Raw genomic sequence first — 115,012 nt, 5'->3', positions numbered from 1 at the left:
CGCTGCGGCGACGGCCTCGTCCCAGCGGCCCGACGTGCGGATGAGCACGACGACGTCGGCCTCGCGGGCGTCTACCAGCGGACGGAGGCTCCCCAGCGCGTCCGCGAGACCGGTCACGGGGACACCGACGACGACGAGCCCGACGGACGGGTCGCGGGGGAGGTCGGTGCCCGGCCTGATCGCGCCCAGCGACCGTAGCTGCGCCAGCGCGAGCTGCGCGGCCGGCGAAAGGGTCGAGGGCACGGGCGGAGCATCGCTCCAGCAGGCCAGGAGCTCGTTCGCGATGCTGCCGGGGACGTCGTCGACCAGCCAGACCTCGTCCGTCCCCGCCGAGACGAGCAGCAGGCCATCCTGCTCGAACAGCCGCCAGGCCGGGTCGCCGACAGCGGTGAGGGGGTCCACGCCGTCAGCCTAGGACGTCAGCAACGCGGCGACCGGCCAATGCCGATCATCCGGGCCGAAGGCCGGACGGTCGCAACGACGGTGGTGGGCGAGCGGGAGGGCGGCGTCCAGCGCGAGGTTCGTGCCAGTTCGCGGTGGTTATGGAGGCTGTGCGGGGTCCGATCTCGAGTGCGTGTCAGTCGGTGGTCGTTCTGAGGCGTCCGGCACCCCTCCACAACCACCACGGACTGACACGTGCTCGGGGGTCTCGGTTTCAGCGGCGTCATAACCACCACAACCTGACACCGAGCCGGAGCATGACGCGGCAGGGGGACGGCTATGCGCCCTCTCCGCCCCGGCGTCAGGCGCCGGGTGCGCGGAGGAGGTCCATCAGGGCCTCGAGGTGGGCGGCCATGTCGATGCTGTCGTCGGCGAGCCAGGCGAGCTGGATGCCCTCGACCTGGGCGGTGATCAGGCGTGCGACGAGGTCGAGGTCGAGGCCATCGCGGAGCCGGCCGAGCTCCCTCTCGCGCTCGAGTTGCTCGCGGACGGACGCGACGAAGGCGCGGTCGCGCTCGCGGACGAAGTCGTGGGCGATGTGGTCGGGGTGCATGGCCTCGACCAGGAGGGTGGTGTCCAACTGAATGACGCCGCGCTCCGTGGCGTTGTGGCGCATCACCTCGGGGACCGCGTCGAGCAGGCCCCGTTCGGCGATCAGCTCGGCCCGTTCGGGTCCCTCGAGCTCCTCGCGGTGGGCGAGGACGGCCTCGAGCAGGGCGTCCTTGGAGCCGAAGTGGTGCAGCAGCGCGGTGTGGCTGGTGCCGATCGCCTCCGCGATCTGGCGGATCGAGAGCCGCTGGAAGCCCTGCTCGGCGAACACCTCGAAGGCCGCCTGGACGAGCGCTGCGCGCGTCCGCTCGCCGTTGGCGTAGCTCGCGCGACGCCGCGGCGGACGGTCGGGCGTCCCGCTCCGGGCATCGTCGACGAGGGTCATGGGCACAGCCTATCCACTCAACCTGAACCGATCTGGAAAAGATCTTCGCCAAACCTATTCCAATCTGGTAAAGGTTCGTCTAGGCTGATCCGCGACCGCTCCGGTGGGGGTGGTCCGAAACCGGAGACCACGGCGAGGTGGCGGTGGCTCCCCTCAACGCAGAGGAACCCTGATGAGTGAACAGATCACGACTCCCCAGGCGGGGGGGCCCGGCGAGACGATCGCCACGGCGATCGAGAGCCCCGAGGCGGGCACCGGTGCGCTGGCACCGGAGTTCCCGCAGAACTACCGCAAGACGATCACGCTGGTGCTGATCGCCGCCGCCGGCATGTACATCATGATGCTGACGCTGAGCACGGCACTGTCCCTGCGGATCGCGGCGATCGCCCCCGACACCAAGGAGACCTCGCTCAGCCTCGCGGTCTCGATGGCCGCGCTGTTGCAACTGGTGCTGATCCCGCTCGGCGGCGCGCTGTCGGACCGGACCACCAGCCGGTTCGGACGCCGTCGTCCCTGGATCGTCGGAATGCTCGCGCTGGCGCTGGTCTGCATGGCGCTGATCGGCGGGGTGGCGTCCATTCCGGTGATCGTCGTGAGCTACATCGTCGGCATCTCGGTGGCCCAGCTGGCGTTCAGCTCGTACGCGGTGATCCCGGTCGAGGGCGTCCCCGACAACATGCGCGGCAAGGTGATGGGCCTGATGGGCATGTTCGGCGCGCTGGCGATGTCGGCCGGCTCGTACCTGGCCGCCGCGCTGGTCGGCGTCCCCTTCTTCATGATGACCGCGCCGGTGTTGCTGGCCATCGTCTGCTCGCTGCCGCTGATCTTCCTCTACAAGGACCCGGCCAAGGCGAAGGCGGACGTGCCCGCGCTCGACGTCGCGGGCCTGTTCAAGAACCTGATCGTCAACCCCCGCAAGCACCCCGACTTCGGCTGGGTGTGGCTGGCCCGCTTCCTCGCCGGCGTCGCGATGACCGGCATGTTCACCTACTTCATCTACTTCATGATCGACGGCCTCGGCCTCGACCTGCCCCACGCCGGCGCGAACGCCGGCTTCCTCAGCCTGCTGTCGGCCCCGGTCAGCGTGTTCTTCTTCACCTTCTCCGGGTGGGTCTCCGACAAGGTCGGACGTCGCAAGCCGTTCGTCGCCGGCGCCGCCGTGCTGATGGCTGCCGCGCTGCTGATCGGCGGCACCGCCCGCACCTTCGAGCAGTTCATCGTCGCGTGGCTCGTGTTCGCCGTCGGCCAGGCGATGTACCTGACCGTCGACCTGGCGCTGTGCGCGTCCGTCCTGCCCAACTCCAAGGACGTCGGCAAGGACATGGGCGTGTTCCAGCTGGCTCTCTCCATCCCGAGCATCGTCGTCCCGTTGATCGCCCCGGCGGTGCTGGGCATCGGCGCCGGCCACAACTACCTGATGCTGTGGGGCCTGTGCGCGCTGCTCTGCGGGCTGGGCGCGCTGGCCGTCTACCGGGTGAAGGGCGTCCGCTGACCGGCGGCGCGTCCCACGACTGAACACTGAAACGAGAGGAAATCCCATGAACGCATTCCCTGACGGCTTCGGCTGGGGTGTCGCCACCGCCGGGCACCAGGTGGAGGGCAACAACACCAACTCCGACATCTGGCTGCTCGAACACGTGCCCGGCACGATCTTCGCCGAGCCGTCGGGGGACGCGGTCGACCACTACCACCGCTACCGCGACGACATCGCGCTGGTCGCATCGCTCGGCTTCGACACGTTCCGGTTCTCGCTCGAATGGGCGCGGATCGAGCCGGCCCCGGGCGAGTTCTCGGTCGCCGAGCTCGACCACTACCGGGACGTGCTGGTGGCCTGCCACGAGCACGGGCTCACCCCGGTGGTCACGTTCCACCACTTCGCCTCGCCCCGCTGGCTGCTGGCCGACGGCGGCTGGGAGGACGAGCGGACGCCGGAGCGGTTCGCCCGCTTCTGCGACGGGGCGATGCGGCACCTGGGGGACCTGATCGGGGTGGCGTGCACCCTGAACGAGCCCAACCTGCCCTACCTGCTCAAGGCGATGGGGATCACCGGCGAGCCGCCGGAGGCCCGCGTCCACATCCCCGTGTGGGTGGGTGTGGCGGCCGCGCTGGGGATCGAGCCGGCGAAGGTGGCCCCGTTCCAGTTCAACGCCACCGAGACCGGGTTCGCGATCAAGCTGGCCGCGCACCGGGCCGGCAGGGACGCGATCAAGGCGATCCGTCCCGACCTCCCGGTGGGCTGGACGCTGGCGAACACCGACGTCCAGGCCGCGCCCGGCGGGGAGGCCGTCGCCGACGCGGTTCGGCAGGAGGCCAACCTGCGGTTCCTCGAGGCGTCCCGCGGCGACGACTTCGTCGGCATCCAGAACTACGGACGCCACGTGTTCGGCGCCGAGGGGCTGCTCGAGCCCGAGCCCGGCGTGGAGGTGAACCAGCAGGGTGAGGAGGTTTACCCGGAGGGGCTGGCCCACACGGTCCGCGAGGCGTGGCGGGTGGCGGGCGTCCCCGTCCTCGTCACCGAGAACGGGCTGGCCACCGAGGACGACGCGCAGCGGATCGCCTACACGCAGGCCGCCCTCGAGGGTCTGGCCGAGTGCATCGCCGACGGCGTCGACGTCCGCGGCTACATCGCCTGGACCGCGTTCGACAACTTCGAGTGGATCTTCGGCTACCGCCCGGAGTTCGGCCTGATCGCCGTCGACCGCGCCACCCAGCAGCGGACGCCGAAGCCGTCCGCGGCCTGGCTGGGCGACGTCGCGCGCACCAACGGCGCCTCGCTGGCGGTGCCGGCCCTGAGCGTGTGACGACCGTGGCGGACGGCGTCCCGGTCATCGCGGGCTTCCACCCGGACCCGACGATCTGCCGGGTCGGGGAGGAGTACTACCTGGCCAACTCCAGCTTCGAGTACTTCCCCGGCGCACCGCTGTGGCGCTCGTCCGACCTCGCGTCGTGGAGCCCGGTCGGGAACATCCTCACCCGGCGCTCGCAGTTCCCTGTCGGCGACGGACGCGACTCCGGCGGCATCTTCGGCTCGACGCTGCGTCACCACGACGGCCGGTTCTGGTTCGTTACCACCAACATGAGCGCGTTCGGCCGCGGCCACCTGATCGTGTCCACCGACGACCCCGCGGGGGAGTGGAGCGAGCCCGTCCATACCGCCGGGGCGATCGGCATCGATCCCGACCTCGCCTGGGGGCCGGACGGGGAGTGCTACCTGACCTGGTGCAGCTTCCCGCACGGCGGCGCGATCGCGCAGGCCCGGATCGACCCGGGCACCGGCAGCCTGCTCGAGGAGCCCCGCGTCGTCTGGACGGGGACCGGCCTGGCCTATCCCGAGGGCCCGCACCTGTACCGGCGCGGCGCGTACTGGTACCTGGTCATCGCCGAGGGCGGCACCGAGCGTGGCCACGCGGTGAGCGTCGCCCGGGCGCCGCACCCGACCGGGCCGTTCACATCCGCGCCCGGCAACCCGGTGTTCAGCCACCGCTCGCTCGCGCACGCCGTCCAGAACGTCGGGCACGCCGACCTGGTCGAGCGGCCCGACGGCAGCTGGGCCGCCGTGTACCTCGGCGTCCGCCCGCAGGGCACGACCCCCGGCTACACGCCCCTGGGCAGGGAGACGTTCCTCGCCGACGTCGACTGGGTCGACGACTGGCCGCGGTTCCGCCCGTCCGAACCGGCGGGGAGCCCGGCCGCCGGGTTCACCGACGATTTCGCCGCTCCCTGCCTCGACCCGCGCTGGGTCGCGCCGGCCGGCGAGCCCGCCCGGTTCGCCACCGCCGGGCCGGTCGGTCTCGCCCTCTCCGGCGAGGCCGGTCACGACCACCGGTCCCTGCTGTGCACGCGCGTCCGGCACCAGGCCTGGCGGGCGGAGGCCCGCTTCGACCTGGCCGCGGGGGCCGGCCGGCTCGTGCTGCGGCTCGACTCCCGGCACTGGTACGCCGTCGAGGCGGACGGGGACAGCGTGCGGGTGGTCACGAGGGTCGGGCCGTTCACGTCCGTCGTCGCCGAGGCGCCGGTGGCGGCGTCCGCCCTCGCGCTGGTGCTCGCGGCGGAACCGCCGGCCGGCGCGGGGTCGCTGGGGGCGAACCTCGGCCCGGACGACATCGTGCTCGGCTACCGCGACGGGGAGGCGACCGCGGAACTCGCCCGGCTCGACGGCCGCTACCTCACCACCGAGGTCGCCGGCGGGTTCACCGGCCGGATGGTCGGCATCGGTGCCCGCGACGGCTCGGCGCTGCTGCGAAGCTTCCACTACGAACCCATCGACCCGGGACACGAATGAGCGACAACATCACCGGCCTGCTTAGCGCGGGCACCTTCCTCACCGCCGACGCCGACCGCGGCGCCGTGGTCGAGTTCGCGACGGCCCTCGACCTCGACCAGCCGGCCGAGCGGGTCTCGTCGGCGACGATCCACGCCACCGCGCACGGGCTCTACGAACTGACCGTCGGCGGCCGTCCAGTGACCGACTCGGTGTTCAACCCGGGCTGGACGGCCTACGAGTGGCGGCTGCAGTTCCAGTCCTTCGACATCACCGACCTCGTGCGGGGCAGCGCGGGACCGCTGCCGCTGGCCGTCCGCGTGGGCAACGGCTGGTGGCGCGGCGACTTCGGCTTCGAGGGGCTGGCGGCCAACTACGGCGAGGACCTCGGGCTGCTCGCGGTCGTCGTCATCGACTTCGCCGACGGCCACCGACAAGTGGTCGGCACGTCGACCGACTGGACGGCGTCCACCTGCGAGATCACGGGGAACTCGCTCTACCACGGGCAGTTGGTGGACGCCCGGCTGCGCGGCGTCCCGGGTCAGCCGCTGGAGGTCAGGGCCGGGACGTTCGACGCGGCCCGGCTGGTCGCACAGGCCGGACCGCTGGTGCGCAGGCACGAGGTGCTCGCGCCGCAGGCGATCTGGACCTCCCCGTCCGGCCGGACGCTGGTCGACTTCGGCCAGAACCTCGTCGGCTGGGTCCGGGTTCGCGTCCGCGGCCCGGTCGGCACGACCGTCACGCTGAGGCACGCCGAGGTGCTCGAACACGACGAGCTGGGGACGCGCCCGCTGCGCGAGGCCAGGGCGACCGACACCTACGTCCTCTCCGGCGGGGAGGACCACTTCGAGCCCACGTTCACCTTCCACGGGTTCCGCTACGTCGAGGTCGAAGGGTGGCCGGGCGTGCTGGACGCGTCCGCGCTCGAGGCGGTCGTGGTGCACTCCGACCTCACCCCGACGATGCGCTTCGAGTGTTCCGAGCCGCTGGTCAACCAGCTCGTGCACAACTCGGTGTGGGGCCAGAAGGGCAACTTCCTCGCCGTCCCGACCGACTGCCCCCAACGCGACGAGCGGCTCGGGTGGACCGGCGACATCGCCGTCTACGCGCCGACGGCCTGCGCCCAGTTCGACACCGCGGACTTCCTGCACTCCTGGCTGCTCGACGTCGCGGAGGAGACCGTCCACCACGACCCGCCCGCCGTGCCGGTCGTGGTCCCCGACATCCTCAAGTACGGCCACTACCCGCCGGACGCGCCGTTCAGTGACGTCCATTCCCAGGCCATCTGGAGCGACGCGGCCGCCTGGGTGCCGCAGGCGTTGTGGCAGGCCTACGGCGACCGGGACCGGCTCGCCGCGCACTACCCGGGCCTGGTCGCGCACGTGGCCTCGATCGAGCCGCTGCTGTCGCCGTCCGGGCTTTGGGACGCGGGCATGCAGCTCGCCGACTGGCTCGACCCGGACGCCCCGCCGGACCAGCCGTGGGCGGCGAAGGCGGACCCGGGGGTGGTCGCGACGGCGTCCTTCCACCGGTCGGTGGCCTTCGCCGCGGAGGCCGCCGCGATCCTCGGCAAGGACGACGACGCCGCCCGCTGGACGGCGCTGGCCGACCGGCTGCGGACGGCGTTCCGCGCGCACTACGTCACGGTCGGTCCCGCCGCGGCGCCGGGCACGTCCGGGAGGCCCGACGAGCCGGGTGAGCTCCGCATCACGTCCGACTGCGCCACCGTCTACGCGCTGGCGATCTGTTTCGGGCTGCTCGAGGACACCGAGGTCCCCGGCGCGGCGCAGCGGCTGGCCGAGGTCGTGCGCGCCCGCGACCACCTCGTCACGACCGGGTTCGCGGGCACGCCGTTCGTCACCTGGGCGCTGGCCGAGCACGGCTATGCCGCCGACGCCTACCGGCTGCTCCTGCAGACCGGGTGCCCGTCGTGGCTGTACCCGGTCACCATGGGCGCCACCACGATCTGGGAGCGCTGGGACTCGATGCTCCCCGACGGCACGATCAACCCCGGCGGGATGACCAGCTTCAACCACTACGCGCTCGGCGCTGTGTGCGACTGGCTCTACGCGGGCGTCGCGGGAATCCGTCCGGCCGAGGCGGGGTTCGCCCGCGTCCTCGTCCAGCCGACTCCCGGCCCGGGCATCGACTGGGTCCGTGCCGCCCGGACCACGCCGGTGGGCGAGGTCGAGGTCGCGTGGCAGGTCGAAGGGGAGGCGTTCCGGCTGGAGGTCGCGCTCCCGGACGGGGTGCGCGCGGACGTGGTGCTGCCCGACGGCACCCGCGTCCCCCAGACCGGCGGACGACACGACTACACCTGCGCGCTCGCGCAGCCCGACACCAGGGAGAACCACCGTGAGTGAGACCACGCCCACCGGCGAGTGGGCACAGCCGTACGCGGAGCGCCTGCACTTCGTCGAGGAGCTGACCGGGTTCGACTGGGAGCACCCCGACCCGGTCGGGGCCGCGGCGATGGAGGCGTGGAACGCGCCGTTCGGGGCGCCCGAGCCCACGTCCGCCACGACGGAGGACCGTGAGCTCCCCGGCCCGCACGGCCCGATCCCGGTGCGGATCTACCGTCCCGCCGCGGGCGAACCGTCCGGCGTGGGCCTGGTCTGGTACCACGGCGGCGCCTTCATCGGGGGAGACCTCGACATGCCCGAGGCCGACCTGGTCGCGCGCGGGCTCGTCACCCGGACCGGGGGTGTGGTCGTGTCGGTGTTCTACCGGCTATGCCGGGACGGCGTGCACCACCCGGTGCCGCACGATGACGCTTACGCCGCCTACCGCTGGACCCGCGACCACGCCGCTGAACTCGGGATCGAGGCGGCCAGGCTCGCGGTCGGCGGCGCCTCCGCCGGTGGGTGCCTCGCGTCCACCGTGGCCCTGCACGGACGCGACGACGGCGTCCCGCCCGTCCGGGCGCTGCTCGCCTACCCGGTGGCCCACGGCGTGATCCCCGAGCCGTCGCCCGCGCTCGCCGCCCTGTTGCCGGGCATCCCGGTCGTTCTCCGGTTCCCGCCCGAGGCCACGACCGGCCTGAACGGGAACTACCTGGGCTCTGATCCCGCGGCCGCCGACGGCTACGCGTTCGCCGGGCACGCCACCGACCTGCGCGACTACCCGCCGACCTACATCGAGAACTGCGAGTTCGACGACCTGCGCGCGTCGGGCGAGTCGTTCGCCCGGCAGCTGGCGGACGCGGGCGTCGAGGTCACGGTCACCACGGCCGCCGGCCTCCCGCACGGCCATCTCAACGCCATCGGCTCGCCGCTCACCAGCGCGTCCCTTGACCGGTTCGCCGCGCAGCTGCTGCTCCCGGCGGCTGATCCCGCGGTGCGCTGAGGACGGCAGGGTGGAGTCGCGGGAAGCGGAGAGGGACTTGCTGGCCTGAGCCGTGGGAGCTGAGCTGCGGCACGATCCGTGCGCGCCCGTGCGCCACTCCGCTGCTCTGGACCGTGCGTACCGCAGCATCACGTCATCCCGGGCTTGACCCGGGATCTCCGCACCAGCTCACCGACACCCAGCCGCCCGAGCGCCGAGAGCCACCCTTCGCGTCCACAGCCAGCGTCCAGACCGTGGCCCTCGACGCGAACGCTGGCCCTCGATCACGGACACGGGCCTCAACGACCGATGGGCTGCGCACGAGATCCCGGGTCAAGCCCGGGATGACAGGAACCGGAGCCGTGCGCGCCCGCGCGGCACTCGCTCCTCTGGATCGTGCGTACACGCAGCATCTGCCGTGGAAGTGAGTTGGTCCACCTTGTTTGGTGGACGAACTCACATCGTGCTCGTGCGGGGTTCGTCCACATGCCCCGCGCGCTGAGGCAGTTCGAGGTCCCCGTGGTCGAGCTGCTGGACCCGATGACGGCGGCCCCTTCGTGACGGCCGGCGGGTTCGTTCCTCACCCGTCGGCCCCCTCAGGGACCGTGGGTGAGGAACGATGGGGACGGTTCCGATCGTGCCGCCGGGTGGTGGCTCGACGCCAGCAGGTCGTCGGAGAACGACGTCAGCTGCCGGGGGCTCTCGCTTCGTTCCCTGAGCCCTCGTTCGTCGGTGAGAGGCCACGTGCCAGTTCCTGGTGGTTATGGCGCTGCCGGAGGCGGGCCCCATAACCACCATCAATTGGCACGAACCGCTCATTGGCCCTGTTGACCGTCGGCGTTGATCGGGCGGGGAGCGGCGGCCCGGTCGGTACGATCGGCCAGAGGTCGGTCGGGGACGCAGCTCGCGATCCGCAGCCGCAGCGGGAAGGGGTTGCAGTGGCACGCACCATCCAAGAGGTCGACGCCATCATCGCCCACGCCGATGACTGGCGGGGGACGACGCTGGCCCGGCTCCGGGAGATCGTGCTGGCCGCTGACCCTGGCCTTACCGAGGACGTGAAGTGGCGGAAGCCGTCCAGGCCCGAGGGCGTGCCGGTGTGGTCGTCCGGCGGCATCGTCTGCATCGGCGAGATGCTCAAGAACGCCGTGCGGCTGACCTTTCCGAAGGGTGCTCTGCTGGCTGATCCGAACTCGCTCTTCAACGCTCGGCTGAGCGGCAACACCGTCCGCGCGATCGACGTCCCCGAGGGTGGGGAGCTGCGTGAGGATGCCCTCACGGCGCTGGTTCTCGAGGCCATCAAGCGGAATGGCTGACCGGGAGCGGCTCTCGAGCACGACGCAGCGCGGCGGCTGTTGATGGACGACAGGAGATGACCGCATGAACTGGGGCGCGCACGGCGCGGCACTGTGCCGGCTCATCGAGCAGGGCGAGCCCCGCGCGCTGAGGCAGTTCGACGACCCGGTGGTCGAACGGCTGGTGGACCCGATGACGGCGACCGGCATGACGGTGGACTTCCTCCGGCAGTCCTTCCTGGACTCGTTGCCGCCGGGTACCTACGGCGGAATCGTCATGCGAGCCCGCTACATCGACGACGTCGTCACCGCCTGGGCGGACAGTGGGCAGACGCAGCTGGTGATCCTCGGTGCGGGCCTCGACACTCGCGCCCAGCGCCTGCCCGCCCTGTCCGGCACCACGGTGTTCGAGGTCGACCTGCCCCGGATCCAGCGCGACAAGCAACGTGCGCTCGCGGGCGTCCGTCCGCTGGCTGCCGACGTCCGCTACCTGCCGGTCGACCTCGGCCGCCAGACGCTGTCCGAACCCCTGCGAGCCGCCGGGTTCGACCCCGAGCGGCCGGCGTTGTTCGTCTGGGAGGGCGTCACGCAGTACCTCGACGAGCGCGCGGTCCGCTCCACGCTGGCCTTCGTCGGGGGGACGGTGGCGGGAAGCATGCTGGTGTTCACCTACATCGTCGCGTCCATGCTGAACAGTGCGAGCCCCTGGGCCATGTCCGCGGCGCGCGGCCGGGAGGACTGGATCTTCGGGCTCGACCCGGACCGCCTCACCGAGTTCCTCGGCGCGTTCCACCTCACCTTGATGGACCACGTCGGCGTGGCCGACTACGAGGAGCGCTACCTGGAGCCGGCCGGGCGGGAACTCGTGGTCAATCCGTGCGAACGGGTCGCGCTGGCCGGGGTCGGACCGCGCGCCTCCTGACCGCCACCGCATCGGGGACGCCGCGAATCGGTCGGGTTCCGGCCGCGGCGTCGACGGAGACACACGCCGCGTCCATCAGAGAGGGGCCCGCCGGGTTCAGACTGTCGCCCATGGGCTATTTCATCGGCGTTCTTCTGCAGACGGTCGTGCTGCCGATCGTGTTCGGCACCGTGGAACTGGTGATGGTGGGGGGAAACCCGATCGACGTCTACGGGCGGTGGTGGGTCTTCTGGGGAGTCGGGACCAGGCTCCTGGTCGCCGGCACCGTCCAGCTGGTCCGTCCGGAGACCACCGCCGAGATTCTCGGCTCGGGGGACTCCGCGCCCGCCGAGCATCAGGTCACCAGGGAGCTCGCCACGGCGAACATCGGGATGGGGCTGGCCGGCCTGCTCGCCCTGGCCCCCGCCTGGGCCGCGCCGGCCGGACTGGCCGGTGGGGTGTTCCTACTCGCGGCCGGGCTGATGCACATCGCCAAGAAGGGCAAGAACGCCCAGGAATCGCTGGCGACGTGGACTGACCTGCTGGTGGGCGTCGTCACCCTCGTCTTCGTCCTCCACTTTCTGGCCGGTGCCCTGCTCACTCCGCGCTGAGGGACGTCGTCCGCGCTGGCGCGGCACGTTAGGAACCGTCCCCATCGTGCCGCCGGGCGTGTCGGTGCGCTGGCGTCGCGCGTCCAGCGGTGCAAGCAAGTAACCACTTGCATTCAGTCGTGAGTCGGCCTACCGTGAGGGCATGAACTCCTCGATCGGGACGGACGCGGCGGACACCGAGTCGCTGTCGACATCGGACGCGATCCTCGACGCGACCCTCCAGGTGCTCGGCGAGCGCGGGCTCAAGGGCGCCACGACCCGGCTGATCGCCCAGCGCGCGGACGTCAACGAGGTCACCCTGTTCCGCAAGTTCGGGACGAAGAACAAGCTGATCCAGGCAGCCATCGAGCAGAAGTTCGCAACCGTGCAGCGGACGTTCGGCGGCTACACCGGTGACATCGAGGCCGACCTGACCCGGCTGACCCAGACCTACCTCGCCGCGCTGAAGGATGTCGGCCCGGTCGTGTGGGTGGTCTTCACCGAGCTCTCCTACAACCAGGAACTGGCCCGCTCGATCCATGGCCCCGAGCGGCTCTTCGCCACCGTGGCCGAGATGATGCAGCGGTACCAGAGTGAGGGCGTGCTGCGAGACGAGCCCCCGCAGACCATGGTGCCGGCGTTCATCGGACCGATCTTGATGCCGTTCGTGGTGAAGTCGGTCGCAGACTCTTTCGGCCTGACGCTGGAGATCGACGTCCAGGCACACGTGAGCGGGTTCCTGCACGGCAGGGTCGGGTCGTCGGGAGCGCCGCAGTGAACGGCAGGCGGCTCGCGGGCGCGCTGGCCGCGCTCGCCCTCCTGGCCGGGTGCACCGCGACCCCGGTCACCGGGTTCACCGTCACCGGCACCGTGGACGACGACACCGACGCCGTCACCGTCCCGATCCTCAGCGCCGCCGTGGTCGACCTGAACGTCGGCTTCGCGGACAGTGACGACACCACGACGGCCACCGATCCGGCCGCCATCCTCGGGCTCGGCTCTTCGCTGCGGCTGGCCTCGGTGACGGTCCGCGAGGGCGACACGGTCGCCGCGGGACAGGTCGTGGCGAGCCTCGACGACGGCACCCTCACGGCCCAGGTCAGCGTGGCGAAGGCCGACCAGAAGGCGGCCAAGGCGCAGGTCGACGTGCTCGAGGCCGCGATCAACACCACCTACGACAAGGCCGGCGACGTCAAGGACGCGCAGAAGAAGGTCGACGACGCGATCTCCAAGGCCAAGAAGACGCGGACGCAGCTCGCCAAGGCCCTGACCCAGCTGAAGAAGGCCCGCAAGGAACTCACGGCGAAGCTCGCCGCGGCAGAGCAGCTCCTCGCGAACTACCCGCCCACCCCGCCGCCCGGCACCCCCACCCCGGACGAGCTGAGGGCCGCCATCGCCCAGCTGAAGGCGGCGATCAGGACCGTCGACGCGAACATCGCCAAGATCAGGGAGGCGCAGCCCCAGCTCGACGCCGGGATCAAGAAGGCCAACCAGGCCTCCCGCAAGCTGGACGAGGCCGCCGAGGCGATCGTCGACGCGCGCGCCACCCTGAAGGACGCCAAGGTCCTCGCCGAGATCAGCGCGGACGCCGCCGGCATCCCGGTCGAACTGGCCCGCGTGCAGGTCGGCCTCGCCGAGCTCACCGCCCCGGTGTCGGGGGTGGTCGTCTCCGCCGCGCGAACCGGGGACGTGCTGGCGCCCGGGGCGAGCGTGGTGGAGATCCGTCCGGACGGGCCGAGCACGGTCACCGCCTGGCTGTCGCCGGCGCAGGCCGCGCAGGTGTGCCTCGGGGACGCGGCGACGATGAGGGGCGACTGGATGACGGCGGGGGCGGGCGTCGAGGCGTCCCTCACCCGGCTGGGCACCGCGTACACCTATCCGCCCACGGACGTGACCACAGACGAGATCCACCTGACCAGGGCGCTGGAGGTCCAGTTCAGCGCCACCACGGAACAACTGCCCGCCGGCGTCCCGGTGGACATCACCCTCACCGGCTGCCGGCCGGCGACCGACGAGACGAACGGATGAACGAACATGGCTGACACCCCGCGCAGGCGGCCGCCCAGGCCGGTGATCGCGATCGTGCTGCTGTTGCTGGTGGGCGGCGGGATCTGGTGGTGGTGGAGCTCGACCCACGCCGCCCAGACGGCCACGGCAGCCACCACCCTGACCGGGTCGCTGGAGGCCGACACCTACCAGGTCGCGCCGGCGATCTCGGGACGGGTGGCGAAGGTGCTGGTCGCCGAGGGGGACACGGTGGAGAAGGGCCAGACCCTCGTCACCCTCGACGATGCCGCGCTGAAGCTGCAGGTGCAGCAGGCCAAGGCCGGCGTCACCGCGGCGAAGGCCGCGCTGACCAACGTCAAGAACGACGACGACTCCACCGACGCCGACGTCACGGCGGCCAAGGCCAAGGTGACCCAGGCCGAGGCGGCCGTCGAGCTCGCCCGCACCCAGCGCGCCTACACCACGATCACGGCCCCGCACGCCGGCACGGTGACGTCGGTGACGGTCAACGTCGGCGAGAACGCGTCCGCTGCCCGAACGCTCCTGACCCTGACCGATCCGGGCAGCCTTTTCGCCCGCGTCTACGTGGTCGAGACCGAGATCGGGAACGTCAAGGTGGGCCAGGCCGCGACCGCGACCACCGACTCCAGCACCGACACCTTCTCCGGCAAGGTCACCTACATCGCGACGTCGGCCCAGTTCACGCCGAACACGATCCAGACCGAGGACCAGCGCGTGAAGCTCGTCTACGAGGTCCGGGTCACCCTCAGCGACCCCGGATCAAGCCCGGGGCAGGCTGGGACGCTCAAGCCCGGCATGCCGGTCGACGTCGTCCTGTCCTGAACCATGACCGCACAGCAACGGGCCGTCGCGGCGCCCGCCGTCCGGGCGTCCGGGCTGCGGCGCACCTTCGGGGCGGTGGTGGCCGTCGACGGCGTCGACCTGGAGGTGGAGGACGGCGGGGTCTTCGGGCTGCTCGGCCCGGACGGCGCCGGCAAGTCCACCCTGATCCGGATGCTCGCGACCACCCTCGTGCCGGACGCGGGCACGGCCGAGGTGTTCGGGCTGTCGGTGACCGACGACACCACCGCCGTGCGGCCGCGGATCGGCTACATGTCGCAGCGGTTCTCGATGTACCCCGACCTCTCGGTGGCAGAGAACATGGAGTTCTTCGCGACCGTCCGGGGGGTGCCGAAGGCCACCCGCCGCGAGCGCGCGCCCCGGCTGCTGGAGGCGATGGGGCTGGCCGAGTTCGCCGGCCGGCAGGCCCAGCACCTTTCCGGGGGGATGAAGCAGAAGCTGATGCTCGCCACCACCCTGATGCACGAGCCCGACCTGCTGCTGCTGGACGAGCCGACCACCGGCGTCGACCCGGTCTCGCGGCGCGAGTTCTGGCGCATCCTCGCCGGCCTGCACCGCGAGGGGAAGACCGTCCTGGTCGCCACGCCCTACATGGACGAGGCCGAGCGCTGCACGCACATCGCGTTCCTCGACTCCGGGCGGATCCGCCAGGCCGGCACCCCTGCCGAGATCAAGGCGCTGGTGCCCGGCACCCTGCTCGAGGTGCGCACCAGCGACTCCCGGACGGCGACGCAGGTCCTCGCCGGCGTCCCCGGCGTCCTGTCGGCCCATCCGCTGGGTGACGTCGTCCGAGTGCTCTGGGACGCCCCGGAGCAGCCGGCGCCCGCGCTCGCGTCCGCCCTGGACGCCGCCGGGATCCACGAGGCGGCGATCGAGGCGATCACCCCAGACATGGAGACCGTGTTCGCCTACCTCGCCGACACGCACCAGGGGGACGCGGCGTGAACGGGCTGACGCGGATCGGGGCCGTCACCGTCAAGGAGTTCCGCCACCTGGGCAGGGACCGGCGGATGCTGGCCGTGGTCGTGCTGCTGCCGATCATGATGCTGCTGCTGTTCTCGTACGCGCTGAGCTTCGACATCGAGAACGTCACCACCATCGTCATCGACCAGGACCGGACAGCGACCAGCCAGCAGTACGTGCAGCGCTACGAGCAGTCCGCGTTCTTCGACGTCGTCGCCCACGGCGATTCCACCAGCGACGTCGACGAGGCGTTTGCGAAGGGCACGGCCAAGGTCGCGGTGATCATCCCGGCCGGGTTCGAGCACACCATCCTCTCCGGCGGGCACGCCGAGCTCGCCGTGCTCGTGGACGGCACCGAGCCCAACTCCGCGAAGGTCGGCCGGTCGTACTCGGTCGCGATCAACCAGCTGTTCTCCACCGAGCTGACCAGGGAGTGGGCCGAGCAGCAGGGCATCGACACCTCCAGCCTGGGCAGTCTCGACCCGAGGATCCGCACCTGGTACAACCCCGACCGGCGCTCGTCCGACTTCCTGATCCCCGGCCTGATGGTGGTGATCCTCGCGATCGTCACCGTCCAGCAGACCGCCGTCACGCTCGTCCGCGAACGCACCCTGGGGACCGAGGAACAGCTCGAGGTCAGCCCGATGCGCAAGATCGAGCTGATGATCGGCAAGGTCATCCCGTGGACGATCCTCGCGTTCATCGACGTGGTCGTGATCGTGGCCATCGGGGTGCTCGGGCTGGGGGTACCGCTGCGGGGGAGCGTCGTCGCGCTCGCGGTGGGGGCGACGCTGTTCATCCTCTCCAGCCTGGGCATGGGGCTCGCCGTCTCCGCGGTCGCGCCGACCGAGGACACGGCGAACATCGCGGCCCTGATGATCGCGCTGCTGCCGTCCTTCCTGCTGTCCGGCTTCGTCTTCCCCCTGGAACAGATGCCCGAGGTCGTCCAGTGGATCTCCTACGTCTTCCCCGCCCGGTACATGGTCTCGCTGTCGCGCGGGGTGTTCCTGAAGGGCGCCGGGTTCGCCGAGCTGTGGCCCGAGCTGGCCGCCCTGACCGTGATCACCGTGATCCTGATCGCGCTGTCCACCCTGATGTACGCACGGAAGGCACGCCGATGATCCGCCGCATCCGACTGCTGATCTGGAAGGAGTTCCTCCAGCTGCGGCAGGACCCGTTCCTCGCGGGCATCCTGGTGATCGCGCCGGTCGTCCAGCTGCTCGTGTTCGGGTACGTGGTCGCTGTCGACATCTCGCACCTCAACACGGCGATCGTCGACCTCGACCACACGACCATCTCGCGCTCGATCGACTCGGCGTTCTCCAGCTCGGAGTACTTCACCGTAGTTCAGCGACCGGGCAGCGAGGCGGAGATCCGCCAGCTGATGGACCAGGGCAGGATCCAGGTCGCCCTGGTCATTCCCGAGGGCACCCAGGACGCGCTGACCACCGGCCAGACCGCCCCGATCGGCGTCGTGGTGGACGGCTCGGACTCGCAGGTGTCGACGGTCGCGGTCGCGTACGCGTCCCAGATCATCGCGGGGATCAACAGCGCGCGGATGGTCGAGGCGGGCGCGTCGGTCGGCGGGCCGGGGGTGGACGCCCAGGTGCGCGTCCTCTACAACCCGACGCTCGACTCGATCAACACGATGGTCCCCGGCCTGATCGCGGTGATCTCGATGATCTCGCTGATGATCGTGATGAGCCAGGCGGTGGTGAAGGAGCGTGAGTCCGGGACGCTGGAGCAGATGTTCGTCACCCCGATCCGGGCGGGCGAGTACATCGTCGGCAAGATCACGCCCTACGTGCTGCTCGCGATCGTCCAGATCGCCGTGGTCGCCAGCGTCGGCATCGGGTGGTTCCACGTCCCGTTCCACGGCAACGTGTGGGTGATCGCCACCGGGATGCTGCTGTTCATGATGACCAGCATCGGGCTGGGCCTGCTGATCTCGCTGATGGCCAACACCAGACAACAGGCGCAACAGGTGATCGTGTTCCTGATGCTGCCGTTCATGATCCTGTCCGGGTTCATCTTCCCGGTCGAGGCCATGCCGGGGTGGCTGCAGGCGGTCAGCTCGTTCATCCCGATGACTTACATCCTGGAGGTGCTGCGCGGGTCGTTCGTGAAGGGGAGCGGCTTCGCCGACCTCGCTCGGCCCCTGATCATCCTGGCCGTCTACGGGGTGGCCCTCTTCAGCATCGCGGTCGCGGCCACCCGCCGCCGGATCACGGCGTAGGACGGTGCCGATGAGCGACATCGAGCAGACACCGTCCGCCGAGGAGGTGGCCATCTCCGTCCGCGGTCTGGCCAAGACGTTCGGCAGCTTCACCGCCGTCGACCACATCGATCTGGTCGTGCCGCGCGGCCAGATCTTCGGCTTCCTCGGGCCGAACGGCTCCGGCAAGACGACCACGATCCGGATGCTCACCGGGACGATGCGGCCGGCGGCGGGCAGCGTCCGGACCCTCGGGGAGGACGTCGTCAGGCACCCGCACCGCGTCCAGCCCCGGATCGGGTACATGAGCCAGAAGTTCGCGCTGTTCGAGGACCTCACGGTCGAGCAGAACCTGCGCTTCTACGCGGGCATCTACGACCTGCCCGCGGAGAGGTTCGCCGAGCAGCGCGAGTACGTGCTGCGGATGGCCGACCTGGTCGGGCGCGAGGACGAACTCACCCGCAACCTGTCCGTGGGGTGGCGGCAGCGGCTGGCGCTGGGGGCGGCGACCATCCACGACCCGGAGCTGCTGTTCCTCGACGAGCCGACGTCCGGCGTGGACCCGGTCGCGCGACGCCAGTTCTGGGACCTGCTGTACGAGCTCGCCGGCCGCGGCGTCACCCTGTTCGTGACCACGCACTACATGGACGAAGCGGCGTACTGCAACCGGCTGGCGTTCATCTACCGCGGCCGGATCATCGCCGACGGCAGCCCCGCGGACCTGCGTGCCCGGCACAGCCAGCCGATCTTCGACATCACGCTGGAGCGGGCCGACGACGCCCTCGACTGGCTGGAGCACGCCGACGGCATCGACGACGCGTACCTGTCCGGCGCCAGCCTGCACGCCGTCCTGCCGCAGGGCGCTCCGACCACCGCGGACGAGTTGCGCGCCCGGCTTGCTGCGTCCGGGTTCTCCGACGCCCGGGTCGTCGAGGTCGAACCGTCCATCGAGGACGTCTTCGTCAACCTGGTCACCGAGCAGGAGCGCACCGGAGCCACCAGCCGGGGGTAGCGGGCGTCCCCGTGGTGGGGCGGGGGCGTGTCATCCCGGCGGAGGCCGGGATCTCGGTGTGGGTGGTGGCGGTGGTGTCGTGGAGATCCCGGGTCAGGCCCGGGATGACGGGGAACGGTGGGGCGTCCGCTGCTGTCCGCGTCAAGGTGGACGGTTCCAGCCCAGCCTGACTTGTCATCCCGGCGGAGGCCGGGATTCCGGTGTGGGTGGTGGCGGGGGTGTCGTGGAGATCCCGGGTCAAGCCCGGGATGACGGGGGACGGAGGGGCGTCCTCGCAGCTGCCTACATCAAGGTGGACGCTTCTGTGCTGAACTCGCGCTTTTCCGTCCACTTTGTCGTGGGCGGGGGCTGCGGCGGCGTCAAGGTGGACGGTTCTGCGGTGTAGTCGCGACGATGCGTCCATCTTGTGGTGGACGGTGCGGTCGGCCGTGTCTGTCATCCCGGCGGAGGCCGGGATCTCGGTGTGGGTGGTGGCGGGGGTGTCGTGGAGATCCCGGGTCAAGCCCGGGATGACGGGGACGGTGGGGCGTCCGCTGCTGTCCGCGTCAAGGTGGACGGTTCTGTGGTGAACTCTCGACGATGCGTCCACCTTGTGGTGGGCGGGGGTGGCTGCCGCCCCAAGGTGGACGGTTCTGTGGTGTAGTCGCGGCTTTCCGTCCACTTTGTGGTGGACGGTGCCGCCGGCACTGTCATCCCGGCGGAGGCCGGGATCTCGGTGTGGGTGGTGGCGGGGTGTCGTGGAGATCCCGGGTCAAGCCCGGGATGACAGGGACGGAGGCGCGTCCGGACGGTGCGACGGCGTGTGCGACCTCGAGGGCCGAAGATGGTGGCGTGGGGTGGACGGTGGTGGTGCCGGTGCGGGGCGGCGGACGCGGGAAGTCGCGGCTGCCTGCTTCCGTGGGCGGGGTCGGGCGGCGGCGCTGGGTGCTGGCGTTCGCTGCGGACACGATCGCGGCGGTGCGGCGCTCACCCGCCGTCGAGCGGGTGGTCGTGGCACTGTCCGAGCCGTTCCCCGAGCTCACCGGGCTGGTGGGGGCGGACGAGGACGCCGCGCCCGTCTCGTTCCACCTCGACGCCGAGCCGCGCGGCCTGAACGCCTCGATCCTCGCCGCCATCGCCGGGCTCGACCACAGCCTGTTCGCGGTGCTCCCTGCCGACCTGCCCTGCCTCGCCGCCTCCGACGTCACGGACCTGCTCCGCGCTGCCGACTCAGCGGGCCGCGTGGTCGTCGCGGACGCCGAGGGCCGAGGGAGCGTCGCTCTCGCCTCGGGGTCCGGCCCGCTCGCGCCGAGGTTCGGGGACGGGTCGTTCGCCGCACACGTGGCCGAGGGCTACCACCCCACCGAGGGGACGGAGCGACTGCGGCGCGACGTCGACACCCTGGCGGACCTGCTCGACGCGGTCGCCCTCGGCGTCGGCGACGCCACGTCCGCGCTGGCCCGCGAAGCCGGGCTGCTGCCCGAACCGTCCTGATCCCGGTTCAGCGGAGCAGATCGACGCCGACCTCGACCGCACGGCCGGCCAGTGCCTCGGTGGTGGCCGGGTCGCGCATCCACAGCGGGACGGCCTCGGCGACCAGCCCCAGGCCGCGGAGCTCGTCGAGCTGGCCGGCGTCCGACTCGTCGACCAGCCAGGCGTCCAGCACCTCGTGCGTCCGCCGGTACCAGCCGGCGACCCCGGCCGCCGACACCGGGACGCCCAGCGCGTGCAGGCACTCGCCCGCCATCCCGCGCACCGGCCCGTCCCCGATGATCGGCGACACCCCCACCACGGGTGCGGACGCCGAGCGGATCGCGTCTGCGATCCCTGGTACGCCGAGGATCGTGCCGATGGACACCACGGGGTTCGACGGCGGGAACAGGATCAGGTCGGCGGTGCCGATCGCGTCCAGCACCCCGGGGGCCGGGAACGCGTGCTCGACACCCTTCTGGACGAACCGCCGCGCGCGAAGGCCGGCCCGGTACTTGACCCACCAGCTCTCGAAGTCGATCAGCACCTCCCCGTCCGGGGTGGGCTCGGCGAGCTCGATCCAGGTCTCGACCTCCTGATCGCTCATCGCCAGCACGGCGGCCGCCACGCCCCACCTCGCGGCGAGCACGCGAGCCACCTCGCTCAGCGGCCGACCGTCCCGCAGCATCGCGGTCCGGACGATGTGCGTGGCCAGGTCACGGTCACCGAGGGTGAACCACTCCCCGCCCGCCCCGTACGCGGACAACTCCTCCGCCACCACGTAGTGCTCGTCGCGCCGGCCCCAGCCGCGCTCCTCGTCGATCCCGCCGCCGAGGGTGTAGACGAGCGTGTCGAGGTCCGGACAGATCCGCAGCCCGTGCAGCCACAGGTCGTCCCCGGTGTTCACCACCACGGTGACCGCGGCGTCCGCCCCGGTCAGGTGGGCGAGCAGGCCGCGGATGAACCGGGCTCCGCCCACGCCGCCGGACAGGACGACGATGCGCCGCGGCGGATCGCCGCTCACGCTGTCACCCGCGCGTCCTCGTCGGCCGCAGCCGCCACCCGGCCGGACGTCGACCTCACGCGGGCCCGAGCTGGGCGAGCCGGGGGGCCACCTTCTCGGCGAACTCGGCCACGAAGGACGCGGGCTCGCCGCGCGGCATCACGGTCACCAGCTCGATGCCGAGGGCCGCGTACCGCTCCATCTCGGCGACGAACGCGTCGGTGGCACCGAGCGGATCGCCCCCGGGCATCAGGGTCTTCTGGATGGTGTCGTAGTCGCGTCCCACGTCGTCGCAGTGGCGCCGGAGCACGTCCAGCTTGGCCGCGACCCCGTCCACGCCGATCGAGAACAGGTTGCAGGCGTCGCCGTACTGGGCGACCAGCCGCAGCGTCTTCCGTTCGCCCGCGCCGCCGATCAGGACCGGCGGATGGGGCCTGGAGATGACCTGCGGGAGGTTGATCGTCTCGGCGAGCTGGTAGTGCCGACCCTCGTAGGGGCCGTCGTCGTCGCTCCACATCTGGAGCACGATCTGCAGCGTCTCCTCCAGCCGCTCGAAGCGCTCCTTCAGGCTGGGGAACCGGACGCCGAGCCCGAGGTGCTCGCGCTCGTACCAGGCCGCGCCGATCCCGAAGATCGCCCTGCCCCCGGAGAGGATGTCCAGCGTGGTGACGATCTTCGCGAGCAGCCCCGGGTGGCGGTAGGTGACCCCGGTGACCAGCAGGCCCAGCGGGATCCGTTCGGTCTGCGCGGCGAGGAACCCGAGCGTCGTGTAGCCCTCGAGCATCGGTTCGGCGGCCCCGCCCATGCTGTCCAGCTGGAAGTAGTGGTCCATCAGGGTGAACTGCGCGGCCCCGCCCTGCTCGGCGTTCCTCGCCGCTGTCGCGATCGTCGCGGGCAGCGCGGCGGCGTCCGACGGCGTGGAGAAGTTGGGGTAGTGGATGCCGAACTGCATGATCGTCCTCCCTGGGCTGAGTACCCGGCCACGGTAGCCCCGGAGGGCACCTCGCGGGAGGTCCTGGCAGTGCCCGGTGGGGCAAGGGTTACCCACTGGACGGGTCCGCGACGGCTTGTAGCATCGGGGCACCCCGTCACCCTGTGGAGGATCCGTGGACGCCAGCCCGTACGCCCGCTTCAACGACGCCATCATCGAGGAGTTCCGGACGAACAACGGGACGGTGAAGCAGTTCGGCAGGGGCCTGGTGCTGATGCACCACCTCGGCGCGAAGAGCGGGACGGAACGCATCACCCCGGTGATGGGCATCCGGGAGGCGCCGGACGCGTGGCTGGTCGCGGCGTCGAAGGCCGGCGCGCCCGACAACCCGGCGTGGTACCACAACCTGCTCGCCCACCCCGACATCGAGATCGAGACCCCCGACGACGGCACCGTCGCCGTGCACGCCGAAGCGCTCGCGGGCGAGGAGCGCGACCAGGCGTGGGCGCGGTTCACCGCGATCAGCGAGGGCTTCCGGTCCTACGAGCAGAAGACGACCCGCGTCATCCCCGTGGTCAGGCTCACCCGGCGCTGAGCGCGCGCAGCCGCGGCGCCAGGTCGCGCGCGAAGAGGTCGAGGAAGCGGCGCTGGTCGGCGCCGGGCGCGTGGAAGACCAGGTGGGTGAAGCCCAGCGCCACGTAGTCGCCGATCGCGGCCGTGACCTCGTCCGGGTCGGAGCCGACGATCCACCGGGACGCGATCTGCCCGATCGGCAGGGCGTCCGCGGCGGCCTCCATCGCGACCGGGTCGGTGATGTCGTGCTTCTGCTCCGCGCTCAGCGCCAGCGGCGCCCAGAACCGGGTGTTCTCCCGCGCGGTGTCGTCGTCCTCGGCGTAGGACAGCTTGATCTCGATCATCCGGTCGAGGTCGGTGAACTGCCGGCCGGCGGCCGTGGCGCCCTCCGCGACCGCGGGGACGAGCTTGTCGGCGTACAGGTCGCGGCCCTTGCCGGACGTCACGATCACGCCGTCGCCGACGCGTCCGGCGTACTTCGCCACCACGGGCCCGCCCGCCGCGACGTAGATCGGGACGGGGGTGTCGGGCCGGTCGTAGATGGACGCGTCGTGGGTGGAGTAGTACTCGCCGGTGAAGCTGACCCGCTCCTGGGTCCACAGCGCCCGGATCAGCCGGACGGCCTCGCGGAGCCGGGCGAACCGCTCCCTGAACTCCGGCCAGGCCTGGTCACCGGCGCCCGCGAACCCGGTGGCGATCTCGTTCAGCGCCTCCCCGGTGCCGACGCCGAGCCAGATCCGTCCCGGGTACAGGCTGCCGAGGGTGGCGAACGCCTGCGCGATCACGGCCGGGTTGTAACGGAACGTGGGGGTGAGCACGCTGGTGCCGATCCGGATCGTCCGCGTCCGCTCACCGACCGCGGCGGCCCAGGCCAGCGAGAAGGGGGCGTGCCCGCCGTCGTGGCGCCACGGCTGGAAGTGGTCGCTGGTCGCGACCGACTCGAACCCGTGCTCCTCGGCGGCGACCGCCAGCTCGACCAGTTCGCGCGGCCCGAACTGCTCCGCGGACGCCTTGTACCCCAGCGTGAGTGTCATTCCCCTGCCTCCTCTGCGGTCCGCGCCCCGGCCTCCTGCGCGTCCCGGTACCCACGTTCGTAGCCGAGCCGTTCGGCTTCGGCCGAGCCGAGCCGGAACAGGTCGGCCGCGGCGGTCCGGATGATCCGGGACGCGCCCGGCAGGTCGAGGTCGCCGACCACGTCCGGCAGACCGCGGACGACCGCCACCGGCAGCCCGCGCGTCTTGCCCTTCACGAGGTCGGCGGCGGCGGCCAGCTCGTCGGCCAGGCACGGCCGGGTCACGTGCAGGGGCCGGCCCGCGGAGTCGACTTCGCCGCGAAGGTCGTCGAACACCCGGACGCCGGCCGCACCGATCGCGATGTCGGTCTGGCCGTCGCGCCAGGCGCGTCCGAGGGTGTCGCTGACGACCACCCCGACCCGGGCGCCCGTCCGCTCCCGGAGAGTGCCCGCGAGTTCGCGTGCCGAGCGGTCGGGGTCCTCCGGCAGCAGCAGCACCGTTCCCGGTGCCGTGTTGGACGCGTCCACGCCCGCCGCGGCGCCGACCACCCCGAGCCGGTTCTCGACGATGCGGGTGACCCGCCCGTCCCTGCCGGTCCGGCTGGCCACGACGCGCACGGTCTCGGCATCGATCGCCGCCTCGCGGTCGGTGGCGCGAATCGCCCTGCCCTCGGCCTTCGACACGATCTTGGACGTCACCACGAGGACGTCGCCGTCGGCCAGGGGGCGTCCGGAGGCCCCGATGGCGGTCAGGAGGAGCTCGGCCAGGTCGTCACCGGCCCTGACCTCGGGGATCCCCGGCAGCGCCCAGACGCTCAGGCCCAGGGGGTTGCCGGTCATGTCCGCCTCGCCTCCTGGCTGGTCCACGCGGGTGGGTGTGAGTTCGTGCACCGTGTTCGGTGGACGATCTCACAGTGGAGCGGTTCTGTCAGTCCGGGTCGCTGCGCGAGAATCGGAGGGTGGAGCGGTTCTCCTTCGGCGATGCGGCGGAGCTCGCCGGTGACGTCGGCCCCGACCAGCGGCTGATCGGCGTCCTCGCCGAGCTGGACGGGCCGGTCGACGCAGGGGCACTGCGGGCGGCCGTGGCCGCGTCCCTCCCGGCTCTCCCGGTGTTGCAGCGTCGGTTCGTGCGGCACGGCCGGGCCGCGTGGGCGGCCACCTGGGAGTCGGTGTCGGTCCGGCTCGCCCACCACGTCTTGACTGAGCAGGTGGACGACCCGGTGCGCGCCACCGAGAGGATCCTCGTCCGTGGGCTGCCCGAGGACGTCCCGATGTGGCGGCTGGTCCTGCTCGAGTCCCCCCACGCGCACCACCTGCTGTTCGTCGCCCACCACGCCCTGCTCGACGGGGGGTCGGCGATGGCCGTCGTCGGTGCCCTGGTCGGGATCCCGTCCGCAGCCGTGCCAGCCGCGCGGCGCCGGAACCCTCTGCTGGCGCCGCTCGGCCTGGCCGCGGGCATGGCGCCCGGCGTCTCCGCGACGTCCCTGCTGGTGCCGATCACGTCCGGTTTCCGGATCGCGTCGACGGACGTCCCGCTCACGCCCCTCCTCCAGGCGACGCGGGCTGCCGGCGCCACCGTCAACGACGCCGTGCTGCTCGCCGTCGGTGAGGCCCTGCGGGCGGTCGGCGCCGGACGGGACGAGCGACTGCGCCGCGTCCGCGTGAGCGTCCCGGTCGCAGGTCAGCCGCAGGCAGGCAACGACCTCGGGCGCAACCTGGTCGGTGCGTTCGTCGCGTCCGTCCCCCTGCGTCGGCCCGGCGAGGGCGACCGTGCCCTGCTGGCCCGGATCGCGGCCCGCACGCGGTGGCGCAAGCTGCTGGCACGCGGCTACTCGGGCACCCCTGCGCTGTCGCTCCTCCTCGCCGTCCTGGGCTGCCTGGGCTGGTACCGTCCGCTGTTCTCCCGCCAGCGGGCCATCACGAGCCTCGTCACCAACCTGCGGGGACCGGCGGAACCGGTCGACCTCGAAGGGGCCAGGGTCCGGTCGCTCACCCCGGTCAGCCCTGCGCTCGGCAACGTCACCGTGGTCTTCGCCGCACTGAGCTACGCGGGGACGCTGCGGGTCACCGCCCGCCTGGACCGTACGGCGTGGCCGGAGGAGGAGCTCATCACCGCGACAGTCGCCGCCTGCCTGCGCCGGATCTCGACCGGGAGTCTGAGCGCCGGGCCTTGAACGGGGGCCGGCCGGGGCGGTCGGGTGTGTGATGGTGGGGTCCGGATCACCCGACTGACCATACGGATGACAGCCGCGGCACGAGTTCGAGGAGCATGCCGAGACCGAACAGGACCAGGAAACCGCCCGCGACCCTGGTCAGCGCCGGCAGGACGCGGCCCAGCCGCGCAAGCGCACGACCCGACCCCAGCGCGACGGCCACGGACACGTCCCAGACGAGCACGACCGTGAACATCCACACGCCGTAGCCGGCCAGGACCAGCGGCGGCGCCGCCGACACCGCCGCAGCCAGGCTGAGGTAGAACAGGGCGTTCTTCGGGTTGAGCAGGCCGGACGTGACGCCCAGCGCGAAGTTCCTCGGCCACGAGAGGGTGGTTCCGCCCGGCGCGGCGTCGATGGTGAGCCCGCCTCTCGTCCGCAGGAACGCGGTGCCGACGAGGACGAGGAAGAAGCCCCCGACCAGCTGGACCACGGTCAGGACCACGGGGTTCGACACCAGCGAGAGGCCGGTGAACGCGGCCGTGATGAACACGCCGTTCGCCACCGCGATCCCGACGCACGCGCCGGTGGCGCTGCGCCAGCCGTGCGCCAGCGAGGTGCGGGCGATCAGGACGAAGTCCACCCCCGGCACCAGCAACGCCAGGAAGTGCGCGGCGGCGACCGCGACGAACTGTTCCATCACTCCCACCCGTCGAACGACCAGACCCGGTCAGCATCGGGCGGGGGGACCGCAGGGGTCTTGAACGTTCTTGCAGGTCAGCTCCGGTAGGCGCCGGGCGAGGCGGCGACGTGGGCGCGGAAGACCCTGTGGAAGTGGCTCTGGTCCGCGAACCCGAGTGCCTGGGCGGTCTCTGCGATCGGGTGGCCCTCGCGGAGCAGGTGCCGGGCCCGGATGATCCGGGCGTTCTGGCGCCATGCCAGTGGGGACAGACCGGTGCTCCTCCGCACGGCACGGACGAGCTGGTAGGTGGTCATGCCGACCAGCCCGGCCAGCTCGTCCAAGGCCGGGTTCGTCTCGTCGTCGCGCAGCCTGTCCAGCACCGGCCGGAGCCGCGCATCGAGTTCCGGGTCCGCGTCGGGAACAACCACTCGGGTGGGCCGGGCGTGCGCGAGTTCGGCGAGCAGTGCGGCGAAGCCCTCCTCGAGGATCTCGGGGGACGCATCGGCGAACAGCAGGTCGTTCAGGGTGCCGACCCCGTCCGGCAGCCCCGGTCGGCGCAGCACCGAGACCCGGTCGAACAGGTCCTCCGCGTCCGGTGGCGCGAGCGCGGCCGCCCAGTCCTGGTCCGAGTGGATCATCTGGTAGAGCCAACGGCCTTGCTCAGGGTTGCAGGAGTGCACGTGCCCGGCGGGGATGACGATCACATCCCCGGCGACCAGCCGGACGACGCCCTCCAGGCCGCCGGCGAACACCGAGGCGCCCTCGTTCACGACGCCGATCGAGAACGTGTCGTGGAAGTGCGGCCGGTAGCACGGCTTCTCCTGGCACGATCGTCGCGCCTCCAGGTGCGGCAGGGCGGAACTCCGGCAGAACTCCGTCATCCGATCCCTCGCTCCGTCCCGCCCGTAGGTCCGGGCCCGTCGAAGGCTATCTCCTGAGCGGTCAGCCTCCCGCGCTCTGGCGGACGACCTCGATCGCCTCGGCGACGGCGTTCAGGTTGCCCTCCTCCCAGCGGTTCGTGGTCAGGATGGACGCGATCCGCCAGCCGTCGGGCGTCCGGACCATCCCGTTGTGGTAGCGCGCCCGGAGCAGGTACCAGGTGCCGGCGGACGACGCCGCCAGTTCGTGCTGCGCGTACATGTCGGAGTCGCACGTGGCCCGGTCCGGGTCCTCAGGATCGACGGTGACCACGTGGTTGGAGCTGACGTGCTGCGTGCGCCGGAAGCCCGGCAGCGCCCCCGCCACGACCGCCACGAACTCGTCCCGGGTGAGCTCGCCGTCGTCCCTGCGCACGGTCGGAGCGAAGCAGGTCGCGAACCCGTCCCAGTCCCTCGCGTCGACGGTCACGCAGTACCGGACGACGACGTCGATGATCGCCTGACGGTCCTCCAGCCGCCGCACCCGCCGCTCCAGGTCGTCCATGGTCCTCTTCTCACCACTCGTCGCAGGTCAGAACGCTAACGCCTGCCGGTGGCTATCGTGTCGCCATGGTGGACGCTCCCGACCTCCGCAGGGCGGTCAAGCCCGGGGAGCGTGACGAGCCCGCCGTCGAGCGCGAGGGCCAGGTCTGGCGGATCCGCGCGCTGGAGCCCGCGCGGCAGGTGCTCCGAGCCCGGGACCGCACCACCCAGGCCGGCTTCACCGCGGAGTGGATCCCGAAGGGGTGGCTCGCCCACCATCCGATCCTGATCTCCGACGGCCCGCTGCACGACGAGCAGCGCAGCAAGGTCGCCCGGTTCTTCGCCCCCGCCGTCGTCGGTGAGCGGTATCAGGCCGCGATGGGGGAGTGCGCCGACCGGCTCCTGAGCGCGGCCTCTGCCGAGGGCTCGCTGCTGCTGGACGAGCTCGCCCTGCACTACTCGGTGGAGGTCACGGCCGGGGTAGTCGGGCTGACCGCGTCGCCCGTCCCCGCGATGGCGCGCCGGCTGGTCTCCTTCTTCAACCAGCCGCCCCTGGACATCACCCGTCCCGACCTCGGCCGCACCCGCCGGCAGTGGGCGCTCGCCGCGAAGAACGGGCTGGCCCCGATCGTCCGCTTCTTCCTCTCCGACGTCCGGCCGGCGATCCGCGAGCGGCGGCGGCGTCCCCGCGGCGACGTGATCAGCCACCTGATCGCGGAGGGCTACACCGACGCCGACATCCTGCTGGAGTGCATCACCTACGGGACCGCGGGCATGGTCACCACCAGGGAGTTCATCTCGATGGCCTGCTGGCACCTGCTCCAGAACACCGGGCTGCGCGAGCGGTACCTCGTGGCCGGGGCGGACGAGCGGCTGGCGATCCTGAACGAGGTGATCCGGCTGGAGCCGGTCGTCGGCCACCTCTACCGGCGCGCGCAGGGCAGCGTCGAGGTCACCCATGCCGGCCGGACCTGGACGATCGACCCCGGCGACCTGATCGACGTGGGCGTGCGGCAGGCCAACGCCGATCCCGCAGCGTTCGGCGACGACCGGCTCGGACTGTGCCCCGGTCGGGCCCTGCCGCAGGGCACGAATGCCGCGGGGCTCAGCTTCGGGGACGGGGCGCACCGCTGCCCCGGCCAGCCGCTGGCGATCCTCGAGGCCGACGTGCTGCTCACCCGGCTGCTCGCCCTGCACCCGCGGATCGCGAGCGAGCCCAGCATCGGTTGGGACGACCTGATCGAGGGGTACCGCCTGCGCGGCTTCCGGCTCGATCTCGGGAGGGACGGATGAGGACCACGCCGGGACTGGACGATGCGTTCGACCGCGCCGCCGGACGCTACGACCTGCTGACCCGGCTCAACCCCGGCTACCACCGGCACCTGCGCGCGGCCGCGCACGCGCTGGCCGAACGGATCGGCGGCGGCCCCGGCCGGCTGGTGCTCGACCTCGGCTGCGGTTCCGGCGCCTCCACCGCGGCGCTGGTCGGGGCCATCGACGACGCCCGCGTGGTCGCGGTGGACGCCTCGTCCGGCATGCTCGAGCAGGCCGCGGCCAAGTCGTGGCCCGCTGGTGTCGAGTTCGTCCACGCCACCGCGGAGGCCCTGCCGGAGCTCGGCCTTCCGCCCGCGGCGGGGGCGTTCGCCGCGTACCTGATCCGCAACATCCCCGAGGACGGGCGCGACGACGTGCTCCGGATCATTCGCGACCGGCTCGCCCCCGGTGGCTGGCTGGTCGTCCAGGAGTACTCCGTGGCCGGGAGGCCGTCCGCCGTGCGGGTCTGGACGCTCGTCTGCCGGTTCGTGGTCGTCCCGCTGGCCCGTCTCGTGCACGGCTCGCCGCGGCTCTACGACTACCTCTGGCGCAGCGTCCTCGACTTCGACAGCACCGCCGAACTCGCCGACCGGCTGGTGGGGGCCGGCTACACCGACGTCGCGCACAGGGACGCGACCGGCTGGCAGCGCGGCATCCTGCACACCTGGGTGGCGCGCCGGCCCGGGTGAGGGTCCCCTGGCTGGGGGTACCGACCGTCCCGGCGGGGTAACGCTGGGTGAACAGGCGGCGGGAGGCGGATGGACGACGCACGTGAGCCCGGCACCGCCGGGGACCGCGCGAACGCGGGGGGCGAACCCCCACGCCCCGCGGTCGACGCACCACCGGCAGCCCGGCCGAGCCCGTTCGCCGAACTCGGCCGGTTCGTCCGCGCCGCGCTCCTGGAGCCGGTCGCTCCATCCCCCGCCGACCCGCCGGACGTCGTCCGCCGTCGCCGGGTCGTCGTGGTCGCCACCCTCGTCGCCGGCGCCGCGTGCCTGGCCTGGGCCCTGCGGCTGGCGCCCGGCGACCCGACGTTTCCCGCGGCCACCCTCGTCCTCGCTGCGCTCTGGGCCGGAGGCGCGCTCGTCTCGGGTCCGTTGCACCTCGGCAGGGCCCACACGCGCAGCGGCGGAAGCGAGGGCCGCGGCATCGTGCAGTCGCTGGCCCTGGGTGCGCTGCTGCTGGGCGTCTTCCTGCTCGGTGCCGTCCTCGTGGCCCGGGTCCCGCTGCTCAGGGACCCCGTCCAGGCGCTGCTCGACCACGCCCGGTACGGCCCGCTGGCACTGATCGCTGTGGTGACCGCCGTCAACGGTCTCGCCGAGGAGCTCTTCTTCCGGGGGGCACTGTTCGCCGCCCTCGCCCCAGGCCGCGCCGTGGTCGGGGCGGCGCTGGCCTCCGCCCTCGCCACCGTGGCGAGTGGCGTTCCGCTCCTCGTCCTCGCCGCCCTCGTGCTGGGCCTGGTCACCGGAGCACAGCGTCGGGTCACCGGCGGGGTACTGGGGCCGATGGTGACCCACGTCACCTGGAGCCTCGGGATGCTGTTCCTGCTCCCGATCGCACTGACCGCAGGGAGCTGACATGACTGCACGGCCGTACGCCCTCGTCACCGGCGCGACCGGCTACATCGGGGGGCTGCTCGTCCCCGCGCTGCTGGATCGCGGCTGGCGCGTCCGCGTCCTGTGCAGGGACGCCACGCGGGTGGCCTCGCGGGACTGGGCGGACCGGGTCGACGTCGTCGAGGGCGACGCGGCGGAGCCGTCCGCCCTCGATCGGGCGCTGGCGGGGGTGGACGTGGCCTACTACCTCCTGCACTCGATGGGGGGTGGGCGCGACTTCGTCGTCCGCGACCGTGCCCTCGCCGAGGGATTCGCAGCCGCCGCGGTCCGCGCCGGCGTGGGCAGGATCGTCTACCTCTCCGGGCTGCACCCCGACGGTCCGCTGTCGCCGCACCTGGGCTCCAGGGTCGAGGTGGGACGGGTGCTGCTCGGCTCGGGGGTCCCGACCGCCGTCCTCCAGGCGGGCGTGGTCCTCGGCGCCGGCTCGGCCAGCTTCGACATGCTCCGCTACCTGACCGAGCGGCTGCCGGTGATGGTCGGCCCGAAATGGCTGCGCAACCGGATCCAGCCGATCGCGGTCGACGACGTCCTGTACTACCTCCGCGCGGCTGCACAGCTGGCGCCGGGGCTCAGCCGCAGCTTCGACATCGGCGGGCCGGACGTGCTGACCTACGCCGACATGATCCGCGGCTACGCGCGGGTCACCGGCCTGGGCCGTCGGCTGGTGGTGTCCGTTCCGGTGCTGACCCCCCGTCTTGCCAGCCTCTGGGTGGGACTCGTCACCCCGGTCCGGGCCGAGATCGCCCGGCCGCTCGTGGGCAGCCTGGTCCACGAAGCCGTGGCCGGCGAGGACGACCTGGTCACGCTCGTGGGACCGCCACCCGGCGGGCGGACCCCTTTCGAGCAGGCGATCCGCCGGGCCACCGGAGGGACGACCGGAGGCGCGAGCCGGCGGACCGCTCGCGAGCTGGCCCTCGGCGCAGCGGTGCTGGCCCTGGTGGCCGGCGTCGCCGCGGTCGCGGCGCGGTCCAGGACCGTCCGCGGCCTCAGCCGGGCTGCGGGGCGGCCGCGGGGGTGTTGCCGTCCACGAGGAGTCGCGCGGCGGCGGTGATCGAGTGGCCGAGCGGGCGGAACGGTGTCGGCGCGAGGTGCTGGTGGCGTCCGCCCACCCACAGCTCGAAGGCGGGCAGGCCGCGGAACTCGTCCGCCACGGCACGCAACCGCGCGGCGTCCCTGCGCCGGTGGACGGAGCTGACGGCCGCTCTGGCACCGACAGCCACCGCCGCCTCCCGCCACGCCTCGGCCGGCACCTGCGCGCCGAGGTACACGGTCACCGCGCCCGCACGACGGGCGGCCGTGGCGAAGGCGAGCAGGCTGAGCTGGTGGTCGACCCCGGGCGGTGCGCCGACCAGCAGCGTGGGCCCGGACGCGGGCTGGGCGGTGGCGTCGTACGCCGCAGCGAGGCGTCGCATGACGAGGTTGCTGACCAGGTGCTCGCCCGCGACCGACACCGTCCCTGACGCCCACGCGTGCCCCATCTCGACCATCGCGGGCATCAGCCAGTCGTCGACCACCGCCTCGAACGGGCCGTGCGCGAAGAGGTCGTCGATGACGCGACCCGCCGCCTCGCTGTCCATGGCCGACGCGGCGGCCACGAGGTCCTGCGCTGTGGCCGCGCCGTTCTCCCGCCGGGCCGCCTCCAGAGCAGCCTTCCGGGGCGCCCAGCCCTCCTCGACCAGGCCGTGCATCGTGCGGATCCGGTCGAGCGCCTGCTCGTCGTAGTCCCGGTAACCCGCGGCCGACCGGCCCGGGGACACCAAGCCGTAGCGGCGTTCCCAGGCCCGCAGGGTGTGCTCCGGGACGCCGGTCAGCTCCGCGGCCCTCTTGATCGTGACCATGACGGTCAGAGGGTATCGAGCAGAGGGTGGCCATCTGTACGAATCTACGCAGTTTGTCTAACCTTTTCACCGTAGCTCTGGTTGTAAGGAACGCCGAACGCCATCATTCTGTCAAAGGTTTGGGGGAGGTCCCCCGGGGGCAGGAGTAGGGCATGGGAGCATCGATGGGGACGGACGTCCGGGATCGCGTCGTCCTGCTCGACGACCACGACCGACCGGTCGGCCACGCCGACCGCAACGATGTGCACGGTCCGCACACGCCCCGGCACCTCGCGTTCTCCTGCTACCTGTTCGATGCCGGCGGCAGGGTGCTGCTGACGAGGCGCGCGCTCGGAAAGGCCACGTGGCCGGGCGTCTGGACGAACTCGTGTTGCGGGCACCCCCGTCCCGGTGAGGGCGGCGAGACGGCCGTCCGGCGGCGCGTGGCCGAGGAGTTGGGCGTGGCCGTCGAGGACCTGGAACTGGTGCTTCCCGACTTCGGCTACCGCGCGGTGGACGCGTCCGGCATCGTCGAGAACGAGGCCTGCCCGGTCTGGGTGGGCCGGCTGTCCGGCATCCTCGCGCCAGACCCGGCCGAGGTCGCAGAGACGTCCTGGGTGGCCTGGCCGGACGTGGTAGCGGTCGCGCGGAACGTCCCTGCGCTGCTCAGCCCGTGGGCGGCGCTCCAGGTGCCGCTGCTCGACGACCTCCGTGTCGCGGGGGGTGCGGCATGAGCGTCCTCCGGTCCCCGGCTGCGCTGCCCTTCGGCCATGAGCCGGACCCCGACCGCGACGGCGCGACCGTCGAGGCCGTGGAGGCGGCGATCGACCACACCCTCGGCTCTCTGCGCGAGCGCTGGGCACACCTCGCCGCCGCCGTCGTGCCGCGGGTGGGCGTGCTGCACACGGACTCGGTGCTGGAACTCCTCGAGGCGACCGTGCACTCGGGAGGAAAGCGGTTCCGTCCGCGGATGGCGCACTGGGGCTGGGTGGCCGCCGGCGGCCACCGCAGCGGCACCGGTCACAACGAACTCGTCACGGTCGGCGCAGCCCTGGAGTTGCTGCACGTCTTCGCGCTGATCCACGACGACGTGATGGACGCCTCGCCGACCCGCCGGGGGCAGCCGTCCGTGCACGCCAGCGCCCGCGCCCAGCACGAGGCGCTCGGTGGGCACGGCGACCCGCAGCGGTACGGGGAGAACATCGCGATCCTGGCCGGCGACCTCGCCCACAGCGAGGCGGACCTGCTGGTGGCCACCCTTCCGCCGCGACTGCAGGGGCTGTGGCGGACGCTGAGCATCGAGTTGATGGTGGGGCAGGGCCGTGACCTGGTCGGGGCGGCCAACGGACGCAGGGACCTCGCGCACGCCCGGGAGGTGGCGAGGGCCAAGTCCGGTGCGTACACGGTCTGGCGGCCGCTCCAGCTCGGCGCGACCGCTGGCGGGGCCGGTCCGCGGACGCTGGCCGCGCTCGAGCGCTACGGCACCGGCGTCGGCGAGGCGTTCGCGCTGCGCGACGACATCCTCGGGGTCGTCGGGGACCCGAGGGCGACCGGCAAGCCCGTCGGTGAGGACATCGTGGCCGGCAAGCCGACCGTCCTGATGGCGCTCGCCACCGAACGGTTCTCCCCGCGCTGGCGACGGGCGCTGGAGCGCGCGGGACGGTCCGCACGGCCCTCGTCAGCGCTCGTCGCAGGGCTGGCAGCCGAGTTCGTGCGGTCCGGGGTGATCGCCGACGCCGAGCAGATGATCGAGGACGCGGTCCACTCGGCGATGGCCGCCCTCGAGGACCCCGCGATCGACCCGGACGCGGCGGGCGGCCTGGCGGCCCTGGCGCGGCGCGTCGCCTGGCGGGACGCATGAAGCACCCCGCGGAGTTGTTCCCCTCCCCTCCGCACCCCCGAACAACTCCGCGGGATCCCCGGTGAGCCGCGTCGCCGTCGTCGGAGCAGGGCTGGCAGGGCTGTCTGCTGCGAGCGCGCTGGTGGCTGACGGCCACGATGTCGTCGTGCTGGAGCGGGAGGCTGTCCCGGGCGGCCGCGCCGGGGTGCTCGAGCAGGACGGGTTCACCTTCGACACCGGCCCGACCGTCCTGACCATGCCGCACCTGCTCGACCGCGCGTTCGCCCGGTTGGGTGCCGACCGGGCGCAGGAACTGCGGCTGCGCCGCCTCGATCCCGCTTATCGCGCCGTGTACAGCGACGGGTCGGAACTCCGCGTCCGCGCGGAGCTGGACGACCAGGTCGCCGAGCTGCGCCGCAGCGGTCTGGAGGCGGATGCGCGGGCGTTCCCCGGCTTCGTCGCGTGGCTGGAGGCGCTCTACGAGGCCGAGATGCCCCACTTCATCGAGCGCAACCTCGGGTCTCCGCTCGACCTCGTCACTCGCCCCATGGCCGCGGCCCGGCTGCTCCGGCTGGGCGGTTTCGGCCGGTTGGAGAACGCCGTCCGACGGCGGATCAGCGACCCGCGGCTGGTGCGGCTGCTCACCTTCCAGGCCATGTATGCCGGCCTCGCCCCCCGGCAGGCGCTGGCGATCTACGCGGTGATCACCTACATGGACTGCATCCGTGGCGTCTACTTCCCCGAGGAGGGCGGCATGCACGGCGTCCCGGTCGCCCTGGCGCGGGTGCTGGAACGGGCCGGCGCGGACCTGCGCTACGAGGCGCCGGTGACGGAACTGATCACCGACGCGTCCGGGCGCCTCGCCGGCGTGACCGCGGCGGGGGAGCGGATCGCCGCCGACGCCGTCGTGGTCACCGCGGACCTGCCGACCGCCTACCGGCAGTTCCTGCCCGGCCTCACGCCGCCCCGCGCGCTGACCGACGCGCAGTGGTCGCCGTCGGCACTGGTCTGGCACGTCGGCGTCCGCGGCACCCCCGGGCCGAGCGTCGCGCACCACAACATCCACTTCGCCGACGCCTGGGAGGCGTCCTTCGAGCAGCTGATCACCCGCAAGGAGCGGATGGCGGACGCGTCCCGGCTCGTCACGGTGCCCAGCCTGCACGCCCCCGGCGCGGCGCCACCGGGGCACAGCGCCCTGTACGTGCTGGAGCCGGTCCCGCACCTGGGCGGAAGGATCGACTGGGCGAAGGAGGCCGGCCCCGCCCGCGAGCGGCTGCACGCCTTCCTCATCGCGCACGGCTACCCCGGCGACGTCGTGACCGAGCGCCTCGTCACCCCCGCCGACTGGGCGGCGGAGGGGCTGGCGATGGGGACGCCGTTCAGCCTCGCGCACACGTTCTTCCAGACCGGGCCGTTCCGTCCGGCCAATGTCGAACCGCGCGTGCCGGGGGTGTTCTTCGCCGGCTCGGGCACGACGCCCGGCGTGGGCGTCCCGATGGTGCTGGTCAGCGGCGAGCTGGCCGCCGAACGCGTCCGCGTCTACCTCGGGGGGCGGGCATGAGCCACGACCTGGCCGAGGGCTACGCGCAGTGCGCGCGGCTGACCCGCGCGTACGGCACGACCTACTACTGGGGCGCCGCGCTGCTGCCGGTGCCGCAGCGCCGGCACGTCTACGCGATCTACGCGCTGTGCCGGCTCGCCGACGACATCGTGGACGCCGACGGCGCCACCCTGGTCGACGTGGGCCGGACGGCGCGGGAACTGGCGGCCTTCCGGGCGGCGTTCGGCGCCGCGCTCGCGGGCGACCCGGGCGACGCCGTCCTGGCCGCGATCGCCCGCACCGTCCACGAGACCGGCATCGAGCGCGAGTGCTTCGACCGCTTCTTCGGGGCGATGGAACTCGACCTGACCGTGACCGCCTACGCCAGCTGGGGCGACCTGTGCGGCTATATGGAGGGGTCGGCGGCGGTGATCGGGGAGATGATGCTGCCCGTGCTCCAGCCGCTGACCCCGGACGCGTTCGAGCCCGCGAGGGCGCTCGGGTTCGCGTTCCAGCTGACCAACTTCCTCCGCGACGTCGGCGAGGACCTCGACCGAGGCCGCGTCTACGTCCCGTCCGACGACCTGGACCGGTTCGGTGCCGACCCGTGGCGGCGGGTCGTCGACGACCCGTGGCGGGCCGTGATGGCCTTCGAGATCGCGCGGAACCGGGAGCTGTACGCGCAGGCCGCGCCGGGCGTGGCGATGCTGCCGCCCGCGTCCGCCCGGTGCGTGGCGACGGCCCTCGAGCTGTACTCGCGGATCCTGGGCAGGATCGAGGCGCGCGACTACGACGTGTTCACCGGCAGGGCGCGCGTGCCGACGTGGCGCAAGGCCGTCACCGCCGCGTCCGTCCTCGTCGCAGGGCCGGGGCGGACCGCATGAGGGCGGAGTACCTGCTGCTGATGGCCGCGTGCCTGCTGGTCACGCTGCCGCTGGAGTTCGCGCTGCGCGCGCGGGTGTACCGGCGGCCGCTGCGGCTGCTGCTGGCGCTGGCCCCCGTGGTCGTGGTGTTCATGGTCTGGGACGCGATCGCCATCGCTCGCGACCACTGGGGCTACAACCCCGCCCGCACGACCGGCATCCTGCTGCCGGCGTCCGTGCCGCTGGAGGAGCTGGTGTTCTTCGTGGTGATCCCGCTCTGCGGGCTGCTCACCTACGAGGCCGTCGGCACCGTGCTGGCGCGGCGCCGGACGCGGAGGGCGGGCCGCGATGCCTGAGTACACGCTCGCCACCCTCGTGGCTGTGGTCCTGGTGGTCGCGGTGGAACTCCTCTGGGCGCGCACGGGCATCTTCGCCACCGCGCAGTACTGGCTCACCATGCTGATCGTGTTCTTCTTCCAGGTCCTCGTGGACGGCTGGCTCACCCTGCTGCCGGACCCGATCGTCCGGTACACCGCAGAGGAGTTCTCCGGCGTGCGTTTCCCGTTCGACATCCCGATCGAGGACTTCGGGTTCGGGTTCGCCCTCGTCACGGGCGCAATCATCGCCTGGCGGGTCGCGGGCCGCAGGGAGGGGGAGGCATGAGGACGTGGCGTCCGGGGCGCGACCGGAGGGCAGTGCGGCACCGTCCGCCCGACCCGGTGGCGGCCGGCTCCCTGAGCAGCGCCGAGTCGCCGTCGGTCGTCGTCGTCGGAGGCGGGGTGGCGGGGCTGGCGGCCGCGACCGGGCTGGCGGAGCGCGGCGTCCGGGTGGTGCTGCTGGAGGCGGCGGACACGCTGGGCGGTCGGGTCCGGGCGTGGCCGGTCACGCTGCCGGACGGGCTGCCGGGCAGGATGAGCCGGGGCTTCCACGCGTTCTTCCGGCAGTACTACAACCTGCGCGCGCTGCTGCGCCGGGCGGACCCTGGGCTGGAGCGGCTGGTGCCGGTGGCCGACTACCCGCTGCAGCTGGCGCCGTCCGGCGGGGGTGCGCCGGTGGTCGACTCGTTCGCCCGCGTCCCCCGCACGCCGCCGTGGAACCTGGTCGGGTTCGTCGCGCAGAGCCCGAGCTTCCCGCTGCGCGGGCTGGCCGGGGTGGACGTGCGGGAGGCGGTGGGCCTGCTCAGGGTGCGGTTCCCGAGGACCTACTCCGAGCTCGACAGCGTCAGCGCCGTGGACTACCTCGACCGGCTGCGGTTCCCTGCGTCCGCGCGGCACCTGGCCCTGGAGGTGTTCGCGCGGAGCTTCTTCGCCGACCCGCGCGAGTTCTCCGCCGCCGAGCTGGTCGGCATGTTCCACAGCTACTTCGTGGGCTCGGCGGAGGGGCTGCTGTTCGACGTCCCCGACGACGACTACGACGCGGCGCTGTGGGGTCCGCTGGGCCGGTACCTGCACGGGCTGGGCGTCGAGGTGCGGACCGGGACGGTGGTCGAGGGGCTGCGGAGTGCGGGTGACGGCGTCGTCGTGGCGGGCTCGATGGGTGAGGTGCGGGCGGACGCGGTCGTGCTCGCGCTGGACACCCGGGGGCTGCAGCGGCTGGTCGATGCCTCCCCGGACGTGGCCGACGGCGCCTGGCGGGAGCGGATCGCGTCCCTGCGCAACGCACCGCCGTTCGGGGTGTCGCGCCGGTGGCTGGCTGCCCCCGCCGACGGCCTGCCCGCGTTCCTGGGCACGAGCGGCTACGGGCCTCTGGACAACATCAGCAGGCTGGACGCTTTCGAGGCCGGGGCGGCGGGCTGGAGCCGGCGGACCGGAGGAGCGGTGGTGGAGGTGCACGGGTACGCGCTGCGCGAGACCGGAGCGGGGGTCCGGGAGGAGTTGTGGCGGCAGGCGGCGCGGGTCGACCCGGTCCTGGCGGACGCGCCGGTGGTGGCGGAGGAGTGGCTGGTGGCCGACGACTGCCCGCTGGTCGACCCGTCCCCGTGGCACCTGCGCCCGACCGTCCGGACGCCCGATCGGCGGGTCGTCCTGGCCGGCGACCTCGTCCGGTGCGACTGGCCGGTCGCGCTGATGGAACGGGCCGCGACGACGGGCTGGCAGGCGGCCAACACGCTGCTGGCCGACTTCGGTATCCGCGGCCACGAGCTCTGGTCGCCGCCGCTGGCGGGCCTCCTGGCTCGTTAGGGCTGGTGACTAGGACTCGTCGAGGGTCATGCCGTCGCTGATCGCCGCCAGCAGGATGTCGACGTCGATGTCGGGCAGGCGCCGGAACCTGATGCAGTAGCCGGTCACGGTGGCCTTGCCGATCGAGTCGGCGTAGGTGTGGGCGAGGTAGGTCTTGTCCGGCAGGCCGAGGACGTAGACCGAGACGCCGGTGGTGGTGGCGCTCAGGCCGATCCGGTAGAACTCCCGGGACGACCCGTTCGCGTAGGTGATGGTCTGGAGGCCGTAGCCGATGTTCGGGTTGGCCACGACTTTCCCGTCCTCGTTCGTGCCGTCGCTGAACCACAATCGGCAGCCGGGGAACTCGGCCAGCACGCGCGCGTGCACCGCGCGCAGGTCGGCCTGCTTCGGCTCCGGCTGGCCGGCGAGGTGGGCCTCGACCTGCTCGGGGATCCCCATCGCTACTCGAGACCGACGAAGTCGTACTCCTGGAACGACGCGACCTCGGGCACCCAGCGGGACTCGACGAACCCGACGTGGCTGGGGTGGTTGTTGTAGGCGTCGTAGGCGGCCTGGTCGGCGAAGACCATCGAGAACTGCCAGTCGAGGTCGCTCTTCGGGCTGACCTGGCGGCTGATCGTGAAGTCCTCGACCCCCGGAATCGCGGTGAGCGTGTCGTGGGCCGTCGCCAGGAACGCGGTCTCCTCGCCCGACCCCTGCCCGTGCCTCAGCCGGAACACCACCGTGTGCTGGATCCCCATGCCCGTCGCCGCCCCTCAGTTCGTCCTGAACCGGCCGCCTGACCGGCTCTGCGCCTGCTCCATTCTCGCCTCGCCGGCCCGTGGTCGGCACTCCTCGTCCACGCCACCCTGGTGGCCGAGAGGAAATGCCCACTCTGTCCCCCGAATCCGGCCGTAGAAGCCCCGCTGGGCGATCCACAGGGCGATTTCTCCCAGCCGTGCGCGGGACAGCCAGATCCCGGGTCAAGCCCGGGATGACGTGGTGGGGCCGCGCAGGCTCGTCGCTCCGGGCGTGCCGTGGGATCCCCACCTCTTGTCATCCCGGGCTTGACCCGGGATCTCGGGACGGCTGGGACCGCACCGACGCAGCGAGCCGACGTCAGTGAGCCCGCACCCACCACCCCGCGCTGTCTCCCGCTCGGCGCCGCTCAGTCCACGGGGCGCGCACCGAGCGCGGACACCTCGGCGAGCGCCTCCTCGATCGCCGCGGCCACGGTGGCGGCGCGGATGGCCGCGCGGTCACCCTCCAGGTCCAGGTGGACCGAGCGCACACCGCGCACGGTGGCGATGCCGAGGTGGACGGTGCCGGCGGGCAGGCCGGTCTGGGCGTCGGGATCCGGCCCGGCGACACCGGTGGTGGCGAGCCCGAGGTCGGCGGGACGGCCGTCGACCGCGCAGGCCTGGCGGACCCCCTCCGCCATCTGCTCGGCCACCAGGGGGTCCACCGGGCCGGTCTCGGCCAGGCGCTCCGCGTCCACCCCGAGCAGGGTGTGCTTGAGCCGGGTGTCGTAGGAGACGATCCCGCCGAGGAACGCTGCCGACACCCCGGGGACGCTGACGAGCTCGGCCGCCAGCAGCCCGCCGGTGAGCGACTCGGCGGTCGCGACGGTTAGCCCGCCGTCGATGAGCGCGGCAACCAGCCTGCTGGCCGGGCTGTCCACCGTCACGTCCGCTCCGGCTGGTGGGATCGTGGGCACCGAGGGCCCGCGCCCTCGACCCCGTGGACGACACTGGTGCGGACCGGCATGCTCCCATCAGAGCGGCAATGGACGCACCTGTCCAGCGGGCGACGACAGCGAGGAGAGCCGGCATGACCCTTCCCACACCCCGGGCCCCTTTCGACGGGCCCGTGCCCGCCCTGCGCTGGGGCGTGATCGGGGCCGGCGGTATCGCCGGGCGGTTCGTCGACGCCGTCCGTGCCCACACCGGGCAGCAGGTCGTCGCCGTCGCAGCCCGCAGCGCCGAACGCGCCACGGCGTTCGCCACCACGCACCAGGTACCGCGCGCGTGCACGCCGGCCGAACTGCTCGGCGATCCCGCCGTCGACGTCGTCTATGTCGCGACGCCGCACAACGTCCACGCCGAGTGGGCGATCGCCGCCGCGGCGGCGGGCAAGCACGTGCTGGTCGAGAAACCGATCGCCACCTCGGCGGACGAGGCCCGGACGATCACCGCGGCCGCGCGGGCGGCGGGCGTGCTCGTCATGGAGGCGATGTGGACGCGCTACCTCCCGCAGTTCGACATCCTGCGGCACCTCCTCGCGGACGGGGCCCTCGGCGACGTCGTGGGCGTCGCCGCCGACTTCGGCTTCGCCGCCCCCTACGACCCGTCCAGCCGGATGCGGAGCCCCGACCTGGCCGGCGGCGCGCTGCTGGACGCCGGGGTGTACCCGATCTCGTTCGCCTCGGCCGTGCTCGGCCCGCCGAGCACCGTCAGTGCTGTCGGCAGGAAGCTGACCAACGGCGTCGACCTGTACGCGTCGGCCGTTCTCGGTGCGGCCACCGGTGCGGCCGCGCACATCACGACGTCGATCGTCGCGGAGCTCCCCACCCGTGCCACCGTGGTCGGGACCACGGCGCGGCTCGAGTTCCGCCGTCCCTTCTACGCGCCGACCGAGCTCGTCCTCACCCGCAGGCAGGACGGGCGCGCGGTCACGGAGACCTGGACCGACGACGCCTTCACCGACCCGTACTCCGGGCTCAGCCACGAGGCCACGGCCCTGGCCGGCTACGTCGCCGAGGGCCGCGTCGAGTCGCCCGTCCACCCCCACGAGGAGACGATCGCGGTCCTGGCCACCATCGAGCAGGTCCGCGCGCAGCTGACCGTGGTCGACGGGCCGTAGTCCCCGCGGCAGCGCGGACGCCGCTCCCGTCAGCGGCTGGGCGTCAGGACAGGGACGTGGTCGGGCGCGTGGTTGCGGCCGACGTCAGTTGTGGATGCGGGACGCGCTCAGCCGGGCCGCGGACGCGGCGTCGCGGTGGTCGAAGAACAGGCTCGCGCCCCCGTCCAGCTCGGCGATGGACGCCATCTCCTCATCGGTCAGCAGGAAGTCGAGGCTGTCGAAATTCTCCGCGATCCGCTCGGGGCGCACCGACTTCGGGATCGCGACCACGCCGCGCTGGGTGAGCCACCGCAGCACGACCTGCGCGACCGACTTGCCGTGCGCGGCGCCGATCCCGGCGAGGACGGGGTGCGTGAACAGCCCGTTGCGTCCCTCCGCGAACGGCCCCCACGACTCGATCTGGACGCCACGGTCCTGCATCAGCGCCTGGTAGTCGGCGCGCTGGAAGAACGGGTGCACCTCGACCTGGTTGACCGCGGGGACGACCTCGTTGTGGAGGATCAGGTCGACCAGCCGGTCGCCGTAGAAGTTCGACACCCCGATCGCGCGGACGCGGCCCTGCGCGAGCAGCTTCTCCATCGCCCGCCAGGCGCCGTAGTAGTCGCCGAACGGCTGGTGGATCAGGTACAGGTCGAGGTAGTCCAGCCCCAGCTTCGCCAGCGACGTGTCGAACGCCGTGGCCGCGGCCGCCTCGCTCGCGTCCTGCACCCAGAGCTTGGTGGTGACGAAGACGTCCTCGCGCGGCACCCCGGAGCCGCGCACGGCCCGTCCGACCGCTTCCTCGTTGCCGTAGGCGGACGCAGTGTCCACGAGCCGGTAGCCCGCCTCCAGCGCCGTCGCGACCGAGCGCTCGCACTCGGCCGGGTCGGGGACCTGGAAGACCCCGAACCCCAGGATCGGCATCTCCACGCCGTTGTTCAGCCGTACCGTGTCCATCGGGTTCCTCTCGCCGGGCTCCGCCTGCGATTGTCGCGCGCAACGGCGGCCGGCGACAGGTGCCGGTGGTACCCCCTTCTCCCTGACCTCCGGAAGGGCTGGGCTGGGCTGCGCGGACGGGGCATCCTTGGCTCCGTGCCCTGCCACCCGGCCGGGCCACGACCGGGAGGGGCGGACATGGGCGGGCTGACGCCGCAGGAGCGGGGGGCCCGCGCGTCCGCGATCGTCTCGCGGCTCTCCCGCGAGGAGAAGATCGGGCTGCTGTCGGGCGCCGACTTCTGGCACACCAGGGCGCTGCCGCAGCACGGGATCGGTGCCGTCCACCTGTCCGACGGGCCGCACGGGCTGCGCGTGCAGGACGGCGCGGTCGACCACGTCGGGCAGGCCGCGTCCGCGCCCGCGACCTGCTTCCCGACCGCGGTGACGCTCGCGTCCGCCTGGGACCCGGACCTGATCGCCGAGGTCGGTGCCGCGCTCGCGAGAGAGGCCAGGGCGCTGGGGGTCGGCGTCGTCCTCGGCCCCGGCATGAACATCAAGCGCCACCCCGGCGGTGGCCGCAGCTTCGAGTACTTCTCCGAGGACCCGTTCCTGACCGGCGAGTGCGCGACGGCGATGGTCCGCGGGATCCAGTCCGAGGGCGTGGGCGCGTGCGTCAAGCACTTCGCGGTGAACAACCAGGAGTCGAACCGGATGCGCCTGGACACGATCGTCGACCCCAGGACGCTCCGTGAGCTGTACCTGGCCGGTTTCGAGACCGCCGTCACGAGGGCCGAGCCGTGGGCGGTGATGAGCGCCTACAACCTCGTCAACGGCGAGCACGCGGGGGAGTCGCGAACCCTGCTGGCCGACATCCTGCGCGGGGAGTGGGGCTTCGACGGCCTGGTGGTCAGCGACTGGTTCGCCGTCGCCGACCGTCCGGCGGGGGTGCGTGCGGGCCTCGACCTCGAGATGCCGTCCAGTTCGGGTGCCTGGGACGCGAGGGTCGCCGCAGCGCTCGACGCGGGGACGGTGACCCCGGCAGAGCTGGACGCGGCCTGCGCCCGGGTGGTCGGACTGGCGCTGCGGGTGGCCGAGGGCAGGGACGCCGCCGGGAACACACCGCTCGACCGGGACGCGAACCACGCCCTCGCCCGTCGCGCGGCGGCCGCGGGCACCGTCCTGCTCACCAACGACGGGGTGCTCCCCCTCGCAGGGGAGGCGAAGGTCGCCCTGATCGGGGCGTTCGCAGAGACCCCGCGGTACCAGGGCGCCGGCAGCTCTCTCGTGAACCCGACCCGCCTCGACAGCCTCCTCGACGCGCTGCGCGAGCGGCGAGGGACGGACCTCGCCTGGGCGCCCGGCTACGACCCGGTCACCGGCGCCACCAGCGTGGACCTGCTCGCCGAGGCGCGCGCCGCGGCCGCGTCCGCCGACGTCGTCGTGCTCGTCGTGGGCCTGCCGGCCCGCGCCGAGTCGGAGGGGTACGACCGCCCGCACCTGCGGCTGCCGGTCGGCCAGGAGACGCTCGTCCAGGTCGTCACGGACGCCAACCCGCGCACGGTCGTGGTCCTGGTCAACGGAGCGCCCGTCGAACTCGGCTGGGCCGACCGCCCGGCCGCCCTCGTGGAGGCGTACCTCGGCGGACAGGCCGGCGGCTCGGCCCTGGCCGACGTCCTGTACGGGGACGCGGAGCCCGGCGGCCGGCTCGCCGAGAGCTTCCCCGTCGCCGGAGAGGAGCTGCCCGCGTCCGCGAACTTCTCCGCCCACCCCACCCAGGTGCAGTACCGGGAAGGACTGTGGGTGGGCTACCGGTTCCACGACACGTTCGGGGTGGCGCCCCGGTTCTGCTTCGGCCACGGGCTGGGCTACACGAGCTTCGCGTGGTCCGACCTCGCGGTCGAGGGGGACGGCACCGACCTCACGGTTTCCGTGACGGTGACCAACACCGGGCACAGGGCGGGCGCGGAGGTCGTCCAGCTCTACGTGCATGACGTGGCGAGCACCCTGCACCGGCCCGCGCAGGAGCTGAAGGGGTTCGCCCGGATCCGGCTCGAGCCCGGTGAGTCCGGGCGGGTCTCGATCGGGCTGGACCGGCGCAGCTTCGCCGTCTACGACGTGGCCACGTCCGCCTGGCTGGTGGAGGCGGGAGAGTACGAGCTCCGTGTCGGCGCGTCCTCGCGGGACCTGCGCGCGTCGACCATCGTCGAGATCCCGTCCGACGACGTCGTCACGCCGGTCGTCGCGCCCGAGGGCCCGATCGCCACCGACGCGGAGTTCGCGGCCCTGCTCGGTCGCCCGGTGCCGGCCGCGCCGCCCCTGTGGCCGCTCACCGAGGACTCGGCGATCGGCGACCTCCGACAGACCTGGCTGGGACGCCGCCTCTACGCGCTGGTCAACGTCGTCGCCGGACGCCGGCTCGCGCTCGACGAGGGGGACGCGAACAGCCCGATGATGGAGGCAGCGCTGGCCGAAATGCCGTTGCGCGGCACCGTGGCGTACGCCGGTGGCCGGTTCAGCTTCGCCCACCTGCGGGCGGCGTTGGCCGTCCTGAACCGGGCCACGCTCCGACGCCCGCGCTGAGCCGGGCTCCCGACCTGCGAGGATGGACGCGGGCACCCGTAGACGCAGGAGGACAGGGCGTGGCCGAGAGCGGCATGACCGACGAGTTGACGACCCGCAATCCGGCGGAGGCGAACAGCCTCGACCTCGTCCAGCGGACGGTCGTCTCGGTGCTGATCGGCGGCATCACGCTCATGGTGACCGGTGTGCTCACCATCTACCTGGCGACGACGGCGAGCCGTGACCTGCCCCGCGACTCGGTGGTCGGGCTGTGGGTGATGAGCGGGGTGATCGGGCTGGTCGGGACGTGCGCGATCCTGATGCTGAACCGGCGCCGCTGGTACCACCCGCTGCTGGTCCTCGGCCTCGTCCCGATGCTCGTCGGCTGGCACTGGGTGATGGGCTGACCACGCCGGCCCGACCCTCAGGCTCCCGTTCGTCCGTTCGTCCGTTCGTCCGGTCGCGTCGCGGATCGGGACGCGGCACGCCAAGAACCGTCCCCAACGTGCCATCGCCGCTCGTGGACGGTTGTTCGCCTCGGCGGAGGGCCTCGCTACCAGCCGAGCTCGCCGGCGTCCTCCTGGAAGGTGCCCGTCGGCCCGTCGGGGCCGGTCAGGGCCAGGCGTGCCACGACCCGCGCGCTCTCGGACGCGGGCCGTCCCGGGTGGCTGCCCGGTGAGCCCCCGCCGAGTTCGGTCGCGGTGATGCCGGGCTCCACCGCGTTGAACCGGATTCCGGGACGGGCGTTCGCGTACTGGACGGTCAGCATCGAGACGGCGGCCTTGCTGGAGCCGTAGACGATCGCAGGGAAGCGGGAAGCGGGCCGGGACGGCTCGTGGGTCGCCCAGAACGACCCGAGTGCGCTGGAGACGTTCACCACGACCGGGTTCGCCGAGCGCTCCAGCAGCGGGAGCGCGGCCTGTGTCACGCGCACGATGCCCACGACGTTGGTGTCGAAGACGGCCAGGACGTCCGGCCCTTCCATCGCCTCGGCGCGCGGGTCGGCGGGGGAGCGGCGGGCGATGCCGGCGTTGTTGACGAGGACGTCGAGCCCGGTGCCGGCCTCCTCGACGGTCGCCAGGGCCGCGGCCACCGACGCGTCGTCGGTGACGTCGAGCTGGACGAAGCGGGCGCCGAGCTCCTCGGCCGCCGCCCTGCCGCGAGCCTCGTCCCTCGCGCCGAGCCAGACGGTCAGTCCCGCCTCGACGAGCAGCCGGGCCGTCTCCTTGCCGAGGCCCTTGTTGGCCCCCGTGATCAGTGCTGTGGTCATGCCTCGATCGTGGACCCGCGCGCCCTGGCCGGGAAGTGCCCCGGGGTTCGTAGGACCGGCAGGGCCACGACACGCCGGGCGGCGCGGGGACAGACTGGAGGGGTGGAGAACCAGGAATTCGGTCGAGCGGTGCGTCGGTGGCGGGAGCGCCTGAGCCCGCAGCTCGCAGGGCTACCCGCTGGCCCGCGGCGACGGGCCACCGGCCTGCGGCGCGAGGAGTTGGCCGGCCTCGCCGGGATCTCCGTCGACTACCTCACCCGCCTCGAGCAGGGCCGCGCTACCTCTCCGTCCGGCCAGGTGGTCGAAGCGCTGGCGCGGGGCCTGCGGCTCGCCGACCCCGAGCGGGACCTGCTCTTCCGACTCGCCGGGCTCTCGGCGCCGGGCCCCGGCGTGGTGCCGGGCCGGATCACCCCGAGCGTGCAGCGCCTGCTCGACCGGCTCGGTGGCGTGCCGCTCGTCGTCTACGACGCGGCCTGGAACCTGATCACGGCCAACGCCCCCTACGACGCGCTGATGGGCGACACCTCCGCCCTGCGGGGCAACGACCGCAACGCCGTGTGGCGGAACGTGGTCGGCGTCGGGTCGCGCGCGGTACAGACCCCCGCCGAGCACGACACGCAGGTGGAGCGGCTGGCCGCCGACCTGAGGATGACCGCGTCCCGCTACCCTCGCGACCCCGGCCTGCGCCGTCTGGTGGCCGAGCTGTGCGCGGCGAGCCCCCGCTTCGCCGAGCTGTGGAACGGCCCGGCCGGGCCCGCCCCGGTCGAGGGGTCCCGGCACAAGGTGGTCGAGCACCCGTCGGTCGGCCCGATCACGGTCGACTGCGACACCCTCGTCGTCGCCGGCGACGACCTGCGGGTCATGGTGTACACCGCCGAACCGGGCTCGCCGGACGCGCAGCGCCTCGACTCGCGATCGTCCTCGGCACCCAGTCCCTGGCCTCCGAGCCATCGGCTGACCGCCCGGAGGCGGGGTCGGGGGACGGGCCGGCAGCCCCCGGGTCGCGGGCCAGGGTGGCTCCGACCGGGGTCCGCCGACGTCAGCCGAACGTGAACGAGTACGCGTCCAAGCCCTCCGAGAGCGCGATCGTGACCGTGCCGTCCACCGGAGCGCCGTTCGTCGCCACCGTGTAGATGTTCGGGGCACCCTTCACGGCGATGGTGCGCGTGGCGCCGTCCGTGGTGACCTGGAGGGTGCCGGTGCCGCCGACGTCGAGGTACACCGACGACGCGTGGTAGGCCAGCTCGATCCTCGCCCCCGCACCGGCGGTCAGTGACTCCTCGCTCGCCGTCCAGGTGCCGTCCAGGGCGTAGTGGCTCGGCTCCAGCTGGCCGGGGAAGTGGAACGTCCCGGTGCCGTCGGGGTAGGTGGCGTTGCCGGTGAAGTACTCGGTGCGCTCGGAGCCGAGGTACATCTCGGGGGACTGGGCGACGTCGTGCGGGGTCGTGTCGGCCACGTCGGTGGCCGCGGGCAGCGTGGTGCCCGGGTTCGCCGCCTGCAGCAGCTGCCGGATCAGTCGCTCCTCCCCGTCGTAGTCGCCCTCGCCGATCGACACGTGCCGGATCTCGCCGGTGGCGTCGATGAGGTAGCCGGCCGGCCACGACTGGTTGCCGTACGCGTTCCACGTCGCGTCGTCGTTGTCGAGCGCGATCGGGAACGTGAGGCCGAGCCGCGCTGCGCCGTCGGCGACGTTGGCCGCCTCGTGCTCGAACGCGTACTCGGGGGTGTGGACGCCGACCACGACGAAGCCGTCGTCGGCGTACCGGCTGTACCACGCTTGGGCGTGCGGGAGTTCGCGCTGGCAGTTGATGCAGGAGTACGCCCAGAAGTCGACCAGGACGACCCTGCCCTTCAGGTCTGCGAGCGAGGGGGACGCGCCGTCGGTGTTCAGCCACTGCTCGATGCCGGCGAACTCCGGCGCAGGGCCGCAGTCACGCAGCTGGTCGTCCCCGGTGTAGGCGGCGGCCTGGCAGGTGGACAGCCCGACGGGAGCCTTCGCGTCCGACCCGCTCGAACCCAGGCCGCTGCCCAGGCTGTTGCCGATCGAGGTGGTGTAGTCGGGGATCGCCCGCTGGATGGCGTCGGTCACGTTCAGGGCCAGCGCCACGGCGAGCGCGATCATGACGATCCCGCTCACGACCCGGACGACCCGCTGGTGCCGCTGGAACGCCCTGACCCTCGCCACCACCTCGCGTCCGGCCAGCGCGAACACCAGCAGCGGGACCGCGCAGCCGACGGCGAACGAGACGGTCAGCAGGACGGTGTCGACCCCGACCCGGCCCGTGGTGCCGGCGACGGTGATGGCCGCGAGCACGGGGCCCGCGCACGGGACGAACACCGCGCCGAGCGCGAGCCCGAGCCCGAAGCCGCTGCCACCCGGCTGGACGTCCGGCTGCGGCAGTCGGGCGAACGGTCGCTCGATGATCGCCTCCAGCCCGGGGAAGACCAGCGCGAGCCCGAGCAGGACCAGGGCGCCCAGACCGAGCCAGCGGATCAGGTCGGGGGGCAGGTGCAGGGCGGAGAGGAGCAGCGTCCCGAACAACGTGAAGGCCGCGAAGCTCGTGACCAGGCCCAGCACGACGAGGAACGGCCGCCGCCGCGCCCCGGGCGTCAGCGCTCCGTCAGCCGCGGGCGTCCCGCCGCCGAGGAACACCATGGGCAGGACGGGGAGGATGCACGGCGAGACGCCGGTGATCAGCCCGCCCAGGAACCCGATGAGCACCAGGGGCACGCCATGCACGATAGACGACGAGCCCCAGCGAGGCGTGCGCGGTTCCGGGGCGAGGAGTCCTGACGAGAGGTGGAGACGAACCGCGAGGAGCGACGCGCGTCCCTTGTGGGAGTCGAGGGCACGCTCGGGCGGGGTGGGCGTGAGGTGGAATGGGCGTTTCGCCGCCGGGCGGCACGCCGGCTGTGGTCTCAACCGGCGCACCTGGTCCGGTGCCACCCCGGGACGGCGCCGGACTTCACCCGAAGGCACTGTTCCCGTACCCGCTGTTGCGCGGACTCCACCCCGCGATCCGGACGAGCCGTCGTGGCCCTGGGCGGCGTCCGGGCACCGCGGAGCCGTGTCTGGCCGCAGACGCTCCCGAAACGCGCCGAAGCTCCCGAAATTTGGGGAGCGCGGACGAGTTTCGGGAGCGTTTGTGCGCGGGCGACGGAGCTGGCGTCCGGGCGACGGCCGAGTGGCGTGCCCGGGCGCGTGACTGGGTACCGGGGACGCATGACGCCCACGACTCCCGTCCGCACTCCGGCCCCGGTCGGCTCCCCAGGCGCGCACGCGGACGCACCGCAACAGATCCCCGCGCGCGGCTGGAAGCAGGTCCTCGTCCGCGGCTGGCGCAGCGCATCGGCGCACCGGGTGCCGCTGCTGGCGGCCGGGGTGGCCTTCTTCGGCTTCCTCGCCCTGTTCCCGGCGCTGATCGCGCTCACCTTCGTCTACGGGCTGGTCGCCGACCCGTCCACGATCACGAGCCAGCTCGACCAGGTCGCCGGCTCCCTGCCGGCCGACGCGCGGACGCTGCTCGCCGACCAGCTGCACCAGCTGACCGCGATCTCGTCCCAGGGCCTCGGCTGGGGACTCGCGATCAGCCTGGTCGTCGCGCTGTGGAGCGCATCGGGCGGGGTGGCCAACCTGGTGGCGGCGATCAACATCGCCTACGACGAGGAGCGGACGCGCAGTTTCGTGAAGCAGCGGCTGGTCGCCCTCGCGCTGACCCTCGGTGCGATCGTGGTGATGGTGGTGCTGATGGCGCTCGTGGCCGGCGTACCGGTCGTGCTGCAGGTGCTGGGGCTGACCGGCGGCTGGCGTTGGGTGGCCGAAGCGTTGCGCTGGATCCTCGTGATCGGCATCGTGCTGGTGTCGCTCGCCGTCCTCTACCAGGTCGCGCCCGACCGGCGCGCCCCGAAGCTGCGTTGGGCCTCGGTCGGCGCGGTCGTCGCGACCCTGCTCTGGGTGGTGGCGAGCGTCGGCTTCTCCCTCTACGTGAGTATGTTCGGCAGCTACGCGCGGACGTACGGCGCCCTCGCCGGGGTCGTGGTGATGCTCCTGTGGCTGTGGATCACGGCGTTCGCCGTCCTGCTGGGCGCAGAGATCAACGCCGAGGCTGAGCGCCAGACCGCGGTGGACACCACGCGAGGGCCGGACCGTCCTGCGGGTGCGCGCGGTGCGAAGGCGGCGGACGAGGTCGCGCCGCCGGAGGCCTGAGTACGCTGGCCCGGTCCGGACGAGGGGCGTCCGGGACGGCGGAACGAGGAGTGGGATGGCGACGCTGATCCACCTGAACGGGCCGCCGGGGATCGGGAAGTCGACGCTCGCCGCGCTGTGGGCGGACCGGCACCCGGGGACGCTCAACCTCGACATCGACACGCTGCACCGGCTGGTCGGCGGCTGGCGGGACGAGGACAACCGCACCCACGATGTGCTGCGTCCGGTGGCCCTGGCGATGGCGGCGACGCACCTCGCGGGGGGCAGGGACGTCGTCCTGCCGCAGTTCCTCGGCAAGCGGGACGCGATCGAGGCCTTCGAGCAGACGGCGACCATGAACGGCGCGAGGTTCGCGGAGGTCGTCCTGTACGCCGACCGCGCCGAGAGCATCGACCGGTTCCACCGGCGCCCGGATGCCAGCGAGTGGGACGTCCACAACCGCGCGCTGGTCGCGCGGCACGGGGGAGCCGAGTTCCTGGCCGCGATGCACGACGACCTGCAGGACGTGCTCGCCGCCCGTCCGGACGCGATCGTCATCCCGTCCCGCGCCGGAGCCGTGGAGGATACCTACGCCGCGATCGAGTCGGCGCTCGCGCCCTGATCCCGGTGACGGCGGCCCTTCGTGACGCCGTGGGGCTCGTTCCTCGCCGCACGGCTCCTCAGGGACCGTTTGCCCGTGTCATCCCGGCGGAGGCCGGGATCTCGCGGCCCGGGATGACGTCGGTCGTTCCTTTGTCATCCCGGCGGAGGCCGGGATCTCGGGGACGCAGCCGCCGCCACCCACACGGGATCCCGGGTCGAGCCCGGGATGATGCCTACCGCCCTGTCATCCCGGCGGAGGCCGGGATCTCGACGACGCGGCCGCCGCCACCCACACGGAGCTCCCGGGTCGAGCCCGGGATGGCGTCAGGGACATCGGACGCGTCGCGAACGGCGTCCGACCTCGGGAACAAGATCGCCCCTGAAGTGGTTGAGCCTGGTGCACTCAACTCTGTGAAGGACTCGCATGACCACGAAACGACTTCCCGTCCTCTTCCTCGACGACGTTGTCCTGCTGCCCGGCATGATCGTCCCGATCCCGCTCGACGAGGCCACGAAGGCCGTCATCGACGCCGCCCAGACATCCTCGGACGGTGAGCTGCTCGCCGCCCCCCGCCTCGACGGCCACTACGGCACGTACGGCGTGGTCGCGACGGTGGAGCAGATCGGACGCGTCCGCGGTGGGGGCCAGGCCGCCGTGCTCCGTACGGGCGAGCGCGCCCGGATCGGCAGTGGAGTGACCGGCCCCGGCGCCGCCCTGTGGGTGGAGGCCGACCCGGTCGAGGAGGCCGAGGTCACCGACACCGTCCGCGACCTCGCCGAGGAGTACCGACGCATGGTGATCGCCGTGCTGCAGCGGCGCGAGGCGTGGCAGGTCATCGACCAGGTCAGCGCCATCGAGGACCCGAGCGCGCTCGCCGACACCGCCGGCTGGGCGCCGTACCTGTCGAACGACCGCAAGCGCCAACTGCTCGAGACGCCCGCGACGGAGGACCGGCTGGCGATGCTGGTCGAGTGGACGCGCGACCACCTCGCCGAGACCGAGGTCACCGACAAGATCGGCGACGACGTCCGCGAGTCGGTGGAGAAGCGCAACCGCGAGTTCCTGCTGCGCGAGCAGCTGAAGGCCATCCGCAAGGAGCTCGGCGAGGGCGAACCCGACGGCAGCGACGACTACCGCACCCGGGTCGAGGAGGCCGACCTTCCCGACGCCGTCCGCGAGGCCGCGCTGCGCGAGGTCGACAAGCTCGAGCGCTCCAGCGACCAGAATCCCGAGGCCGGCTGGATCCGGACGTGGCTCGACACCGTCCTCGAACTGCCGTGGAACGTGAGGACCGAGGACTCCACCGACCTGGTCGCCGCCCGCGCGGTGCTGGACGCCGACCACCACGGCCTGGACGAGGTCAAGGAGCGGATCGTCGAGTACCTCGGCGTCCGCACCCGCCGGGCCCGGCGCGGCCTGGAGGTCGTCGGCGGACGCGGCTCCGGCGCGGTGATCCTGCTGGCCGGTCCGCCCGGCGTCGGCAAGACGTCGCTCGGCGAGTCCGTCGCCCGCACGCTGGGAAGGAAGTTCGTCCGGGTCGCGCTCGGCGGCGTCCGGGACGAGGCCGAGGTCCGCGGCCACCGGCGCACCTACGTCGGCGCGCTGCCCGGACGCATCGTCCGCGCCATCAAGGAGGCCGGCTCGATGAACCCGGTGGTCCTGCTCGACGAGGTCGACAAGGTCGGCGCCGACTACCGGGGCGACCCGGCGGCCGCGCTGCTGGAGGTGCTGGACCCGGCGCAGAACCACACGTTCCGCGACCACTACCTCGAGCTCGACCTCGACCTGTCCGACGTGCTGTTCATCGCGACGGCCAACGTGCTCGACACGATCCCTGCCGCGCTGTTCGACCGGATGGAGCTGATCTCGATCGACGGCTACACCGAGGACGACAAGGTCGCGATCGCCCGCGACTTCCTGGTGCCGCGCCAGCGGGAGCGGGCCGCGCTGACCGCCGACGACGTCACCGTGACCGACGACGCCCTGCGCGAGATCGCCGCCCACTACACGCGCGAGGCCGGCGTCCGCTCGATGGAACGGCTGCTGGCGAAGGCGTTCCGCAAGGTGGCGCTGAAGGAGCTGCCGGCCGTCGTGGACGCGGGCTCGCTGACCGACCTGATCGGACGCCCGCGCTTCCTGCCGGAGTCGCGAGAGCGCACCGCGGTGCCCGGCGTCGCGTCCGGCCTGGCCGTGACCGGGATGGGCGGTGACGTGCTCTACATCGAGGCGTCCCTGCTGCCCGGCGACAAGCCGGGGATGACGATCACCGGCCAGCTCGGCGATGTGATGAAGGAGTCCGCGCAGATCGCCGCGTCCTACGTGCGCGCGCACGCCGCGGAACTCGGCATCGCGCCCGAGCAGCTCGACCACCCGCTGCACCTCCACGTGCCCGCCGGGGCCGTGCCGAAGGACGGTCCGTCCGCTGGCGTCACGATGACGACGGCGCTCGTCTCGCTGCTCACGGGGCGCAACGTGCGCGCGGAGGTCGGCATGACCGGTGAGGTGTCCCTGACCGGACGCGTCCTGCCGATCGGCGGGGTGAAGCAGAAGCTGCTCGCCGCGCAGCGGGCCGGGCTGACCGAGGTCTACCTGCCGCAGCGCAACGAGCCGGACCTCGACGACGTCCCCGCCGACGTGCGGGACGCCGTCACCGTCCACCTGGTCTCCGACGTCCGCGAGATCCTGGCCACGGCCCTCGAGCCGGCCCAGGCGTCGACGGTGGCCGCCGCCTGACGGCCCGTCCGCTGCCGCCGGTGGATCCCGCCGGCCGCTGACCGGCTCCTGTTCTCGCTCCCGAAAGGCGGCCTTGCTCCCCGAATTCCGGGAGCAAGGCCGCCTTTCGGGAGCAAACGCAACGGTGGGGGCGGGTGGGACGGGCCCCTGGCGCCAGGCGGCCAGGCGTCAGGCGGGCTCGACGCCCAGCTCCGGGGGCAGCGGCTCGGCGTGACGGACGGTGAGGCTGGTGACAGCGCGGGTGAGGCAGACGTAGAGGCGGCGCAGGCCGGTGGAGCGGTCGGGTTCGTCGGCGACCAGGCGGGACGGCTCCAGCAGCAGGACGCGGTCGAACTCGAGGCCCTTGGCGAGGGTCGCGTCCACCACCTCGACGCGGACGAATGCGTCCGGGTCGGCCGCCTCGCCGAGGATCCGGTGGTCGATCCCGGCCAGCGCCAGCGCCTCATCCGCTGCCCCCACCCGGCCCGAAGGGACGATCACACCGAGCGTGCCCTCCCTCGGCAGCAGGTCGGCCACGGTCGCGGCGACGTCCGCCACCGGATCGGCGACCGCCGCGATGTCGAGCTGGCCCCTCGCGTGCCGGATCGAGCGGGGCGGGGTCAGGCCGGGCGCGATGTGCGGCAGCAGCCGGGCCGCGTAGTCGATCACGTCGCCGGGCACCCGGAACCCCTCCACCAGCTCGGTGACCGGCGCCTCGGGGTGGCCGACGTGCGCGAGCGCGTCCGCCCAGTCGTGCACCGCCCACGCCGTCGTGGCCTGCGCGAGGTCGCCCAGCAGCGTCACCGAACCCGTCGTCGCCCGGCGTCCGGCGGCCCGCAGCATCATCGGCGACAGGTCCTGCGCCTCGTCGATGATCACGTGGCCCAGGCTCGGCTGCCGCGCCAGCAGGTCCTCGACCTCGTCGACGAGGACGACGTCGGCGAGCGTCCACCGCCGCGACCGCGCCGAGCGTGCCCGCGCGTCCAGCAGGAGCGCCTGCTCGTCGGCGTCCAGGATGCCGTCGGCCGCCCGGGCGAGCACCTCCGGGACGGCCAGGAGAGTGTGGACGACACCGGCGGCCGTCACCTTCGGCCACACCTGCCGGCACAGCGCGACCACCGGACGCGAGCGCGCGACGGCGTTCTGGACGCGGTCGTCGGTGGTGTCGCCGTCGGCCTCCATCTGCAGCAGGACGCGGTGCGCGATCCGCTGCGGGAGCATCCCGCGTCCCGTCTCGTACCGGGCGCCCTGGCCCGCGATGCCCGCGACGATCTCCGCCACCGCGTCGGGACGCAGCCGGTGCAGCCGGTGCCCGTACGGCACCTGCAAGGTCTCCTCCGGGAGGCCGAGATGGCTCCACACCGCCCGCCGCAGCACCTCGGCCATCCGCGCATCGCCCTTCAACACGGCGACCGCGGCCTCCTCGGTGCCGGTGACGGCCAGTCCGGTGGCCGCGGAGGTCAGCGATTCGACGGTCGCCTGGCTGGCGTCGATCTCGCCGAGCGCGGGCAGGACGTCGCCGATGTAGCCGAGGAACGAGTCGTTCGGCCCGAGCACCAGCACGCCGGAGCGCGAGAGCTGGGCGCGGTAGGTGTACAGCAGGTACGCCGCGCGGTGCAGGCCGACCGCGGTCTTCCCCGTCCCCGGCGCCCCCTGGATGGCCAGGGACGTCGCCAGGTCGGTGCGGACGAGCACGTCCTGGTCGGGCTGGATGGTGGCGACGATGTCGCGCATCGGGCCCGACCGGGGCCGCTCGATCTCGGCCTCCAGCAGCGCGGACGTCGCCGCGCTCGCCGGCTCGGCGAGGTGTTCGTCCTCGTAGGCGGTGATCGCGCCGTGCTGGAAGCCGAACCGCCGACGCAGCGCGACGCCCATCGGCTCGCCCGGCCGCGCCCGGTAGAACGGAAGGGCCATCGGGGCGCGCCAGTCCATCACGAGCGGCTCGTCCCCGATGGACGCCTCGACGTGGCGGCGTCCGATGTGGCAGGTCTCGTCCCGCTCGGCGCCGAGCGCGGCCGCGTAGTCGATGCGTCCGAAGAACAGCGGGACGGTCGGGTCGTCGGCCAGCGACTCCGCGCGCCGGTACAGCTGCTGGCGCAGGTACTGCGTGGACACGTGGTCGCCCGCGATCGCCTTCGTCCAGTCGGCCGTCCGTGCGCGCATGGCAGCCAGTGCGGCGCGCGACCGGTCGAGGTGGGCGCGCTCGTCGGTCAGGACGGGGTCTTCGGACATGGTCAGCTCCAGACGGGACGGCACCGGCCCACCACGAAGTGGGTCGGAGGAGGACAGGGACGGGCAAATCGCCCGGGCCCGGCGGGAGCACCCGACGGACGGCCCACGACGCTGGCGGGCTCTGGAACCCGTCCATGCTAAGCCCCCCGCTCCCGAAAGGTGGCCTCGCTCCCGGAATCCCACGCAAACGCTCCCGAAACACGCAGAGGCCACCGAAATTTCGGGAGCGTCTGCGCGTTTCGGGAGCGTCTGTGGATGTGGCGGGGTCACCTTCGGGAGCGAGAACAGCGGACGGCCCTTGACGCCAAAGCCGAGCGATGCTAGCTTTTCCTCAGGAACCTGAGTGGTTCCCCAGGGTTGTTACTCGCAAGAGGCAAGGCCTGAGTCGGCTTCGGCATACTCATGCATTGTGGGCAATCCCGGGGGCGACTCGGGTCTTTCGCTTTTCCGGGCCTGGACACCGAAGTTCGAAGGAGAACGGAAATGCCGTCAGTGGACTACCGGACGTTGGCCGGTGACATCCTGGAGAAGGTCGGGGGCGAGTCGAACGTCGCATCGCTCGGCCACTGCGCCACCCGGCTGCGGTTCACGCTGAAGGACCAGTCCAAGGCCGACAAGGCCGCCGTGGAGAAGCTGCCCGGCGTGATCACGGTGATGGAGGCCGGCGGCCAGTTCCAGGTCGTGATCGGCAACGACGTCCCGGTCGTGTTCGCCGAGATCGGCCAGATCTCGAAGCTCACCGGGGACGCCGCCGCTCCCGCCGAGTCCGGCCCGAAGGGCAACCTGCTGAACCGGTTCATCGAGCTGATCTCCAGCATCTTCCAGCCGATCCTGTGGCCCCTGGCCGGCATCGCCCTGCTGAAGGCGTTCCTCTCTCTGTTCACCACGCTGGGCTGGATGTCGGCCGACAGCCAGACCTACACGATCCTCTACGCCGCCGCCGACTCGCTGTTCTACTTCCTGCCGATCTTCCTCGCCGTCACCGCGGCCAAGCGGTTCGGCACCAACCAGTTCACCGCGATGGCCATCGCGGGTGCGCTCGTCTACCCGTCCATCATCGCCCTGAACAGCGCCGGTGACCCGGTCAGCTTCTTCGGCATCCCCGTGGTGATGATGAGCTACACCTCCTCGGTGCTGCCGATCATCGTCGCCGTCTGGGTGCAGTCGCTGCTCGAGAAGGGCCTGAAGAAGGGCCTGCCCAGCGTCATCCGCAACTTCGCCACCCCGCTGATCACGGCCACCGTGATGGTGCCGCTGACCCTGATCGTGGTCGGCCCGATCACCAGCTACGCGGCCCAGGGCCTGTCCAACGCGATCGTGTGGCTGTTCCAGCTCGCCCCCTGGCTCGCCGGCGCGATCATGGGCGGCCTGTGGCAGGTGTTCGTGATCTTCGGCCTGCACTGGGGCCTCGTCCCGATCATGCTGAACGACATCTCCACCCAGGGTTACTCGCTGCTCACCGGTCCGTTGCCTGCCGCTGTGCTCGCCCAGGCCGCTGCCGTCCTCGCCGTGGCGATCCGGACGCGCAACGCCAAGCTGAAGCAGGTCGCCGGCACGTCCGCTGTCTCCGGCCTGCTGGCCGGTGTCACCGAGCCCGCGATCTACGGCGTGAACCTGCCCCTGAAGCGGCCGTTCTACTTCGGTGTCGCCGGTGGCGCCATCGGTGGTGCGATCGCCGCGGCCGGTGGTTCGGCCGCGACCGCGCTGGTCTTCCCGTCCCTGATCTCCCTGCCCGCCTTCATCTCGGTCGGCAACTTCGCCCTCCAGCTGATCGGCACCGGCGTGGCCATGGTGGTCGCGTTCTCCCTGACCATGGTGTTCGGCTTCAAGGATCCCGTGGACGCCGACGAGACCGCGGCCCCCGAGATCGTGGTGCCCGGCGTGACCGGCGCCACCGAGATCAAGGCCCCCGTCTCCGGCGAGCTCGTCGCCCTGACCGCCGTCAACGACAAGGTGTTCGCGTCCGGCGCGCTGGGCAACGGGCTGGGCATCGTCCCCTCCGACGGGCGGGTGTACGCGCCCTTCGCCGGCACGGTCGTCACCGCCTTCCCGACCGGCCACGCCTTCGGCGTGAAGAGCCCGGACGGGGTCGAGGCGCTGATCCACATCGGCATCGACACCGTGCAGCTGGAGGGCAAGGGGTTCACGTCCGCGGTCAGCCAGGGCCAGGCCGTCCAGGCCGGTGACCTCCTCGCCAGCGTCGACCTCGACCAGGTGAAGGCTGCAGGCTACGACCCCACCACGATCGTCGTGGTGACCAACACCGCCCAGTTCGCCGCCGTGCTGCCCGCCGAGGGCCACACCGTCGCGCACGGCGACACCGCCATCGTCATCGAGCGCTGAGAAGGAGCGACACCATGAGCGAGACCACCACCACGCCGTTCCCGCAGGGCTTCCTGTGGGGCGGGGCGACCGCGGCGAACCAGATCGAGGGCGGGTATGCCGAGGGCGGCAAGGGCCTGTCGATCCAGGACGTGATGCCGCACGGGATCATGTCGCCGCGCACGGATGTTCCGACGCCGGACAACCTGAAGCTGGAGGGGATCGACTTCTTCCACCGCTACGCCGAGGACATCGCGCTGTTCGCCGAGATGGGCTTCTCGGTGTTCCGGGTGTCGATCGCCTGGTCGCGGATCTTCCCGAACGGCGACGACGCGGAGCCGAACGAGGAGGGCCTGGCGTTCTACGACCGGGTGTTCGACGAGTGCGCGAAGTACGGCATCGAGCCGCTGGTGACGCTGTCGCACTACGAGACGCCGCTGCACCTGACCGAGAAGTACAACGGCTGGGTGTCCCGGGAGCTGATCGGCTTCTACGAGCGGTACGCCCGGACGGTGTTCGAGCGGTACCGCGGCAAGGTGACGTACTGGCTGACGTTCAACGAGATCAACTCGGTGTTGCACGCGCCGCTGCTGTCGGGCGGGATCAACACCCCGAAGGAGCAGCTGTCCAAGAGCGACCTGTTCCAGGCCGCGCACCACGAGCTGGTCGCGTCCGCCTCTGCGACGCGGATCGCGCACGAGGTGCTGCCGGGGGCGCAGGTGGGGTGCATGGTGATCGCGATGCCGATCTACCCGCTAACCCCGTCCCCGGACGACGCGCTGGCGGTGCTGGAGGCCGACCACGCGAACCTGATGTTCTCCGACGTGCACACCCGGGGCGCCTACCCGGGGTACGCGTTGCGGTACTTCCGTGAGCACGGGGTGGAGCTGAACATCACCGAGGAGGATCGCGAGATCCTCGCCAACACGGTCGACTTCGTGTCGTTCAGCTACTACATGAGCGTGTGCGAGACGGCCGATCCGGCGCGGAAGGTGGCCGGTGAGGGCAACATCATGGGCGGGGTGCCGAACCCGACGCTGCCGGCGTCGGAGTGGGGCTGGCAGATCGACCCGGCCGGGCTGCGGATCGTGCTGAACCAGTTCTGGGACCGGTGGCAGAAGCCGCTGTTCATCGTGGAGAACGGGCTCGGCGCGAAGGACCAGCTGGTCGAGGTGGACGGGGAACTGACCGTCCTCGACGACTACCGGACCGCGTACCTGAACGACCACCTCGTCCAGGTCGGCGAGGCGATCCAGGACGGGGTGCAGGTGCTCGGCTACACCTCGTGGGGCCCGATCGACCTGGTGTCCGCCAGCACGGCGCAGATGTCCAAGCGGTACGGGTTCATCTACGTCGACCGCAACGACGACGGCACCGGCACGTTCGCCCGGTACCGCAAGAAGTCGTTCGGCTGGTACGCCGACGTGATCCGCAGCAACGGGGCGTCCCTGTCCTGAGCCGACGCCGCCCGGACAGGAACAGGGGAGGAGTTCCTGTTCCGTCCGGGCGGCGGGCTCGACCCCCGGAGCCGGATCGGCGATGATCGCACTGCAGGGAGAAGGGACCGGCACGTGGAGGTGCTGAAGGTCTACAACAACAACGTCGTCCTCGCCGCGGACGGCGGGCGCGAGGTCGTGCTGACCGGACGCGGCCTGGGCTACCAGGCGCGACGCGGCGATGTCGTCGACGCCGGGAAGGTGCAGCAGGTGTTCGTCCCGGACGCCCAGCACGACATCGACCAGCTGTCGGCGTTCCTCACCGAGATCGCCCCCGAGTACCTGGCGCTCGCCGCGGAGGTCCTGCGCCGGGCGCAGGGGGAGCTCGGGACGACGTTCGGGCAGGGCATGGTGATCCCGCTGGCCGACCACCTCAGCTTCGCGGTGAAGCGCGTCCGCCAGCACATCGAGGTGGGCTACCCGCTGAAGGCGGAGGTCGCCCACCTGTACCCGAACGAGCTCCGGGTCGCGAGGGACGCGGTCGCGCTCGTCCGAGAGCGCACCGGCGTGGATATCCCCGCGGACGAGGCCGTCCCGGTCGCACTGCACTTCGTGAACGCCGTGTTCGCGTCCGACGACCTGTCCCGGACCGTGCAGATGACCGCGCTGTTCCGGCAGGTGTTCGAGGTGCTGGACGCCTCCTACGGGCGCCGCTTCGACACCGAGAGCCTGAACGCCGCCCGGTTCATCACCCACCTGCGCTACTTCTTCGTCCGGGTCGACTCCGGGCTCCAGCTCGTCGAGAACCCGGAGAGCTTCACCTCGACGATCCGCGCGTCCTTCCCCCAGGCGTACGCGTGCGCCGAGCGGGTGAAGGCCCTGCTCGAGCTGCGCCTGGAGAAGCCGATCACCGCCGACGAGGTCGTCTACCTCACCCTCCACGTGGCGAGGCTCGCGACCGACGCCTGAGCGGTGGACGCCAGCCCCTTCTTGTCATCCCGGCGGAAGCCGGGATCTCGTGGTCGTGGCCGTCGGCGTGGACGCGGAGATCCCGGGTCAAGCCCGGGATGACGAACCAAGCTCGGTTATCCCGGCGGAGGCCGGGATCTCGTGGTTTGTTGCCGTCGGTGTGGGCGCGGGGATCCTGGGTCAAGCCCGGGATGACGAACCAAGCTCGGTTATCCCGGCGGAGGCCGGGATCTCGTGGTTTGTTGCCGTCGGCGTAGACGCGGAGATCCCGGGTCAAGCCCGGGATGACAGGCCACCCCCTGTCGTCCCGGCGGAGGCCGGGGGCGGTTCGCGGGCCCGACCCGTTCCTGTCATCCCGGCGGAGGCCGGGATCTCGGGCGTCAGAGGACTTCGCGGACCGCCGGGTAGTGGCAGGCGACGAGGTGGTGCGGTTCGAGTTCCACGGGGACGGGGATCTCGACGGCGCAGCGCTCGGTGGCGATCGGGCAGCGGGTGCGGAACACGCAGCCCGACGGCGGGTTCTGCGGGCTGGGCAGGTCGCCGGAGAGCAGGATCCGGTCGCGGCTGCGGCGCGGCTCGGGGACGGGGACGGCCGACATCAGCGCCTGCGTGTAGGGGTGCATCGGGCGCTCGTAGAGGTCGTTGCGGTCGGCGACCTCCATCGTCTTGCCGAGGTACATCACCATCACCCGGTCGGAGATGTGCCGGACGACGCTCAGGTCGTGCGCGATGAACACGTAGGCGAGGTTCTGCTCGTCCTGGATGTCCTCCAGCAGGTTCACGACCTGCGCCTGGATCGACACGTCCAGCGCCGACACGGGCTCGTCGCAGACCACCAGCTTCGGCTTCAGCGCGACCGCGCGGGCCACGCCGATGCGCTGCCGCTGGCCACCGGAGAACTCGTGCGGGTAGCGGTTGTAGTGCTCGGGGTTCAGGCCGACGCGCTCCATCAGGTCCTGGACGGCCTTCTTCACCCCACCCGGGGGCTTGATGCCCTGGATCTCGAACGGCGCGGCGATGATCGCACCGATCGGGTGGCGCGGGTTCAGCGAGCCGTAGGGGTCCTGGAACACCATCTGCACCTGCCGGCGCAGCGCCCGGAGCTCCTCGCCCTGGATCTTTGTGACGTCCCTGCCCTCGAACTCGATCGTGCCGCCGGTGGGCTCGAGCAGGCGCAGGATCGTGCGGCCGGCCGTGGACTTGCCGCACCCGGACTCGCCGACGATGCCGAGCGTCTCGCCCGCGTCCAGGGTGAGGCTGATCCCGTCGACGGCCTTGATCGGCGCGCCCTCGGTGCGGACGAGCTTCTGGTTGAAGGTGGGGAAGTACTTCTTCAGATCGGTGACGGCGAGCAGGCTCACGGTTCTCTCCTACAGCCTCGGCGCGATCTGATCGCGGAAGATCTCGGCCCGCTTGGGCACAGGGATGTGGCAGCGCGAGTCGTGCTTGGGGTACGACTCGGCGAGCTCGGGAACCACCTCGTCGCACGCGCACGGCGAGAACTCGCGGAACGCGCACCGCGGGTGGAACGCGCACCCCGGCGGGATGTTGATCAGCGACGGCGGGTTCCCCGCGACGGGAACGAGCCGCTCCTGCTTGAGCCGGTCCAGGCGCGGCATGGACGTGAGCAGGCCCCAGGTGTAGGGGTGGTCGGGCTGGTGGAACGCGTCGTCGACCTCCGCGTACTCCACGCACTTGCCGCCGTACATCACCAGCACGTCGTCGGCGATCTCTGCGACCACGCCGAGGTCGTGGGTGATCATGATGATCGCGGAGCCGAACTCGGCCTGGAGGTCGCGCATCAGGTCCAGGATCTGCGCCTGCACGGTGACGTCCAGCGCGGTGGTGGGCTCGTCGGCGATCAGGAGCTCGGGGTTGTTGATCAGCGCCATCGCAATCATCGCGCGCTGCCGCATGCCGCCGGAGAACTCGTGCGGGTACTGGTCGACCCGCCGACCCGGGTTGGGGATGCCGACCCGGCCGAGCATCTCGATCACGGTCGTGCGGGCGGCCTTCTTCGAGACGTGCTCGTGGACGCGGATCGCCTCGCTCAGCTGCTGTCCCACGGTGTAGTACGGGTGCATCGCCGACAGCGGGTCCTGGAAGATCATCGCGAGCTTGCGTCCGCGCAGGCTGCGCAGTTCCTCGTCCGTGGTCTTCAGCAGGTCCTGGCCGTCGAGCACGATCTCACCGGTGATCCGGGCGTGCGTGCCGCGGTGCAGGCCCATGATCGCCAGCGACGTCACCGACTTGCCCGAACCGGACTCGCCGACGATGCCGAGGGTCTTGCCCTTCTCCAGGTCGAAGCTCAGCCCGTCCACGGCCTTGACCACGCCGTCATCGGTGGGGAAGTGGACGTGGAGGTCGTTCACCCGCAGGAACTTGTCGCTCATCAGGCCACCTTCACCCTCGGGTCGATGAAGCTGTAGGCGATGTCCACGACCATGTTGGCCAGCACGACGAAGCTGGACACGATCATGACCATCGCGACGATCGTCGGCAGGTCCATGGTGGTGACGGAGTGCACGGCGAGGTAGCCCAGGCCGTGCATCGAGAACACGCTCTCCGTGATGATCGCGCCGCCCAGCAGGCCACCGAGGTCGAGGCCGGCGGCGGTCACGATCGGCGTGAGGGCTGCGCGCAGCCCGTGCCGGAAGATCACCGCCCACTTCGAGACGCCCTTGGCGTTGGCCGTGCGGATGTAGTCCTCGCTGAGGGTCTCGATCATGTACGCGCGGGTGAGCCGGACGTAGCTCGCGGCGAAGAAGAACGCCAGCGTGATCCACGGCAGGATCAGGTTGCGGGCCCAGTCGATCGGGCTGTCGAAGAAGGGGACGTAGCTCGGGATCGGCACCCAGCCCCACTTGATGGCGGGGAAGGTGAGCAGCACGAGACCGACGAAGAAGGTGGGGAGCGAGAAGCCGACGAGTGCCGCACCGACGATGGTGCGGTCGGGCCATCGGCCCTTGTTGAGCGCGGCTATGATCCCGCCGCCGACGCCAATGATCATCCACAGCAGGAACGCGCCGATGGCGATCGAGAGGGAGACCGGCCACGCCTCGGCGACCATTTCGTTGATGGTGCGGTGCTGGCCGGTGGAGTAGCCCAGGCACGGGGCCGGGCAGTGCACGATCTGCTGCGGGTACTGCTCGCGGAGCATCTCGTTGTCGGGGAAGTCACGCCCGACGAACAGGCCGGCGACGAACTTGCCGTACTGCACGTAGGCGGGCTGGTCGAAGCCGAGGGCCTTGCGGTTGCCCTCGAGGATGGTCGGAGTGCAGTTCTTGCCACAGGTGTAGCGCGCCGGGTCGATCGGCGAGGCGAAGAAGATCGCGAAGGTGGTCGCGGTGATCAGGAAGAGCATCGCGACGACATTCACCAGTCGCCGGAGGATGTAGTAGAACAATGCCGTCTCCTTGGGAGAGCCGGGGGTGCGCCGCTGCGGCGCACCCCCGGCCCTTGGGCCGATCAGATGGTCAGTGCTTGACCGTGATGTTGGCCAGGTCGTAGTAGCCGGTGAACGTGGTGTTCACGACCGCGCCCTCGACATTGCTGCCGTGGACGAACACGAACTGGTCATTGATCAGCGGGATCACGGCGTAGTACTTGCCCGTGGCCTCGGCGTCCAGGGCGCCCCAAGCCTTGTCGGCGTCGGCACCGGTGAGCGCGGATGCCGCGTCGATCTGCTTGTTGAAGTCGGCGTTGGAGAAGTAGCCGTAGTCCTGACCCGGACCGCCGGAGGTGATCTGGCTGCGGCTGTCGAGCAGCTGCGGGATCACGGTCGACGCGGACGGGAAGTCCGCGCCCCAGCCGGCCCAGTAGGCGTCGTACTTGGTCGCCGAGTCCGGGGACTGCAGCGTGCCGTAGTACTGGTCTGCGGGGATGCCCACGAGGTTGGTGTCGAAGCCCGCCGCGTCCCAGCCGGTCTTGAGCCCGGCGAACACCTTGTCGAGGGTGTCGTTCTTGCGGTAGGCCACGGTGATCTTCACCGGGGTGGTGAGGCCGGCCTCCTCGAGGAGCGCCTTCGCCTTGGCCGGGTCACCCTTGTCGCCCGCCGGCAGCGGGGTGTTCGGGAACGAGGACAGGGCGGGGTTGATCAGCGAGTTGGTCGCCTTCACGACGGTGTCACCACCGGCTGCGGTGACGTAGGCGCTGCGGTCGGTGGCCAGGGCCAGAGCCTCACGGGCCTTGTCGTTCTCGAACACCTTGGACTTGAAGTTCGGGACGAGGTAGCGGGTGTACGGCGAGGCGACGACGTCGTTGCGGCCCTCGGCGCTGGTCACGTTCGCGAGAGCGGTGACCGGAGCCTGGTCGAAGGTGATCGCGTTCTGGTCGTTGCCCTGGTTGGCGATCAGGCGCTCGTACAGGGTCTCCTGGGTGAGCGACTCGTCCCAGACGATCTTGTCCGGGCCCGCCGTGCGGATCGTGTCCGTGGACTTGTCCCACTGGTCGTTGCGGACGAAGGTGCCGCCCTTGTTGGACGTCCAGTCGCCGTCGAGCTTGTAGGGCCCGTCGGAGAAGATCTGGAAGTTCGACTTGTCGCCCTGGTCCTTGTCCTTGCGGAACGCACCGAAGGCGGTCATGGTCAGGGCCTGGTTGAAGTCACCGGACGGCTTGGCCATCTTGAAGGTGATCTTGTTGCCGTCGCAGGTGACGGCCTTGTCGTACAGGTCCTGGCCGTCGCCCTTGTAGGGGCCGTCGTACTTGGAGGAGCCGTCGTCGTTCTTCGGGATGTCCAGGTACTGGATCGCGTAGTTCGGGCCGCCGGTGATCACGTCCACGGCGAAGGTGCGCGAGATGCCGTACTTGAAGTCCTCGCAGGTGACGGCCTGGCCGTCCTCCCACTTGATCCCGTCCTTGATGGTGAAGGTCCAGGTCTTGCCGTCCGAGCTCACGGTGCCGGTGTCGGTCGCGGCGTCGGCGGTCAGCTCTGCGGAGTCGCCGCTCTTGGCGACGGGCGCGAACGTGGTCAGCGTGCGGGTGAACAGGCGGTTGCCGGCCTCGATGTTGACGCCGACGTAGACCCGCTGCGGGTCCCAGTGCTCGGTGGCGGTGCCGGAGAGGATGTACAGCGTGTTGCCGGCGCCGGCCGGTGCCGCTGCGGACCCCCCGTTCGTGCCACCGGTGCCGCCGCCACACGCGGTGAGCGCGAGGCCCAGCGCCATGGTCGTCGCGACACCCGCGACGATCTTGACTCGCTTCATTGATTCTCCTTCTGTGTTTGTTGCGGAGACTGCGGGGGTGCTTTTGCCTGCGTTCACTGGCGGTCGGCCTTGGGATCGAGCGCGTCCCTGAGGCCGTCGCCGAGCAGGTTGAAGGAGAGCACCACCAGGAACAGCGTGATGCCCGGGAAGATGAAGTAGGCCGGATCCGAGGTGGCGTAGTGCACCGAGTCGTTCAGGATCGAGCCGAACGAGGGGGTCGGGGCCTGGATGCCGACGCCGAGGAAGCCCAACGCGGCCTCGGTGGCGATGTTCTGGGGCATGATCAGCGTCGTGTAGACGAGGATCGGCGCCCACAGGTGGGGGAGCAGTTCGGTGAAGTAGATACGGCGCCGTCCGGCACCGAGCGACCGGGCGGCCTCGACGAACTCGCGCTCCTTCAGCGAGAGCACCTGGCCGCGGATGATGCGCGCGAAGTACGGCCAGCCGAAGAAGCCCATCACCAGGATCATGAAGATCATGGACGGGATCGTCCGGTCGGTGTCGAGGGCGCTCTGGAGCAGGTCGATCACGATGGTCGACAGGGCGATCAGCATCAGCGTCTGCGGGAAGCTGAGCACGAAGTCGATGATCCGGGAGAAGAGCCAGTCGACGCGTCCTCCCGCAGTGCCGGAGATGATCCCGATGGTCACGCCGAGGACGACGGAGACGAGGACGGCAAGGGTCGCGACGGTGAGGGAGACCGTGAGGCCGGCGACGACGCGGGAGAAGATGTCGCGTCCGGTACCGGGCTCGACGCCCATCCAGTGCTGGGCGGAGACGCCGCCGAACGGCCCGATCGGCAGCGAGCCGAGGCCCCCGACGAGGTCGGTGTTCGAGCTGTAGGGGTCGAGCCAGCCGAGTTGCGTCATCAGCGGCGCGAGCGCGGCGAGCAGGATGAAGAAGATCGCTGCGCCGAGCGCAACCATGGTGACCTTGTCGCGGACCAGCCGCGAGCGGGTGATCTGCCACGGTGTACGCCCCGCGATCGGGACTGCGCCATCGCGCGCCTCGACCACGGTGGTGTCTGCCATCCGGAAACCCTCTTCTCACCCGCGACTCCCGTCGGACACACTGACCGTCCGACCCCTGCGGGTTTTGGGTAATCTAGCACGCGCCCAGCGGCTTCCAAGGGCTGGCTTCTCGCTCGTGCAAAGCGTAATCAGAGCGTTATCAATGTGTGCTATTCATCGCGTGCTGAGGCATGACGACATCCGGACACCGCTCCTGCCGGGCCCGTTCCACGGCCAGTCCACACCCCGTTGATTGAGGTTCGGTCAAGGGCTGCTCAGCAGGGCGTCAAGGTGGATCGGACGCGCCCGCCCCGGCTTCCTGCGGCTTCGGGCCGCTCGGCCGAGGGGACGCGTCCGCGAGGCTCACACGCCACCGAAGCGCTGCCCGGCCTGCCCGATGGCGGCGTCGCCGAGCTTCTCGATCGCTTCGTCGAAGCGGGCGACGAGCTTCGCGTCCCCGTAGTGGGCGGCGATGTCGGCCAGGGCGAGCAGGCCGCCGAGCTGCACCTGGGCGAGGTACCAGGGTTCGGGGTCCGGGTCGGGGATGGGCACGACGCCGGGCCAGCGGTGCGGCCAGCCCGTCCCGCACCAGTCGTCGATGTCGTCGGCGAACTGCGCGAAGCCGGTCGTGATGCCGGCCCGGACGACCTCCTGCATCAGCCGGACGCCGACCTCGACCGGGCCCGGCGGCAGCGGCTGCGGGTTCAGCTCGACCTCGATCCCGCGGGCGAAGGCGCGCAGCGGACCGCGCGGGATCACGTCCGCGGCCTTCGGGTTGAGTGCGATCACGAGCGCGAGCCGGTCCCCCGCCATGAGCGCCCGGATGATCTGAGACGTGGATGCCATCGTCGTTCCCCTCTCCTGGATGGCGGCCCGCCGTGGGCGGCCACCGATTGGGAGGAGGGGAGTGCCCCTGCTGATACCGCCGGTGGTCGGGGTTGGCGCGAAACCGGGGACGGTTCTCCTTTCGCGCCACCGAGCGGCGACGCGAAGCGGGCTGCGGCGGCTTCGCCAGACGCTCAGTCGATGTGGACGCCGAGGCGCTGGGCCAGCGCGGGGGCGAGGTCGAGCAGCTGCTCGACCGTGATGGTGGCGCCGCGGAGCCCGTCCAGGCTGCCGACGTCGGCGAGCCGGGCGCCGCGGAGGTCGACGTCCGTGAGCCGGGACCCGTTCAGCTCGATCCGGTCGATCCGGCAACCCGCGAAGGAGAGCCGGGTGGCGGTGGCCCTGCCGAGGTCGAGCTCGGCGATCGTGCAGTCGGTGAAGGCGACATCGGTGAGTGCCGCGCCGCGGAGGTTGAGGTAGCCGAGCTTGCAGTGGGCGAACGCGACGTTGCGCCAGGTGGCGTCGTAGAGCTCGGCGGAGCCGATCCGGGACCGGTCCACCTCGACGTTCCACCAGCTCGACCCGGACGCGCTGAGCGCGGTGACCTCGACACCCTCGAGCACGGACGCGGTCAGGGAGGCCCCCGGCGCCTTCCACTCGTGGGCCCTCACTCCGGCGAGGCGCGAGGAGGTCACCCGGCGCCGCCCCGTCCACGCCATCTCCTCGACGTGGTGGTCGCGCCATTCGACCTCGTCGAGGTCGTCGTCCCCGTCGAGCGTGTCGACGTCGGCAGGGACGAGCCGTCCCAGCCTCACCCGGGCCGCCCGCGGCGGAACCGGCCCGGAGGACTCCTGTCGTGCCATGCCCGCAGCCTAGGTGCACCCCGGCCGTCCCTGTCATTCGGCCTGCGACCGCTAGCCGTGTCCGCCGGCCGCCGGTGGGTGCCGGAGGGAGATCCCGGCTTTCGCCGGGATGACAGGTGAAGATGGAGGCCCCACCTGTCATCCCCACCCCCACCCCTGTCATCCCGGGCTTGACCCGGGATCTCGGCCGACCCACCCACCTGTCATCCCGGGCGTGACCCGGGATCTCGTGGTCGGCGCGGAATGCGGGAGGGCGCCCGCCGGTTGGCCCCAGAGTGAGAGCACTGTTCTATGAGGAGTTCGGCGGCGACGAGACGTTCCGGGTGGGCGAGGTTCCCGACCCACATCCGGGACCTGACTCGCTGCTGGTGAAGGTGGTGGCCGCCGGCATCAACCCGGTCGACTACAAGCTGCGGGAGGGCTACCTCCAGGGGGTGATCGACACGGTCTTCCCCGTCGTGCCCGCGTGGGACGTCGCCGGGGTGGTCGTCCGCCCCGGCCTCGACACCCCCGAGTACGCCGTGGGTGACGAGGTGATGGCCTACGCCCGCAAGGACGTCGTGCACGCAGGGACGCTGGCCGAGTTCGCCGAGGTGCCCGTCCGGACGGCCACCCACAAGCCGTCCGGCCTGTCGTTCGAGCAGGCGGCCGCACTGCCTCTGGCCGGGCTGACCGCGCTGCAGAGCGTCCGGCGGTCGGGCCTGGGCGAGGGCTCGTCCGTGCTCGTGCACGCCGCATCCGGGGGCGTCGGCTCGTTCGCGACCCAGCTCGCCGTGCTCGCCGGAGCGCGGGTGGTGGGGACAGCGGGTCCGACCAACCAGGACTACGTCCGCTCGCTCGGCGCGACGCCGATCCGGCACGGCGACGGCGTCGTCGAGGCCGCGCGGGCGGTCGTGCCGGAGGGTTTCGACGTCATCCTCGACTACGTCGGCGGGCACGCGCTCGACACTGTCCCCGACCTGCTGAAGCCGGGCGGCTCGGTGGTCTCGATCGCCGACGGACGGGCCGCGTCGCAGTTCGGGGGGCAGTCGATCTGGGTGCGTCCGAGCAGCGACGACCTCGCCGAGCTGGCTGCGCTCGCCGCGGACGGCAGGATCACCGTCCCCATCTCGCAGGTGTTCGACCTCGACCACGCCGTCGACGCCTACCGGGCGCTGGAGGGCGGCCATACCCGCGGCAAGATCGTCGTCACGATCTGAGCCGCCGCTCCACCACAAGGTGGACGGATCATCGCGAGTTCGCCGCGGTTCGGTCCACTTTGTGGTGGGCGGAGGCGTGATCCACGACAAGGTGGACGGTTTGTCGCGAGTTCGCGGCAGAAGCGTCCACCTTGTGCGGGTCGCGTTCAGTCGCTGTAGTCGTAGAAGCCCCTGCCGGACTTCACGCCGGCCCGACCCTGGTCGAGGTACCCCTTGAGGAAGGCGGCGTTGCGGGCGAGCTGCTCGTCGCCGAGGGCGCGGGCCCAGTAGTCGGTGATGTGCCACGCCGTGTCGATGCCGACGTGGTCGAGCATGCCGAACGGTCCGTTGGGCATCTTCGTGACGGTGGTCCAGGCGCGATCGATGTCCTCGATGGACGCCACCCCGTTCGCCGCGAGCGTCATCGCTTCGCGGTTGAGCGCGTTGTACATCGCGTTGAACACGTAGCCGGGGCTCTCCTTGCGCAGGTGGATGGGCACCTGCCCGATCTGCGCTGCGAAGGCCAGCAGGGACGAGACCGTCTCCTCCGACGTCCCGGCGTGCGGCATCACGTCCACGATGTTGGCCGCCCACACCGGCTGGTGGAAGTGCAGCGCTGCCAGCCGGTCGGGGCGGCCCGACGCGGCGGCGAACATCGAGGGCAGGAGCGACGAGGTGTTGGTCGCGAAGATCGTCCGCGCCGGGCACACGGCGTCGAGCTCGGCCAGGACCCGCCCCTTCAGGTCGGGGTCCTCGGGCACCGACTCCGAGACGAGGTCGGCATCGGACGCCGCCTCGGCCGCGTTCGTTGTCAGCCGGATACCCGCCGCCGCACTCTCGACGTCGGCACCGGCGAACACGGGCTCGTCGGCCACGTGCCGGGCGAGGACGGCCAGCCGCGCGGATGCCGCCTCCAGCGCAGCCTGCGCTGTGTCGAGCAGCACCACCTCGCAGCCGTGCGTCGCGCATTGCAGCGCGATCTGCTGTCCCATGGTCCCCGCACCGGCGACCACCACGCGGCGGATCTCCATCGTCGTCTTCCTCTCCTCTACCTCCATCCTCACAGCGTCCACGACAAGGTGGACGGTTTGTCGTGAGTTCGCGGCAGAAGCGTCCACTTTGTGGTGGAGCCGGTGGGCGTCCACGACAAGGTGGACGGATCAGGGCGAGTTCGCCGCAGAAGCGTCCACTTTGTGGTGGACGTCCCGGTCGCGCAGGGCGAGGACGAGGAGCGCCACCGCGGCCAGCCCGGACGCGGCCGCGACCGCGGCGGCGGCCGCCAGCGGGACGACGTGCGTGTCGAGCAGGTAGGCGAGATAGGTGCTGGTGCTGGCGAGCTGGATACCGAGCGCCGGCAGCGCGAACCGCCACTCGACGAACGCGGCCAGCACCAGCAGGACCTCGGCGAGGTAGAAGTAGCGCTCGTGCATCTCCGGCAGGAGCAGGGGCACGACCAGCGCGCAGCAGGCCGCGACGAGTAGCACCTGCGATGCGGTCAGCCGGCGCTGCCGGGCCAGCAGCCAGGCACCGAAGCCGATCACCACAGCCGCCGTCAGCGCGGGGCCCGCGTACTTCCACGCCACGGACGCGTCCGCGGGCAGCCACGCGTACGGGGTCGGCGCGTTGTGGGTGAAGCTCTGGCCAACGTTGAGCGTGAACCCCGACGATCCACCGCCGGGCCCGCCAGAGCCGCCGCCCGGACCGCCCGGACCGCCCGCGCCACCGCCGGCCCCGCCGGACGGGAGAGGTCCGCCCGCGCCCGCCGAAGGAGGGGCACCGGGTCCGCCAGAGGGCTGTCCGCCAGGCCCGCCACCCGGAAGACCGCCCGCGCCGCCGCCGCGCGTCCCACCTCCCCCCACCGTGCCCCCGGTGCCGGAGGAGTCGGTGACCTGCAGCGGGTAGACCATCAGCTGGCTGACCAGGCTGCGCCCCGCGAGCAGCGCGGGCACCAGACAGGCCAGGAACGTCGCCGGCGCGGCGAGCAGCGTCCGCCAGCGGTGCCGGTTCACCGCCACCACGCCGATCAGCACCGGCAGGAGGAACACGGCCTGCAGCTTGAACGCGAAGGCCACCCCGAACCACGCGGACGCAGCCCGGGGCCGCCCCTTCATCAGGAACAGCATGCAGGCCAGGCAGGCGGCGGCGTAGAGGGAGTCGCACTGTGCCCAGACGCCGCTGTTCATCACGACCGTCGGCAGGAACAGCACCACCCCGAAGCCCGCCACCGGCGCCCACGCGGAGCCGGGCCGGACGGTGGCCACGATCCGGGACGCGACCCAGGCCAGCACCAGGTCGCCGGCGATGGAGATCGCCTTGATCGCGACGATCGCCCGCACCGGCAGGTAGGTGGCCAGCGCCAGCAGCACGAGGTAGGGGGTGTTGTAGTTGGAGAACGAGTCGTCGGCGAGCCCGGCGAGGTGGCCGTGCGTGGCCAGGTACGTCCACCACCGCGACAGGAACGTCTGGAAGTCGCCGGAGACGAAGCCGACGAACCACCAGCGCAGCGCGACCGCGACCACGGCGATCCCGAGCATCGCCAGCCGCTGAGGCGTCACCCACTCCCGCACCCGCCGCATTCTCGCCCTCCTTCCTGTGCTCGGTTCCGACCCGCCCACGCCGAGAGCCTCCCTTCCCGTCGAGCGCCTGCACCTGGGCAGAGGCGGTCGACGGGAACGGAGGCTCTCGACGGATCGGGCCGGCTACCCGAACAGCTGGTTGACCTGGTCGTTCGCCGCGGTGAGCGAGTCGGCCGTGGCCTTGCCGGTGAACACCGCGTCCACCGCCGGGGTCATGATGTTGTTGATCTCGGACGCGTGGTCGGTGATCGGGAACAGGAACGTGGTGCCGTCCTTCACGTGCACGAGGAAGGAGGAGTCCACGTCGATGCCCTTGGCCTGGAACGCCGCCGCCGCCGCGTCCGTGCCGCTCGGGATGGCAGGGAAGACCACACCGGACTTGCCGACGATGTCCTGGCAGGCCGCGGAGCCGAGGTACTCGACCCACTTCGCCGCGGCCGGCTTGTTCTGCGAACCGGCCCAGATCGAGTCGGCGAGGCCGTTGTACATGCTGGAGCGCTTGCCGTCGGGCCCGGTCGGGGTCGGGGCGAGCCCGGTCTCGACGCCCTTGTAGCCGAACATCTGGTTGATCATCCACGAGCCGTTGGTGATCATCGCGTACTTGCCCGCGCCGAAGATGTCGGCGGAGCTCTGGCCGGTGACCGACTCGAGGCTGGGCATGTAGCCCTTCTCGATCAGCGAGCGCATCCAGGCGATCGTGTTCTGGAACTCGGGCTTGTCGTAGTTGTAGTGGGTGCCCCACGGGTTCTTGTCGGTGACGGTCCAGCCGGTGGTGCCGGAGTACATGCTCCACTGGGTCTGGCCGTTGCCGCCGCCAGAGCCGCCGTCCAGGCCGAGGCCGTAGACCTTCACGTGGTTCTTGTCGAAGCCGGCCTCGTCACCGCGCTTGCCGTTCGCGTCGACCGTGAGGTGGGCGATCATCTTCTCGTAGGTGCCGCCGTCGGTCGGGTTCCAGGTCATGGACGCCAGGTCGGAGTCGCTGACGCCCGCGTCGGAGATCAGCTTCTTGTTGTAGAAGATCGCGACCGTGTCGAAGTCCTTCGGCAGGCCGTAGCGCTGCCCGTCCTGGCCCACCCACAGGTCGGCGAGGCCCTTCTGGTAGGTGTCGGTGGCGACCCCGTCCTTGGCCAGGGTGGCGTCCAGCGGGACGAGCTGGCCCTGGGTCACGAACTCGGGGTACTTCGACAGGTGGTTGGTGAACACGTCCGGAGCGGTGCCGGCGACGAAGCCGTTGGTGATGTTCGTCCAGTAGTCGTCCCAGCTGTACTGGGTGATCTTGACCGTGATGTTCGGGTTGGCCGTGTGGAACGCGTCCGCGCACTGCTGGTAGATCGGCTTCTGGTTGCTGTCCCACAGCCAGTAGTTGACGGTGCCGGAGGCGTTGGACGTGTCGATGGCCTCGCCGGTTGCTGCGGCGCTGCCGCCGCCGGTGGTGTCGCCACCGCTGCTGCAGGCGGTGAGGGAGAGCGCGAGCGCGGCGACAGCGGTGATGGCTGCGCCGGCCGTGCGCCAGGTGGGTCGGGACATGGTCGACCTTTCTTTCGGATGGGTTGGATGAGGTCGTGCGGGGTCCGCCGGCCCGGTCCTCCGGGGCGGCGGGGTTCTCGGGGACCCGCGTCGGCGGGCCGTGGTGGGGCTACTTCGAGCCGGAGTAGCCGATCGAGTCGATGATCTTGCGGGCGAAGGCGAAGAACAGGATCAGGACGGGGAGGGCCGCGATCAGCGTCGCCGCCATCAGCCCCGCCCAGTCGGGGGAGCCGGCCGGGGTCTGGCTGCGGAAGACGCCGAGGGCGACGGTGAGCACCTTGGTCGCGTCGGAGTTGCCCACCAGCAGCGGCCAGAAGTAGTCGTTCCAGGTGTTGATGAACGTCAGGATCGCCAGCGTGGTGATCGGGGCGGTGCTCATCGGAAGGATGATCCGGAAGAACGTCCGCCACGGACCGGCGCCGTCCAGGGACGCGGACTCCTCGATCTCCCTGTTGATGCCCAGGAAGAACTGGCGCAGGAAGAAGATCGCGAACGGCGTCATCAGGAACGTCGGCAGGATCATCCCGGGGAAGGTGTTCAGCAGGCCGAGGTTCTTGATCAGGACGAAGTTCGGCAGGCTGGTGAAGATCGGCGGCACCAGCAGGGCCCCGAGGAAGACGCCGAACACGATGTTGCGTCCGGGCCAGCGGAGCCGGGCGAAGGCGTAGGCGGCCATCGAGCAGAAGAACACCTGTCCGATCGTCACCGCTCCGGCGTAGATCACCGAGTTGCGCAGGTAGAGCCAGAAGTTCACCGACGCCCCGGAGCCGCCCTCGGCGATCGCCTGGGCCTGGGTGCCGAGCCCGAGGACGCGCTGGAAGGCGCCCCAGGTGAAGTCCACCGGCAGCAGGGAGCCCGGGTTGGACGGGAGCGAGCGCGTGGTGGAGAAGGCGGTCCGGATCATCCACAGGAACGGGAAGATCGACAGCGCGAGGAAGAAGATCATCGCGACCCAGGCGAGGATGCGTCCGGGGTTGAGGGCGCGGCGGCGACGCTTCTGCTCTGCGTCGGCGCGGGCGGCGGTGATGGTGGCCATGGCTGTGCTCCTTACGCGAGGTCGGATTCGCCGGCGCGGAGCAACCGGAGCTGGAGGGCGGCCATCACGGCCAGGATGATGAACAGGATCACCGACAGGGCGCTCGCGTAACCGAACTGACCCTCGGCGAACGCCTTCTGGTAGATGTAGTACTGGAACACCCGGGTGACGTTCACGGGGCCGCCGCGGGTGGTGACGGCCACCGTGTCGAAGACCTGGAACGAGCCGGTCACCGTGATCACCAGCACCATCGCGAGGACGGGTCGCAGCAGCGGCATGGTGATCCGCCAGAACGAGTTCCACTCCGAACTGCCGTCGATGGCCGCGGCCTCGTAGACGTACTTCGGGATGGTCTGGATGCCGGCGAAGACCAGCAGGGCGGTGTAGCCCATGTGCCGCCAGACGTTGACGAACGCGATGGTCGGGATGGCCCAGAACTCGTCGCCGAAGAAGGCGATCCGGTTCATCCCCGTCCACTCGATGAACTGGTTGACGATGCCGATCTGGTAGTCCAGCAGCCAGAACCAGACCATGGCGGCGATGACGTTCGAGATCAGCCAGGGCAGCAGGAGCGCCCCGCGCAGCAGGGTCGACTGGGTGAGTCGCTGCATCAGCACGGCGAGCAGGATCGCGATCACCGTCTGGAAGCCGATGTTGAGGATGACGTACTCGATGGTCACGCCGAGGGCGTTCCAGAACAGCGGGTCGGTGCCGATCTTCGCGAAGTTGGCGAAGCCCACCCACTTCGGTGTGCTCAGGATGTTGTACTGCGTCATGCTGAAGTAGAAGCCGCGGATCGTCGGGACGAGGAAGAACGTCACGAAGCCGATCAGGGCCGGCAGGATGAAGACCAGCGCGGTGCCCAGTTCGTTGCGGCCGCCGGCTGGTCGCGACGAGGCGCCCCTCGCTCGCCGGGACGGGCGCCCGGCCTGGACTGCTGTGTTCGTACTCACCACTTTTCCCCTCGTTGGGATGGCGCCGCTGTGGGCGGGCTTTGTCGATGGCCGAGACGCTACACGTGTAGAGTCCGGTAGCGCAAGAGGTTCGTTCGATGGAGTTTCGACGCTTGCGTGGACGCGTGATCGCATGCAACCCTTGGGTCTATTGGTGTAGATAGCACCTCCGAGGACGAAGGAGTTCCCCGTTGCCCGCCGCGCCCGACGCCGATCCCGTGAGCCCCGCTGGGGCGTCCGGGCGACGTCCTGCTGCGACCAGGGCGGACGTGGCCCGGCTCGCCGGAGTGAGCACCGCGGTGGTCAGCTACGTCGTCAACGACGGGCCCCGTCCGGTCGCCGCGGCGACGGCCGCGCGGGTGCGGGAGGCGATGGACCTGCTCGGCTACGTCCCCAACGCGAGCGCGCGGGCGCTGCGCAGGGGCACGACCGAGCTGCTCGGCCTCGTCGTGGCCGATCCGCTGAACCCCTACTTCACCGAGTACACGGCCGAACTGGTGAAGGCGGCGGACCGGGCGGGGAAGCGGCTGCTCGTCGTCGACAGCTACCACGACGAACGGATCGAGTCGGCGCTCGTCGACGACCTCGTCTCGCGCCAGGTGGACGGACTGCTGTTCGCCGGCTCCCTGACCAGGCTCGACCGGTATCCGGCGCTCCGCGCCGCGGGGATCCCGTCCGTGCTGATCGACTGCCCCGGCCCGGTGCCGGGGCGGCGGACGGTGGGCACCGACGCCGCCGGCGCGGCGGAGCTCCTCGTCGACCACCTGGTCGAGCACGGCCGGCGCCGGATCGGACTGGTGGTCGGCGAGGGCGGGTTCGGCGACCCGGACCCCCGCGAGCAGGGGTGGCGTCGCGCCCTGCGTGCCGCCGGGCTCCCCGACGGCCCGATCGTGCGGGTGCCGTGGAACGCCGAGGGCGGCTACGCCGGTGGCTCCGCGCTGCTCGCGTCCGACCCGGACGTGGACGCCGTGTTCGCCAGCAACGACCAGCAGGGGATCGGCCTGCTGCGCGCCCTGCACGAACGTGGCGTGTGCGTCCCCGAGGATGTCGCCGTGGTCAGCTTCGACGGAACGAGGGAGTCCGAGTTCTGCTGGCCGCCGCTCACCGTCGCCCGCCAGCCGCTGCAGCGGCTCGCCCGCGCGGCGATCGAGCTCCTCGGCGAGCCGGAGCGCGGTCGCGGCACCCACCGGCGGTTCGCCGCCGAACTCGTCCGCCGCAGCTCGTGCGGTTGCACCCCCGACCAGATTCCAGCCACGCGGGTCGACGTGATCACCCGCGCACACCGAAGGAGCGCCTGATGGCCGAAACCGTGAATGCCTACGTCGTGCTGCGTGCCGGGGGGGTGTGCGTCGTGCTCGACGTCGCAGCGGGGCGATTGCCCGCGGTCGTGCACTGGGGCGCCGACTTGGGTGAACTGGGCGCGGCTGACGTCGAGGCGATGGTGCTCGGCGGAGTCCACCCGATCGCCCCGAACGTCGTGGACGAGCCGATCCGGGTCGCGCTGCTGCCCGAACAACACACCGGGTGGGTCGGGCGTCCCGGGCTGAGCGGGTCGCGGAGCGGACGCGACTGGTCGCCCCGGTTCACCACGACCTCGCTCCGCGTGGACGGGGCGGCCGCGTCCGGCTTCGTCGCACTCGGCGCGGGCGTGGTCGAGGTGGCGGCCGCCGACGACGTGGCGGGCCTGGAGCTCGTGCTGACCATCGAGCTCACGCCCAGCGGGCTGCTGAGGTCCCGCGCGCGCCTGACCAACGCGGGCACCGAGCCCTACCAGGTGGACGACCTCGTGCTGGCCTACCCGGTGCCGGCGGTCGCGTCCGAACTGCTCGACTCGGCGGGGCGCTGGGGCAAGGAGCGGGTGCCGCAGCGCCGCGACTTCGTCGTCGGTACGCACCTGCGCGAGGGCCGCAAGGGACGCACGGGCGCGGACGCGGCCACTGTCCTGCACGCGGGCACGCCGGGCTTCGGGTTCGGGACGGGGGAGGTGTGGGGCGTCCACGTCGGGTGGAGCGGCAACCACACCCACTACGCCGAGCGTGCGTTCACCGGGGAGAAGGTGATCGGCGGCGGCGAGTTGCTGTTGCCCGGCGAACTCGTGCTGGCACCGGGGGAGGAGTACGCCTCGCCGTGGCTGTACGGCTCGTACGGCGACGGCCTGGACGTGGTCGCGCGGCGGTTCCACCGGTTCCTGCGCGCGCGCCCGAACCACCCGTCGGCCGACCGACCGGTGACCATCAACGTGTGGGAGGCCGTCTACTTCGACCACTCCCTGGAGCCGCTGCTGGAGCTGGCCGAGACGGCCGCGGCCGCCGGCATCGAGCGGTACGTGCTCGACGACGGCTGGTTCGGTTCCCGCCGCGACGACTTCTCCGGGCTCGGCGACTGGGTGGTCAGCCCGGACGTGTGGCCCGACGGCCTGCACCCGCTGGTGGACCGCGTCCGCCAGCTCGGGATGCAGTTCGGGCTGTGGTTCGAGCCCGAGATGGTGAACCCCGATTCGGACGTGGCCCGCGCCCACCCGGAGTGGATCATGGCCACCGGCGGCCGGCAGCCCGTCCTCTCGCGGCACCAGCAGGTGATCAACCTCGGCATCCCCGAGTGCTACGCCCACGTCCGTGACCAGCTGCTGGCTATCGTCGACGAGTACGAGATCAGCTACATCAAGTGGGACCACAACCGCGACCTGATCGACGCCGGCACGTGGCCGGACGGGCGTCCGGGTGTGCACGCGCAGACGCTGGCGACCTACCGGCTGATGGACGAGCTCAAGGCCGCTCACCCCGGGCTGGAGATCGAGTCGTGCTCCTCCGGAGGCGCGCGGGTCGACCTCGGCGTCCTGGAGCGGGCCGACCGGGTGTGGGTGTCGGACTGCATCGACCCACTGGAGCGGCAGTCGATGCTGCGATGGACGACCCAGCTGGTGCCGCCGGAGATGCTGGGTTCGCACATCGCCTCGGGCGTCTCGCACACCACCGGACGCTCGCACGAGCTGAACTTCCGGGCGGCGACCGCGCTGTTCGGCCACCTCGGTGTGGAGTGGGACCTGCGTCGCGCGAGCGCGGTCGAGCTCGACGAGCTGGCCGGGTGGATCGCGTTCTACAAGGCGAACCGCGACCTGCTGCTGGGCGGCGACCTCGTCCGGGTCGACTTCCCCGACGACGCACTGCTGGCCTCCGGCGTGGTCGCGGCGGACGGGTCCCGCGCGATCTACTCCTTCGCGTCCGTGGCGACCCACACGACCAGCCTGCTCGGACGGCTGCGGTTCCCCGGGCTCGACCCGTCCCGGCGGTACCGGGTGCAGCCGGCGCTGGTCGGACGTCCCCCGTCCGGCATCCACCCGCCGCAGTGGTGGGGAGTCGAACGTGACTTCAGCCGGGAGATCGCGGACGTCTCCGGCGGCCACGCGCCCACCCTGGTCAGGACCGGCGCCGAGGCCGGCGTCGTCCTGCCCGGCTCGGTGCTCGCTTCGTCCGGCCTGATGGAGGCGCCGGTGAACCCCGACCACGTCGTGCTCTACCTCGTCGACGCGGTGTAGCCCGGTCCGGTCGACGCGCGAGCAAGGGCCGGGGACGCCGTAGGCTGGGCCGCCGACGGCAGGGGGAGCGATGTCCGACGGCAAGCCGCCGCGCGCGGTGACGAGGAACGATGTGGCGCGGCTCGCCGGCGTGAGCTCTGCGGTGGTGAGCTACGTCGTCAACGGCGGACCCCGCCCGGTCGCGGAGGCGACGAAGGCGAAGGTGCTGGACGCCATCGAGAAGCTCGGCTACCGGCCCAACGCCGCCGCGCGGTCGCTGATCACCGGGCGCTCCGACCTGATCGGGCTGGTCGTGCCCGACGTCCGCAACCCCTACTTCGCAGCGCTCGCGCGCGCGGTGGAGACCCAGGCCCGCGCACACGGGGTGAACCTCGTGCTGGCGCAGGGCCGGACGGGCGGCATGGCGCCGCTGGTCGAGTCGCTCAGCGGCCACCTGGTGGCGGGAATCATCGTGTCCACCGTCCCCGAGCCCGAAGCGGTGGCGGTGGTCGTGCGCAACCGCATCCCGCTGGTGCGGCTGAGCATCGCCGTGCCGGAGACCGGCGGGGCGGCGGTCTGGCCCGACTACTACAACGGCGCGCGCGCAGCGGTGGAACACCTCGTCGAGGTGCACGGGCATCGCGAGGTGGCGCTCGTGATCGGCTCCGACCACCCGGAGCGCACCGACGAGGCCATGGACGAGCGCGAGCGTGGGTGGCGTGACGCGCTCGACCACGCCGGGCTGCCCACCCGGCATGTCGTGAGGGCGTTCTGGTCGGCCGACGGAGGGCTCGACGCCGCGGCCCGTCTCGTGGCCGGCCACCCGGAGGCGACAGCGGTGTTCGCCTCGTCCGACCAGCAGGCGATCGGGCTGCTCTCCGGCCTCCACCGCGCGGGACGGAGCGTCCCCGACGACCTGGCCGTGGCATCGTTCGACGGCTCGCCCGAGGCGGCGTTCACCGTCCCGTCCCTGACCACCTCCAGCGTGCCCGTGGCCGACATGGCTGCCGAAGCGGTGGCGGTGCTGCTCGGTGAGGAGCGGGCAGTGCGCGTCCACCCGACGACCCTGGTTCCGAGGGAGTCCTGCGGCTGCACGCCCGCCACGGGGAACTGAAAAGCCCCAGAACGCGGCTCAGCCCCGCCTTGGATGGAAGGCGGGGCTGCGGGTCCCCTATCCCTAAAGGACTGCCCTTAGCAGTAACGCTGAAATGGAGCATAGTCCCCCTGAGGGGGGATCCGGGGGAAACACGCCTGAGAATTCCTCAAGAGATTCGGGTACTCGGGGGGCAGGAAGGAGCGGCCATGACAGAACAGCCCCGGGCAGAGCTCTCCGAGGTCGACCGGCTCGACGGTGACGTCGACAACCTCGATGCGGCGCCGGACGCCGAGCACGCGAACCAGACGGAGGACGGAGCGCCGAAGAACTACGGTCCCGACGACCCGGACGAGAACCTCCCCGAGCAGTAGCGCCGCCGCGAGGGGCGTCCGTGGGAATGGTGCCCTCTCGCTCTGCGGTCCCTGAGGAGTGGTCGTGAGGGACGAGCGACCGCGTCACGAAGGGCGCCCGTCGGCACGTTGAGAGCCACGGTTCGTGCTCGAGGGCCATCGTTCGCGTCGAGAGCCCCTGTCCGGACAAGGGCTGTGGACGGGAACGGTGGCTCTCGGCGCGGCACCGGGGGGACGGTTCTTTCGTGCCGTCCGGTGGCTCGTGCGGCCGGTGGCGGCGGCCCTTCGTGACGGCCGGCGGGTTCGTTCCTCACCCGCCGGCCTCCTCAGGGACCGTGTCGGTGCCTGCTGGGGCCGGCGGCTGGGGCGGGCGTGGTCGGGCGGTTGCGGGCGCTTCTCGTTCTTCGCTCCCTGAGGAGCGGTCGTGAGGGACGAGCGACCGCGTCACGAAGGGCGTCCGTCGGCACGTTGAGAGCCACCGTTCGTGCTCTCGGCGCGGTACGAGGGGACGGTTCTTTCGTGCCGTCCGGTGGCTCGTGCGGCCGGTGGCGGCGGCCCTTCGTGACGGCTGGCGGGTTCGTTCCTCACCCGCCGGCCTCCTCAGGGACCGTGTCGGGGCGCCGGCCTCCTCAGGGACTCTGGAGGACCGATGGGGACGGTTCCTATCGTGCCGCCGGGTGGTGGCTCGACGCCCGCAGATCCTCGGCCGGTGGCGGCGGCCCTTCGTGACGGCCGTCGGGTTCGTTCCTCACCCGCCGGCCTCCTCAGGGACCGTTCCCGGACGAGACGCGCCTCAGCTGGCGGCGGAGTGCGGGAGGCCGCCGGTGTCGATGATGCCGTCGTCGTACTCCTCGGTGAGGCCGTGCGGCGTCTTCTCCCAGCGGTGCGGGTCGCGGGCCACCTGGATCGCCGCGCGCCAGGCGGCCCAGGAGTGCAGCAGCCAGTAGATCGGGACGAAGAAGGCGAAGATCGCGATCCGCCAGTTGTAACGGCGCCAGGCCGCCAACCCCGACACGATCACCATCAGGGCGTTGAAGCCGAGCATGTTGATGGTGCCGAACACCAGCAGCCACGCCGGCAGGGCGATCGGGAACACCGGCCCGATCAGCCACGCGAACAGGGTGAAGCCCAGCATCAGCGGGTAGAACAGGAACGCCATCGGCGTGCCCAGGATCAGGCCGCCCATCGTGACCAGGCCCTTCCACCCGTTGTGCTCGACCCACTTCACCGGATGCCGCAGGTTCACGGCCGCGGTGATGATGTAGCCCTTGATCCAGCGGGTCCGCTGCCGGATCCACGGGCCGATCTTGGCCGTGGCCTCCTCCCACGTCGTCGACTTCACCACGTCCACGCGGTACCGGGACGCGGCCAGCCGCAGCCCGAGGTCCGCGTCCTCGGTGACGTTCCACGGGTCCCACGCGCCGGCCTCGACCAGCGCCTTCAGCAGGAAGTGGTTGGACGTGCCGCCCAGCGGGATCGGGATGTCGGTCGTGTCCATGCCGGGCAGCATCGAGTCGAACCAGTGCGCGTACTCGATCGCGAACATCCGGGTGAGCACGTTGTAGTCGGCGTTGTAGTAGTTCAGCGCGGCCTGCAGGCACGCCAGCGGCGGGGCGTGCCGGGAGCGGAACTCGGCGTCGTGCCGGAAGGACGACAGGACGTTCAGCAACTGGTCGGGGTCCGGTCGGTCCTCGGCGTCGAAGATCACCACGTACTCCCCGCGAGCGAACAGCAGCCCGTAGTTGCACGCCCTCGGCTTGGTGCGGGGCTGCCCGTCGGGCACGATCAGCAGCCGCACGTACGGTGGCGGGTTCGCCGCGCGGGCGGCCTCGATCGTCTCGGTGTCGTTCTCCTCCAGCAGGACGAGGACGTCCAGCTTCCAGCGCGGGTAGTGCAGGCTCTCGAGGTTCTCGATGATCTTCCCGATCACGTTCGCCTCCTGGTACACCGGCACCAGGATCGTGTACACGGGCAACTCGATCGCCCGCGCCATCAGGTCGTCCGCGTCCAGCCCGCGCGCGGTCAGTTCCTTGCGCTCCGCGCGCGCGATCCGCCGGGACCGCTGGGAGGTGAACGGACGGAACACCGTCGAGATCACCTTGAACGACGCGTTCGCCGTGAACGCGACGTTCGCGACGGTGAGCAGGACGATCAGCGCGAGCCGCCAGTCCAGGAGCAGCCCCACCACGCTGAGCACGACGAAGCCCACCGGTACGATCTTCTGCCACAGGGCCAGGCCCTGCTTGGCCGAGAAGTCGGGCGCCCGGGAGGCGAACCCCTCCGAGATCTCGAACAGGTGCTCCTCGCGCAGCTCCCGCTGCACGGCCGCCTGGATCTGGGCGTCGGTGGCGACCCGGAACTCCACCCTCACGTCGCGGAAGCACCGGCTGACCTCTGCGACCAACTCCTCGTCGGGCCGGACGCACGTCGCCACGTACTGCACGTGCTCGTCCCTGCGCCACGGGATCCACCGCTGCCACTCCGCCGTGGTGAGCCCTGCGCTGGCGAGCTGGCCCCCGTCCGGGGGCTCGGCGTCCAGGTCGACCAGCGGGACGCCCCAGTAGTCGGCGAGTGCCGCGTACATCTGGTCCGGGGTGAGCGCGCCCTGCATGACCAGGTGCCGACCCAGCCCTCCGCCCTCGACCTCCTGCTCGGCGCGCGCCCACATCAGGGCGCCGGCGTCGATCTGGCGGGTCGCGAGCAGGTGGTTGCCGAAGGTCATCCGCCGGTCCTCACGTAGATCTTCACCGTGTCGTCGCTGAACGCGACCTGGTAGCCGGCCGCCAGCGACGGGGACGCCGCGAGCGAGTTCGTGACGGCATCGGACGCATCGTCGCTCGCCCACAGCCAGCGGGCGTGGGTGGCAGGGTCTGCGATCGCGTCGTCGAACAGGGTGTCGGTCGAGCGCAGGTAGTACTCCCGCAGCGGGATGCCGGCGATGGGCAGGATGTTGTTGCCCGCGACGGCCTCGTCCAGCAGGATCTGCCCGCCGTCGTAATGGCTGCCCAGCCACTCCGCCGCCGAGCGGGCCCCCGCCTTGAGCGTGTACTGCGTCTGCGCCTCGCTGAGGACGAACGACCGCGACGTGACGTCCTCCAGCTGCCAGACGGTCTGCCCGATGATCGCCACGGCCACCAGCGCCCCCAGCAGCGCCCGGCGCAGGTTGGCCAGGCGTGGTCTCGTCCGCTTCAGGCGGCTCGAGACCACGTCCACCCCGATGCCCACGAGCAGCGCCAGCGGCAGCGCACTGGCCATGCCGTAGCGGTTGTTCCAGATGGACGTGTCGGACGACGCCGGGTTGAAAATGACGGCCTGGCCCGCCCAGAGGCTGAACGCCATGAACACGTAGGTGATCGTCGTCATCGCCAGGAACAGCCAGCGGTTCACCGACCGCTCGGTGAACGCGAGCACGACCAGCGCCAGGCCCGCCAGCGCCAGCGTGCCCGTCCCCGCCGTGCCCGCGACGGCGAGGTTCATCGTCGCGATGCTGCCGGCGAGGTCGCCCTTGGTGGTGAGGCCCTGCGCGACGAGGTCGGCCTGGAGGGCGCTCGCCGAGTACTGGCCGAAGATGAAGGCCAGGGGGTCGTGGAACGTCACCCAGTTGTAGGCCAGCCACCACAGCATGGTGACGAACGGGACGATGGCGAAGCCGAACACGTAGGTCGCGACGGCGGCGAGCCTGCGGTCGCGCAGCCAGCTCACGATCCCGACGAACAGGGAGCCGGCCAGGACCAGCGCCCAGCCCTCGTACCGGGACATCGTGGCCACCGCGGCGGGGATGCCGGCGAAGACGGCCAACTCGCCCGGGCTGAGTCGCCGCGACTTCGTCGCCCAGTTGGACAGGCCGGCGAGCGTCCCCGAGATGCCGGCGATGAGCACCGGCTCGGTGAGTGCCGTCGCGTGCAGGTACAGCATGGACGGGTTGAACACGATCAGCGACACCACGACCAGCCGCGCGGTCAGGCCGAGCCCCCAGCGTGCGGCCGCGCGGTAGCAGCCGGCAGCGGTTGCCGCCAGGCAGAGCGCGCCGAGGAGCGCGGCGCCCCAGCCGGTCTGCCAGGCCCACAGCCACAGCACGAACGGCATCAGCAGCACGTGCGGGATGGGCAGCCAGACCGTGCCGAGCTGGCCGAGCCCCGGATCGGTCATCGTGTCGAACAGTCGCCGAGCGATCGTGAGGTGGCTCAGCGCGTCCCCGTAGGCGAGGCTCAGGCCGGATGGGACGAACCACGCCGATGCGGCGAGCGAGACCAGGCCCGCCACGACGGAGACCGGAACCGTGCCCGCGATCCGCCGCCCGACGACGGGGGAGTGCAACTCGTCCCACAGCCTGGCGACCCGCGCGACCACCGGCTCGGGTGTCGTCCCCGGGACGTGGGTGGTCACGATCGTCAACGGGATTTCCTGTCGGTCGAATGGCGTCCGTGCAGGACGCCGCGGGGGATACCGGAAAGGCTAACCGAGGGGGTGCAATTCCGGGCGGATCACTCGTCCGGATTTCGGGATTGCGGTGACGCGCGGATGCCCGCCCGCGAGTCGGACGAGCAGGCCGGTGGCACTTTTCGGGACTTCCCGGGTCGACTAGTGTCGGCAACGATCCAACCCGGAGCAAGGGTGACCCGGAGGCGTCAATGGAGCAGCTAGGGATGGGTGCGGTGCTGGACCTCGACCAGCTCCACAAGGTACTCGAGGATTTCTCCGAGGCGACCGGCCTCGCCACCGTCGCGGTCGACACGCGTGGCGTCCCGGTCACTCCTGCGTGCGCGTTCACCGACTTCTGCCGGATGATGCGCTCCGACCCGATGCGCGACAAGCTCTGCCACGGCTGTGACGCCCACGGCGGCCTGCAGTCGATGATCGAGGGGTCGCCGCAGGCCTACCGATGCCATTCCGGGCTGGTCGACTTCTCCGTCCCGGTCACCGACGGCGACAAGTACGTGGGCGCCATCCTGTGCGGCCAGGTGCGGGTGCCGGAGGCCGAGCAGCCCGACTTCCTGACCAGCCGGACGTCGTGGCGCGGGGAGGACCAGCTGGACGAGCTGTACGAGCAGGTCCCGACCTCGAGCCTGAAGAAGATCGCCGCGGCGGCCAAGACGCTGCTCGGCCTGAGCATGAGCATCGATGGCGTCCGGACGCACCGGGTCGCCACGCGCCAGGCCACGGTGGTCAAGCCGCAGCTGCCCGTCCTCGCCCTGGTGCCGTACCGGCGTCCGCCCGAACCCGAGCAGGACGCGGCCCCCGTCCCGCCGGCCCCCGAGGGCTTCGCCGCGGTGCGGGCCGCGATGGACGCCGAGGACCTGGCCGGAGCCTTTGCCGAGGCGAGCCAGTTGCTGGACGGAGCGTTCGCCGCTCCCGGCGACGTCCGCGAGCACGTCGCCGCGCTGGAGGACGTCGTCCTCGCGGTCACCGCCGACTGCGCGCCGCGCCTCGTCCCGCACCTCACCCAGGTCGTGAACCGGCAGCGGGAACGCCGCACCCTTTCGGTGAACCGCTACCAGACCCAGCTCTACCTGGAGCGGCTGCTGGGGATGCTGCTGGACGAGATCGTGCGGTCGCGTCCGCACCGGCGCCGGGACCTGCGCGACCTGCTCAACGACATCGCGCGGCACCCGAACCGTGCGCTGTCGCTCACCGAGGCCGCCGCGGCCACCCACTGGTCGCCCGGGCACCTGTCGAAGTTGTTCAAATCGGTCACCGGCTACACATTCGTGTCGTATGTGACGGCGTGGCGGATCCAGCGCGCGCGGCTGATGTTAGCTTCCACGCAGATGCCGGTGCAGAAGATCGCGACGGAGCTCGACTTCAACCAGGTCAACTACTTCTCACGCGTCTTCCGGGCACACACGGGGATGTCGCCCAGCGAGTACCGGCGGCAGTTCTCTGCGCGCGACGGGAGACCGACCGGTGTTTCGCTTCCAGCTCACCACCACGCTCTGCTACGGGCCTGACTCGCTGGCTGCGCTGGCCGACCTGGACGGCCGTCGCGTCCTGATCATCACCGACGCCTTCCTGGCGACGACGCCCCTGATGGGCCAGGTGCGCAGCGCGCTCTCCGCCGCGACGGTCGAGGTGTTCGACCAGGTGATCCCCAACCCGGACGTGGCCGCGGTGGCCGCAGGCCTACGGGCGTTCCTGTCCTTCCGTCCGGAGGCGCTGGTGGCGCTCGGTGGAGGCTCCCCGATCGACACGGCGAAGGCCGTCCGCAAGCTCGCGCTCGAGCAGGGCCATCGCACCGACGCCGGCTTCTACGTGATCCCCACCACGAGCGGGACCGGGTCGGAGGTCACGTCCTTCGCCGTGGTCACCGACCCGCACAGCCACGCCAAACTGCCGCTGACCTCGGCGGACATGCTCCCCGACGTCGCGATCCTCGATCCGGACGCCGTCGCGACCGCACCGCCGCGACTGGTCGCCGACTCGGGCATGGATGCGGTCAGCCACGCCATCGAGGCGTACGTCGCGCTCGGCCACAACGACTTCTCCGACGCCCTCGCGGAGAAGGCGCTGCGGATCGCCGACACGTACCTGGTGCGCAGCTTCCGCAGTACCACCGACCCGAAGGCGCGCGAGCACCAGCACACCGGCGCGACCATGGCGGGGATCGCCTTCCAGAACTCGGGGCTGGGGATCGTCCACGGGCTGTCCCACGCCATCGGCGGGTCGTTCCCGGTCGCCCACGGCCGGCTGAACGGCATCCTGCTGCCGCACGTCATCGAGTACAACGCGGGCGTGCTGGGGCTGCGTCCGAGCCACGTGTCGGAGGTGGGTCGCCGCTACGTCAGCCTGGCCAGGGCGATCGGCCTGACCGCGTCCAGCGACCGCAACGTGGTGTTCGGCCTGGTCGGGTGGCTGGAGCGGCTGCGCCGCGAGCTGGAGATGCCGGCCAGTATGAGCGAGGCGGGCATCGACGCCGGCGAGTTCCGGGCCGCGATCCCTGCGCTGGCCGCGACCGCCCGCAAGGACTTCTGCACGTCCGGCAACCCCGTCCCGGCCACCGAGGGTGACCTCGCCGGCATCCTGCACACCATCGTCTGACCCGGCCAGGGGACGGTCAGGCGAGGCGGGCGGAGAGGGTGTCGATGCCGTCACCGGTGACGGCGGAGACCTCGTAGAGCTCGGTCGCGCCGGCCAGGCGCAGGTGGCTGCCCGCCGTCGCGATCGCGGAAGGGCCGGCGAGGTCGGTCTTCGTCACGACACCGATCGACGGCGGCATGAAGAACGTGGTGAAACCGGGTGGGAACTTCGCCTCGGACACCGTTGCGGACGCGAGCAGCACCACGAGCTCGACCTCGAAGGACGCCAGCCGCAGCGCGTGCTTGAACCACGGCAGCTCCAGGTACTCGCCGGGGGTGTCGACCACCTGGCCGTCGGTGTAGATGGTCTCGGTCTTGGCGTAGGTCAGGTCGGCGCCGTGCAGGCGCTGCAGCAGGGTGGTCTTGCCACACCCGACACTGCCGACCAGCAGGATCCGCTTCACGTCCGGGTCAGCGGCGGACGGGCGAAGCCGAGCTCGTCGCACAGCACCGACACGACGTTCTCCACCGCGGAGGTGACGTCGGTGAGCCGGCCGAGGACGACGAGCGAGCCGGAGAAGCGGTCCACGAACCCCAGTTCGACCGACGCGGCCTTGGTCGCGATGTCGGCGGCGATGATCGCCGCCTCGCTCGGGGTGATCGTCATGACGCCGATGGCGCCCTCGGACTGGGCGAGGCCGACCTTCGGGTAGAGGCGCGCGTCAGGGTTGGCGACCACGTGGGCCAGCGTCACCTGCTTGCCAGGAACGAACTCCTGGATGATGCGCTGCTTCTCCGACATCCCTGCCTCTCGGTGCGCGGACGGGGTCCGCCCGCAGCCCATCGTCGGCGCGGCCGGGGAGGGTGTCAACCACTGTGCCGGTCCCGTGCAGACCAGCACGAATCGGTCATCGGAGTTGCACTTTCTGGCCCTCCTCGGGCCGGCGAACGGGCCGGAAAGTGGTCGTTGCAGGTGCGTTTATTGACCCGGGATACCCCTAGCGTCGAAGGCGAATGCCGCGGGTGGATTTCCCGCCGTGGCCCGAAGACCCAACGGAGGAGTCTGGAATGCAGGAAGCCCTTGGAATGGTGGAGACGAAGGGTTTCGTCGCCGCTGTTGAAGCCGCGGACGCCATGGTCAAGTCGGCCAACGTCGTCCTCATCGGAAGCCAGCGGGTCGGCTCCGGCCTGGTCACCGTGCTGGTCCGTGGCGATGTCGGCGCCGTCAAGGCCGCCACCGACGCCGGTGCCGTGGCCGCCCAGAACGTGGGCGAGCTCGTCTCGGTCCACGTCATCCCGCGTCCGCACACCGACGTGGAGAAGATCCTCCCGTCGGCCGAGAAGTGAGGTCGTGAACACCCATGGCAACTGAGGAACTGGTCAACCAGATCATGTCCGCCGTCATGAAGAAGATCGACGGCGGCGCAGCCCCCGCGCCCGCAGCGCCCAGCTACGCCGGCGCCCGCCCGGCGAGCACGGAGTTCGTCGGCGCCAACCCGATCGGCGACACGATCGGCCTGGTCATCGCGAACGTCGACCCGCAGATCCACCAGCTGATGAAGATCGACCCGAAGTACAAGTCGATCGGCATCGTCGGTGCCCGTACCGGCGCCGGCCCGCACATCTTCGCCGCTGACGAGGCCGTCAAGGCGACCAACACCGAGATCGTCGCGATCGAACTGCCCAGGGACACCAAGGGCGGCGCCGGCCACGGCTCCCTGATCATCTTCGGCGCCGAGGACGTCTCCGACGCCCGCCGCGCGGTCGAGGTCACCCTGAGCGAGATCGAGCGCACCTTCGGCGACGTGTACGGCAACGACGCGGGGCACCTCGAGTTCCAGTACACCGCCCGCGCGTCGCACGCCCTGAACAAGGCGTTCGGCGCCCCGCTCGGCAAGGCCTTCGGCATCACCGTCGGCGCTCCGGCTGCGATCGGCGTGGTCCTGGCCGACACCGCGGTGAAGGCGTCCACGATCGACGTCATCGGGTACTCGAGCCCGGCAGCGGGGACGAGCTTCTCCAACGAGGTCATCTCGTTCTTCAGCGGCGACTCCGGTGCGGTCCGCCAGGCGATCATCGCCGCCCGCGAGGTCGGACGGGGACTGCTCGGCGCGATGGGTGCCTACCCCGAGTCCTCGACCACCCCGTACATCTGAGACGAGGCCCAACGTGCAGAGCAAGCGATTCGAGGCGCTCGACGCCCGTCCGGTCAACCAGGACGGGTACGTCACCGAGTGGCCTGAGGTCGGCCTGATCGCCATGAGCAGCCCGAACGACCCGAAGCCGTCGATCCGCGTGGTGGACGGCAAGGTCGTCGAGCTGGACGGCAAGCAGCGCGCCGACTTCGACATGATCGACACGTTCATCGCCGACTACGGGATCAAGCTGGACAACGCCGAGGCGGTCTGCAGGATGGACTCCCTCGACCTGGCCCGCAAGCTGGTCGACTTCAACGTGCCGCGCGCAGAGGTGGTCGCGCTGACCACGGCGATGACCCCGGCCAAGATCACCGAGGTCGTCAGCCAGATGACCGTCCTCGAGATGATGATGGCCGTCACCAAGATGCGGGCCCGGATGACCCCGGCCAACCAGGCCCACGTCACCAACCTGAAGGACAATCCGGTCCAGATCGCCGCCGACGGCGCGGAGGCAGCCCTGCGCGGCTTCGCCGAGCTCGAGACGACGGTCGGCATCGCCCGGTACGCGCCGTTCAACGCCATCGCCCTGATGGTCGGCGCCCAGGTCGGACGCCCCGGCATCCTCACCCAGTGCGCTGTGGAGGAGGCCACCGAGCTGAACCTGGGCATGCGCGGTTTCACCGCGTATGCCGAGACGGTCTCGGTCTACGGCACCGAGCCGGTGTTCATGGACGGCGACGACACCCCGTGGTCGAAGGCGTTCCTCGCCTCCTGCTACGCGTCCCGCGGCCTGAAGATGCGGTTCACGTCCGGCACCGGCTCCGAGGTCCAGATGGGCTACGCCGAGGGCAAGTCGATGCTGTACCTGGAGTCCCGCTGCCTCTACATCACCAAGGCGGCCGGCTCCCAGGGCATCCAGAACGGTTCGGTCTCCTGCGTGGGTGTCCCCGCGGCAGTGCCGAGCGGCGTCCGGGCGATCCTGGCCGAGAACCTGATCGCGATGGCGCTCGACCTGGAGTGCGCGTCCAGCAACGACCAGACCTTCACCCACTCCGACCTGCGGCGGGTGGCCCGCTCGCTGATGCAGTTCGTGCCGGGCACGGACTTCATCTGCTCGGGCTACTCGGCGACGCCGAACTACGACAACATGTTCGCCGGTTCCAACTGGGACGCCGACGACTACGACGACTGGCTGATCATCCAGCGCGACCTCAAGGTCGACGGTGGCCTGCAGCCGGTCCTCGAGGAGGACGTGGTCCGGGTCCGCAACCGTGCGGCGAAGGCGATCCAGGCGCTGTTCCGTGAGCTCGGCCTGACCGAGGTCACCGACGCAGAGGTCGAGGCCGCCACCTACGCCAGGGGCAGCCAGGACATGCCTGCCCGCAACGTGGTGGAGGACCTGAAGGCGGCCGAGGACGTCATGAAGCGCGGCATCACCGGCGTCGACCTGGTCAAGGCGCTCGCCAAGGCCGGGTTCGAGGACGTCGCCGAGGGTGTCTACGGCATCCAGAAGCAGAAGGTCGCCGGCGACTACCTGCACACCGCGGCGATCCTGACCAAGGACTTCGAGGTGATCAGCGCGGTCAACCAGCCCAACGACTACCGCGGGCCGCAGACCGGCTACCAGATCTCCGAGGAGCGCTGGAACCAGCTGAAGACCATCCGCCAGGCGATCAGCCCCGAGAACGTCTGAGGGAGGACGAGTGATGGACGAGAAGACGCTGCGCAGCATCATCGAAGAGGTCATCAGGGAGTTCAGCTCCGGCTCGGGCGGGACGGCCACCGCCGTCGCGACCGCACCGAGCGTCGCCTCCGCGTCCGGGTCGCTGTCGATCAGCGAGGCCGGCCCCGCCGAGCGCGGGACCAACCCGCGTGAGGTCGTGATCGCCCTTGCGCCCGGCTTCGGAGGCCGGATGACGGGGACGATCATCGGGCTCGACCACGGCGACGTCCTGCGCGAGGTGTGCGCGGGCATCGAGGAGCAGGGCCTGAGCTACCGGTTCATCCGGGTGTTCCGGACCGCGGACGTCGGTTTCATCGCCCACGAGGCGGCGAAGCTGTCCGGCTCGGGCATCGGGATCGGCATCCAGTCCCGCGGCACGACGGTGATCCACCAGAAGGACCTGCCGCCGCTGAGCAACCTGGAGCTGTTCTCCCAGGCACCGCTGATCGACCTCGACACGTTCCGGGCCATCGGCCAGAACGCGGCGAAGTACGCCAAGGGCGAGTCCCCCTCACCGGTGCCGGTCCGCAACGACCAGATGGCCCGGCCGAAGTACCAGGCCATCGCGGCGCTGTGGCACATCAAGGAGACCCAGCTCTGCGACCCGAACAAGAAGACCCAGGCCCTTCGGGTCGAGTACCGGTAGGAGAGCGACGTGGAATCCGAAGAACTGATCCGCCAGATCATGTCCGAGGTGATGGCGAACCTCGGCAAGGACCAGGTCGCCTTCGCCAAGAAGCCGGCCGCGGCGTCCGCCACGGGCACCATCGACCGGTCCAGCTACCCGCTGGGCGAGCGGATGCCGCAGCAGATCAAGGCTGCGACAGGAAAGCCGCTGTCCGAGTTCAGCTTCGCGAAGGTGAAGTCGGGCGAGCTCGGTGCCGAGGACTTCCGGATCGCCCCGGAGACCCTCGAGCTGCAGGCCCAGGTCGCCGAGTCGGTCGGACGCGACACCCTGGCCCGCAACATGCGCCGCGCCGCGGAGCTGATCAAGGTGCCGGACGCCGAACTGCTGGACGTGTACAACGCGCTGCGTCCGTACCGGTCCACCAAGGCGGAGCTGTACGGCATCGCCGACGGCCTGGAGAGCAAGTACGGGTGCACGGTCAACGCGGCGTTCATCCGCGAGGCAGCGGACGTGTACGAGAAGCGGGGACGCCTGAAGGCCGAGTGACCCTCCGGTCCCGGTGCGCCCGACCACGACGTCGGGCCCACCGGGCACCACCGGCGCGTCATCGGGGACGGTTCCCGTTACGCGCCACTTCGTCCGAACCCACACCACGATCGAGGACCCAGCGAACATGGCACTGATCGCCGGTATCGACATCGGCAACGCCACCACCGAGGTGGCACTCGCGGAACTCTCCCCGGGTGCCACCCCGGTCTTCCTCGCGTCCTCGATCGTCCCCACCACCGGCATCAAGGGCACGGCCCAGAACACGCAGGGTGTGTTCGCCGCCCTCACCGTCGCCCTGGAGTCGGCCGGACGCGCCGTGTCCGACCTCGACCTGATCCGGATCAACGAGGCCGCGCCGGTCATCGGCGACGTGGCCATGGAGACGATCTCGGAGACGATCATCACCGAGTCGACGATGATCGGGCACAACCCCACCACCCCCGGCGGGCTCGGCATCGGCGTGGGCACCACCGTCCGGATCGGCGAACTCGACCGCACCACGCCCGGCACCGCCTACATCGTGGTCGCCGACCGGAGCCACAGCTTCGAGGACGTCGCCTCCCGGATCAACGACGCCGCGACCCGCGTCCAGGTCACCGGCGCGATCCTGCAGCGCGACGACGGCGTGCTCGTCCACAACCGGCTGCACCACAAGATCCCGATCGTCGACGAGGTCGCCCTGATCGACAAGGTCCCGATCGGCATGTTGGCCGCCGTCGAGGTCGCAGAGGTCGGGCGGATCATCGAGACGCTCGCCAACCCCTACGGCATCGCGACCCTGTTCTCCCTCAGCCCGGACGAGACGGCCTCCGTCGTGCCGATGGCGCGCTCACTGGTCGGCAACCGGTCCGCCGTGGTGATCAAGACACCGAAGGGCGACGTCACCGAGCGCCGGATCCCTGCCGGCTCGCTGACGTTCGTCGGCGAGCGCACCGCGAGCGTGGACGTGGACCACGGCGCGGAGGAGATCATGCGGACGGCCGGGACCGTCGGGCAGATCACCAACATCAAGGGCGAACCCGGGACGAACATCGGCGGGATGATGGAGAAGGTCCGCGTCGTGATGGGACGCCTGACCGACCGCGACCCGTCCGGCATCGAGGTCACCGACCTGCTGGCCGTCGACACCCAGGTCCCGCAGAAGGTGTCGGGCGGCCTGGCCGGGGAGTTCTCGCTGGAGGCGGCCGTCGGTATCGCCGCGATGGTGAAGGCCGACCACCTCCAGATGCAGCGGATCGCCCACGACATGACCGCCCAGTTCGCGATCCCGGTCGAGGTCGGCGGCGTGGAGGCGGAGATGGCCGTCCGCGGCGCCCTGACCACGCCCGGGGCGTCCGTGCCGATCGCGATCCTCGACATGGGGGCCGGCTCGACCGACGCGTCCGTGCTGAAGGCGGACGGCACCGCGCGGTCGATCCACCTCGCCGGCGCGGGCAACATGGTCACCCTGCTGATCCAGTCCGAGCTCGGCCTGGAGAGCTCCGAGGACGCCGAGAACGTGAAGCGCTACCCGCTGGCGAGGGTGGAGACGCTGTTCAACATCCGCCACGAGGACGGGACCGTCGAGTTCTTCGACGAGCCGCTCCCTCCGCACACCTTCGCCCGGACGGTGGTCCTGCACCCGGAGGGGATGATCCCGCTGCCGCTGCGCGCGCCGCTGGAGGTGATCCGGCAGGTGCGGATCCGGGCCAAGGAGCGCGTCTTCGTCACCAACGCCCTGCGCGCGCTGGCCGCGGTCAGCCCGACCAGCAACGTCCGCGACATCGCCCACGTCGTGCTGGTGGGAGGGTCCGCACTGGACTTCGAGATCCCGCAGCTGGTGACCAGGGCGCTGGGGGAGTACCGCGTGGTCGCAGGACGCGCCAACATCCGTGGCAGCCAGGGCCCGCGCAACGCGGTCGCGACCGGGCTGGTGCTGGCCTGGGAGGCGCAGCGATGAATCCCCCGATGAAGCCGGACCGTCCCAGCATCCGGCTGCGGCTGAACGACCGGATCCCCGAGCCGCGGGTGGCCGAGGTGCTGCACGGCATCGAGGAGGAGGGCGTGCCGGTCGAGGTGACCAGCCACGCCGAGCTGAACCCCCTGGTGCTCGCGCACGAGGCGGCTGTGGAGTCCCGGCTCGGGGTCGGGATCGGCGTCAGCCTCGAGTACGTGGTGATCACCACAGAGAAGCTCCCCCAGGGCCGCCCCTACCTGGTCGAGAACCTGAACCGGGGCGAGGCCAGTGACCGGGCCGCCGGCGCGAACGCGGCGCGGCTCGTCAAGCGAATGCCGTTGACCGACCTGACTGCAGTGTGAAGAAGGAGCGCAAGCCATGCCCAACCTGAGCCTCGGCACCATCGAGGTGCTCGGCCTCCCCGCAGCCGTGGAGGCCGCCGACGTCGCGCTGAAGACCGCGGACGTGAAGCTGATCGGCTACGAGACCACCGACGGGATGGGGATGGTCGCGGTCAAGATCGAGGGGCAGGTCTCGGCGGTGCAGTCCGCGGTGGCCGCGGCCCGCGCGGCCGCGTCCCGGATCACGAAGGTGTTCGCCACCTCGGTGATCCCCCGTCCCAGCGACCAGCTGGAGCCGATCGTGCTGACCGACCTCACCGTCGGGCTGGAGGTCGCACCCGCGGTCGCCGCAGTCCCGGAACCGGAACCGGTACCCGAGCCGGAGTCGGAGCCGACGCCCACCCCGGAACCGGCGCCCGAGCCGGAACCCACGCCCGAGCCCGAACCGCCGGCGCCGGTGAAGGCGGCCGCCGAGGCGCCCGCCCCGGCGAAGCGCACCCGGTCGCGCAAGCCGACCACCACCTCGTAGTCCGAGCGAACCAACGGCCCCTCGCGCTCGGAGCTCCCGGCACCAGCCGGACGGAGGGACCACGAGAGGAAAGGAAGTGAGATGGGCGAAGCACTCGGTCTCGTCGAGACCAAGGGTTACGTCGGCGCCGTCGAAGCGGCGGACGCCATGGTGAAGGCGGCGAACGTCGTCCTGATCGGCTACCAGAAGGTCGGCGCCGGCCTGGTCACCGTGCTCGTGCGCGGCGACGTGGGCGCGGTGAAGGCCGCCGTCGACGCCGGGGCCGTGGCCGCGGCGAACGTCGGCGAGGAAGTCGTCAGCAAGCACGTCATCCCCAGGCCGCACGCGGACGTCGAGCAGTTGCTGCCCAAGAAGGCCTGACATGAAGGACACCCGTCAACTCGTCGAGGAGGTGACCCGCATGGTGATCGGCGAACTCCAGCTGCGCATCGTCGTGGGTGTGTCGAACCGCCACGCGCACCTCTCCCGGGAGGACCTGGCGACGCTGTTCGGCCTCGACGAGTTGACGGTGTACCGACGGGTCCGCCAGCCGAGCGACTTCGCCGCGGAGCAGACGGTCTCGATCGCGGGACCCAGGGGCGCGTTCCCCAAGCTGCGGCTGATGGGCCCGTGCCGCCCGAAGACGCAGGTCGAGCTGAGCCGCACCGACTGCATCGCGCTCGGCATCGACGCCCCGATCACCCAGTCAGGGCACCTCGACGACGCGGGCCCGATCGACATCGAGGGTCCCCGGGGGACGATCCACGTCGAGCACGGGGTGATGGTCGCAGCCCGGCACATCCACATGGGCCCGAGCCACGCGAAGGCGTGGGGGTTGGCCGACCAGGACCTCGTCCAGGTGCAGTTCGGGGGCGAGCGCGGCGGCGTGCTGGACAACCTGATCATCCGGATCAAGGACGACTGGGTGCCCGAGATCCACCTCGACACCGACGAGGCGAACGCGCTCGGCCTCCGCGACGGGGAGTACGGGAAGCTCATCCTCCCGTGACCGCAACCATGGCACCCGACACCCGTGACCTCCGCACGCCGGAGGCGGCGATCCGCCGCTTCGCCCACCTGGTGCGCACCGGCGAGGTCGACACGCCCGCCGGAGAGCCGCGGCTCGGCATCGACCTGGGCACGGCGAACATCGTCGTCTCCGTCGTCGACGCCCTCGACCGGCCCGTGGCCGGTGGCTGGCTGCACTCCACGGTCGTGCGCGACGGTGTCGTGGTCGACTGGGCCGGTGCCACGTCGGCCGTCCGCCGGCTCACCGCGGACGTGGAGGCGCGCCTCGGACACCGCTTCACGTCCGCGTCCGTGTCGATCCCGCCGGGCATCAGCGAGGGCGACGTCCGCGTCTTCCGCAACGTCGCCGGGGCCGCGGGCCTCGACGTCGCGGAGGTGGTGGACGAGCCGGTCGCGGCCGCGAGGGCCCTGGGCATCACCGACGGCTGTGTGATCGACATCGGCCACGGCACGACCGGCGTCTCGATCCTGGCCGGCGGCGAGGTCCTCCTGAGCGTGGACGAGGCGACCGGCGGCCACCACATGACCCTCGTCCTCGCCGGCGCCTACGGGATCGGCTACGACGAGGCAGAGGCGATGAAGAAGGACCCCGCCCGCCGCGACGACGTGGTCGGCGTGATCCGGCCCACGCTGGAGAAGATGGCGACGATCGCGCAGGCCGCGCTCCGCGACCACGACGTGCCGATGGTCCACCTGGTCGGCGGCTCCAGCTCCTTCCCGAACGCCCCGGACGTCTTCGCCGCGCGGCTGGGCCGCCCGGTCGTGCGTCCGGCAGAGCCCCTGTTCGTCACCCCGCTCGGCATCCCCTTCTCTCCCCGCTTCCCTCCCCCTGTCATCCCGGGCGTGACCCGGGATCCCCTCCAGCCGGAGGACAACCGATGACCGAGGCGGACCTGAAGCTGCTGGTGCAGGCGAGCGTCCTCGAGGCGATGGCGCCTCGGCCGCGACGCGCGCTGGTGCTGTTCACCGGCGGACTGCTGGGGTTCGAGGACGCCGTCGAGAGCCTGCGCCGGCTCGCTGCCACCGGGGTCAGCCTCGACTACGTGCAGACGCCGAGCGCGGAGAACGTGCTCGACCAGGCGCTGATCGCGGGCCTGGGCATGCAGGAGGTCTCGCGGCGGATGGTCGCGGAGCACGACATGCTGATCGCGCCGACCCTGACCGCGAACATCGCGGGCAAGGTCGCCCACGGCATCGCCGACTGCAAGGCGAGCAACCTGTTCAGCGAGTTCATCATGGCCAACAAGCTCGTGGTGGCCTCGCGGACGGCGATCTGCCCGGACGGCGCGGCCAAGCAGTCGTGGTTCCCCGACATGCCGTCCGGCTACGCCGACCTGCTGCGGGCCAACCTGCGCGCGCTCGCGTCCTTCGGCGTCCGGCTGCCCGAGGCGCGGTTCCTGTGCCGGACGACGCTGGCCGCCTGGGAGCGCAGGGACGGTGCGCGCAGGGCGCCGTTCACCGCGGCCTTCGGGACGTCGGTCTCCGGCCTCGCCCGCGAGATCGCCCGCACGCTGGTCGAAGCGGACGGCCCCCGCGAACCGCAGCCGGTCGACAGCGACCGTCCCCGGCGACCGGGAACGGCGGTCGTCGCCTGCGCGCAGACGCTGGTCAGCCAGCAGGTCGTGCAGCAGCTGCCGAGAGGCATCGAGTTGAGGGTCGCGAGCAGGGCCCTGGTGACCGCGGCGGCGCGTGATGCGGCCGCGGCACGTTCCATCCGGATCTCACGGGAGGTGTGACATGTTCCTGGCCAAGGTGCGCGGCACGGTCGTCTCGACCAGCAAGGACGAGCGGCTCGTCGGGTTCAAGCTGCTGCTGATCCACCGGATCGGCATCGACGACGAGTACATCGGGATGCCGCAGGTGGCCGTCGACACCGTCGGCGCGGGCGTCGGCGAACTGGTGATCGTCACCGGCGGCAGTTCCGCCCGCGTGGCCGCGCGTCCGGACTCGCCGATCGACGCGACGATCGTCGGCATCGTCGACACCGTGGAGATCGGGTCCTGACCGTGCCGAACGTCTACACGCGCACCGGCGACGCCGGCACCACGGGCCTGTTCGGCGGCTCGCGCGTGCCCAAACAGGACGTCGGCGTGGAGGCGTACGGCACGGTCGACGAGGCGAACGCCGCCATCGGCGAGGCCAAGGCGCTGGCCACGGACTCGTCGGTGAAGGCGACGTTGCACGGTATCCAGCAGCGGCTGTTCGTGCTGGCGGCGGAGCTCGCCAGCGACGCGAAGGGCCGCGCGATCCTCGACAACACGATCTCGGCCACCGACATCGCCGACCTCGAGTCGCTGATCGACATGTGTCTGGAGGTCACCGGGCCGCAGCGCAACTTCGTCGTCCCCGGACGCGACGTCCCGTCCGCCGCCCTGCACAGGGCCCGGACGGTCACCCGCCGCGCCGAGCGTCGCGTCCTCACCATGGCGGAGACCCGCGAGGTGCGTCCCGAGGTCGTGAAGTACCTCAACCGGCTCTCCGACACCCTCTACGCCCTCGCTCGGCTCACCGAGCACCAGCACGACCTGGTGGTGATCGAGGGGATCGTCCGCGCCGCCGTCACCAGGGCCCTCGGCGGGACGCCGGGCGTCGCGGCCTACGACCTCGCCACCCTCAAGCGGATGGCCGACGCCGCCGAGGCCAGGGCCCTCGAACTCGGCGTGCCCATCGTCTTCGTAGGGGTGGACGCCGGCGGCAACCTGCTGCTGCTCCACCGGATGGCCGATTCATTGCTCGGCAGCATCGACATCGCCGTCAACAAGGCGTACACCGCTGCGGCCTTCAAGCTCCCGACCGCAGCGCTGCACGACGCGTCCGCGCCGTCGGGCGAGCTGCACGGCATCCAGAACTCCAACGCCGGCCGGGTGGTGGTCTTCGGGGGCGGCCTGCCCGTCTTCACCGACGGCCGCATCGCCGGCGGCATCGGCGTCTCGGGCGGCACCGTCGCCGAGGATGTCGCCATCGTCACCCATGCCCTCTCGATCGCTCAGGAGGCGAGCCAGCCATGACCACCCTCAACCCGGAAGTCGTCCGCAAGGTCGTCGCGGAAGTCGTCCGCGAGGTCGCCGCACGGAGTGGGACGCCGACCACGGGCGACGGCATCTTCCCCGACATGGACTCGGCGATCGTCGCCGCGGACACGGCCTGGCGCGCCTACCTGGACTGCTCGATGAAGGACAGGGCCCGGTTCGTCCGGGTGATCCGGGACGTGGCGCTGCAGCCCGAGCACCTGGAGTACATGGCCCGGTGCGCGGTCGAGGAGACCGGCATGGGCAACGTCGCGGACAAGATCGCCAAGAACCGGGCCGCCGCGGAACTCACCCCCGGCACCGAGGACCTCGTCACCGAGGCCTGGTCGGGCGACGACGGGCTGACCACGATCGAGATCTCGCCGTTCGGGGTGATCGGCGCGATCACGCCCACCACCAACCCCACCGAGACCATCATCAACAACGCCATCGGCATGCTGGCGGCGGGGAACGCCGTGGTGTTCAGCCCCCACCCGCGCGCCACGAAGCTCAGCCACTGGCTCATCCGCACGCTCAACCGGGCGCTCGTGGCTGCGGGGGCGCCGCCGAACCTGATCGTGACGGTGAGCGAGCCGTCCATCGAGAACACCAACGCGATGATGCAGCACAAGCTGGTCCGGCTGCTCGTCGCGACGGGCGGGCCCGGCATCGTGAAGGCGGTGCTGTCCAGCGGCAAGAAGGCGATTGGTGCGGGGGCGGGCAACCCGCCGGCGCTGGTGGACGCGTCCGCGAACATCGAGAAGGCGGCGAAGGACATCGTCGACGGAGCCAGCTTCGACAACAACCTGCCCTGCACGGCAGAGAAGGAGGTGATCGCTGTCGATTCGATCACCGACCTGCTGAAGTTCGAGATGCTCAGGAACGGCGCCTACGAGCTTCGCGATCCCGCCCAGGTCGCCCGGCTGGTCGACCTCGTGGTGGACGGCAGGCACGCGGTCACCGACTGGGTCGGCAAGGACGCGAGTGTGATCCTCGCCGCGCTCGGGATCGAGCCACCGCCCGGCGTCCGGCTGATCATCGCCGAGGTGCCCTTCGACCACCCGTTCGTTCGGGTCGAGCTGATGATGCCGGTGCTGGGGATCGTGCGGGCAAAGGACCTCGACGCGGCGATGGACATGGCGGTGATCGCCGAGCACGGCAACCGCCACACCGCGATCATGCACTCGTCCGACGTGAACGCCCTGACCCGGATGGCCAAGCGCATCCAGACCACGATCTTCGTGAAGAACGGCCCCTCCTACGCCGGCATCGGCATCGGGGGAGAGGGCTACTGCACCTTCACGATCGCCGGTCCGACCGGCGAGGGCCTCACCTCTGCGCGCAGCTTCGCCCGCCGCCGCCGCTGCGTCCTGGTGGGCGGCCTGAACGTCCGCTGAGCCCGCGGGGGCACTGCTCCCCCCGGCGGGCGGACGGGACGGGCCCGTCCCCGGCCACCGGATCGGTTCCGGGGCGGCGGGCCGGGTTCGTCCCGTCCGGAGCGGCAGCCCCGATCAGCGGCCGCCCATCCACTCACGCACCGCCTCCGGGCAGGCGCCCTCGCCGAGCCACAGGTGGGCGGCGGTGTGGCGCAGGTCGACCAGGCGGCGACCGCGTCCCGTGCGGTCCCAGTGCAGGCGGTCGAGGACGGCCCTGCGGGTGAGCGGATCGCCGGTGCTGGTGGTGAAGAGCAGTTCCTCGCCGTCCCTGCCGGCCAGCAGCCGTTCCATGATCGGCCGGATTCGGGCCACGACGGGGACGCAGCGCTCACGCGTCCCCTCGACGCGGAGGCGCTCGGGGTGTGCGTTGGCCACGGTGAGCGAGCGGGCCTCGTCCCAGCGCAGGCCGGTCCGGGCGAGCACCAGCACCACGTCGGCCAGCAGCGGGGAGTAGCCCGACCATTCGCTCCAGGCGGCCTCCAGTTCCGCGGCGGAGAACGGCTGCACGCACGCGGCCAGCACAGGCGTCGGGCGGAGGGGAGCGGGCAGGTGGAGGGGCGTCTGGTCGAGCCAGCCGGGAACACTCATCGTTCGTCATCCTTGCTGCGGCACGGATGACGGGTTCACCGCCTCCCGTGCGTGCGCGACAGCGGGTCAGGGCCGACCGCCGGGCAGAGCATTCCGACTCGCCGTCCAGGACGGCTCACGGCTGCGCGTCAGTGCCGGTCTCTCACCGGCTTCCCTCCGCGGGGCGGGTACTACGAGCCTCAGGCTACTCCGATGCCGGCCCGGCCGACAGGTTCACCAGTGGCTCCGGACGGCGGCCGCCACGCCGTCGAACACGGCGGGCCTGACCCTGGCCGCGATCCGCCGGACGCGGGCGGGGTCCACCCGGATGATGCGGTTCACGCGCACCTCGCTCTCGCGTCCCTGCGCGTCCCACGAACCCGAGCCGATGTCGAACCAGTACCGGCCCTCGCCGGCCTCCTGGCCCGCGTCCCTGTCGTGGTCCTTGCTGGTCATCGGCAGCGCGAGCAGCCACGGCCCGTCCCTGCCGATCACGAGCACGGGCCGGTCCTTGCCCTGGCTGTGGTCCTCCTCGAACGGCACCCAGGTCCACACGACCTCGCCCGGGTCGGCGGTGTTCCCGGGGTGGGGGTCGTAGTTCAACGCGGTACGTCCGGTGAAGTCACCCGGGTAGTCCGAACCGTCCACGGCGGGGGTTTCGACTCCCGTGGTACGGGTACTCCGGGTGCGCCGGGAGGGCGGCGTCGGACGGGGCTGGAGGGCGTCGAGGACGGCGCGTCCGATCCTGGTGAAGAACGTCACGCCGCACACGCTACGACACCCACGGCCCCTCACCGACGCTCGTGCGGGCTACTCTGGCGAGGCGAGGAGGAGGAGACACATGCAGGTCTGGCCGGGATCGCCGTACCCCCTGGGTGCGACCTACGACGGACGGGGCACGAACTTCGCCCTCTACAGCGGGGTGGCCGAGCGCGTGGAGCTGTGCCTGTTCGACGAGGTGCACACCGAGACGCGCGTCGAGCTGACCGAGGTCGACGCGCACGTGTGGCACTGCTACCTCCCGCAGGTGGACCCCGGGCAGCGCTACGGGTACCGCGTCCACGGTCCGTGGGACCCGGCGAGCGGCTTGCGCTGCAACCCCGCCAAGCTGCTGCTCGACCCCTACGCGAAGGCGACCGAGGGCGAGATCGCCTGGGACCAGTCACTGTTCGGCTACAACTTCGGCGACGAGAACTCGCGCAACGACGACGACTCCGCGGGGCGGATGATGCGCTCGGTCGTGATCAACCCGTTCTTCGACTGGACGGGCGACCGCAGGCTGCGCATCCCCTACAACGAGTCCCTCATCTACGAGGCCCACGTGAAGGGGCTGACCGAGCTGCACCCCGGTGTCCCCGAGGCGCTGCGGGGCACGTACGCGGGCCTCGCCCACCCTTCCGTGGTCAAGCACCTGCAGGGTCTCGGGGTGACCGCGGTCGAGCTGATGCCGGTGCACCAGTTCATCCACGACCAGCACCTGGTCGACGCCGGGCTGCGCAACTACTGGGGCTACAACACGATCGGCTTCTTCGCCCCGCACGCCGACTACGCGTTCGTGAAGGACGCCGGTGGCCAGGTGCAGGAGTTCAAGGCGATGGTGAAGGCCCTGCACGCCGCGGGCATCGAGGTGATCCTCGACGTCGTCTACAACCACACCGCCGAGGGCAACCAGCTCGGTCCGACGCTCAGCTTCAAGGGCATCGACAATCCGTCCTACTACCGGCTGGTGGACGACCAGGCGCAGTACTACATGGACTACACCGGCACGGGGAACTCGCTCAACGTCGGCAACCCGCACAGCCTGCAGCTGATCATGGACTCGCTGCGCTACTGGGTGCTGGACATGCACGTCGACGGGTTCCGCTTCGACCTCGCCGCAGCGCTGGCCCGCGAGTTCTACGACGTGAACCGGCTGGCCGCCTTCTTCGAGCTCGTCCAGCAGGACCCGGTGATCTCGCAGGTGAAGCTGATCGCCGAGCCGTGGGACGTCGGCCCGGGTGGCTACCAGGTCGGCAACTTCCCGCCGCAGTGGAGCGAGTGGAACGGCAAGTTCCGCGACGCCGTCCGCGACTTCTGGCGGGGCGAGCCCAACCTCGGCGAGTTCGCCGCCCGGCTGTCGGGTTCGGCGGACCTGTACGAGCACTCGGGACGCCGCCCGGTCGCGAGCATCAACTTCGTCACCGCGCACGACGGGTTCACGCTGCGCGACCTGGTCTCCTACAACGACAAGCACAACGAGGCCAACGGCGAGGACAACCGCGACGGCGAGAGCTTCAACCGCTCGTGGAACCACGGTGCGGAGGGGCCGACCGACGACCCGGAGATCCTGGCCGCCCGGGCCAGGGAGCAGCGCAACCTCCTGGTCACGCTGCTGCTCAGCCAGGGCGTCCCGATGATCCTGCACGGCGACGAGCTGGGCCGCACGCAGGACGGTGACAACAACACCTATGCGCAGGACTCGGAGCTGTCCTGGGTGCACTGGGACGCGGTGGACGCCCCGCTGATCGAGTTCACCGCGACCGTGGCGAAGCTGAGGGCCGACCACCCGACGTTCCGCCGCAAGCGCTTCTTCACCGGCACCGCCGTGCGGGTGGGCGACGAGCAGCGGCTGAACGACATCGTCTGGCTGCACCCCGACGGCCGTCCGATGGAGGACGGCGACTGGCACGCCGACGGCGCGGTCGCGCTCGGCATGTACCTGAACGGCCACGGGATCGCCGGCGTCGACGCGACCGGCAACCGGATCGTCGACGTGCACGCGCTGCTGTACTTCAACGGGGGCACGGACGCCGTGCAGGTGACGCTGCCGTCGGAGGAGTACTGCGCGGCCTGGGACGTGAAGGTGGACACCGCGGCCGACGACAGCCCGTCCGAGCCGCTCCCCGCAGGTTCGACCAGGGAGCTGGCCGGCCACAGTGTGCTGGTGCTGATGCAGCACACCGGGGTGACCCCGGAGCCGCAGCTCTCCGCGGCCGCGTCCGTCGCCGCGATGACCGCAGCCAAGCCGGAGCCCGACCCCGTCGACCCCGCCCCGGACCAGCCGACCCCCTGACACCGGCGGGACTCCGGGTCGGGTCGCGCGGTCTTGGGTATCGTCAGGATCGATGCGTACCCCCACGAGCACGTACCGGCTGCAGATCACAGAGGAGTTCGACCTCGTCGCAGCCGCCAAGACGCTGGCCTACCTCCACGAGCTCGGGGTCGACTGGGTGTACCTCTCGCCGCTGCTGGCGTCCGAGTCCGGCAGCGAGCACGGCTACGACGTCTCCGACCACCGGGCGATCGACCCGTCCCGCGGACGCGCGTCCGGGCTGGCCGCGCTGGCCACCGAAGCCCGTCGCCTCGGGATGGGTGTCCTCGTCGACATCGTCCCCAACCACGTCGGCGTCGCCCGGCCGTGGGAGAACGAGTGGTGGTGGCACGTCCTCACCCATGGCAAGGACTCGCCGTACGCGTCCGCCTTTGACATCGACTGGGCGGCGGGCGGCGGACGGCTGCGCATCCCGGTCGTGGGGGACGACGACCTCCTCCCCGATGGACGCATCGCGAACCTCCAGGTGCTCGGCGGCGAGCTGCACTACCACGACCAGCGGTTCCCGCTCGCGCCGGACACCGCGCGCGGGGGCGACGAGGACCCGAACCTGGTGCACGCCCGTCAGCACTACGAGCTGGTCGGCTGGCGCGAGGCCGACCAGACGCTGAACTACCGGCGCTTCTTCGCGATCAACACCCTCGTGGCGATCCGCGTCGAGGATCCCGAGTGGTTCGCGAAGTCCCACGCCGAGATCCGGCGCTGGTTCGACGAGGGCCTGGTGGACGGGCTGCGCGTCGACCACCCCGACGGCCTCCGGGACCCCGGCAAGTACCTCGACGACCTCGCCACGCTCACCGGCGGCGCACCGGTCTGGGTGGAGAAGATCCTCTCGATCAAGGGGGACGGCCCGCAGGCCGACCTCGAGGAGCTCCCGTCCACGTGGGCCACGGTCGGCACCACCGGCTACGACTCAATGGCGCTGGTCGACCGCGTCCTCGTCGACCCGGCAGGGGAGGCGAGGCTCACCGAACTGGAGGACCGGCTGCGCGGCCGCCGCGTCGAATGGGACCGGCTCGTCCACGACGGCAAGCTGGCGGTCGCCGAGGGCATCCTCAACTCGGAGGTGCGCAGGATCGCCCGCGAGGTGATGGCCGGCCTGGACGCCGCGGACGAGCCCGACTTCGAGAAGCTCGTCGACGCGATCGCAGAGGTGCTGGCCGACTTCGAGGTGTACCGCTCCTACCTCCCCGAGGGCCGCGAGCACCTCGACAGGGCCTTCGGCTTCGCGTGGGAGCACCGTCCCGACCTGGGTGGGCTCCTCGACGCGCTCTACGGGGTGCTCGCCGACGGTGCGTCCGCCCCCGCGCAGCGGTTCCAGCAGACGTCCGGCATGGTGATGGCGAAGGGCGTCGAGGACGGCGCCTTCTACCGGTGGGCGCGCCTGACCTCGCTGAACGAGGTGGGTGGCGACCCCAGCCTGTTCAGTGTCGACGTGGACGAGTTCCACGAGCAGATGCTGACCCGCCAGCTCGAGTGGCCGCTCGCCATGAACGCCGGCACCACCCACGACACCAAGCGCGGCGAGGGCGTCCGCGCCCGGATCAGTGTGCTGTCCGAGGTGCCGGAGCTGTGGGCGGACGCGCTGGCGGAGCTGTTCGCGCTCGTCCCCGTGCCGGACGCGGGGTTCGGCAACCTGCTGTGGCAGGCGATCGTCGGCGTGTGGCCGGCCAGTCGCGAGCGCCTGCACGCGTACGCGGAGAAGGCGATGCGGGAGGCAGGCGAGCACACGACCTGGACCGCGCCGGACGCCGGCTACGAGGGCGCGATCCAGGCCTGCGTGGACGCGGCCTACGACGACCCGGCCGTCGTCGCCGTCCTGCAGCGGGTGCTGGACGCGGTCGTCGCGCCCGGGCGCAGCAACTCCCTCGCCGCGAAGCTGCTCGACCTGACCCTGCCGGGGATCCCCGACGTGTACCAGGGCAGCGAGCTGTGGGAGCTCAACCTGGTCGACCCTGACAACCGGGCGCCGGTCGACTTCGCCCAGCGGGCCGAGCTCCTCGCGCGGGTGCGGACGGGCGTGCGTCCGGCGCTGAGCGGTGATGTGGACGACGCGGGCGAGGCCAAGCTGCTGCTCACCCACCAGGCGTTGCGGCTGCGCCGCGACCACCCCGAGCTGTTCACCGGGTACACCGCCGTCGACGCGAACGGGCCCGCGTCCGGCCATCTCATCGGCTACGACCGGGGTGGCGCGATCGCGCTGGCCACGCGGCTCCCGGTCGGGCTGCAGGCGGCCGGCGGTTGGCGGGGAACGTGGATCCAGCTGCCGGAGGGCCGGTGGCGCGACGTCGTGTCCGGACGCAGGGTGAACGGCGACGAACGCGGTGCCGTCCTGCTGGCCGACGTGTTCGCCGAGTACCCGGTGGCGCTGCTGGTCCGGGAGGAGAGGCGCGCCGGTGAACGCGGCCGCTTCGACGTGTGGGCGCCGCTGCCCGAACGTGTCCGGCTCCAGGTGGGGGACCGCACCGTCCGGATGGTGAAGGCGCCGGACGGGTGGTGGACGCCGGACGAGCCCGAGCCGCTCGGCCGGGTGGACTACGGCTACCTCGTCGACGACAACCCGAGCCCCTTGCCCGACCCGCGCAGCCGCTGGCAGCCGTTCGGCGTCCACGGACTCTCGCGCACGTTCGATCCGTTCGGGTTCACCTGGCACGACCAGGAATGGACGGGACGCGCGCTCGCCGGCTCGGTGGTCTACGAGCTGCACGTGGGGACGTTCACGCCCGAGGGGACGCTCGACGCGGCGATCGCCCGGCTGCCCGAGCTCAAGGACCTCGGCGTCGACTTCGTCGAGTTGATGCCGGTGAACGCCTTCAACGGCGACCGCGGCTGGGGCTACGACGGCGTCGCGTGGTTCAGCGTCCACGAGGCCTACGGGGGTCCGGACGCGTACCGGCGGCTCGTCGACGCCTGCCACCGGCACGGCCTGGCCGTCGTGCAGGACGTGGTCTACAACCACCTCGGCCCGAGCGGGAACTACCTGCCGGCGTTCGGGCCGTACCTGCTGCACGGCGAGGAGAGCGGCTGGGGGACGCGGATCAACTTCGACGGCCCGGGGTCGGAGCAGGTGCGGGCGCTGCTGGCGGAGAACCTGCGGCACTGGTTCGTTGACATGCACGTGGACGCGCTGCGCCTGGACGCGGTGCACGCGATGGTCGACTCGTCGCCGACGCACATCCTCGAGGAGCTGGGGCTGGTCGCGTCGGACCTGGCCGCGCACCTGCGGCGTCCGCTGACACTGATCGCGGAGTCCGACCAGAACAACCCGCGGCTGGTGGCGCCCCGCGAGGCGGGCGGCTACGGGGTGGACGCGCAGTGGAGCGACGACTTCCACCACGCGTTGCACGTGGCCCTCACCGGGGAGACCGACGGCTACTACGCGGACTTCGCGTCCGTGACCGCGCTGGCGAAGGTGTGCGAGGGCGGCTTCTTCCACGACGGGACGTGGTCGAGCTTCCGCGGGCGCGACCACGGTGCACCGCTGCCGTCGGTGACGCCAGGGTGGCGGCTGGTGGTCTGCGCGAGCGACCACGACCAGGTCGGGAATCGTGCGCGCGGGGACCGTCCGGCGGAGAAGCTGGATGACGACCAGCTGGCGTGCGCGGCGCTGGTGACGCTGACCGCCCCGTTCACCCCGATGCTGTTCATGGGGGAGGAGTGGGCGGCGAGCACCCCGTTCCCGTTCTTCTCCGGGCATCCGGAGGAGGAGTTGGCGTCCGCGGTCACGGAGGGCAGGGTCGCCGAGTTCGCCCGGATGGCGTGGGACACCGACGCCGTCCCCGACCCCCAGGACCCGGCGACGTTCCTCTCGGCGAAGCTGGACTGGTCGGAGCGCGGTGAGGGACGGCACCGCGTGGTGCTGGACGCGTACCGGGAGCTGATCGCGCTGCGCCGCACCTACGCGGAGTTGACCAACCCGGAGCTGTCCCGCACGAGCTGCGAGGTGGACGCGGAGGCGCGCTGGTTCCTGATGCGCCGCGCGGGCCTCGCCGTGGTGGTGAACTTCGGGGACGAGGAGGCCGTCGTCGAGCTCGGCGGACGCCACCAGCTCCGCTGGACCACCCCGTCCGGCGCTCGTCTGGCCGGCTCGTCGGTCGCGCTCCCGCCCCACGCCGGCGCCCTGCTGCTGCCGCTGGAGCCCTGACCGCGACGGTGGCACGCCGGGATGCCATCTCACTGTCATCCCGGGCCTGACCCGGGGTCTGGTGGTCCCGTCCACGTCAAGGTGGACGGTTGTGTGGTGAGTTCGCGATTTTCCGTCCACTTTGTTGTGGACGCGATTGGCGCCCGCGTCAAGGTGGACGGTTGTGCGGTGAGTTCGCCGCGGGATCGTCCTCTTTGTGGGGGAGGAGATCCCGGCTTTCGCCGGGATGACGGGTCACTGTCATCCCGGGCTTGACCCGGGATCTGGTGGTCCCGTCCACGTCAAGGTGGACCGTTGTGTGGCGAGTTCGCGATTTTCCGTCCACCTTGTCGTGGACCTGGGCGCCGTCCTCCTCAAGGTGGACCGTTGTGCGGCGTAGTCGCGATTTTCCGTCCACCTTGTGGTGGACGCAACCCGGATCAGTCGCGGCGGTAGCGGGGGAGCGGGCCGTAGTAGACGTTCGTCGTGGGCGGCGCGAAGTGCTGTTCGGGGTGGCGCCGGGCCCACCAGGCAACGAAGTAGCGGGCGGTCGGCGGCGTCCACAGCAGGACGGCGGCGGCGGCCGTCCACAGGATCGTCGGCCACGCATACACGTTCAGGGTGAGGGCGCCGAAGCTCAGGGCCGCACCGACGAGCGCCGAGATCCGCGTCCATCGGTAACCGGTCCACGCGTAGTACCCGGTGATCGCCACCGGCACCGCGATCAGGAGGGTGATCACCGTCACGGCCACCGCCAGCAGCACCCGTCCCAGCGACCCCGGCTCGGTGACGAACTGCCCCATCAACCAGGACGCGTCCGCGAAACCCTCCTTAGGCACGGCGCTCCAGTACACCCACAGCAGGGCGCCGACAACGTTCGCGACCCCCACGTAGCACAGGGCGCTGGCCACGCGCACCGTCCACGGGATTCGCGGCTCACCCGTCCGCGGGTCGTCCGGGACACCGATCACCGGGGCGGACAGAGCGGCGAGCGTCCCGATCGGCTCCCCGGCGTCCGGGCGCTGCGGAGCGACGATGGTTCCGACGGACTCTCCCGCCCCGGCGCCCTGCGGTGCGACGTCCTGCTCGCTCACTGCCACCTCCTGGTCGGGGGCCCAGCCTACGTCAGCGCCTTCACGCATCGACGAGGCAGGCCTGCATCGCCCTTCCCAGCGAGGTGACGAGGACGGGGTTGCGCGCCTTCACCAGCGCGGGCAGCTCGAGGATGTTGCGCGCCAGCGCCAGCCCGAGGATCTGGCTCATCCCGATCTGCGCGCGCAGGCGGGCGTCGGGGTGACCGAGGTGTTCGGCGACCTTGGCCAGCACCTCCCTGACCAGGAACTCCGAGAGCGGCCGACGGGCGTTGGGGTCGGTCACCGCGGCGCGCAGCATGGCGGTGAACCGCTCGCTCGCGCCCGGCCGGTCCCACGTGTCGAGGAAGGCGGCGATCGTGCGCTCCCCGATGCCCTCCGCCGGCCCGTCGAGGATCCTGCGGACCACCTCGTCGGCGTCCATCGGCTGGTCGAGCACCGACCGCGAGAAGAGGTCGGCCTTGTTCTCGAAATAGTGGTGGATCAGCGCGGGGTCGACGTCGGCCGCGCGCGCGATCGCCCGGAGCGAGACCTTCTCGTACCCCATCTCGGAGAAGAGCGTGAGGGCCGCGGCCTGGATGGCGGCCCTGGTGTCCGTCCGGCCGGGACGCCGTCCCCGCGGTCGGGGCGCCTGGGTGGTCACCTGCGGTCCCTCCTCTGGCCGGGTCGTATCCTCTTGTGACGTGTGTGTACCTCGGTGGCCCTGTGTCGTCTTCGACCTCGACGGGACCGTGGTGAACACTATCCCGCTCATTATCGCGTCCTACCGGCATGCGATGGACACCGTCTTGGGCGAAACGCCGACGGATGACGAGGCTCGTGGATGGATCGGTCAGACGCTGTACGACACCTTCCACCGACTTCACCCCTCCCACGCGCAGGAACTCATCGACACCTACATCGCCTGGAACCTCGAGCACCTTCCCGAGCTGATCGAGCAGTTCCCCGGCATCCCCGGGATGCTGGACGGCCTGGCCGCGGCGGGAGTGCTCACGGGCGTCGCCACGTCCAAGCGGCGGACGTCGGCGGAGGTGTCGCTGCAGCACGCCGACCTGGCCGGGCGGTTGCCGGTGACGGTGGCGATGGACGACACCGCGGTGCACAAACCCCACCCCGAGCCCCTGCTGCTCGCCGTGGCCCGGCTCGGTGGGCGACCGGGGGATTCGGCCTACGTCGGGGACGCGGTCGTCGACATCCTTGCGGCGAAGGCTGCGGGGATGGCGTCCATCGCGGTGTCGTGGGGCGCCGCCGACCGGGACGCACTGGCCGCTGCACAACCGGACTACCTGGTCGACACGGTCGCCGACCTCCAGGGCGTGCTGCTGCCCTGATCCGCCCTGTTCCCCCGGGGACAGACGTGCGCAGGATTACTACCGATCAGGGGTCGGTCCCGGTGCTCCCATGGAGGAACCACCAGCCGTTGGTGGAACCGAAAGGGGTCTGACATGGCAAGTCGTTCCACGCGCCTGCTCGCGTGTCTGGTCGTGGTGGTGGGCGCAGCGCTCGCGACACCCGAGATGGCGTCCGCCGCGGGCGTCCCGGCACCCGTCCCGGGTCCGAAGATCACGGTGAAGAAGTCCGAGGTGGCCAAGACGGACGCGGACGTGTCCATCGCCGCCACTACGAGGAAGGCCTCCACGGTGTCCGCAGGATGGCTCCACACCTGCGCTGTGACGTCGAAGGCCGCGGCGATCTGTTGGGGCTACAACGGCTACGGCGAACTCGGTGACAACACGGCGACCAGTTCTGCAGCACCCGTGGCTGTGTACGGCCTCGATCACGGTGTGAAGAGCGTCACCGGTGGCTTCTACCACTCGTGTGCGCTGACCACTGCGGGCAAGGTGTGGTGCTGGGGCTACAACGGCTACGGCGCGCTGGGTGACGGCACCACGACGACCTCGCTGAAGCCGGTGCAGGTCGCCGGCATCGGCAAGGCCAAGGCGGTCTCGGCGGGCTACCTCCACACGTGTGCGCTGACCACGAAGGGCAAGGTGTGGTGCTGGGGCTACAACGCGTACGGCCAGCTGGGCGACAACACGACCACGTCGTCGACCACCCCCGTACAGGTGTATGGGCTCAGCAAGGTGAGCTCGATCAGCACCGGCTACGAGCATTCCTGCGCCCTCACGTCGAAGGGCAAGGCGTACTGCTGGGGCTACAACGCGTACGGCCAACTCGGCGACAACACCGCGACCAACTCCCCGAAGCCGGTGACGGTGTACGGCATGACCAGCGGGGTGAAGGCTCTCTCCGCCGGCATCTTCACCACCTGCGGGGTGACCTCGAAGGGCGCGGCCAAGTGCTGGGGCTACAACGACTACGGGCAACTCGGCAACAACACCACGACCACTTCACTCAAGCCCGTCCAGGTGACGGGCCTGACCAAGAAGGTCGCCTCGGTGAAGCCGTCGTACACCCACACCTGTGCGGTGACGAAGGCCGGCAAGGTGAAGTGCTGGGGTTACAACGGCTACGGCGAGCTCGGCGACAACACGACCACCAATTCCTTGGTTCCCGTGTCCGTCTACAACCTCGACAAGGCGTCCAAGGTGACCCTCGGCAGCAACCACTCCTGCGCCCTGACCGCGAAGAAGGCCGTCAAGTGCTGGGGCTACAACTTCTACGGGCAGCTCGGCGACAACACCACGACCACCTCCCTGCACCCGGTGAAGGTGTACGGGTTCTGAGAAGGAACGGAGTCGGTTGGGCACCCACGTCTCCCACCCGTCCTCCCGGGAAACACCGGGGAGCCCCAGGCCGCATCGCCAGCTGGGGATCCCGGCGTCCACCGGGATGCGGGGGGATCGGGTGCCCACCGGTGCAGTGCGCCCGGCAGGGTTCGGCCCCGCAGGGGGCGCCGCCGCTCCGAGGCGCTCGGATTTGCTCACTCGACAGCGTGGATGCCCTCTGACGGGCGTCACACGACGATCGAGTGCGCAGATCCGAGCGCGTTGCGTTATCCACAGCCCGGTTGGCCGGCGCCGAGCCTGTGGACGGGTGAGCGCTCGCCGTCACGGCTGCCGAGGATGTCGGGCGTGCATCCCACGATCGAGGCGGTTCTGGCGGACCAGGGCGTGATCACGGCTCGCGCCCACCCGGCGCTGAGCCCCACGATGCGACGGCTCGCCCGAGCCGGGCTGCTCGCCAACCCGCTCCCCGGGGTCTTCCTGGCCACCGGGGACACGTCCTCGCTCGCCTGGTTGCGGGCAGTGACGCAGTGGTCGGCGCCGGCAGGCATCATCCATGACACGTCGGCGGCCGGGCTGTGGCTCCCTTCGCTCGCCGACTCCACCGCGAGACTCGTCCATCCCACCCTGCGGTCGCGCCATCGCGTCGCCGTGGTGCGCCGGAGGGTTCCGCCCGACTTCGTGACGCAGGCGATGGGCCTGCGAGTCGTCACTCCGGCCTACGCCGCCGCGGAACTGGCCGCGCGGGAAGATGGCCGGTCTGCCTGCGAGAGCTGCGACTCCGGCTGGCGACCTTCGATGAACTCACGCTGGCCACGCGCGCCCTGGCGGGCTCTCGCGGCCACGCCGAGCGGGTACGGGCGATCACCGCGTGCGAGGGCAATCCGTGGTCCTACGCCGAACTGCGTCTCCACCGCATCCTGCGGGAGGCAGGCTTCCGGGACTGGGTGGGTAATCGGCCACTCGACATCGGTGGCTCCGTCTTCCATCCCGACGCCCGGTTCCGCGCCGCGCGGGTGATCATCGAGGTGGACGGACGCGAGACCCACGATCGGGCCGGCCCGTTCCGCCGCGATCGCGAGACCCAGAACGTCTACATCGCCGCGGGCTACCTGGTGATCCGGTTCACGTGGGAGCACCTCGACGACGTCGATTATGTCGTGCGGGTCGTTCGGGAGGTCCTGCGCCTGCGGGGGTGTTGATCGGATTCGCGCACTCGATGGCTCATCAGGGCACCGGAAGCACCGAAAGGCGATCGAGTGGGCAGATCCGATCGAGTCTGCGCGCGAGCCCCCGGACAGCGGACGGCCCGCCGCGTGTGCGGCGGGCCGTTCGGCTTCCCTCAGGCCTTCATCGTCCCCGACTCGAGGAACCGGACGTGCCAGCTGTGCGCCTGGCGCAGGTCGTGCGGGGTGTGCAGCCCGTTGGCGACCTTCAGCGAGTGCTCGTAGTACTCCTGCAGCATCGGCCGGTAGTCGGGGTGCGCGCAGTTCTCGATGATCACCTTGGCGCGCTGCTTGGGCGAGAGCCCCCGCAGGTCGGCCAGGCCCTGCTCGGTGATCAGCACCTGCACGTCGTGTTCGGTGTGGTCGTGGTGGGAGACCATCGGCACGATCGCGGAGATCGCGCCCCCCTTCGCCGTGGACGGGGTGACGAACGCCGAGATGTAGGCGTTGCGGGTGAAGTCCGCCGATCCGCCGATGCCGTTCTGCATCTTCGAGCCCATGATGTGGGTGGAGTTCACGTTGCCGTAGATGTCGGCCTCGATCATGCCGTTGCAGGCGATCAC

At 71.3% G+C, this 115,012-nt stretch carries 104 protein-coding genes (2 of these 104 running past the window's edge); 66 read left to right on the top strand and 38 right to left on the bottom strand.

Annotation, left to right across the window (positions count from 1 at the left end; all coding sequences use genetic code 11):
- Both QM779_RS11305 and QM779_RS11300 read right to left on the bottom strand, forming a co-directional pair.
- On the bottom strand, positions 1-402 hold the 5' portion of the coding sequence (locus QM779_RS11305; RefSeq protein WP_428535232.1) for a hypothetical protein. The gene continues 384 nt to the left of window position 1, outside the view; the window shows 402 of its 786 coding nt (coding positions 1-402); its start codon is at positions 400-402; the stop codon falls past the left edge of the window.
- A 340-nt stretch (positions 403-742) separates the two neighbouring features.
- Entirely contained in the window at positions 743-1,375 is a 633-nt protein-coding gene (locus QM779_RS11300; RefSeq protein WP_428535230.1) for a TetR/AcrR family transcriptional regulator, read from the bottom strand.
- Between the two features lie 172 nt (positions 1,376-1,547).
- Here QM779_RS11300 and QM779_RS11295 point away from each other — a divergent pair, with 172 nt between their 5' ends.
- The 16 genes from QM779_RS11295 (at position 1,548) to QM779_RS11220 (ending at position 20,277) form a co-directional block, all read left to right on the top strand.
- Entirely contained in the window at positions 1,548-2,867 is a 1,320-nt protein-coding gene (locus QM779_RS11295) for an MFS transporter (RefSeq protein WP_428535228.1), read from the top strand.
- Positions 2,868-2,913: 46 nt separating this feature from the next.
- Positions 2,914-4,176 carry a glycoside hydrolase family 1 protein gene (locus QM779_RS11290; RefSeq protein ID WP_428535226.1) on the top strand — a complete coding sequence of 421 codons (1,263 nt, stop codon included), beginning with the start codon at positions 2,914-2,916 and terminating at the stop codon, positions 4,174-4,176.
- Positions 4,173-5,657, top strand: a complete 1,485-nt coding sequence (locus QM779_RS11285) for a family 43 glycosylhydrolase (protein WP_428535224.1) — start codon at positions 4,173-4,175, stop codon at positions 5,655-5,657. Before QM779_RS11290 ends, QM779_RS11285 begins: the two co-directional genes overlap by 4 nt.
- Positions 5,654-7,999, top strand: a complete 2,346-nt coding sequence (locus QM779_RS11280) for a family 78 glycoside hydrolase catalytic domain (RefSeq protein ID WP_428535222.1) — start codon at positions 5,654-5,656, stop codon at positions 7,997-7,999. Before QM779_RS11285 ends, QM779_RS11280 begins: the two co-directional genes overlap by 4 nt.
- Entirely contained in the window at positions 7,992-8,981 is a 990-nt protein-coding gene (locus tag QM779_RS11275; protein WP_428535220.1) for an alpha/beta hydrolase, read from the top strand. Before QM779_RS11280 ends, QM779_RS11275 begins: the two co-directional genes overlap by 8 nt.
- A gap of 917 nt (positions 8,982-9,898) precedes the next feature.
- Positions 9,899-10,276, top strand: coding sequence for a DUF1801 domain-containing protein (locus QM779_RS11270; RefSeq protein WP_428535218.1), 378 nt, complete (start codon positions 9,899-9,901; stop codon positions 10,274-10,276).
- Positions 10,277-10,340: 64 nt separating this feature from the next.
- Entirely contained in the window at positions 10,341-11,177 is an 837-nt protein-coding gene (locus tag QM779_RS11265) for a class I SAM-dependent methyltransferase (RefSeq protein WP_428535216.1), read from the top strand.
- Between the two features lie 110 nt (positions 11,178-11,287).
- Positions 11,288-11,767: a DUF6790 family protein gene (locus QM779_RS11260; RefSeq protein WP_428535214.1), complete on the top strand. Its 480-nt coding sequence runs from the start codon at positions 11,288-11,290 to the stop codon at positions 11,765-11,767.
- A 142-nt stretch (positions 11,768-11,909) separates the two neighbouring features.
- Entirely contained in the window at positions 11,910-12,524 is a 615-nt protein-coding gene (locus QM779_RS11255) for a TetR/AcrR family transcriptional regulator (RefSeq protein WP_428535212.1), read from the top strand.
- The gene (locus QM779_RS11250; RefSeq protein ID WP_428535210.1) at positions 12,521-13,774 is read left to right on the top strand and encodes an HlyD family efflux transporter periplasmic adaptor subunit; all 1,254 of its coding nucleotides are present in this window, start codon (positions 12,521-12,523) and stop codon (positions 13,772-13,774) included. The genes QM779_RS11255 and QM779_RS11250 overlap by 4 nt, the downstream gene beginning before the upstream one ends.
- 6 nt (positions 13,775-13,780) lie before the next feature.
- Positions 13,781-14,596, top strand: a complete 816-nt coding sequence (locus QM779_RS11245; RefSeq protein ID WP_428535208.1) for an HlyD family secretion protein — start codon at positions 13,781-13,783, stop codon at positions 14,594-14,596.
- Between the two features lie 3 nt (positions 14,597-14,599).
- A complete protein-coding gene (locus tag QM779_RS11240) occupies positions 14,600-15,559 on the top strand; it encodes an ABC transporter ATP-binding protein (protein ID WP_428535206.1) in 960 nt (319 codons plus the stop codon).
- Positions 15,556-16,698: an ABC transporter permease gene (locus QM779_RS11235; RefSeq protein ID WP_428535204.1), complete on the top strand. Its 1,143-nt coding sequence runs from the start codon at positions 15,556-15,558 to the stop codon at positions 16,696-16,698. Before QM779_RS11240 ends, QM779_RS11235 begins: the two co-directional genes overlap by 4 nt.
- Positions 16,695-17,813, top strand: coding sequence for an ABC transporter permease (locus QM779_RS11230; RefSeq protein ID WP_428535202.1), 1,119 nt, complete (start codon positions 16,695-16,697; stop codon positions 17,811-17,813). Before QM779_RS11235 ends, QM779_RS11230 begins: the two co-directional genes overlap by 4 nt.
- Before the next feature lie 10 nt (positions 17,814-17,823).
- Positions 17,824-18,804: an ATP-binding cassette domain-containing protein gene (locus QM779_RS11225; RefSeq protein ID WP_428535200.1), complete on the top strand. Its 981-nt coding sequence runs from the start codon at positions 17,824-17,826 to the stop codon at positions 18,802-18,804.
- A gap of 831 nt (positions 18,805-19,635) precedes the next feature.
- Positions 19,636-20,277 carry an NTP transferase domain-containing protein gene (locus QM779_RS11220; protein WP_428535198.1) on the top strand — a complete coding sequence of 214 codons (642 nt, stop codon included), beginning with the start codon at positions 19,636-19,638 and terminating at the stop codon, positions 20,275-20,277.
- A gap of 7 nt (positions 20,278-20,284) precedes the next feature.
- Here QM779_RS11220 and cofD read toward each other — a convergent pair whose 3' ends face one another.
- On the bottom strand, positions 20,285-21,277 hold the full coding sequence (gene cofD, locus QM779_RS11215) for a 2-phospho-L-lactate transferase (RefSeq protein ID WP_428535196.1): 993 nt from the start codon (positions 21,275-21,277) through the stop codon (positions 20,285-20,287).
- Positions 21,278-21,332: 55 nt separating this feature from the next.
- Positions 21,333-22,208 carry an LLM class F420-dependent oxidoreductase gene (locus QM779_RS11210; RefSeq protein ID WP_428535194.1) on the bottom strand — a complete coding sequence of 292 codons (876 nt, stop codon included), beginning with the start codon at positions 22,206-22,208 and terminating at the stop codon, positions 21,333-21,335.
- A 154-nt stretch (positions 22,209-22,362) separates the two neighbouring features.
- On the opposite strand from QM779_RS11210, the gene QM779_RS11205 reads away from it, so the two are divergent.
- Entirely contained in the window at positions 22,363-22,782 is a 420-nt protein-coding gene (locus QM779_RS11205) for a nitroreductase/quinone reductase family protein (RefSeq protein ID WP_428535192.1), read from the top strand.
- On the opposite strand, the gene fgd is transcribed toward QM779_RS11205, so the two are convergent.
- Together fgd and cofE are read right to left on the bottom strand one after the other, a co-directional pair.
- Complete coding sequence (gene fgd, locus QM779_RS11200; RefSeq protein WP_428535190.1) at positions 22,769-23,794, bottom strand: glucose-6-phosphate dehydrogenase (coenzyme-F420); 1,026 nt, start codon at positions 23,792-23,794, stop codon at positions 22,769-22,771. The genes QM779_RS11205 and fgd overlap by 14 nt on opposite strands.
- A complete protein-coding gene (gene cofE / locus QM779_RS11195) occupies positions 23,791-24,612 on the bottom strand; it encodes a coenzyme F420-0:L-glutamate ligase (protein WP_428535188.1) in 822 nt (273 codons plus the stop codon). The genes fgd and cofE overlap by 4 nt, the downstream gene beginning before the upstream one ends.
- Before the next feature lie 119 nt (positions 24,613-24,731).
- Between cofE and QM779_RS11190 the strand changes: the two genes are divergently transcribed.
- A complete protein-coding gene (locus QM779_RS11190; protein WP_428535186.1) occupies positions 24,732-25,946 on the top strand; it encodes a WS/DGAT domain-containing protein in 1,215 nt (404 codons plus the stop codon).
- 46 nt (positions 25,947-25,992) lie between these two features.
- Here QM779_RS11190 and QM779_RS11185 read toward each other — a convergent pair whose 3' ends face one another.
- The 3 genes from QM779_RS11185 to QM779_RS11175 all read right to left on the bottom strand — a co-directional run bounded on the left by QM779_RS11185 (position 25,993) and on the right by QM779_RS11175 (position 28,029).
- Complete coding sequence (locus QM779_RS11185; protein WP_428535184.1) at positions 25,993-26,625, bottom strand: LysE family translocator; 633 nt, start codon at positions 26,623-26,625, stop codon at positions 25,993-25,995.
- Positions 26,626-26,702: 77 nt separating this feature from the next.
- Entirely contained in the window at positions 26,703-27,488 is a 786-nt protein-coding gene (locus QM779_RS11180; RefSeq protein ID WP_428535182.1) for an AraC family transcriptional regulator, read from the bottom strand.
- Between the two features lie 61 nt (positions 27,489-27,549).
- On the bottom strand, positions 27,550-28,029 hold the full coding sequence (locus QM779_RS11175) for a nuclear transport factor 2 family protein (RefSeq protein ID WP_428535180.1): 480 nt from the start codon (positions 28,027-28,029) through the stop codon (positions 27,550-27,552).
- A gap of 65 nt (positions 28,030-28,094) precedes the next feature.
- On the opposite strand from QM779_RS11175, the gene QM779_RS11170 reads away from it, so the two are divergent.
- The 4 genes from QM779_RS11170 (at position 28,095) to QM779_RS11155 (ending at position 31,988) form a co-directional block, all read left to right on the top strand.
- Positions 28,095-29,300 (top strand): cytochrome P450, encoded by a 1,206-nt coding sequence (locus QM779_RS11170; protein ID WP_428535178.1) that lies wholly within the window; start codon positions 28,095-28,097, stop codon positions 29,298-29,300.
- Complete coding sequence (locus tag QM779_RS11165; protein ID WP_428535176.1) at positions 29,297-30,010, top strand: class I SAM-dependent methyltransferase; 714 nt, start codon at positions 29,297-29,299, stop codon at positions 30,008-30,010. The genes QM779_RS11170 and QM779_RS11165 overlap by 4 nt, the downstream gene beginning before the upstream one ends.
- Before the next feature lie 69 nt (positions 30,011-30,079).
- Positions 30,080-30,898, top strand: a complete 819-nt coding sequence (locus QM779_RS11160; RefSeq protein ID WP_428535174.1) for a CPBP family intramembrane glutamic endopeptidase — start codon at positions 30,080-30,082, stop codon at positions 30,896-30,898.
- Between the two features lies 1 nt (position 30,899).
- Positions 30,900-31,988: an NAD(P)H-binding protein gene (locus QM779_RS11155; protein WP_428535172.1), complete on the top strand. Its 1,089-nt coding sequence runs from the start codon at positions 30,900-30,902 to the stop codon at positions 31,986-31,988.
- Here QM779_RS11155 and QM779_RS11150 read toward each other — a convergent pair.
- A complete protein-coding gene (locus QM779_RS11150) occupies positions 31,924-32,775 on the bottom strand; it encodes a MerR family transcriptional regulator (RefSeq protein WP_428535170.1) in 852 nt (283 codons plus the stop codon). The two genes, QM779_RS11155 and QM779_RS11150, sit on opposite strands and share 65 nt — an antisense overlap.
- Positions 32,776-32,927: 152 nt before the next feature.
- Here QM779_RS11150 and idi point away from each other — a divergent pair, with 152 nt between their 5' ends.
- The 7 genes from idi to QM779_RS11115 all read left to right on the top strand — a co-directional run bounded on the left by idi (position 32,928) and on the right by QM779_RS11115 (position 39,177).
- Complete coding sequence (gene idi / locus QM779_RS11145; protein ID WP_428535168.1) at positions 32,928-33,488, top strand: isopentenyl-diphosphate Delta-isomerase; 561 nt, start codon at positions 32,928-32,930, stop codon at positions 33,486-33,488.
- Positions 33,485-34,615: a polyprenyl synthetase family protein gene (locus QM779_RS11140; protein ID WP_428535166.1), complete on the top strand. Its 1,131-nt coding sequence runs from the start codon at positions 33,485-33,487 to the stop codon at positions 34,613-34,615. The genes idi and QM779_RS11140 overlap by 4 nt, the downstream gene beginning before the upstream one ends.
- 61 nt (positions 34,616-34,676) lie before the next feature.
- A complete protein-coding gene (gene crtI / locus QM779_RS11135) occupies positions 34,677-36,155 on the top strand; it encodes a phytoene desaturase family protein (protein ID WP_428535164.1) in 1,479 nt (492 codons plus the stop codon).
- Positions 36,152-37,018, top strand: coding sequence for a phytoene/squalene synthase family protein (locus QM779_RS11130; RefSeq protein WP_428535162.1), 867 nt, complete (start codon positions 36,152-36,154; stop codon positions 37,016-37,018). Before crtI ends, QM779_RS11130 begins: the two co-directional genes overlap by 4 nt.
- A complete protein-coding gene (locus QM779_RS11125) occupies positions 37,015-37,353 on the top strand; it encodes a lycopene cyclase domain-containing protein (RefSeq protein ID WP_428535160.1) in 339 nt (112 codons plus the stop codon). The genes QM779_RS11130 and QM779_RS11125 overlap by 4 nt, the downstream gene beginning before the upstream one ends.
- Positions 37,346-37,660, top strand: coding sequence for a lycopene cyclase domain-containing protein (locus QM779_RS11120; RefSeq protein WP_428535158.1), 315 nt, complete (start codon positions 37,346-37,348; stop codon positions 37,658-37,660). The genes QM779_RS11125 and QM779_RS11120 overlap by 8 nt, the downstream gene beginning before the upstream one ends.
- Entirely contained in the window at positions 37,657-39,177 is a 1,521-nt protein-coding gene (locus QM779_RS11115) for an FAD-dependent oxidoreductase (protein WP_428535156.1), read from the top strand. Before QM779_RS11120 ends, QM779_RS11115 begins: the two co-directional genes overlap by 4 nt.
- Before the next feature lie 9 nt (positions 39,178-39,186).
- Here the strand turns inward: QM779_RS11115 and QM779_RS11110 are convergent, their stop codons facing one another.
- From QM779_RS11110 to QM779_RS11100, 3 genes are all read right to left on the bottom strand, one after another.
- Positions 39,187-39,615, bottom strand: coding sequence for a hypothetical protein (locus tag QM779_RS11110; protein ID WP_428535154.1), 429 nt, complete (start codon positions 39,613-39,615; stop codon positions 39,187-39,189).
- A 2-nt stretch (positions 39,616-39,617) separates the two neighbouring features.
- Complete coding sequence (locus QM779_RS11105) at positions 39,618-39,917, bottom strand: Dabb family protein (RefSeq protein WP_428535152.1); 300 nt, start codon at positions 39,915-39,917, stop codon at positions 39,618-39,620.
- Between the two features lie 407 nt (positions 39,918-40,324).
- Entirely contained in the window at positions 40,325-40,843 is a 519-nt protein-coding gene (locus QM779_RS11100) for a CinA family protein (protein ID WP_428535150.1), read from the bottom strand.
- A 143-nt stretch (positions 40,844-40,986) separates the two neighbouring features.
- Between QM779_RS11100 and QM779_RS11095 the strand changes: the two genes are divergently transcribed.
- The gene (locus tag QM779_RS11095; protein WP_428535148.1) at positions 40,987-42,018 is read left to right on the top strand and encodes a Gfo/Idh/MocA family protein; all 1,032 of its coding nucleotides are present in this window, start codon (positions 40,987-40,989) and stop codon (positions 42,016-42,018) included.
- 84 nt (positions 42,019-42,102) lie between these two features.
- Here the strand turns inward: QM779_RS11095 and QM779_RS11090 are convergent, their stop codons facing one another.
- Entirely contained in the window at positions 42,103-42,954 is an 852-nt protein-coding gene (locus QM779_RS11090; RefSeq protein ID WP_428535146.1) for an aldo/keto reductase, read from the bottom strand.
- A 177-nt stretch (positions 42,955-43,131) separates the two neighbouring features.
- Here QM779_RS11090 and QM779_RS11085 point away from each other — a divergent pair, with 177 nt between their 5' ends.
- Together QM779_RS11085 and QM779_RS11080 are read left to right on the top strand one after the other, a co-directional pair.
- The gene (locus QM779_RS11085; protein WP_428535144.1) at positions 43,132-45,513 is read left to right on the top strand and encodes a beta-glucosidase family protein; all 2,382 of its coding nucleotides are present in this window, start codon (positions 43,132-43,134) and stop codon (positions 45,511-45,513) included.
- 59 nt (positions 45,514-45,572) lie between these two features.
- Positions 45,573-45,899, top strand: coding sequence for a hypothetical protein (locus QM779_RS11080; protein WP_428535142.1), 327 nt, complete (start codon positions 45,573-45,575; stop codon positions 45,897-45,899).
- Between the two features lie 146 nt (positions 45,900-46,045).
- Here the strand turns inward: QM779_RS11080 and QM779_RS11075 are convergent, their stop codons facing one another.
- Positions 46,046-46,762, bottom strand: coding sequence for an SDR family NAD(P)-dependent oxidoreductase (locus QM779_RS11075; protein ID WP_428535140.1), 717 nt, complete (start codon positions 46,760-46,762; stop codon positions 46,046-46,048).
- Positions 46,763-46,864: 102 nt separating this feature from the next.
- On the opposite strand from QM779_RS11075, the gene QM779_RS11070 reads away from it, so the two are divergent.
- Positions 46,865-47,815, top strand: a complete 951-nt coding sequence (locus tag QM779_RS11070; protein ID WP_428535138.1) for a helix-turn-helix transcriptional regulator — start codon at positions 46,865-46,867, stop codon at positions 47,813-47,815.
- Here QM779_RS11070 and QM779_RS11065 read toward each other — a convergent pair.
- Positions 47,802-49,493 (bottom strand): cytochrome c biogenesis protein DipZ, encoded by a 1,692-nt coding sequence (locus QM779_RS11065; protein WP_428535136.1) that lies wholly within the window; start codon positions 49,491-49,493, stop codon positions 47,802-47,804. The genes QM779_RS11070 and QM779_RS11065 overlap by 14 nt on opposite strands.
- 492 nt (positions 49,494-49,985) lie before the next feature.
- Here QM779_RS11065 and QM779_RS11060 point away from each other — a divergent pair, with 492 nt between their 5' ends.
- The 3 genes from QM779_RS11060 (at position 49,986) to lon (ending at position 54,285) form a co-directional block, all read left to right on the top strand.
- Positions 49,986-50,969 carry a YihY/virulence factor BrkB family protein gene (locus QM779_RS11060; RefSeq protein ID WP_428535134.1) on the top strand — a complete coding sequence of 328 codons (984 nt, stop codon included), beginning with the start codon at positions 49,986-49,988 and terminating at the stop codon, positions 50,967-50,969.
- Between the two features lie 55 nt (positions 50,970-51,024).
- Positions 51,025-51,570, top strand: a complete 546-nt coding sequence (locus QM779_RS11055) for an AAA family ATPase (RefSeq protein ID WP_428535132.1) — start codon at positions 51,025-51,027, stop codon at positions 51,568-51,570.
- Between the two features lie 405 nt (positions 51,571-51,975).
- Positions 51,976-54,285, top strand: a complete 2,310-nt coding sequence (gene lon, locus QM779_RS11050) for an endopeptidase La (RefSeq protein WP_428535130.1) — start codon at positions 51,976-51,978, stop codon at positions 54,283-54,285.
- 168 nt (positions 54,286-54,453) lie between these two features.
- Here lon and QM779_RS11045 read toward each other — a convergent pair whose 3' ends face one another.
- A complete protein-coding gene (locus QM779_RS11045) occupies positions 54,454-56,496 on the bottom strand; it encodes a HelD family protein (protein WP_428535128.1) in 2,043 nt (680 codons plus the stop codon).
- Positions 56,497-56,979: 483 nt separating this feature from the next.
- Between QM779_RS11045 and QM779_RS11040 the strand changes: the two genes are divergently transcribed.
- From QM779_RS11040 to QM779_RS11030, 3 genes are all read left to right on the top strand, one after another.
- On the top strand, positions 56,980-58,839 hold the full coding sequence (locus QM779_RS11040) for a beta-glucoside-specific PTS transporter subunit IIABC (RefSeq protein ID WP_428535126.1): 1,860 nt from the start codon (positions 56,980-56,982) through the stop codon (positions 58,837-58,839).
- Between the two features lie 14 nt (positions 58,840-58,853).
- Positions 58,854-60,275, top strand: coding sequence for a glycoside hydrolase family 1 protein (locus tag QM779_RS11035; RefSeq protein ID WP_428535124.1), 1,422 nt, complete (start codon positions 58,854-58,856; stop codon positions 60,273-60,275).
- 114 nt (positions 60,276-60,389) lie between these two features.
- Positions 60,390-61,223, top strand: coding sequence for a PRD domain-containing protein (locus QM779_RS11030; RefSeq protein ID WP_428535122.1), 834 nt, complete (start codon positions 60,390-60,392; stop codon positions 61,221-61,223).
- Positions 61,224-61,603: 380 nt separating this feature from the next.
- Here the strand turns inward: QM779_RS11030 and QM779_RS11025 are convergent, their stop codons facing one another.
- The 7 genes from QM779_RS11025 to QM779_RS10995 form a co-directional block, all read right to left on the bottom strand.
- Complete coding sequence (locus tag QM779_RS11025) at positions 61,604-62,584, bottom strand: ABC transporter ATP-binding protein (RefSeq protein ID WP_428535120.1); 981 nt, start codon at positions 62,582-62,584, stop codon at positions 61,604-61,606.
- A gap of 9 nt (positions 62,585-62,593) precedes the next feature.
- Positions 62,594-63,616: an ABC transporter ATP-binding protein gene (locus tag QM779_RS11020; RefSeq protein ID WP_428535118.1), complete on the bottom strand. Its 1,023-nt coding sequence runs from the start codon at positions 63,614-63,616 to the stop codon at positions 62,594-62,596.
- Positions 63,616-64,629, bottom strand: coding sequence for an ABC transporter permease (locus QM779_RS11015; RefSeq protein ID WP_428535116.1), 1,014 nt, complete (start codon positions 64,627-64,629; stop codon positions 63,616-63,618). The genes QM779_RS11020 and QM779_RS11015 overlap by 1 nt, the downstream gene beginning before the upstream one ends.
- Before the next feature lie 70 nt (positions 64,630-64,699).
- A complete protein-coding gene (locus tag QM779_RS11010; protein ID WP_428535114.1) occupies positions 64,700-66,427 on the bottom strand; it encodes an ABC transporter substrate-binding protein in 1,728 nt (575 codons plus the stop codon).
- 53 nt (positions 66,428-66,480) lie between these two features.
- Positions 66,481-67,458 carry an ABC transporter permease gene (locus QM779_RS11005; RefSeq protein ID WP_428535112.1) on the bottom strand — a complete coding sequence of 326 codons (978 nt, stop codon included), beginning with the start codon at positions 67,456-67,458 and terminating at the stop codon, positions 66,481-66,483.
- A 342-nt stretch (positions 67,459-67,800) separates the two neighbouring features.
- Entirely contained in the window at positions 67,801-68,283 is a 483-nt protein-coding gene (locus QM779_RS11000) for a hypothetical protein (protein ID WP_428535110.1), read from the bottom strand.
- A 173-nt stretch (positions 68,284-68,456) separates the two neighbouring features.
- Positions 68,457-69,125 (bottom strand): pentapeptide repeat-containing protein, encoded by a 669-nt coding sequence (locus QM779_RS10995; RefSeq protein WP_428535108.1) that lies wholly within the window; start codon positions 69,123-69,125, stop codon positions 68,457-68,459.
- Positions 69,126-69,400: 275 nt separating this feature from the next.
- On the opposite strand from QM779_RS10995, the gene QM779_RS10990 reads away from it, so the two are divergent.
- On the top strand, positions 69,401-70,324 hold the full coding sequence (locus QM779_RS10990; RefSeq protein ID WP_428535106.1) for an NADP-dependent oxidoreductase: 924 nt from the start codon (positions 69,401-69,403) through the stop codon (positions 70,322-70,324).
- Between the two features lie 146 nt (positions 70,325-70,470).
- Here QM779_RS10990 and QM779_RS10985 read toward each other — a convergent pair whose 3' ends face one another.
- The 5 genes from QM779_RS10985 to QM779_RS10965 form a co-directional block, all read right to left on the bottom strand.
- Complete coding sequence (locus tag QM779_RS10985; RefSeq protein WP_428535104.1) at positions 70,471-71,361, bottom strand: 3-hydroxyacyl-CoA dehydrogenase; 891 nt, start codon at positions 71,359-71,361, stop codon at positions 70,471-70,473.
- 102 nt (positions 71,362-71,463) lie between these two features.
- Positions 71,464-72,879, bottom strand: a complete 1,416-nt coding sequence (locus QM779_RS10980) for a glycosyltransferase 87 family protein (protein WP_428535102.1) — start codon at positions 72,877-72,879, stop codon at positions 71,464-71,466.
- Between the two features lie 123 nt (positions 72,880-73,002).
- Positions 73,003-74,406 (bottom strand): ABC transporter substrate-binding protein, encoded by a 1,404-nt coding sequence (locus tag QM779_RS10975; protein ID WP_428535100.1) that lies wholly within the window; start codon positions 74,404-74,406, stop codon positions 73,003-73,005.
- A gap of 109 nt (positions 74,407-74,515) precedes the next feature.
- Positions 74,516-75,442: a carbohydrate ABC transporter permease gene (locus tag QM779_RS10970; RefSeq protein WP_428535098.1), complete on the bottom strand. Its 927-nt coding sequence runs from the start codon at positions 75,440-75,442 to the stop codon at positions 74,516-74,518.
- Between the two features lie 11 nt (positions 75,443-75,453).
- On the bottom strand, positions 75,454-76,395 hold the full coding sequence (locus tag QM779_RS10965; protein WP_428535096.1) for a carbohydrate ABC transporter permease: 942 nt from the start codon (positions 76,393-76,395) through the stop codon (positions 75,454-75,456).
- 191 nt (positions 76,396-76,586) lie between these two features.
- Here QM779_RS10965 and QM779_RS10960 point away from each other — a divergent pair, with 191 nt between their 5' ends.
- The 4 genes from QM779_RS10960 to QM779_RS10945 all read left to right on the top strand — a co-directional run bounded on the left by QM779_RS10960 (position 76,587) and on the right by QM779_RS10945 (position 81,376).
- Positions 76,587-77,693 carry a LacI family DNA-binding transcriptional regulator gene (locus tag QM779_RS10960; protein WP_428535094.1) on the top strand — a complete coding sequence of 369 codons (1,107 nt, stop codon included), beginning with the start codon at positions 76,587-76,589 and terminating at the stop codon, positions 77,691-77,693.
- Positions 77,693-79,930 carry an alpha-galactosidase gene (locus tag QM779_RS10955; RefSeq protein WP_428535092.1) on the top strand — a complete coding sequence of 746 codons (2,238 nt, stop codon included), beginning with the start codon at positions 77,693-77,695 and terminating at the stop codon, positions 79,928-79,930. The genes QM779_RS10960 and QM779_RS10955 overlap by 1 nt, the downstream gene beginning before the upstream one ends.
- A gap of 70 nt (positions 79,931-80,000) precedes the next feature.
- The gene (locus QM779_RS10950; RefSeq protein WP_428535090.1) at positions 80,001-81,023 is read left to right on the top strand and encodes a LacI family DNA-binding transcriptional regulator; all 1,023 of its coding nucleotides are present in this window, start codon (positions 80,001-80,003) and stop codon (positions 81,021-81,023) included.
- 188 nt (positions 81,024-81,211) lie between these two features.
- Complete coding sequence (locus QM779_RS10945; protein WP_428535088.1) at positions 81,212-81,376, top strand: hypothetical protein; 165 nt, start codon at positions 81,212-81,214, stop codon at positions 81,374-81,376.
- A gap of 772 nt (positions 81,377-82,148) precedes the next feature.
- Here QM779_RS10945 and QM779_RS10940 read toward each other — a convergent pair.
- Together QM779_RS10940 and QM779_RS10935 are read right to left on the bottom strand one after the other, a co-directional pair.
- Positions 82,149-84,077: a glycosyltransferase gene (locus QM779_RS10940; protein WP_428535084.1), complete on the bottom strand. Its 1,929-nt coding sequence runs from the start codon at positions 84,075-84,077 to the stop codon at positions 82,149-82,151.
- On the bottom strand, positions 84,074-85,750 hold the full coding sequence (locus QM779_RS10935) for a hypothetical protein (protein WP_428535082.1): 1,677 nt from the start codon (positions 85,748-85,750) through the stop codon (positions 84,074-84,076). The genes QM779_RS10940 and QM779_RS10935 overlap by 4 nt, the downstream gene beginning before the upstream one ends.
- 251 nt (positions 85,751-86,001) lie before the next feature.
- Here QM779_RS10935 and QM779_RS10930 point away from each other — a divergent pair, with 251 nt between their 5' ends.
- The gene (locus QM779_RS10930; RefSeq protein ID WP_428535080.1) at positions 86,002-87,303 is read left to right on the top strand and encodes a PocR ligand-binding domain-containing protein; all 1,302 of its coding nucleotides are present in this window, start codon (positions 86,002-86,004) and stop codon (positions 87,301-87,303) included.
- Positions 87,260-88,390, top strand: a complete 1,131-nt coding sequence (locus QM779_RS10925; protein ID WP_428535078.1) for a 1-propanol dehydrogenase PduQ — start codon at positions 87,260-87,262, stop codon at positions 88,388-88,390. Before QM779_RS10930 ends, QM779_RS10925 begins: the two co-directional genes overlap by 44 nt.
- A gap of 16 nt (positions 88,391-88,406) precedes the next feature.
- Here QM779_RS10925 and QM779_RS10920 read toward each other — a convergent pair whose 3' ends face one another.
- Both QM779_RS10920 and QM779_RS10915 read right to left on the bottom strand, forming a co-directional pair.
- The gene (locus QM779_RS10920) at positions 88,407-88,832 is read right to left on the bottom strand and encodes a EutP/PduV family microcompartment system protein (RefSeq protein ID WP_428535076.1); all 426 of its coding nucleotides are present in this window, start codon (positions 88,830-88,832) and stop codon (positions 88,407-88,409) included.
- Positions 88,829-89,170 carry a BMC domain-containing protein gene (locus tag QM779_RS10915; protein WP_428535074.1) on the bottom strand — a complete coding sequence of 114 codons (342 nt, stop codon included), beginning with the start codon at positions 89,168-89,170 and terminating at the stop codon, positions 88,829-88,831. Before QM779_RS10915 ends, QM779_RS10920 begins: the two co-directional genes overlap by 4 nt.
- 266 nt (positions 89,171-89,436) lie before the next feature.
- Here QM779_RS10915 and pduA point away from each other — a divergent pair, with 266 nt between their 5' ends.
- The 15 genes from pduA (at position 89,437) to QM779_RS10840 (ending at position 101,625) form a co-directional block, all read left to right on the top strand.
- A complete protein-coding gene (pduA, locus tag QM779_RS10910; protein WP_415153492.1) occupies positions 89,437-89,715 on the top strand; it encodes a propanediol utilization microcompartment protein PduA in 279 nt (92 codons plus the stop codon).
- 14 nt (positions 89,716-89,729) lie between these two features.
- On the top strand, positions 89,730-90,524 hold the full coding sequence (pduB, locus tag QM779_RS10905) for a propanediol utilization microcompartment protein PduB (RefSeq protein ID WP_428535072.1): 795 nt from the start codon (positions 89,730-89,732) through the stop codon (positions 90,522-90,524).
- 13 nt (positions 90,525-90,537) lie between these two features.
- A complete protein-coding gene (locus QM779_RS10900) occupies positions 90,538-92,199 on the top strand; it encodes a propanediol/glycerol family dehydratase large subunit (protein ID WP_428535070.1) in 1,662 nt (553 codons plus the stop codon).
- 13 nt (positions 92,200-92,212) lie between these two features.
- Positions 92,213-92,875, top strand: a complete 663-nt coding sequence (locus tag QM779_RS10895; RefSeq protein WP_428535068.1) for a propanediol/glycerol family dehydratase medium subunit — start codon at positions 92,213-92,215, stop codon at positions 92,873-92,875.
- A 9-nt stretch (positions 92,876-92,884) separates the two neighbouring features.
- Entirely contained in the window at positions 92,885-93,403 is a 519-nt protein-coding gene (locus QM779_RS10890) for a diol dehydratase small subunit (RefSeq protein ID WP_428535066.1), read from the top strand.
- A 127-nt stretch (positions 93,404-93,530) separates the two neighbouring features.
- Positions 93,531-95,345 carry a diol dehydratase reactivase subunit alpha gene (locus QM779_RS10885; protein WP_428535064.1) on the top strand — a complete coding sequence of 605 codons (1,815 nt, stop codon included), beginning with the start codon at positions 93,531-93,533 and terminating at the stop codon, positions 95,343-95,345.
- The gene (locus tag QM779_RS10880; RefSeq protein WP_428535062.1) at positions 95,342-95,704 is read left to right on the top strand and encodes a glycerol dehydratase reactivase beta/small subunit family protein; all 363 of its coding nucleotides are present in this window, start codon (positions 95,342-95,344) and stop codon (positions 95,702-95,704) included. The genes QM779_RS10885 and QM779_RS10880 overlap by 4 nt, the downstream gene beginning before the upstream one ends.
- Before the next feature lie 16 nt (positions 95,705-95,720).
- Positions 95,721-96,212: a BMC domain-containing protein gene (locus QM779_RS10875; RefSeq protein WP_428535060.1), complete on the top strand. Its 492-nt coding sequence runs from the start codon at positions 95,721-95,723 to the stop codon at positions 96,210-96,212.
- 81 nt (positions 96,213-96,293) lie between these two features.
- Entirely contained in the window at positions 96,294-96,572 is a 279-nt protein-coding gene (locus QM779_RS10870; RefSeq protein WP_415154646.1) for a BMC domain-containing protein, read from the top strand.
- Between the two features lies 1 nt (position 96,573).
- Complete coding sequence (gene pduL, locus QM779_RS10865) at positions 96,574-97,200, top strand: phosphate propanoyltransferase (protein WP_428535058.1); 627 nt, start codon at positions 96,574-96,576, stop codon at positions 97,198-97,200.
- The gene (gene eutJ / locus QM779_RS10860; protein ID WP_428535056.1) at positions 97,197-98,102 is read left to right on the top strand and encodes an ethanolamine utilization protein EutJ; all 906 of its coding nucleotides are present in this window, start codon (positions 97,197-97,199) and stop codon (positions 98,100-98,102) included. Before pduL ends, eutJ begins: the two co-directional genes overlap by 4 nt.
- On the top strand, positions 98,099-98,956 hold the full coding sequence (locus tag QM779_RS10855; RefSeq protein ID WP_428535054.1) for a flavoprotein: 858 nt from the start codon (positions 98,099-98,101) through the stop codon (positions 98,954-98,956). The genes eutJ and QM779_RS10855 overlap by 4 nt, the downstream gene beginning before the upstream one ends.
- Position 98,957: 1 nt before the next feature.
- Positions 98,958-99,224: a EutN/CcmL family microcompartment protein gene (locus tag QM779_RS10850; protein WP_428535052.1), complete on the top strand. Its 267-nt coding sequence runs from the start codon at positions 98,958-98,960 to the stop codon at positions 99,222-99,224.
- A gap of 2 nt (positions 99,225-99,226) precedes the next feature.
- The gene (locus tag QM779_RS10845; protein WP_428535050.1) at positions 99,227-100,228 is read left to right on the top strand and encodes a cob(I)yrinic acid a,c-diamide adenosyltransferase; all 1,002 of its coding nucleotides are present in this window, start codon (positions 99,227-99,229) and stop codon (positions 100,226-100,228) included.
- Positions 100,225-101,625: an aldehyde dehydrogenase family protein gene (locus tag QM779_RS10840; RefSeq protein WP_428535048.1), complete on the top strand. Its 1,401-nt coding sequence runs from the start codon at positions 100,225-100,227 to the stop codon at positions 101,623-101,625. The genes QM779_RS10845 and QM779_RS10840 overlap by 4 nt, the downstream gene beginning before the upstream one ends.
- 114 nt (positions 101,626-101,739) lie before the next feature.
- Here the strand turns inward: QM779_RS10840 and QM779_RS10835 are convergent, their stop codons facing one another.
- Entirely contained in the window at positions 101,740-102,252 is a 513-nt protein-coding gene (locus QM779_RS10835; RefSeq protein ID WP_428535046.1) for a tyrosine-type recombinase/integrase, read from the bottom strand.
- A 213-nt stretch (positions 102,253-102,465) separates the two neighbouring features.
- Positions 102,466-102,993: a type II toxin-antitoxin system PemK/MazF family toxin gene (locus QM779_RS10830; RefSeq protein WP_428535044.1), complete on the bottom strand. Its 528-nt coding sequence runs from the start codon at positions 102,991-102,993 to the stop codon at positions 102,466-102,468.
- A 79-nt stretch (positions 102,994-103,072) separates the two neighbouring features.
- On the opposite strand from QM779_RS10830, the gene glgX reads away from it, so the two are divergent.
- Positions 103,073-105,283, top strand: coding sequence for a glycogen debranching protein GlgX (gene glgX / locus QM779_RS10825; RefSeq protein WP_428535042.1), 2,211 nt, complete (start codon positions 103,073-103,075; stop codon positions 105,281-105,283).
- Between the two features lie 52 nt (positions 105,284-105,335).
- The gene (treY, locus tag QM779_RS10820) at positions 105,336-109,466 is read left to right on the top strand and encodes a malto-oligosyltrehalose synthase (protein WP_428535040.1); all 4,131 of its coding nucleotides are present in this window, start codon (positions 105,336-105,338) and stop codon (positions 109,464-109,466) included.
- Positions 109,467-109,885: 419 nt separating this feature from the next.
- Here treY and QM779_RS10815 read toward each other — a convergent pair whose 3' ends face one another.
- Together QM779_RS10815 and QM779_RS10810 are read right to left on the bottom strand one after the other, a co-directional pair.
- A complete protein-coding gene (locus tag QM779_RS10815) occupies positions 109,886-110,539 on the bottom strand; it encodes a hypothetical protein (protein WP_428535038.1) in 654 nt (217 codons plus the stop codon).
- A 40-nt stretch (positions 110,540-110,579) separates the two neighbouring features.
- Entirely contained in the window at positions 110,580-111,179 is a 600-nt protein-coding gene (locus tag QM779_RS10810) for a TetR family transcriptional regulator (protein ID WP_428535036.1), read from the bottom strand.
- Between QM779_RS10810 and QM779_RS10805 the strand changes: the two genes are divergently transcribed.
- The 3 genes from QM779_RS10805 to QM779_RS10795 all read left to right on the top strand — a co-directional run bounded on the left by QM779_RS10805 (position 111,172) and on the right by QM779_RS10795 (position 114,425).
- On the top strand, positions 111,172-111,867 hold the full coding sequence (locus tag QM779_RS10805) for an HAD family hydrolase (protein ID WP_428535034.1): 696 nt from the start codon (positions 111,172-111,174) through the stop codon (positions 111,865-111,867). The genes QM779_RS10810 and QM779_RS10805 overlap by 8 nt on opposite strands.
- A gap of 114 nt (positions 111,868-111,981) precedes the next feature.
- Positions 111,982-113,223, top strand: coding sequence for an RCC1 domain-containing protein (locus QM779_RS10800; RefSeq protein WP_428535032.1), 1,242 nt, complete (start codon positions 111,982-111,984; stop codon positions 113,221-113,223).
- A gap of 578 nt (positions 113,224-113,801) precedes the next feature.
- Positions 113,802-114,425: a DUF559 domain-containing protein gene (locus tag QM779_RS10795; RefSeq protein ID WP_428535030.1), complete on the top strand. Its 624-nt coding sequence runs from the start codon at positions 113,802-113,804 to the stop codon at positions 114,423-114,425.
- Positions 114,426-114,565: 140 nt separating this feature from the next.
- On the opposite strand, the gene QM779_RS10790 is transcribed toward QM779_RS10795, so the two are convergent.
- A protein-coding gene (locus QM779_RS10790; RefSeq protein ID WP_428535028.1) for an acetyl-CoA hydrolase/transferase family protein crosses the window boundary here: on the bottom strand, positions 114,566-115,012 show its 3' portion. The gene runs 1,065 nt beyond the window's last position; 447 of the gene's 1,512 nt are visible here — the last part of the coding sequence; its start codon lies beyond the right edge, outside the window — the gene reads right to left on this strand; the stop codon is at positions 114,566-114,568.

The sequence above is a fragment of the Propionicimonas sp. genome, assembly GCF_049840635.1.
GTDB lineage: Bacteria > Actinomycetota > Actinomycetes > Propionibacteriales > Propionibacteriaceae > Propionicimonas.
The sequence above is the reverse complement of the archived record's forward strand: the minus strand, read 5'-3'. Positions and strand labels throughout refer to the sequence as shown.

Coding starts and splice junctions, on each gene's coding strand:
- treY (WP_428535040.1), top strand. CDS start 105,336: ATGCGTACCCCCACGAGCACGTACCGGCTGCAGATCACAGAGGAGTTC.
- QM779_RS11160 (WP_428535174.1), top strand. CDS start 30,080: ATGGACGACGCACGTGAGCCCGGCACCGCCGGGGACCGCGCGAACGCG.
- QM779_RS11280 (WP_428535222.1), top strand. CDS start 5,654: ATGAGCGACAACATCACCGGCCTGCTTAGCGCGGGCACCTTCCTCACC.
- QM779_RS11140 (WP_428535166.1), top strand. CDS start 33,485: ATGAGCGTCCTCCGGTCCCCGGCTGCGCTGCCCTTCGGCCATGAGCCG.
- QM779_RS11010 (WP_428535114.1), bottom strand. CDS start 66,427: ATGAAGCGAGTCAAGATCGTCGCGGGTGTCGCGACGACCATGGCGCTG.
- QM779_RS11170 (WP_428535178.1), top strand. CDS start 28,095: ATGGTGGACGCTCCCGACCTCCGCAGGGCGGTCAAGCCCGGGGAGCGT.
- QM779_RS11185 (WP_428535184.1), bottom strand. CDS start 26,625: ATGGAACAGTTCGTCGCGGTCGCCGCCGCGCACTTCCTGGCGTTGCTG.
- QM779_RS11180 (WP_428535182.1), bottom strand. CDS start 27,488: ATGACGGAGTTCTGCCGGAGTTCCGCCCTGCCGCACCTGGAGGCGCGA.
- QM779_RS10840 (WP_428535048.1), top strand. CDS start 100,225: ATGACCACCCTCAACCCGGAAGTCGTCCGCAAGGTCGTCGCGGAAGTC.
- QM779_RS10835 (WP_428535046.1), bottom strand. CDS start 102,252: ATGAGTGTTCCCGGCTGGCTCGACCAGACGCCCCTCCACCTGCCCGCT.
- QM779_RS11085 (WP_428535144.1), top strand. CDS start 43,132: ATGGGCGGGCTGACGCCGCAGGAGCGGGGGGCCCGCGCGTCCGCGATC.
- QM779_RS11125 (WP_428535160.1), top strand. CDS start 37,015: ATGAGGGCGGAGTACCTGCTGCTGATGGCCGCGTGCCTGCTGGTCACG.
- QM779_RS11045 (WP_428535128.1), bottom strand. CDS start 56,496: ATGTCCGAAGACCCCGTCCTGACCGACGAGCGCGCCCACCTCGACCGG.
- QM779_RS11130 (WP_428535162.1), top strand. CDS start 36,152: ATGAGCCACGACCTGGCCGAGGGCTACGCGCAGTGCGCGCGGCTGACC.
- QM779_RS11300 (WP_428535230.1), bottom strand. CDS start 1,375: ATGACCCTCGTCGACGATGCCCGGAGCGGGACGCCCGACCGTCCGCCG.
- QM779_RS11230 (WP_428535202.1), top strand. CDS start 16,695: ATGATCCGCCGCATCCGACTGCTGATCTGGAAGGAGTTCCTCCAGCTG.
- QM779_RS11255 (WP_428535212.1), top strand. CDS start 11,910: ATGAACTCCTCGATCGGGACGGACGCGGCGGACACCGAGTCGCTGTCG.
- QM779_RS11265 (WP_428535216.1), top strand. CDS start 10,341: ATGAACTGGGGCGCGCACGGCGCGGCACTGTGCCGGCTCATCGAGCAG.
- QM779_RS11120 (WP_428535158.1), top strand. CDS start 37,346: ATGCCTGAGTACACGCTCGCCACCCTCGTGGCTGTGGTCCTGGTGGTC.
- QM779_RS11240 (WP_428535206.1), top strand. CDS start 14,600: ATGACCGCACAGCAACGGGCCGTCGCGGCGCCCGCCGTCCGGGCGTCC.
- glgX (WP_428535042.1), top strand. CDS start 103,073: ATGCAGGTCTGGCCGGGATCGCCGTACCCCCTGGGTGCGACCTACGAC.
- QM779_RS11245 (WP_428535208.1), top strand. CDS start 13,781: ATGGCTGACACCCCGCGCAGGCGGCCGCCCAGGCCGGTGATCGCGATC.
- QM779_RS10955 (WP_428535092.1), top strand. CDS start 77,693: ATGGCCGAAACCGTGAATGCCTACGTCGTGCTGCGTGCCGGGGGGGTG.
- QM779_RS10915 (WP_428535074.1), bottom strand. CDS start 89,170: ATGTCGGAGAAGCAGCGCATCATCCAGGAGTTCGTTCCTGGCAAGCAG.
- idi (WP_428535168.1), top strand. CDS start 32,928: ATGGGAGCATCGATGGGGACGGACGTCCGGGATCGCGTCGTCCTGCTC.
- QM779_RS11115 (WP_428535156.1), top strand. CDS start 37,657: ATGAGGACGTGGCGTCCGGGGCGCGACCGGAGGGCAGTGCGGCACCGT.
- cofE (WP_428535188.1), bottom strand. CDS start 24,612: ATGACCGGCAACCCCCTGGGCCTGAGCGTCTGGGCGCTGCCGGGGATC.
- QM779_RS11090 (WP_428535146.1), bottom strand. CDS start 42,954: ATGGACACGGTACGGCTGAACAACGGCGTGGAGATGCCGATCCTGGGG.
- QM779_RS10950 (WP_428535090.1), top strand. CDS start 80,001: ATGTCCGACGGCAAGCCGCCGCGCGCGGTGACGAGGAACGATGTGGCG.
- QM779_RS10850 (WP_428535052.1), top strand. CDS start 98,958: ATGTTCCTGGCCAAGGTGCGCGGCACGGTCGTCTCGACCAGCAAGGAC.
- QM779_RS11225 (WP_428535200.1), top strand. CDS start 17,824: ATGAGCGACATCGAGCAGACACCGTCCGCCGAGGAGGTGGCCATCTCC.
- QM779_RS10895 (WP_428535068.1), top strand. CDS start 92,213: ATGGACGAGAAGACGCTGCGCAGCATCATCGAAGAGGTCATCAGGGAG.
- QM779_RS11075 (WP_428535140.1), bottom strand. CDS start 46,762: ATGACCACAGCACTGATCACGGGGGCCAACAAGGGCCTCGGCAAGGAG.
- QM779_RS11095 (WP_428535148.1), top strand. CDS start 40,987: ATGACCCTTCCCACACCCCGGGCCCCTTTCGACGGGCCCGTGCCCGCC.
- QM779_RS11165 (WP_428535176.1), top strand. CDS start 29,297: ATGAGGACCACGCCGGGACTGGACGATGCGTTCGACCGCGCCGCCGGA.
- QM779_RS11295 (WP_428535228.1), top strand. CDS start 1,548: ATGAGTGAACAGATCACGACTCCCCAGGCGGGGGGGCCCGGCGAGACG.
- QM779_RS11055 (WP_428535132.1), top strand. CDS start 51,025: ATGGCGACGCTGATCCACCTGAACGGGCCGCCGGGGATCGGGAAGTCG.
- QM779_RS10940 (WP_428535084.1), bottom strand. CDS start 84,077: ATGACCTTCGGCAACCACCTGCTCGCGACCCGCCAGATCGACGCCGGC.
- QM779_RS10995 (WP_428535108.1), bottom strand. CDS start 69,125: ATGGCACGACAGGAGTCCTCCGGGCCGGTTCCGCCGCGGGCGGCCCGG.
- QM779_RS10800 (WP_428535032.1), top strand. CDS start 111,982: ATGGCAAGTCGTTCCACGCGCCTGCTCGCGTGTCTGGTCGTGGTGGTG.
- QM779_RS11040 (WP_428535126.1), top strand. CDS start 56,980: ATGCCGTCAGTGGACTACCGGACGTTGGCCGGTGACATCCTGGAGAAG.
- QM779_RS11175 (WP_428535180.1), bottom strand. CDS start 28,029: ATGGACGACCTGGAGCGGCGGGTGCGGCGGCTGGAGGACCGTCAGGCG.
- QM779_RS11000 (WP_428535110.1), bottom strand. CDS start 68,283: ATGGCATCCACGTCTCAGATCATCCGGGCGCTCATGGCGGGGGACCGG.
- QM779_RS11155 (WP_428535172.1), top strand. CDS start 30,900: ATGACTGCACGGCCGTACGCCCTCGTCACCGGCGCGACCGGCTACATC.
- QM779_RS10945 (WP_428535088.1), top strand. CDS start 81,212: ATGACAGAACAGCCCCGGGCAGAGCTCTCCGAGGTCGACCGGCTCGAC.
- QM779_RS10885 (WP_428535064.1), top strand. CDS start 93,531: ATGGCACTGATCGCCGGTATCGACATCGGCAACGCCACCACCGAGGTG.
- QM779_RS11005 (WP_428535112.1), bottom strand. CDS start 67,458: ATGGCAGACACCACCGTGGTCGAGGCGCGCGATGGCGCAGTCCCGATC.
- QM779_RS11110 (WP_428535154.1), bottom strand. CDS start 39,615: ATGGGGATCCCCGAGCAGGTCGAGGCCCACCTCGCCGGCCAGCCGGAG.
- fgd (WP_428535190.1), bottom strand. CDS start 23,794: ATGACACTCACGCTGGGGTACAAGGCGTCCGCGGAGCAGTTCGGGCCG.
- QM779_RS10875 (WP_428535060.1), top strand. CDS start 95,721: ATGCCCAACCTGAGCCTCGGCACCATCGAGGTGCTCGGCCTCCCCGCA.
- QM779_RS10855 (WP_428535054.1), top strand. CDS start 98,099: ATGACCGAGGCGGACCTGAAGCTGCTGGTGCAGGCGAGCGTCCTCGAG.
- pduA (WP_415153492.1), top strand. CDS start 89,437: ATGCAGGAAGCCCTTGGAATGGTGGAGACGAAGGGTTTCGTCGCCGCT.
- QM779_RS11105 (WP_428535152.1), bottom strand. CDS start 39,917: ATGGGGATCCAGCACACGGTGGTGTTCCGGCTGAGGCACGGGCAGGGG.
- pduB (WP_428535072.1), top strand. CDS start 89,730: ATGGCAACTGAGGAACTGGTCAACCAGATCATGTCCGCCGTCATGAAG.
- QM779_RS11020 (WP_428535118.1), bottom strand. CDS start 63,616: ATGAGCGACAAGTTCCTGCGGGTGAACGACCTCCACGTCCACTTCCCC.
- QM779_RS10870 (WP_415154646.1), top strand. CDS start 96,294: ATGGGCGAAGCACTCGGTCTCGTCGAGACCAAGGGTTACGTCGGCGCC.
- QM779_RS11210 (WP_428535194.1), bottom strand. CDS start 22,208: ATGCAGTTCGGCATCCACTACCCCAACTTCTCCACGCCGTCGGACGCC.
- QM779_RS11260 (WP_428535214.1), top strand. CDS start 11,288: ATGGGCTATTTCATCGGCGTTCTTCTGCAGACGGTCGTGCTGCCGATC.
- QM779_RS11035 (WP_428535124.1), top strand. CDS start 58,854: ATGAGCGAGACCACCACCACGCCGTTCCCGCAGGGCTTCCTGTGGGGC.
- QM779_RS10975 (WP_428535100.1), bottom strand. CDS start 74,406: ATGTCCCGACCCACCTGGCGCACGGCCGGCGCAGCCATCACCGCTGTC.
- pduL (WP_428535058.1), top strand. CDS start 96,574: ATGAAGGACACCCGTCAACTCGTCGAGGAGGTGACCCGCATGGTGATC.
- QM779_RS10980 (WP_428535102.1), bottom strand. CDS start 72,879: ATGCGGCGGGTGCGGGAGTGGGTGACGCCTCAGCGGCTGGCGATGCTC.
- lon (WP_428535130.1), top strand. CDS start 51,976: ATGACCACGAAACGACTTCCCGTCCTCTTCCTCGACGACGTTGTCCTG.
- QM779_RS10880 (WP_428535062.1), top strand. CDS start 95,342: ATGAATCCCCCGATGAAGCCGGACCGTCCCAGCATCCGGCTGCGGCTG.
- QM779_RS10930 (WP_428535080.1), top strand. CDS start 86,002: ATGGGTGCGGTGCTGGACCTCGACCAGCTCCACAAGGTACTCGAGGAT.
- QM779_RS11150 (WP_428535170.1), bottom strand. CDS start 32,775: ATGGTCACGATCAAGAGGGCCGCGGAGCTGACCGGCGTCCCGGAGCAC.
- QM779_RS11290 (WP_428535226.1), top strand. CDS start 2,914: ATGAACGCATTCCCTGACGGCTTCGGCTGGGGTGTCGCCACCGCCGGG.
- QM779_RS10970 (WP_428535098.1), bottom strand. CDS start 75,442: ATGGCCACCATCACCGCCGCCCGCGCCGACGCAGAGCAGAAGCGTCGC.
- QM779_RS11060 (WP_428535134.1), top strand. CDS start 49,986: ATGACGCCCACGACTCCCGTCCGCACTCCGGCCCCGGTCGGCTCCCCA.
- QM779_RS10985 (WP_428535104.1), bottom strand. CDS start 71,361: ATGGAGGTAGAGGAGAGGAAGACGACGATGGAGATCCGCCGCGTGGTG.